The sequence below is a fragment of the Methylocystis iwaonis genome (genome assembly GCF_027925385.1).
Classification (GTDB): domain Bacteria; phylum Pseudomonadota; class Alphaproteobacteria; order Rhizobiales; family Beijerinckiaceae; genus Methylocystis; species Methylocystis iwaonis.
In genome coordinates this window covers 2,223,357-2,334,219 of record NZ_AP027142.1, presented here as the reverse complement: position 1 = coordinate 2,334,219, position 110,863 = coordinate 2,223,357, and the positions used below count along the sequence as shown (strand labels likewise).

The window sequence follows — 110,863 nt, the reverse complement described above, 5'->3', positions numbered from 1 at the left end:
CGTGCGACCTTTGCTTCGGCCGGCGTCTCGAAGCTCGGGCCGGAGAACCACATCAAAATACCTTCGTGCAGTGAAACGCCCGCGCTTCCCGCGGCGGCCTTCACGCGACGCAGCAGGCGCTTGTCATAGGCGTCGTTCATATTGATGACGGCCTTGCCGTCGGCCGGCGCGCCGATCAGCGGGTTGAGGCCGGTGAAATTGATATGGTCGGTCACGAGCACGATGCTGCTCGGCACGAGGTCGGCCTGCACCGATTGAACGAGCCCCGTGCAGAGCACGCTGCGCACGCCCAGAAGCGCGAGGGTCTCCATCGGTCCGGCCATGAGGCTCGGATCGCCGGTTTCGTGGAAGGTCGAGGTTCCCTTCAGCAGCACCGCCGGGGCGCCGTCGACCATGGAGACGATCAGCTCGCCGTCCTCAAGGCCAGGAGCGACAGGAAAGCCCGGCAGCTCGGCATAGGCGAAGGTGGCGACGCGCTCGCCAATATCAGCAGAGCTGAAAAACAAACGGCTCAAAATGATCGCGCTGTCGACCGCGCCGATGTCGCAACGCGATCTGATAATTGCCGCAGCTTCTTCAGCGGGGGCGCTCATAGGAACCTCTATTGTCCAAGAATCGCTTCGAACTCTGCCTGGGATTGTCGCAGCGCCCGCGGCGGCGATCAAGCATGGCGACAGCGGAGATCAAGGGAGCTCTCGATCGGAGAGCGCCGGTTTTTCGCGGAAGGCCGCCGCAAAGAGCGCGCGCGTATAGTCGCTTTCCGGCTCAGCGAAGAGCTTCGCCGCCGGGCCGGATTCGACGACCTTCCCGTGCCGCATCACGATCAGCTCGCCGGCGAGCGCCTTCACGACGCGCAGATCGTGGCTGATGAAGAGATAGGCGAGGCCGCGCCGCCTCTGCAGATCGCGCAGCAGGTCGATGATCTGCGCCTGCACGGTCATGTCGAGCGCGGAGGTCGGCTCGTCCAGCACGACGAATTTCGGCTCCAGAACGATGGCGCGCGCGATGGCGATGCGCTGACGCTGGCCGCCCGAGAACTCATGCGGATAGCGATCCATGGTCGCGGGATCGAGGCCGGTTTCCGTCAAGGCGCGCGCGACGATTTCGCGGCGCTCGTCGAGCGTCAGCTCGGGCCGCTGCACGGTGAGCCCTTCCGCGACGATATCGGCGACCGACATGCGCGGAGACAGCGAGCCATAGGGGTCTTGAAAAACCACCTGCATGTCGCGTCGCAGCGGGCGCATTTCGGCGACGCTCTTGCCGTCGATGCGCGCGCCGAGAAAGACGATCGGCCCCTCCGAGCGGATGAGGCGGAGCATGGCGAGCGCCAGCGTCGTCTTGCCGGAGCCGGACTCGCCCACGACGCCGACCGTGCCGCCTTCGCGCACCGTGACGCTGACGCCGTCGACGGCCTTTACGTGATCGACAGTGCGGCGCATGAAGCCGCGCTTGATCGGGAACCAGACGCGCAGATTGTCGGCCGAGACCACGATCGGCGCCTTCTCGTCCTCGACGATGGGATCGCCCTTGGGTTCGGCCGTGAGCAGCGCTTTCGTATAGGGATGGCTCGGCGTCTCGAAGACCTTCGCCACGTCGCCGCTTTCGACGATCCGGCCCTTCTGCATGACGCAGACTGTGTCGGCGAACCGCCGCACGAGATTGAGGTCGTGCGTGATGAACAGGATCGCCATGCCATAGGTCTGCTGCAGACGTTCGAGCAGCGCGATGATCTGCGCCTGCACGGTGACGTCGAGCGCCGTCGTCGGCTCGTCGGCGATGAGGAGGTCGGGCTTATTGGCGAGCGCCATGGCGATCATGACGCGCTGCCGCTGGCCGCCGGAAAGCTGGTGCGGATAGGCGCCGAGCCGCGCCTCGGGGTTCGGGATGCCAACCTCGGTCAGCAGCTCGACGACGCGTTTGCGCAAGGCCTCGTACCCGCGCATGCCATGCAGCTCGAGGATTTCGGCGATCTGCTGCTCGATCGTATGCAGCGGATTGAGCGAGGTCATGGGCTCCTGAAAGACCATGGTGATGCGCGCCCCGCGGACGGCGCGAAGCGCGCCGTCGCTGACTTTCAGCATGTCTTCGCCGCCAAAGAGCGCCTCGCCCGTCGCAATGGCGCCCGGCGGCAGGAGCCGCACGATCGAGAGGGCGCTGATGGATTTGCCCGAGCCCGACTCGCCGACGAGCGCCAGCGTCTTGCCGCGTTCGAGCGAGAAGGAGACGCGATCCACGGCGATGGTTTCGCGCCCGCCTTGCAGGAAGGCGACCGAGAGGTCGCGGACGTCGAGGAGGGGGGCGTTCATGGGCGTCGCTTTAAATTCGTTCATCGGCGCTCACGAGTTGTTGGACCAAGCGTCGAGAATGCGGCCGACTCCTGACCTGTCAGGCTCGACCAAAGCCATGCCATCCGGCGGTTTGATCCGCTTGTCGCCGGATAGGAAGAAGTCGCATTGCGTGTGGATCGCCGTAACGACATGGATAGCGTCTGGCAAGCGGTGAGGCGCAGCCTGCCGCAGGTCGGCCGTCTCGATGAGGATTTCTCGTGTTATCGGGCGCAAATCCACGAGACGACTCCAGACAAGCAGGTCGAGATACAGGCGACGCTTCACCCCCAAGGGGAGAGTCCCGGCGCGTGATGTAGGGGCAAGAAGCTCTGCAAGCGTGAGTTCGCTCGTTACGACTGAGAGCGGCCTTCCCCGCAGGGCGACGAGGAGGTTTTGGACAGGCTCGGCCTCGTTCTGCGGCAATTCGAACCCGGCGACAAATGCGTTCGTGTCCATATAGACCAGAGGCGCGGGCACGTCAGGGTGCGCCCCATTCGTCGCGCATGGCGTCGATGTCCGCATTTATCTCGCGCCGAGACGCATACACGTCTCGGCGCAAGGCGAACATTTCTTCCAGGGACATGACCTTCTCGGGGCGATCCTCGGCTTCCAGCGTGACGGTAACCTGAGAGCACGGGTCCAGGCCGGCTTTCAGCTCTTCTGGCAGTTTCTCCGCCGGGAAGTGCCGTCGCACAATCTTGTTCATGGCCTTGGCCTCCTGCGGCATCCTACCACGGATCATTGGAAATTCTTCCTCGGATCGAAGGCGTCGCGCACGGCCTCGCCGATGAAGACGAGCAGCGACAGCATGAGCGCGATGATCGCGAAGCCGGTAAGCCCCAGCCACGGCGCCTGGAGGTTGGATTTGCCTTGCAGCAGCAATTCGCCGAGCGAGGGCGAGCCGGGCGGCAGGCCGAAGCCGAGGAAGTCCAGCGCCGTCAGCGTCGTGATCGACGAATTGAGGATGAAGGGCAGGAAGGTCAGCGTCGCCACCGTGGCGTTGGGCAGGAGATGTTTCACGATGATCCGGAAATTCGACAGCCCCAGCGCCCGAGCGGCGTTCACATATTCGAAGTTGCGCGCGCGCAGGAACTCGGCGCGCACCACGTGAACGAGCGACACCCAGGAAAAGAGCAGCAGGATTCCCAGCAGCACGAAAAAGCCCGGCGTCAGGAAGGACGAGATGATGATGAGCAGATAAAGCTGCGGCAGCGACGACCAGACCTCGATGAAGCGCTGGAAAACGAGATCCACGCGCCCGCCGAAATAGCCCTGTATGGCCCCCGCAGCGACGCCGACGACGGAGGAGATCGTCGCGAGGATGAGCCCGAACAGCACCGAGATACGGAAGCCGTAAAGGAGCCGCGCGACGACGTCGCGCCCCTGATCGTCCGTGCCGAGCCAGTTATATTCCAGCGCCGCGCAGCCGCGGTTGGCTTCGCCCGGGTGCAGGCCCTTGGCGACGGCGGCTTCGCATTGCTTCTGCGTGAGCATCCAGGTCGGCGGCGAGGGCGCCGGCACCGGCAGCTCGAGATTATGCGTGTCGTAAGAATAGTGGATCGGCGGCCAGAGCATCCAGCCATGCGCCTCGATCTCATTGGCGATCACCGGATCGCGATAATCCGTGCGCGCCAGGAAGCCGCCGAACTTCTCCTCCGGATAGGAGACGAATGCGGGAAATAGAAGCTCGCCCTTGTACCAGGCGACAATCGGCCGGTCGTTGGCGAGGATGTTGGAGAGGAGCGACATGACGAAGAGCGTCATGAAGATCCAGAAGGACCAATAGCCCCGCTTATTGGCCCTGAAGCTGGCGAGCCGGCGCTGGTCGAGCGGCGAAAGCCGCAGCAGCCCGTTGCGGGCGATGGGCGGGGCAAGCCTTGTGTCTGTGTCGATCACGCTCATCGGCTCAAACCTCGCGCGTCTCGAAATCGATCCGTGGATCGATCCATGTGTAGGTGAGGTCGGAGATCAGATTTACGACCAGGCCGAGCAAGGCGAAGATATAGAGATTGGCGAACACCACCGGATAATCACGGTTCACAATGCTTTCGAAAGAGAGATAACCGAGCCCATCGAGCGAGAAGATCGTTTCGATCAGCACGGAGCCGGTTAGAAAGGCGTGCACAAAGGCGCCCGGAAAGCCGGCGATGACGATCAGCATGGCGTTGCGGAAGACATGGCCGTAGAGAACGCGGTTCTCGGTCAGGCCCTTCATGCGCGCCGTCTGGACATATTGCTTGCGGATTTCATCGAGGAAGGAGTTCTTGGTCAGGAAGGTCTGCGTGGCGAAGGCGCCGAGCGTCATGGCGCTCACCGGCAACACGATATGCCAGAGATAATCCTTCACCTTATCCAAGAGAGAGAGCTGCCCGAAATCATCGGATGTGAGGCCCCGCAGCGGGAAAATCTGCCAGAAGGAGCCGCCGGCGAAGAGCACGATCAGCAGCATGGCGAAGAGGAAGCTCGGTATGGCGTAGCCGATGATGATGACGTTGGAGGTCCAGGCGTCGAACCGCGTTCCGTCGCGGACCGCCTTTGCGATGCCGAGCGGAATGGAGATCGAATAGGAGAGAAGCGTCATCCATAGGCCGAGCGACATGGAGACGGGAAGTTTCTCGCCGATGAGCTTGATGACGCTTTCGTCGCGGAAATAGCTGCGGCCGAAATCGAACATGGCGTAGTTTCTCACCATCAGCAGAAAGCGTTCCCAGGCCGGCTTGTCGAAGCCGAACTGTTTTTCCAGTTCCGCGATGAATTTCGGATCGAGGCCCTGCGCGCCGCGATATTTGGACGAGGTGTCCGCCGCGCCGCCGGTCGCCTGTGCGCCGCCCGAATGGCCGACGTCGCCGCCGCCTCCCGAGAAACGCGAGGTCGCGCCGACGTCGAAGCCTTGAAGCTGCGCGATGATGCGCTCGACCGGCCCGCCCGGCGCGAATTGCACGATGGCGAAGGAAATGAGCATGATTCCGAGAATGGTCGGGATCATCAGCAGCACGCGTCGCGCGATATAGGCGCCCATTTGTCTATATTTCCCGTTCGGATGTCGTGCGAGATCCGCTTGATTGGATCGGTGTCATTCCCGACGATCGCGCAGCGAGCGATCGGGAATCCAGAGCAGAAACAGCGCTTTTGTGGCTCTGGATTCCCGGTCGGGCTTTCAGCCCGCCGGGAATGACAAGCCCCAATGCGAGCTGTTCAAACAGAACCATTCCAGTCGGCCGAAAGCCTGGGGCAATCAGGCGAAGGCTGGGCGTGAGCGTCTCCCTCCCCTTTACGGGGAGGGTGGCGCCGCGAAGCGGCGTCGGGTGGGGTCCGCCCCGGCCCGAGTCTTGGCGGCGAGAACCCCACCCGGCGGCCTTTGGCCGCCGACCTCCCCGTAAAGGGGAGGTATTGGACGGTGGCGAGCTTGGTCGGTCCTGCCTTAGAGTCCCGATCGATCGGCGAACCACCATCACCGTCCCGCGAAGTTGATTTTCTTGGCCTTCTCTTCGTCCCACCACCAGGTGGAGGTATAGCCCACCTCATATTTCGGCGGCTGGTCGGGTCTTCCGAAGACGTCCCAATGGGCGATGCGGTCGACCGGCGTATAATAATGGAAGAGCGTATAATGCCCGGCGCGCAGCACGCGGTCGAGCGCGCGGCAGACGGTGACGAGCTCGGCGCGCGTTTCCACCTTGAGCGCCTTGTCGATCAGCGCGTCGATCGCCTTGCTCGAAACGCCGGCGAGATTGCGCGAGCCGTTGAAGGTCGCGGCCTCGGAGCCGAAATAATTGCGCAGCTCCTCGCCCGGCGAGTGGCTCATCAGCATGTTGTCGACCGTGACGTCGAAGTCGAAGGTCTCCATCCGTTGCTTATATTGCGCGCTGTCGATTACGCGGAAGGTGGCGGTCACGCCGAGCAGCTTCAGATTCTTGATGAAGGGCAGGGTGATGCGCTCGAAGAGATTATAGCGGTCGAGGAATTCGAATTCGAGCGGTTTGCCGTCGGGGAGAAACAGTTTCTCGCCCTTGCGCACGCAGCCCGCCGCCAGCAGCAGCTCATTGGCCTTGCGCAGAAGGTTGCGATCCTGCCCCGAGCCGTCCGAAACCGGCGGCATGGGCGCGGGGCCGAAGACCTGCGGCGAAAGCTCGGCGCGGAACGGCTCGAGCAGAGCGAGCTCCGCGGCGTCGGGTTCGCCGGTCGCCGCCAGGTCCGAGTTCTCGAAATAGGAAGTGACGCGCTTATAGGCGTCATACATCAGATTGTGGCTCGCCCATTGGAAGTCGAAGGCGTAGCCGAGCGCCTCGCGGATGCGGGCGTCCTTGAACATCGGGCGGCGGGTGTTGAAGCACCAGCCCTGAATGCCGGGGATGCGGTTATTCTGGAAGGTTTCCTTGAGGACGCGCTTTTCGCGCACGGCGGGGAAGTCGTAGCCCGTCGCCCAGAGGCGCGCCGTGTCTTCCACCCGCAGCGTATAGGCTCCGGCCTTGAAGCCTTCGAAGGCGACATTGCTGTCGCCGAAATATTCGAACTTGATGTGGTCGAAGTTGTTCTGACCGACGTTCACGGGCAGGTCCTTGCCCCAATAATCGGCGACGCGATCGAAGCCGTTGAAGCGGCCCTGCTCGAAAGCGCCGATCTTATAGGCGCCCGAGCCGAGCGGCGGCTCGAGCGTGGTCTCGTCGAAGGCGCGGTTGGCGTAATAGGCCTTCGAGAAGATCGGTTGTCCGGCGATGACGAGCGGCAGATCGCGCGTGCGGCTCGGCGCCAGCTTGACGACGAGAACGTCGTCCGCCTCGGGCTCCGCCGAGACCAGATCGCGCAGCATCTGGGCGATGATCGGATGGCCCTTGCTCTTGAGGATATTGAGCGAGAAGGCGCAGTCCTCGGCCGTCAGCGGCGAGCCATCGTGGAAGCGCGCCTCCTTGCGCAGCAGGAACCGATAGGTGAGCTTATCCGGCGAGACGCGCACGGCGCGCGCGACAAGGCCGTAATAGGCGTCGCGCTCATCTAAGCTCGCCGTGAGCAGGCTGTCGAAAATGATCGAGACGCCCTGCGCCGGCGTGCCGCGCAGAATAAAGCCGTTGAGCGAGTCATAGGTCGACGCCTGGGTCGTGAGCGTGAGCTGCCCGCCCTTCGGCGCATCCGCCCTGACATAGCCGAACTGCGTGAAGTCGGCGGGCAGGGCGAGGTCGCCGAAGGTCGAGAGCCCATGGCTCTCGGTCTCGCCCGGCGCCAGAGCAGGCGTAGCGGAAGCCTGTTTTGCGTCTTTGGCGAAGCCAGAAGGGGCGAAGAGGGCGGCGGCGCCGAGCGCGCCGGATCGGATCAGACCGCGGCGGGAGAGCGGATAGGCGAAGGGACGATCAGCCAAATTGACCTCGGGCAGGGGGACGGGCGTCGCTGGCGCGCCCTTCATGATTCTCCCTGAATTATGTCGGTTTTTGGCGGGGCCGCCAGACTTTATGCCATTCGACCGATAGAGAGAGGGGAGGGGGCTTTGGACCGCGAGCCTTCAGGCTCGCCGTGGAATGCGAGCCTGAAGGCTCGCGGTCCGCTCTGACCCTTCGTCCTTCGATAAAGGAAGGAAACAATCGGCGCTATGCCGCGGTGGCGAGATCGGTCATCTGCTGCGACTGTTCGGGATCGTATAGGCGCAACCGTTTCGCGTCGACCTTGTTATAGACGACGGCGACCTCGTTCAAATCCAGCCGCTCCAGCGCGGCGTCGACCTCCGCGGCGCTCGTTTTGTCCCATTCGACGAGGAAGACGGTTCTGTCCGCCTGCGCCGCCAGAAAACGCGCATGCGGCGCCTCCAGCGCCGGCGGGCCATCGATCACGATGACGTCGAACCAGCGACGGGCGAGATTGAGGGTCGCGCGCAGCGTCAAGCCGCTCATGAGCCCCCCGATCGAGCTTTCGCGCGCCACCGTGCGGCCGCCATAGGGAAGAAAAGTATATCCGCCGAACGCCTGATCGACGAGCGCGCTTCTCAAGTTTTCGCCGGAATCGAGAATGTCCAGAAGGCCGAAGCCCGGCTTTTGCACATGGTCGGATTTGTCCGCCTCGATGAGCAGAACGCGGTCGCCGCCCTGCGCGAGATAGACCGCGATATTTGCGGCGATGGTCGAGCGCCCTTCGCCCCGGCGCGTCGACGAAATCAGCAAAGTGACGCTCTCGCCGCCGGCGTCCGGGGCTAAATCTGCGCAGATTTCCGCGAGCCAGGGGGTGAGATTTGGAAGTGTGTCGTCGCTTGGCTCCTGGGCCGGCGCCGCGCCCATGAGCGGCAGGAAGCCGAGGACGCCCGCGCCGCCGAGCCTTTCGGCTTGCGAGGCGGTGCGTAGCGTCGTCTGCCGCCATTCGCGCGCGATGGCGTAAGCGAGCCCCGCAATCAGGCCGAGGACGGCGCTGCCGATGGCGAGCAAGATGCGGCTCGGCGAGGTCTTCGTGGGCGGGGTCGCCGGCGACACGATACGGATGTCGCTGGGCTCCAGCCCCTTGACCTGAGCAAGCTCGCGCTGGCGGTTTAGAAGCTCTTCATAGACATCGCGTTCGGCCTTGGCTTCGCGCTCCAATTCACCGAGCTTGACCATTTGCGGACCAAGCTCGCCGCTTTCCGTCTGCGCGGCCTTCAACTGGCGCGAAAGGTCGGCCTCGCGCTCCTGGGCTTCGAGGAAAGCCGTTTTCGCGGAGGCGATCATCCGGGTGAATTCGGCGCTGATCTGCCGCCGCAGATCGGCCATCTGCGCGTTCAGTCTCAGGACTTCCGGGTGGCGCGGTCCGAGCACGGTCGCTTGATCCGCCGATTGGCTGGAGAGCCGGGCGTAATCGCCGCGCAGCGTGGCGAGCACGGGGGATTGGAGGGATTGCGGCAGGCTCTCGCCGGCGTTCGGCCCCAGTTTTTTCAGCGTTTCGAACCGCGCCCGCGCTTCGGCCGCGCCGGCGCCGGCGAGGACGAGCTGCTGATTCAGTTCGGCGATGCGGCGTTCGAGAAGCGTATATCCTTGGCCCGCATCGGTGACTTTCAGGCGCGCCTTCAGCTCCGCCGCCGCTTCTTCGGCGCGGTTCACGCGCCCGCGAAGCTCGGTCAGGCGCGCTTCGATTTCCTGCGCGGTCTTGGAGCTTGCGCCGGTGCGCAAGTCGTTCTGATCGACGACGAGCTGCTTTGCGGCGGCGTTGGCGAGCCGGGCGCTCGCCTCGGCCGAATTCGTCACGGCGGTGACGTCGATCACGTAAGTCGTGCCACGGCGCGCGATGGCGAGTTTCGAGGCCAGTTTCTCGACCGTCGAAAGACGCTTCGCCTCGGGTTCGTCGCCTTTTCCGCCGAAATAGGGGTCCTTGGTCAGGTCCAGCGCATCGACCAGCTCGGCGAGAAAACCTTCGCCCTTGGCGACCTGCACGAGGCTTTCGATCGCGATGGCGTCGCCGCCGATGTTGGAAATGACGCCGCCCGATTTCGTGACGCGCGCGCTGCGCGGGTCGACCATGACAATTGCGGTCGCCGTATATTTCTTGAAGATAAAAATCGAGGCGCCGAACAGCACTGCGGAGGCGATTGCCGAGGCCGTCAGGATGCGAAGCGCATTGCGACGCAGGAAGAGCCAGACGGCGCCGGGATCGATGATCGCATAGGCGCGCCGCGACGGTTCGCGCCACAGGTCCAGGACGCCATCGGAGGCGCCCGCGCGATCCGTAGATTGGCTGTTTTTTGTCGCGCGCAAATTCGTCATCTAAACCAGTTCACCCAGAGACGCGGGCCCAATAGAATATGCAACTCATTAACCATGCGTTACGGAAGCGATTGTGAAGACGCGATTGTCGAGGCGCGAGGCCCTGCTTCTCCCGCTGGCGGCGGGCCTTTCCACGGCGGCAGGCGCCGAGACCGGCAAGCGCGCAGGCGCACTTGCGCCAAATCTGGCCAAAGGCTTCAATCTTCCCGATCAGGCGCCCGCGCGCGCCGGCCGGTCTCCGAGAGAAGAGACTTTGCGGCGATTGCGCACGCTTGGCATGACCCATGTCAGGCTCCCCGTCGTCGCGGAATATATGCTGGCGCGCTTCTCGGGGCCCGCGACGATCGCGAGCGCGCTCGACGATCTCGATCGGGCGATCGAGCGTCTGCTCGGGATCGGCTATTCGGTGAGCGTCGATCTGCACCCCGCATCGGATTTCAACGCTTTGCATCAGCGCGACCCGCAGAGCGCCCATCAGGCGTTGCTGGAAGGCTGGCCGATACTCGCAAAGCGCATCGGAAGATGGCCGCAGGAAAGAATTTTTGCCGAGTTGCTGAACGAGCCCGCGACCACAGATGACATCTGGCGACCATTCGCCGAGCAGCTTGCGATGGTCGTGCGGGCGATCCTGCCGAAGACATATATTCTCGCCGGTCCCGCGCCTTATCACCGGATCGAAGCGCTCGCCGGCTGGCGCCCGTTTGCCGACGACCGGATCGTATATGTCTGTCATTTCTACGATCCGATGATGTTCACGCACCAAGGCGCGACTTGGGAGCAAAACGCGCCATGGGGGCGCGGAGGGGGCGTTCCCTTTCCCAGCGCCGCGGGCGATCCGACGCTATTGGCCCTCGCACGCGCGGCGGAGAAGAAGGGCGACGCGGGCCTCGCCAATGAGCTGCGCAACATGGCCGCGCGAGCCTGGAACGCTAACGCTATCTCAGCGCAATTCGCCGCGCTCGGGCGCTGGAGCGCGCAGCATTCGGCGCCGGTGATCGTCAATGAATTCGGCGTTCTGAAAGACAAGGCGAAACGCGCCGATCGCTTGGCTTGGCTCGCGGCGACCCGGGCCGCCGTCGAGGCCCAGGGCTTCGGTTGGGCGCATTGGGACTATGACACGTCCTTCGGTCTACTCGACGACTTGGGCGTTATCGATGAGGGCGTTGTTCAGGCGCTGCTCGGCGACAAAGCGCGATCCGTGGCGCCGAGCGTCAGCGCGACGAGCCCCATGATGACGGGCAGCGACAGCGGCACGAAATAAGCCTCCTCCTGATACAGGCCGTTGACCAGGCAGATCAGTAGTCCGCCTGCGGCGAAAGCCAGCGCAGGCGCGCGCACGACAAGAAAGAGCCGCCAGCTACAGCGGGCGATCCAGAGATAAAAGCCAATCACGAAGACGATGCAAACGCCCATCTGAAACAGCAGCACGCCGAAAGCGCTTTCGACCGCGACTTCCGACGCGCCCGCGCTTTGGAAGGCGCTCCAATCGAGCTTCGAAAAATCCTCGATCGACAGATTGCCGCCCTCGCCAAGGGTGTGGCCGATCGGCAGCTTGAGGAAGCCGTTGAGGCCGCCCAGCAAGCCGATGACGTGGTAATCGCCGCTCCCATAGCCGGTGATGAAGACGAGGATCGCGTAGACGGCGAGCGCCGCTCCCAATGCGAGGATCGGCGCGTTGGAGCGCGCGCGCTTGGCGGCGGCGACGAAGCCGATGCATCCCACCGCAAGAATGAGCGGTCCTTTGGCGCTTGTCGCGAGCAGCAGCGGCATGGCGAGCGCGGCCGAGAGCGGAAAGCCATTCACGGCGAGGAAGGCGATGAGGATCGAGAGAAGATAGGCAAGGCTGATCGTGTTGAAGTTCGGCCCATTCAATCGCTGCACCTGAATGCCGAGATCGGCGGTCAGCGACGTGTTGAAAAGATTTGTGCGGCCATAGTCGAGCGGGCTCGTGATCACCATGCCCTGTTGGGCCGCGGTTCTGATCTCATCGACATTGAGCATGCGCTTCTCTGTGAAGAGATCAAGATAGTAAAACCCGTTGGTCAATGTGAGCCAGGCGTCATTTGCGAGCAGCTCGACATAGCAGCAGGCCATGATCAGCCACAGCAGCACGACCAATGTCTGCGGCAGCGGAATGCGGTGCCGGACGCCGACGATCAGGAAGCTCTGGAAGATGAAGAGCGGCAGGCTGATGTTGCGCAGATAAATGACGGCGCTGCGCGGGTTGATCGCCAGGCCGAGAATGAAATAGACGCCGACGATCGCAAGAACGCCGGCCGACGCCAGGATCATGCGCGTCACAAAGGGCGAGAACGCGCCAGCCTCGCGCAGATAGCCATAGGCGACCACCGCATAGCAGACGATCGTCGTGACGAAGTTATAGCTTTTCAGAAGCTCGATGTCGGAAAAGCTCGAATAGTTCACCGAAGCCAGAGAAATGAAGACATTTTGAAAAATATTCGCGACCAGGACGATGACCGGCACGTCCTGCTCGAAGACCCGCGCAGCGAGGATCGAAGCCACGATACAGAAAACAAGCGCGACGGGTTGCGAGGCGATGTGGAGCGCAATCGGCGCGCCCGTCAGCAAGAAGGCGATCGCAAAACCGCGAAGCACATCCTCCCAGGGAGCCCGCGCGGCGGCTGGGCGGCCGGCGGCGCGCGGCGGGTTTTGGCGGCGTTTAGCGGAGACAGTCATCGCGGGGCTGGACGCGCGCATCGAACATCCCCCGATCCAGGCCGGCCATCTTTTCCCAGCGTCGACTAATATCGCGTAAACGGCCTCTGGCGCTACAGTCGTTTGAAAATGCAAACGGTCTATTCACGGGTATAGCTTACCCGTCACTTGGGCGCTCGCCTGAAACGCCTGGGCGGAGGCTTTGAAACGGACGCGCCGCTTACTGGACCTATCGCCCTCGAGGTGCGTCGTTGATGGCTCTTTCTCTCCGGTCTCTGGCGGCGCGGTTTCTGGCGCGTAAGACAGCCGTGTCGGCCGTCGCCGCCATGGCGATCAAAGCTTCTGGCGCGCTGCTGACGGTGGCGGTCTTCACCATGGCCGCCAGGGGCATGACGTCGGACGACTTCGGCCGCCTCGCCATCTGGTTCAACGCCCTGAGCTTCCTCGCCGTCGCCGCCTGCTTCGGGCAGGATACGCTGATCGCCCGATCCTTCGGCGAATATGCCGGCAAAAGCGATTATGCGCAGGCCTGGGGCGCCTATCGCTACGGCTGGTTCATGATCGTCGCTTCGGCGCTTGTATTCGCCTGCGGCATGCTGGTTCTGGCGCCCTTCTTCTTTCCCAGCCTTGCGCGAACGGCGCTGCTCGCCGGCGCGTTTTTCCTCGTCGCCCAGACGCTGCTTCATTATTCCTCTCACTCCACGCGCGTGATCGTGAATTTCGTCGTGTCCGAAGTGACGCGGGAGCTCGTCTGGCGCGTCGTGCTCCTCATCGTCGTCATATGGTCGGTGCTGCATCAGGGGCTTACCCCGGCGGAATTCTTCACAGCGGCGGGGATCGGGCAGATCTTGTCTTTCGCCGCGGCGCTGCGCTACGTGCGCGCCGCCTATAAAGCGCATCCCGTTGAGCGCGCGAACCAGGCCGATCGTCGGCAGTGGCTGCCGCGCGGCCTTGCGATGTGGCAATCGGCGGTGGTCGAGGCCGGCAGCGCCAATTTCGACGTTATGATCATCGGCTATCTGGCGTCGCCGGAGGCGGCGGGCGATTATTTCGTCGCCGCGCGCATCGCCAATGTGTTCATCATGGTGCTGACGGGTTTGAACACCTATTCGATGTCGCAAAGCGCCAGCCTGCACTTCTCCGGACAGACGCAGAAGCTGCAGGATATCCTGCGCTCGCTCGTGCTGGTCTCGACGGCGATGCTCGCGCCGCTGCTGTTGTTGATCTACGTCTTCGGGCACGAGATCCTCATGATCTTCGGCGAGCGTTTTTCGGCCGTTTATCCGACGCTGGTCGTGTTATCGACCGCTTGCTTCATCATGTCGTCGAGCGGCTCGGCGTCGGTGATCCTGCTGACGACCGGGCATGAAAAGATTTATTCGCGCATCATCACCGCCGCGACGCTGTTGCGGTTCACGCTGACGGCGATGCTCTCATTTCTCTTTGGAAGCCTCGGCGCGGCATGGGCCTTTGCGCTCGTCAATGCGCCATTGTTCATGGCGCTGTCCATCATTTGCAAGCGCGCGGTCGGCGCCGACACCAGCGTGATGAGCGTCTTCCCCTATCTGCGGGCGCGCATCGCGCGCCGCGCCTATTCGGCGTAATGCGGGTTCCGCTTGATTGGTTTGGTGTCATTCACGACGCTCGCGCAGCGAGCGATCGGGAATCGAGAGCCATAAGAAGCGCTGCGCTCAGACCCCGTCATTGCGAGCGAAGCGAAGCAATCCAGGGCGGCGATGCGGCGCTGGATTGCTTCGTCGCTTTGCTCCTCGCAATGACGGCGGTAATTCCGATCGCTCGTTTTGCGAGCATCGGGATCAACACCAAACCAATCAAGCGGAGCTCGTATGACAAGCGCCAATGCGAGCTATTCAAACGGAAATGATACCAGGCGTCGCGCTCGCAACGCGCGCGTCTCACGCATCCAAGCCGCGACCGTCGATCGCCCGATGCAGCACGCGCCGTAACGGCGTGTATTTCGGCGTGAGGATCGCGCCGTCGATCACTTCCAGGCGGCCGCAGCGATTCAGTGTGTGGAGGCGGTTTCCCGGCCAATCTCCGCCCGGCCCGAGATGGGCGACAAGCGTTTGCCGGAAGGTGCGCGGATCGAGCGCGTCGATGCGCATGATAGCGAGCTTCTTGCCGTAACCGCTCGAGCAGTCCTGGACGGGCCGCAACAGCGCGCCATTATGCGAAACGACCGCGCCAGCGGGCCGCGCCACGCGCGAATCCACCAGCACAGGCGAGAGTTCATGCGCCTCCCATGGCCCAAAGAGGCTCGGCGCGTGATGGATGGCGAGCGTGTCGGAGTAGCCGCCATAGCCATCGCGCACAACGGAGGTCATCCAATACCGGCCGCCGTGGCGGAAAATCGTGGCGTCGGCAGCCTCGACGCCTTCGACAAGCGTCGCGACCGGCTCCCATTTCGCCGGAAATTCCACGCAACGGTAGAGCGTGATCGCGCCCGAGGCCGAAGCCTCCGGGACCATATAGAGCGCGCCATCCTCCTCGATGAGGAAGGGATAGGAGAGATGCCAGGATTCGCTCAGGGCCTCGACGGGCGCGCCAGCAGGGCCGGTATCGTCGAAGGGCTGGAAGCATATGTCGCCAACGCCCCGGCGGTAATCGAGACGCTCGTAGAACACGCCCCTTTGGCCGCGCCAGTCGATCGGGAAGGGATCGGCCGCGAAGCTCGTCGTCTCATCCGCCAGGGCTCGCCATTTGCTCCCGGAGAGATCGCCGGTTTCGATGACGCCGGGACCGTCGACAAAGCGCCAGCCGATCCGCCAATGCGGCGAGTGGCAGCAAAGATGGTAGAGCCAGCGCGCGCATTCATGGGCGAGGTTGCATGCGGCGAAGGCCGCGAGCGCGCGCGGGCGTCTCTTGCTGTGGCTGGCGGAAGTCGCGACGGCGCTGTCCGGCGTCGCCAGCGCTTTTTCGATCAGCACGCAGATGCGTGAATAGACGGCTTCCAGGCCGCCGATGAGACCGTCGGCGGCTTCGAAGGAAGGAAGGCCCTCCACCAGAATCGCCCCCGTCGCGGCGTCCTCGACGGCGAGGGTCGGCGCGGCGCCCGAGAGTATGGCGGCGACGGCGCCCTGGTCCGTTTTTTGTCCGTCGTACAGCGGGCGAAGGACGCGCGCGGCGCAGGTCGAAGAGGCGTCGCCGATGAGATCGATGACAATATCGGCCCCGGACGCCGGAGGCGCGTTCTGCGGCGCGGCCTGCAGATGGTCGCAGAGCGTCGGCTTGTTACGGCGCAGCAGCATGCGCTCGAGCGCGAGAAGCTGCGTCTGCGAAGCGGGACGATCATCCTCCCGAGGGTCGAAACAAAAGGCGATTTCCGCTTGCGGCCAGCGTTGCGCCAGGGAATCCCGCAAACGCTCGTGCCAGCGCATGAAGCGCGAGGCGGCGACGATAATGAGAATGTGACGGTAGGTCATGCCGAAGCTGCGAGGCGCACGTAATCCTCGATCATGGCGTCGAGGGGATAGCGCTCGGTCAGGCGCCGCCCGACGGCGGTGAGCTTTGCGGAGAGTTCCGCGTCGGAGAGAAGACGCCGCGTCGCTGCCGCAAAAGCCTTCGTGTCGCGCGCGTCGACAAAGATGGCGCAAGGCTCGCCGTCTACTGCGAGCACCTCGCGCAAAACTTCGATGTCATTGACGACGACCGGGACGCCGGCCTGCGCCGCCTCTACCGGGGCGAGGCCGAATGTCTCGGCGGCGCTGGGGAAGACGAAACAGTCGAGCGACGCGAGAAACGCGCCCATTTGCGCCGTCCCGAGCTCGCCGAGGAAATGCGTGCGATCGGCGACGCCGAGCGCGGCGGCGAGCGCCTCCAGATTGTCGCGTTCCTGTCCCTGGCCGGCGAGCGCGAGATGCTGATCCGGGTTTTCAACGAGCGTGCGTATGGCGAGATCGAGCTGCTTCAAATGATGCAGCCGCGCCGCGCAACCGAGCAAGGGAACCTCTTGCGGCAAACCGAGCCGCGCGCGCGCTTGGGATTTGGCAAGCGGCGAGGACTTGTCGAAGAACCCATGATCGACGCGCGTCAGCAGCTTCGCATAGGACGACGGATAGTCACGATACTCCGCCTCGGTCTGCGCGGAATTGACGACGATATGGTCGTAGAAGCCGATGGCGCCCATGAGTTTGTCGGCGAGCGCGACAGGGCCGGGGACGAGCTGCGCCGAGGTCAACTGATTGGCGATAACGACGGACTTGCCGGCAAGACGCGCGATCGGCGCGCCGATCAGATTCCCATAGTGCTGAAGGGTCACGACGGCGTCCGGCTTCTCGCGGCGAAACTCGCTGTAAAGCGCGCCGATCAGCTTCAAGACGCCAAAGGCGGTCGACGGCCGTTCTTTGGCGCAGAAGAAGACATTGGGGTCGGCGTCGAAGCTCTCGGTGCGTCGAAAGAAGAAAATCTGCCGCACCCGCCAGCCGCGCGCCGCAAAGCCATTGGCAAGCTGGCGGGCGATCTCCTGTGCGCCGGCGTTCTCCGCCTGTGTCTGGACGATGGCGACGGTCTTCTCTCGGGTAGGGCTCAAGAAATTTCGCTCGGTTGCATCGCGCGCGCTCGGGCGCAATCTGCCAGGGATGGACGCCTCTTTCGGGCGGGGGTGAGAAATCTTGGAAAAATTGCTAATTCACGAAGATGTATTTTTTCTTGAAAACGGACCCCTTCTGTCCTGTATCAGAGGCGCTGAGCAGGCTCACGGAAAAGCGCCTTCCGCATTTTCAGGGAAATTCCTGCTAGATCGACGAATCTGACCAGCCCTTCGTATGGCGAGGCAACGACTGGCTGCATATGCGCCATCTGGCGCGAGGACGAAGGTTGCGGCGTATGAAGGTCGACGAGCTCTCTTTGAAACAGCGCGCTTTTATCGGCGGCGAATGGGTCGCAGCCAATAACGGCGGGGTTTTCGCGGTGACCAATCCCGCCACGGGCGAGACGCTCGGGACCGTGCCCGATATGGGCGCCGCCGAGACGCGGCAGGCGATCGAGGCGGCTTCCAGGGCGCTGCCGATCTGGCGCGATCGTCCGGCGAAGGAGCGGGCGCAGATCATGCGCCGCTGGTTCGATCTGGTCATGGCAGAGCAGGAGCGCCTCGCGCACATCATCACGGCGGAGCAGGGCAAGCCGCTCTTCGAGGCGCGCGGCGAGATCGCCTATGGCGCCTCCTATATCGACTGGTTCGCCGAAGAAGGCCGCCGCGTCTATGGCGACATCGTGCCGGGCGGGATGGACAGGCGCCTCCTTGTCCTGAAACAGGCGATCGGCGTCACGGCGGCCATCACGCCGTGGAATTTTCCCTCGGGGATGCTGGCGCGCAAGGTTTCGGCGGCGCTCGGGGCCGGCTGCACGATGGTTGTGAAGCCGGCGGAGCTGACGCCCTTTTCCTCCCTTGCGCTGGCGGAGCTGGCTGAGCGCGCGGGCGTGCCGGCGGGCGTCGTCAATGTGGTGACCGCGAAAGACCCTGTTCCCGTCGGGCAGGAGCTGACGCGCAATCCGATCGTGCGCAAGCTCACCTTCACGGGCTCGACGGAGGTCGGCAAGATTCTCCTCCGCCAGGCCGCGGACAATGTGCAGAAATGCTCGATGGAGCTCGGCGGCAATGCGCCGCTCATCGTCTTCGAGGACGCTGACCTCGATCGCGCCGTGAAAGGCGCCATCGCCACCAAATACCGGAACTGCGGGCAGACCTGCGTGTCGGCCAACCGCTTCCTCGTGCAGAAGAGCGTCGCCGACGCCTTCTCGCAAAAGCTCGCCGAGGCGGCGAGCGCCCTGGAGGTGGGCGCGGGCGTGCTGGAGGGCGTCGATGTCGGCCCGTTGATTGAGGAGGCGGCGGTCGAGAAGGTGGAGCGCCATATCGCCGACGCCGTGGCGCATGGCGCCAAAGTGCTGACCGGCGGCGCACGACATGCGCTCGGCGGCCTGTTCTTCCAGCCGACGGTGCTGGGCGGAGTTTCTGCCGACGCGCTGATCTTCCGCGAGGAGACCTTCGGCCCGGTCGCGCCGGTGATCGCCTTCGAGACGGAGGAGGAGGCGATCCGGCTGGCCAACGCCACGCCCTACGGCCTCTCGTCTTATTTCTACAGCAACGACATCGCGCGCATCTTCCGCGTCGCCGAGAAGCTCGAATTCGGCATGGTGGGGGTGAACGAAAGCATCCTCACCTCGGAAGCCGCGCCTTTCGGCGGGATCAAGCATTCGGGCATGGGCCGCGAGGGCTCGCGCTATGGCATCGATGATTATCTGGAGATGAAATACGTCTGTATCGGCGGCATGTAAGCCGCCCTCACAGCGCCTTGCGGCAAACGATGCGGGTGACGGAGCCGCGCACGCCATAGCCGTCGTCGGTCTGGGTCAGCACCTCGTGGCAGGTCGAGGCGCTGGCGACGGCCACGGGCTGCGGGGCGGCTTCCGGGCGGACCTCCGCCTTTTCCTCGACCGGGAGGATGAAGGGCGCGACCGCCGAGACGCTGGCGCCGACAGCCGGGGCGGCGGGCGCGTGGAAATAGGCCTTGGCCGCCGCGAAGCTCACATCGGCGCCGAGGATCAAGAAAGCGATCTTCACCGCGACGGCGGCCCGCATCGGGCGCGAGGCGAATTTGCGGGAAAGCATCTCGCGGGTGGTTTCGGTGCGGTTCATGTCCAGGCCCCTTCTGTCTCTCATTCGATGAATGAGGTTTAGGGGCTCTGGAGCGGAAAGTTCGTGCGATGGCGCACAGGGCTTTTAGCCGGTCGGCCGGCGGATCAGGCTTGTGACGCCCCTCGTGCTGCGAGACGCCTGCTGCGCAGGCTCCTCAGCAGGAGGGGCTTTTTGCATCTGCGCCAAACACTTAGGCCTCATCCTGAGGAGCGAGCACGCTCGCGTCTCGAAGGAAGAGGCCGCCTCGGAGGTTTGTAAACAAAAAGACCCGCCGGTCGCCCGGCGGGTCCGTATTTGCGAGGGCCGCAGGCCCGACCAGGAATCCAGAGCCAGTAAAGGTCCGCCTCAGGCCCTGGGTTCCCGTCGGCGTGGCTCAGACGTCGAAGCCGCCGTCGCCGCCGTCGTCGTCGAAGCCGCCCCCGTCGTCATAGCCGGGGTCCGAGCTATAGCCCGCGTCGCTGACATTGCCCGAGTCGTCGTAGCCCGGGTCGTAGCCGGCGTCATAGGCTCCGGGGGCTCCGGGCTCGTCGCCGTAATAATTGTTGATGACGGTCGTCTCGCCGGTGGGCGTGAAGCCCGAGCCGATGCCGAGATTGGCCATCCCGCCGGCGCCCGAGCCATGGCTGAACAGGCTCCGGATGCCGTCAGCGAGCAGCACGCCGCCTGCGACGCCCGCCGCTGTCCCCAGCGCCCCGTGCAGGAAGCTGTTGCCGCCGCCGGCCGGCGCCTGCGGTTGCTGCTGGCCCCATCCCTGCGGGGCGTAGCCGCCCGCAACGGGATTGCGGCCGCCCTGAGGCGGCGCGCCCCACGGTCCGCTCGGCGCGGCCTGAGGCGGCGGCGGAGCCTGCCGCTGCTGACCGCCGCCGAAGAGGCCGCCGAGAAAACCGCCGGCGGGCTTCGACTGCAATTCCTTTACCTGTGCTTCGAGCGCCTGGATGCGCGCATTGGCGCCCTGCAGGGCCTGGTCCTGCACGATCACCGTCTGCGCCAGAAGATAAGGCGCGGCCGGCTGCTGCTTGACCTGCTCGCTGATGAAAGTTTCCGCCTCCTGGTCGCGTGGACCGTTGGCGGCGCTCTTCGTGCGCTCGAACAGCCCGACGAGCAGTTGACGTTCTTCCGGTGACATCAGTCTCTCCACATAGGAACCGGCCCGAAAGGCGCGGCGAGTCGAATATGGGGGAAGGCGGCGCGCCCGCCAAGTGCGGCCGCCAGCGCCGCCGTGTTAAAGTTTTGCAAGATGGCGGGGCTGAAAGCCCGACCGGGAAGCCGGAGCCACAAAAGCGCTGGTTTTGCCCAGAGCCCGTCATTGCGAGCAAAGCGAAGCAATCCAGGGCGGCGATGCGGCCCTGGATTGCTTCGTCGGCTCCGTCTCCTCGCAATGACGGCGGTGGTTTCCTGCGTGTCCAAACGGCGGGAGCGTCGCGAATATCACTCGCCCGCAAGCGCCATATCGTCCCGGTGGATGATCTCGTCCGGACCCTTGAAGCCCAGGATCGATTCGATGTCCCTGGTCGAGCGGCCGATGATTTTCGCCGCGTCGAGGGCGTCATAGGTCACGAGGCCCCGTCCGATCTCGCCGCCGCGATGATCGCGGATCACGATGCAATCGCCGCGCGCAAAGCCGCCTTCGAGGCGCGTGACGCCCGCCGGCAGCAGGCTCGCGCCGGCAAGAAGCGCCCTGGCCGCGCCCTCGTCGATATGCGCCGCGCCCTTGGGCTCGAGCGAGCCGGCGATCCATTTCTTGCGGGCCGTCACCGGGTTCGACGGCGTGAGGAACCAGGTGCACCGCTCGCCCTTGGCGATGCGCTCGATCGGCGCCTCGGCGCGCCCGTCCGCGATGACCATATGCGCGCCGCCGGTGGTGGCGATCTTCGCCGCTTCGATCTTGGTGCGCATGCCGCCGCGCGAATATTGCGAGGCGGCGCCGCCGGCCATGGCCTCGATTTCCGCCGTCACACGCGGCAAGACCGGAATATGCCGGGCGCTGGGGTCGGAGGCGGGCGGGGCGGTGTAAAGACCGTCGACGTCCGAGAGCAGCACCAGAAGATCGGCGCTGGCCATCGTGGCGACGCGGGCGGCGAGCCGATCATTGTCGCCATAGCGGATTTCGGCGGTCGCGACCGTGTCGTTTTCGTTGATCACCGGGACGGCGCGCAACGACATGAGCCGGTTGAGGCATTCGCGCGCATAGAGATAACGGCGGCGCTCTTCCGTATCGCCGAAGGTGACGAGCACCTGTCCGGCGATCAGGCCGCGCTCGTGCAGCGCCTCGGCCCAGAGGCGGGCGAGGGCGATCTGCCCGATCGCGGCGGCGGCCTGGCTATCTTCCAGCGGCAGGGCGCCATTCGGAAAGCCGAGCACGCTGCGCCCCAGCGCCACGGCGCCGGAGGAAACGACCAGAACGTCGGCGCCGCCCCGGTGCAGCGTCGCAATGTCGTCGGCGAGCCGCGTCAGCCAGCGCCGCTTCGCCGCCGCTTCCTTGGGGTCGACGAGGAGGGACGAGCCGACCTTGACGACGATGCGGCGGAAGGAGGCGATGTCGGGCGCGCGATAGGTCATAGGCTCAGGGGAACGATGCCGCGGGAAGCGCGAGAGTTAGCTCAAGGGGCGGGTGGCTGCAAATGGGCGCGACGGGGCAGCGCTCCGAATTGGGGTTAACCAGCAGAGATGCTCCGCTCCGCCGTCATGGCCGCGCTTGTCGCGGCCATCCACGCCGCGCCGACCCGGAAAGCTGAGAGCATGAGCCGGGATAACGCCGCGTCTTCTTCTCCCCGCGTGTCGCAATGTCCTGGCGTGGATGCCCGCGACAAGTGCGGGCATGACGCGGTTGCGCAGTTTGTTAACCCCGATTCCGAGCGCCGCGGCGGGCGGCGCGCACCCAAAACGGGGACGGCGGCTTGCGCCGCCGTACGCTCCAAATCTTGGTTCCGCGAGCGACTCAGGTCACTGCGGCTTTTTCTCGGTGGCGTCCTTCACGCATTTTTTCGTGAAGCTCGTCTTGGCGGCGCCGGCGAGCTTCTTCTCCGCGGCCGCCGTGTTGCAGGAGGCGGTCGCTGCGTCGCGTTCGCACTTTTTCAGGAAGCTGTTGAGCGCCGCGCCAGCCAGTTTCTTGGCGGACGCCTGCGCCGGGCAATCGGGCCCGGCGGGCGCCGCTGGCGCTGGCGCCTGGGCGAGAGCCAGCGGCGCCAGCAAGGTGGCGCCGAGGGCGCAGGTCGTGGCCAATACGAATTTCTTCATCGGCAACCTCCCAAAATTTCGTAGCTCTTGCGCCGGATAACGCTTCCCGAAGATAGGATCGCCCCTTCCTGGAGCAAGCCCGCGCCCGGGTGGCGGGCGAGGGTTGGGCGGGAGGGCGCCGCCCTGCTAGGATGGCGCAGTTTCATAACGGCGACGAGATCAGCGATGTTGACGAAGGACTTATTGCCGGGCGTGCCATTGATCGAGAGCCCCTTTTTCGCCCGGGACATTTCGTCGCTGCCGGAAAGCTATCAGCTCATCGCGCAGCAATTGCACGACCATGGTTTCGCGGTCATCGACTTTCCCGACGCTCGATTCGACGAAAAAGCCGAGGCGATCAAAAACCGTCTGGCGGCGCGTTTCGGATGGTCAGACCCCGCCGCCTGCCCGATGAGCGCGCGTATCCAGGACGCCTGGGAGTTCGACCGGGACGTGCGCGACATCGCCTGCAACGACGCCATTCTCGATCTTCTTTCCGCCCTTTACGGAAAGACGGCGTTTCCCTTTCAAACGCTGAATTTCCCGATCGGCACGCAGCAGCCCGCGCATAGCGACCATATTCACTTCAGCGCCATCCCTGAGCGCTTCATGTGCGGGGTCTGGGTCGCGCTCGAGGACGTGGGTGCGGATGCGGGGCCGCTTTACTATTATCCCGGGTCGCATGTCTGGCCGAGCTACGGCAATGAGCACATCGGCGTGTCGCTGGCGAATGACCCGCCCGACGCCGCAGTGCGGAAGTTCGTCCATCTGCATGACGCGCTGCCAAAAGCCCTGGGCGTCGAGCGGCAAACCTTTCTCGCGCGCAAGGGACAGGCGCTGATCTGGGCCTCGAACCTCCTGCACGGCGGCGCGCCGCGCGTTGACGCCGCCCGATCGCGCTGGAGCCAGGTCACGCATTATTTCTTCGAGGGCTGCCGCTATACGACGCCGCTGAAAAACGACGCAATGGCCGGGACGACCATCAGAAGGCGGGTGAAAGATGTGCGAAAGGAGAGCGGGCTCTCCGGCGTGCGCGTCGACGGAAGCTCGCTTGCGCAACATATCATTTCAGCATTCGCGAATAGGCGAAAGCCGAAGGATTAGAAGAAGACCCTGACGAGACCACGCGCGGCCATTCAAGCCGTGGAGGATGGGCCGCCCTGGGCAGCCTGAAACTGGACGAGATCGGCCGTCGAATATTCGCTTTGCACGTCGCAGTTCGGGCAGGCCGTCGTGAAGGACGCCGAGCCCGATAGTTCGAGCGGCGCCCCATCGGACGGGTCATTGAGTACGGCGAAATGCTGCCGGCAGCGCTTGCAGGCGAAGCCGAGATACCATCCCCCCGGAACGAGGCCCGGCAATGCGATCGGCGCATAGGCGCCTGTGAAGTGGATGCCTTGGGCCATGGGGACGCCTTTCGTCTTGCCGCCTGCAAGAAATCTGGCGCTCCGCGCGCGCGGCGCAATATGCGCGAGGTGGAACCGGGCGCAGCGCAAACGTCAGTGCGCCGTTGGGGCGCTTTTCACCAAGCATTGACTTGGGCACAAATTGGGCTTCACGAATGACTTTTTTGCACTAATGTTTTTGCAGAGGATTCGGCTATGGGCACGCATCCAGATTGCGCAACAGCGGACCGGCAAGACGGCGCCATCGTCGCGAAGGCTGTCGTAAGAGCGTCGGCAAGCCTCGAAATCCCCGAAGACGTGGTCGCCCAAGTCATTGGAGTAGGCATCCGGGACATTTCGCTCATGAGGGCGGGGGAGCTACAGCTCGACCCTCGCTCTAAGCCATTTCAGTTAGCGGTGCTGTTCGTCCGGCTTTTTCGCTCTCTTGATGCGCTTGTCGGCGGCGACAAGGCGGTCGCGGGGGCTTGGCTCAGGAATGACAACTTGGCGCTTGGCGGACGGCCTATTGACCTCATTCAATCGGTAAGTGGTTTGACGAATGTCATTTCCTATCTGGACGCCCGCCGAGCTATCGTCTGAGTTCAAATCATACGCGCATGAGTGCTGGAGGCTGGTAGAGGCCCAGTACCTGATTGCGACCCTCCCGCTTGTCGACAGTCTCGACGAGCAGAGAGTGCTTGAAGACTTGATCGACAAGACCAAACCGATCATTCCGCCAGAATTCAGAAACCTCCATTACTTATTGGCGACGCCTTTCAGATATCCCCCGCCGAAACGCGGCTCTCGATTTCGCCGGGAAGGACAAACTCAAGGTGTTTTTTATGCAGCCGAGGAGGTCGAGACGGCTGTCGCTGAAATTGCGTTCTATAAGCTTCTGTTTTTCTCAGAGTCGCCGCAGACCCCGCTGCCGCAGAAGGCTTTGGAACATTCGGCGTTCTCAGTCAGAATCTGCTCCGGACGCTCGCTCGATCTTTCGGCGCGCCCATTTTCGAGCGCCGAAAAGCTTTGGACCGACCCCGTTCACTACGAGCCCTGTCAGAACTTTGCCGACTTTGCTCGCGAGGCCCGCGCGGATTTGCTGCGCTTTCTGTCGGTGCGAGATCCTATGACAAGAGCGAATGTGGCAGTCTTCAATCCAGAAGCTTTCGCTTCTCCGCCATTAGGTTCTCAGACCTGGCATGTTCACGTCTTCAGGAAGAGTGTGGTCGCTTTGCGAGAGTTCCCACACGCACATTTGGAGTTCCCCCTGCTTCAGTTTACCGGGGACCCACGGATAGCGAGCCTCATCGCTGCTTGGGGGAGCCACCCGCCAACCTGTTGAGTTGGTTAGCTATACCGGTCCACCCTGGGCCTTTGCGGGAACGCGCGCCGCCTTGGCGCGCGCTTTCAAATGCTTCGGCCGCAGCTCATTGGATTGGGGCCGGCCGACAATTACCCCTCACCGGCGGCGCTTCGAGGCGGGCGCCGGCGCGCCCGAATGGCATGATCCGTCTTCCGTCATGACGATATCGGCCTGAGGCGCATATTGGTTCATCGCCCCCGTTGCTGCGTCGACGCCAAGACCGATGACGCCGCCGGCGAGGACGTTGCCGGCCGCCATGGTGTCCGTGTTCGAGGCCAGGGCGCCAACGCCGTCATTATAGCAAGGTTTGGAGCAGCGGATTGTGACGGCGCTCGATCCCTTCTCGAGCGTAACGACGCCCGGGGTCGTCACAACCTGCGAGCCAATGGAGCCCGACGTCAATGTGCAGGTCGCGCCCGGCACGCCCGGGGTATTGATGGCGACTGTCTGAATCGTCCCGCGAACGATCGTCGCGCAGCCGGCCAAAGACACAAACGCGACGCCAAGCATCAAACCCTATGCAGCCGTCATGCCCGCGCTGGTCGCGGGCATCCACGCCGGGACGTTACAACGCGCGGGGAGAAGAAGCGGCGTTGTTCCGCTCATGTTCTCAGCTTTCCGCGTCGGCGCGGCGTGGATGGCCGCGACAAGCGCGGCCATGACGCAGGAACTCTGCTCGTAAATCCGAATTCGGAGCGCTGGGAAGCCGAGGGCGGTCGTTCGGAGGCGCGTCGGGCGCTGTTATTCTTGGGCCGCCGCGCGAATATTTGATTTAATGGCAGGAGTGGAGGGGCTCGAACCCCCAACCCCCGGTTTTGGAGACCGGTGCTCTACCAGTTGAGCTACACTCCTGCGTGCGCCAGTCAGCGCGCGCCTCTCATGCCGCAACAGCGCCGCCGACGCAAGCGCGTTTTGATCTTATGATCAGGAATTTCCGCCTGCGAGCAAAGTGACGGCCCGGCGGTTCTGCGACCAGCAGGAAATATCGTCGCACACCGCGACCGGGCGCTCCTTGCCGTAGCTCACCGTGCGGATGCGCGAGGCGGAGACGCCGCGCGAGATCAGATAGTTCTTGGCGACCTCGGCGCGGCGGGCGCCCAGCGCGAAATTATATTCGCGCGTGCCGCGTTCGTCGGCGTGGCCTTCGACGGCGAAGCTGTAGCGGCCGTAGCGATTGAGCCACTCCGCCTGACGGTCGAGCGTGGATTGGGCGGTTGCGGTCAAATCGGTCGAGTCCGTCTCGAAGAAAACGCGATCGCCGACATTGGTTGCAAAGTCCTGCGCGCTGCCCGGGGTCGCGACGCCGTTGCGGGCAATCCCGCCGCGGCCGCCCGCGCCCCCCGCGAGGTCGGCGCCGGCCTCGTCCGCCGCATTTTTCGCGCAGGCCGTCATGGCCAGGGCCGCCGTCATGGCGACAGCGAATTTGGCGCAGCGGGCGCCAGCAGAAAGGATCATCGAGGAACTCCTGTTACGGTAAACCAACTGCGGATAGTGCTAGTCCCGCATGGTTAAGCGAAGGTTCCGGCAACCTTAATCGAAGGTGTGGAAATCCCGTGGCATTCGATCGAATTCGCCTCATCCTTACTAAAAAGTTAAATGGTTAACGAAATATGAACGGCCGCGCTCGGGCTCGCCGCGGCCATCGCCCGGCCCTCGGCGCGCGACAAAGTCACGGTGACTTTTGTCAAAAAGCCCCAGTGTCCCTGCCTAGAACCCGCCATCGTTCTTGCCGGCGGCCCCGGTCTGACTATCATTATCCATCGGCGGCGAGTCGGGAGGACAAGATGAATGAGGGAATAGCGCCGTTCTTCACGCCGCTCACCCTGATCCTGGGCGGCGGCTTGCTCGTCATCGGCGTTTTCTCGCTCTTCGATGTCCATTTCCTGAAGTCCAAGACACAGGAAAGGCTCGCTCTTGTTTTCGGCCTCGTCTTTATTCTCGCCACGGAAGCGATGTTCGTCACCAGCGACATCAGCGGGCGCTATTTCGAAGGTCAGAAGATCGACGTCACGGACTGCGAGTTCCAGGTCGAGCGCGATAATCCACTGGAACGGCGCGACAATCCCCGGTTGATCCACCAAACGATCAGAGCCTGCATGGATACTCTCGGCTACGACTGGACCGACGTCCACGAGCATTGCCAGGAGGCTAAGGTTTCCACCAATGTCTTCTGCTATTTGCCGCGGTCGGCCATGCAGCGCGAGATCGTCGCCTTCCAGATGCGCTTCGAATAGCTCGAACACTCGGGCGTCTGTCATTCCCGACCGCTCGCTTCGCGAGCATCGGGAATGACGCGAGATCCGCTCGATTGGTTCGGCGCCATCACCCGACGCTCGCCGTTTGGACACGCAGGGACTCTCCGCCGTCATTGCGAGGAGGCGGAGCCGACGAAGCAATCCAGGGCCGCATCGCCGCCCTGGATTGCTTCGCTTCGCTCGCAATGACGGGCTTAGCTCAAAAGAGCGAGCCCTGATCGCCGCCCGGCGTCTTGCGCGGTTTTTTCCGGGAGGCGGGCGTTATCGTCAGCGCGTCGGCTTCTCCCGCCCGCGCGGCGATGCGGCCGTCGGCAAATTCGATGTTCAGGGCGGCGCCCGCCGGCGCCTGCGCGACGCTGCGGACAAGCGCGTCGCTCTCGTCGCGCACCAGCGCAAAGCCTCGGGCCAGCACGGCTTTGTGGCTGAGGGAATCCTGCAGGCGCGCAAGCCGCTCCAGGCGCTCATTCTTGCGCGCGATCAGCGCCGCGATCGCCTGCGGGAGCCTTGCGGCGGCGCTTTCCATGCGCCGCCTTGCCCCCTTGTTCTCGTGATGCGCCAGCGCCACGCGGGCGTCGAGGCCGGCCTTCAGCCGCGCGCCCAGGCCCCGGAGTTTCTCTTTCTGGCCGGCCAGCTCCGCCTGCGGCGAATGGCGGGAGAGCACATGCGCGAGCCGCGCGAGCTGGAGACGCCGGCCGTCCTGGTGCGCCCGCAGCGTCGCGCGCAGGCGCTCCGAGGCGCGGTCGAGCCGCTGGCGCGGCGTCTGCAGCAATTGCTCGGGCGCCGGCAGCAGGCGCGCGAAGGTCGCAAGCTGCAGGCGGCGCTGCTCGACGGCCCGCGTCTTCGCCATCGCAAGTCGTCGCGCCCGCGCCGCGAGATGCTCGGCAAGCTCGGCGCGCACCGGCACGGCTTTCTCGGCCGCGCCCGTGGGCGTCGGCGCGCGCAGATCGGCGACGAAGTCGATCAGCGTGGTGTCGGTCTCATGGCCAATTGCGGAGATCAGGGGAATGGCGCTGGCGGCGGCCGCGCGCACGACGATCTCCTCGTTGAAGCTCCACAAATCCTCGAGCGAGCCGCCGCCGCGCGCGACGATGAGAACGTCCGGGCGCGGAACCGGGCCGTCGACCGGCAAGGCGTTGAAGCCGTCGATCGCCGCCGCCACTTCGGCCGCCGAGGTCTCGCCTTGCACGCGCACCGGCCAGACCAGCACATGACGCGCGAAGCGGTCGTTCAGCCGGTGCAGAATGTCGCGTATGACCGCTCCGGTCGGCGAGGTCACGACGCCGACGACCTTGGGCAGAAAGGGCAGGGGGCGCTTGCGTGATTCGTCGAACAGCCCCTCGGCCGCGAGCTTTTTGCGCCTCTCGTCGAGCAACGCCATCAGCGCGCCGACGCCCGCCGGCTCCAGCGACTCGATGACGATCTGATAGGAGGATTTGCCGGGGAAGGTGGTGATGCGCCCCGTCGCGACGACTTCGAGCCCTTCCTGCGGCCGCGTGCGCAGGCGCATGAAGGTCCCCTTCCAGATCACGGCGTCGAGCCGCGCGCCCTGGTCCTTCAGGCAGAAATAGGCGTGGCCGGAGGCGTGCGGCCCGCGATAATTCGAGATTTCGCCGCGCACCCGCACCCGCCCGAAACGGTCCTCGACCGTGCGTTTGAGCGCATTGGCGAGTTCCGTGACGCTGATTTCCGGGGCGTTGGTGAGGGGGCCGTCGGAGGCGGGGATGTCGGGGTCGGACAAGGGCATCTTTGCAATATAGCTGGATATGCGGCGCGCCTGAAGGCGCGCGGTCCAATTGGCGCCGGGACCGCGCGCCTTCAGGCGCGCATCACGCTTGCAGAGGACCAGGGCCAATCAGCAGGGGTCGAAACCAACCCGGCGACGACTGGATTATTCTCCACGTAGTCGATCGTCGTCGCCAAGTCCGTCTCATCCCTGACATAACGGTCGAAATAGTCAGGCGCCCAAAACGCCCCGCGCCTCGCTAGCGCGCGGTTGATTTGTGCAGCGCTGAACGCCTTCCAGCTACGAACCAGTCCGCCGAGCGGGAAGCCTGCAAAGGCTTCCACGACGACATGGACATGATTGGGCATGACACACCAAGCAAGCAGGCGGTAGCGGTCTCCATCAAAATGGAGGATCGCGTTTTGGACGGTTTTCGCCGCTTGCGGGTCGGCCAATGGCCGGGGGCCATCGCAGCGGTCGAGCGCGGCGTCGATTTCACGCCTGCGATCCACGCTGGCGGGGAGGGCGTCGACCACGGCTTTTGAAAGGCTGCCCAGCGTTCTGAAGACAATGTGCTGAATGCTTTCGGGAGAGTCGAAATGCGGAAGATAGCCGCGCGAATGCCAGCCTTTGTGATCGTCGGTCATGACAATAGCTTTTTGCGGCGCGCCTGAAGGCGCGCGGTCCAAATTGGCGCCCCCGGACCGCGCGCCTTCAGGCGCGCACAACAAAAAACGGCGCGGGGAGCGCCCGCGCCGTTCGATGGAGAGATCAGTATTTCCGCACCAGCGGGGGCATCGGCGGCGGCGCCATCATCGGCACTGGCGTGAGCGAGGGGATGATGTAGCGGAAGCCGACCCGCACGTCGTTGGAGGCGACGTTGAAGGAGTGGCGCTCGCCGAAGCAGGGCAGGGCGTTGCAGGAGATCGGACCGCTCGTGATCTTGCCCATGTCGAGGTAGCGATACGCCACTTCCAGCCGCAGGTTCGGCGTCACCGCGAAGGCGAGGCCGCCTGTCACCTGCCAGGCGAAATTCGTCGCATTCGTATCGGCGGCGACGCCATAGCCGCCATTGGCGACGCCGAAGCCGACGTCCGTGAGGCCGGAGAAATTGTGGAAGGCCGCGCCGACGCCGCCGCCGATGAAAGGCGTCAGCCCATACCAGGTGCCGAGATCGACATAGGCGTTCGCCAGGAACAGGGCGGTGCCCAGATTGGCGTTGTAATTGTCGAAGCCGCTACACGCCGAGCCGCAGCCCGGGAAGGCGAAGAAATTCGTGGCGCGATAGGCGGATTGGATGCGGTATTCGCCGGTCAGATCGAAGCGAACCCAGTTGTTGAACTGGTAGCCGACGCCTGCGCCCGCGAAGGCCGTGTCGCCGATGCTTCGGTGAGTGTTCCAGACCGGACCGGCGGGGATCACCACATTTCCGGCGCCGTCGATGCCCGGGCGTAGCGAATAGTTCCAGTCTGAAATCTGGGTGGCGCCGACGCCCACGTCGCCGCGCAGATACCAGCCTCCGAGATCGACGGGCGGCGGCGGTTCGATCGGTGGCGGCGGCGGCAGCAGATCGGCGGCGTTTGCGCCAGCGGTCGCGCCGGCGAGAACTGCGGCCGCAAAAAGGAGGGCGAATATACGGCCCATGATTACTTCCCCTTTACGTAAAGAGGGCCGCGAAGCGGACCCGTGGCGCGTAGCCATCGGGCGTAAACATGACCGAAACCGCTTAAAGGCGAGTTAACCTTACCACTTAACCCAAAATACCGGCAGTTTGGCTAATTCTGTAAAGCATAACGGCTTTTGAAAGGCGGCGCGGGGCGTCTCAAACGCCCCGCGCCCGCTTTTTTTCTCAGGCCGCTTCCGCGGGCTCCTTCAGCGCGTCGCAAACCTGCGCGACCAGCGTCTCGACGAGATCGCGATCATCGCCCTCGGCCATGACCCGGATCACCGGCTCCGTGCCGGAGGGCCGCACGATCAGGCGCCCGGCGTTGCCGAGCCGCGCGCGCGCCGAGTCTATCGCCACGACGACCGACTTCTTCTCGAGCATCACCTTCTGCGCGCGGACATTCTTGAGCACCTGCGGCAAGGGCTCGAAACAATGGCAGATTTCGCTCACGCGCCGGTTCTTGCGCTTGACCTCGGCGAGCACCTGCATGGCGGTCACAAGTCCGTCGCCGGTCGTCGAATAATCGGAGAGGATGACATGCCCCGACTGTTCGCCGCCGACATTGTAGCCCTCCTTGCGCATGCGTTCGATCACATAGCGGTCGCCGACGGCGGTGCGCTCCAACGTCAGGCCCATGGCGCCAAGGTGGCGCTCGAGGCCCAGATTGGACATGATCGTCGCGACGATGCCGGGCTTTGCGAGCAGCCCCTGGTCGCGCCAGCTTCGAGCGACGACGGCCATCACCTGATCGCCGTCGATCACGGCGCCGGTTTCGTCGACGAGGATCACGCGGTCGGCGTCGCCGTCGAGCGCAATCCCGACGTCGGCGCGCAATTCGCGCACCTTCTCGCGCAGCGCCTGCGGCGAGGTGGAGCCGACGTCGCGGTTGATATTGAAGCCGTCCGGCTCCACGCCGATCGAGATCACTTCGGCGCCCAGCTCCCAAAGCGCTTCGGGGGCGACCTTATAGGCGGCGCCATTGGCGCAATCGACCACGACGCGCAGGCCTTCGAGGCTCAGATTGCGCGGCAGCGTATGTTTGGCGAATTCGATATAGCGTGCCCGCGCATCGTCGATGCGGCGGGCGCGGCCGAGCTGGGTGGAGGCCGCGAGCTTGCGGCCGAGATCGCTGTCGAGGAGCGTTTCGATCTCGCTCTCGATCTCGTCGGAGAGCTTGTGCCCGTCCGGCCCGAAGAGCTTGATGCCATTGTCCTCGAAGGAATTATGCGAGGCGGAGATCATCACGCCGACATCGGCGCGCATGGAGCGGGTGAGCATGGCGACGGCGGGCGTCGGCATCGGGCCGAGCAGCAGCGTGTCCATGCCGACCGAGGCGAAGCCGGCGACCAGCGCATATTCGATCATATAGCCGGAGAGCCTTGTGTCCTTGCCGATGACCACCCGATGGCGGCCCTCGCCGCGCTGGAAAATGAGGCCGGCCGCTTGTCCGACCTTGAGCGCCAGTTCGGGCGTTATTTTGACGTTGGCGAGGCCGCGTATGCCGTCCGTTCCGAAATAATGACGCGCCATCTGTATTCCTTTTCGTGGGATAAGCGCACAAGGTCACGCAAAGTTGGGCTTCGATGTGGCCAAAACATTCTGCCCGATACCGTATTCAACGGTATTCCACAATTTGGACCATCAGGTAAATTTAGGTCGCTCTTGACTTCGAGAAGGATGCTTGAATGCGGGTCGTTATTTACCACAACCCTTCCTGCGGCACGTCGCGCAAAGTCCTCGCCGCTCTGCGCGAGGCCGGGCACGAGCCCGAGGTCGTCGAATATCTCAAGACGCCGCCGGATCGAAAGACCCTGCAAGGGCTGCTGAAACGCATGGGCAAGAGCGTGCGCGACATTCTCCGTAAGCGCGGGACGCCCTATGAGGAGCTTGGCCTCGATAATCCAGCCGTGTCGGAGGACGAGATTTTTGCCGCGATCGAGAAAAATCCGATCCTCATCGAGCGGCCGATCGTCCTCTTCGGCGAGAAGGCGGCGCTCTGCCGTCCGGCGGAGACGGTGCAGGAGCTGATCGGGTAAGCCAAGGATCGTTAAGGGCCGTTAGGGTTAAGAAAGTCTTTCGCTCTCTCCCTCCCGAGGAGCCGCTAAGGTGACGTAGGCGTCTTTTTGTCGGATTCCGACGAGGCCGCCTTCGTTTCACTCTGGGCCACTCGTGATTTGAGAGGATGAATTGATGGAAGAGCGGCGGACATCTTTGCGACGGCGCACTTTGCTGGGAGGGCGGATCGAGTTTTTCGAGCGATCGACATTCGACTGCGTCGTCCGCAACCTCAGCGAGGGGGGCGCGCGCGTGCAATGGGACCAACAGATCGCGCTCCCGGATGTCTTCGATCTTGTGATCGACAAGTCCGAGGAGCGGCGCACGGCGCGCGCCGTTTGGCGGCAGGAGCGCGATATCGGCCTGCGCTTCTTCGCCAATGTCGTGACATTGCGGCCGGGAAGGGTTTGACGCCATTTCCGTTTGAACTGCTCGCACTGGCGCTTGTCATTCCCGGGGGGCAAAAGCCCGACCGGAATCCAGAGCCCAAAAGCGCTGGGGAACCCGTCATTGCGAGCGAAGCGAAGCAATCCAGGGCGGCGATGCGGCCCTGCTGGATTGCTTCGTCGGCTCCGCCTCCTCGCAATGACGGCGGTGATTTCCTTCCTATGTGTCCAAACTGCCGCGCGTCCGGCGATGACGCCGAACTAATCGAGCGGATCTCGTATGAACGCTTCGGCGCTCAAAGGAAAAGGCCCGGCGACGTCTCGCCGGGCCCTCAGTTTGTTAACAAACCTCCGAGGCGGCCCCGTCCTTCGAGACGCGAGCTTCGCTCGCTCCTCAGGATGAGGCTAAGTGTTTGGGGTAGAAGCAGAAGCCCCTCATGCTGAGGAGCCTGCGCAGCAGGCGTCTCGAAGCGCGAGGGGCGTCACCGCCACTTTCTCAGAGGCCCGGCGAGAATCTCGCCGGGCCATTTTATCTTAGACCGGGTTGGGCGAGAGCCCGCCGACATCCGGCTCCGGCTTCTGCCCGGTCGTGGGCACAGCCGAGCCGCGCGGGGGCTGCGGCGTCGGAGCGCTCGTGTCCTCGCGCACGGGGCGCTTGCCGGTGAGCAGACCCTTCATCTCCTCGCCCGTCAGCGTCTCGAACTCCAAGAGGCCATTGGCCAGCATGTCGAGCTGCGCGCGCTTCTCGGTCATGATCTGCGTCGCTTTGTCGTAAGCCTCCTGCACCAGACGCCGCACTTCCGCGTCGATCGTCTGCTGCGTCTGCTCCGACAGGCTCTGCTGGCGCCCGAGCGAATAGCCCAGGAACTGCTCCTGCTGCGGCTCGGCGTAGGCCACCGTGCCGAGCTTATCCGAGAAGCCGAGCTGAGTGATCATGGCGCGCGCCACCCGCGTGCACTGCTGAATGTCCGAGGCCGCGCCCGACGTCACCTTGTCGTGGCCGAACACCAGCTCCTCCGCCACGCGGCCGCCCATGGCGATGGCCAGCATCGCCGTGAGCTGCTCGAAGGTCTGCGAGACCTGGTCGCGCTCCGGCAGGCCCTGCACCATGCCCAGCGCACGGCCGCGCGGGATGATCGTGGCCTTGTGGATCGGCATCGCGCCGGGAACCGTGAGCTGCACCAAAGCGTGGCCGCCCTCGTGATAGGCCGTGAGCTTCTTCTCCTCCTCGGTCATGGAGAGCGTGCGGCGCTCCGCGCCCATCATGATCTTGTCGCGCGCGTCCTCGAACTCTTGGTTCGTGACGATGCGCTTCGAGCGCCGCGCCGCAAGCAGCGCCGCCTCGTTGACGAGGTTCATGAGGTCGGCGCCCGAGAAGCCCGGCGTGCCGCGCGCCACGACCTTGAGATCGACGTCCGGCGCCAGCGGCACCTTGCGGGCGTGGACCTTTAGGATCTTCTCGCGGCCGATGAAGTCCGGGTTCGGCACCTGGATCTGGCGGTCGAAGCGGCCGGGACGCATCAGCGCCGGGTCGAGCACGTCCGGGCGGTTCGTGGCGGCGATGAGGATGATGCCCTCATTGGCCTCGAAGCCGTCCATCTCGACGAGCAACTGGTTCAAGGTCTGCTCGCGCTCGTCATTGCCGCCGCCAAGGCCGGCGCCGCGATGACGGCCGACCGCATCGATTTCGTCGACGAAGATGATGCAGGGCGCGTTTTTCTTCGCCTGCTCGAACATGTCGCGCACGCGGCTCGCGCCGACGCCGACGAACATTTCGACGAAGTCGGAGCCCGAGATCGAGAAGAAGGGCACGCCCGCCTCGCCGGCGATGGCGCGGGCGAGCAGCGTCTTACCCGTGCCGGGCGGGCCGACGAGCAGCACGCCGCGCGGAATACGCCCGCCGAGCCGCTGGAACTTGCCTGGATCGCGCAGAAACTCGACGATCTCCTGCAAATCTTCCTTGGCCTCGTCGACGCCGGCGACGTCCTCGAAGGTGACGCGGCCCTGAGACTCGGTGAGCAGCTTCGCCTTGGATTTGCCGAAGCCCATGGCCCGGCCGGCGCCGCCTTGCATCTGGCGGGAGAGGAATATCCACACGCCCAGGAAGGCGACCAGCGGCAGCGCGTTCAACAGCAGCGTCATCAACCAGCTCGAGCCGTCGGAAAGCGGCTTGGCGCTGATCGAGACATTATGCTGCTGAAGGCGCGGAATGATGTTGGCTTCGTTCGGGATATAGGTCGTGAAGGGCCGATTGTCGTTGAAATGGCCCGCGACCTCGTTCCCGGCGATGGTCACGTCATGAACGCGGCCCTGATCGATCTGCGTCAGCAGCTCGCTGAAGGAGATGTCCCGGATTGGCGTGCGCTGGCCGGGCTGCTGAAACAGCATGACGAGCGCCACCACCAGCAGGCCGATGATGGCCCACAAGGCGAGGTTCCTGAAGTTTGCGTTCATTTGGTTATCCGTGACGGGAGCGCCTCGCGCGGGTGGATTCCCCCGAGAGGGACGCGCTTCCCAAGTTCGAATTAATCTAGGCGCGCCCATGTTTCTTGCCAAGGGAGGCCCCGTAAAGGTCGAGCGTCTTTACGGTTCCGGCCTAGGCGGAACGCCTGGGCGGCGCCGGCCGCAAGGTGACGTTGTTACCGTCCGATTCGATCAGAAGATCGGCGATGGTGAGCCGAAGTGGCGCCTTTTCGCGAAGCGCCCGGGAGAGCCGATCGGCCGCCCGCTCCAGCCTGTCGAGGCGTAGTTGCGCCTGCGGCGCGAGCCTTGCAATCTCGCGCGCCAGGAGGCGTTGCAGGATGTCGAGCGGCAGCTCCGTGAGAGCGCCCGCATCGAATCCGGCGAGCGCCGGGGCAGTTTCCGTGAGCGCGCGCTCATGAGCGGCGGCGGCGCAGGAGGCGAGCGCGGCCTCGGCGCGGGCGGCGCGTTCGCCCAGGCGCAGAAGCGCCGTCCGATCGAGCCCCTGTTGCGCAAGCAGCGGCATGAGCTTGCGCAGCCGGGCGCGGGCGTAGGCGTCGTTGGCGTTCGAGGGGTCGCAGAAATAGCGCTGGCCGGCGTTCTCGCAGATCTCGACCAGCTCGGCCTTCGGGAAGGCCAGAAGCGGACGCAGAAGCGGGGCGCCATGCGCGTTGGATCGCGGAGCCATCCCCGCCAGTCCCGAGACGCCCGAGCCGCGCGTCAGGCGAAACAAAATCGTTTCCGCCTGGTCGTCGGCGTGATGCGCCGTCACAATGGCGCCGGAGCCCAAGCTTGTCGCGCAATCGGCGAGCAGGGCGTAGCGCGCCGCCCTGGCGCGCTCCTGAATGCGGGTCTGCGGCTTTTCGCCCTCCCAGCTCAAGAGATGATGCGCAAAGCCGAGACTGCGGGCCCATTCGCCGACCTGTTCGGCTTCCGCGCGAGCGTCGGCGCGAAGGCCGTGGTCGACCGTCGCCACTGCAATCTCATGGGAGGCGCGCTCCGGCCATTGCGCGCACAGCAGCATCAGCGCGACGGAATCCGGTCCCCCGGAGACGGCGAGCAGCAGGCTCTCATAGGGCGCCAGCAGCGCAAAGGCGCCGGCAGCTTTATCCAAGGTCAAGGGCGGCCGCGCGTCAGCATTGCAGCTTCTTGCTTTCCCGCTGCGCCGCGTCTCGAATGCGCGGCGCCGAGCCCGGATATTTCATGCCGATCTCGCCGAAGGAGGCGCAAGCCTGTTCCTTCGCGCCCATGGCGCCGAGCGATTGGCCGAGCCGCAGCAGGGCGTCCGGCGCCTGCGCCGATTGCCCGTATTTCTGCGAAATCTCGAGATATTTCTCGGCCGCCTCGCGATGGCGCCCGCGCAGGAAGAAGCTCTCCCCGAGATTGAAGGTCGCCGCAGGGGCGAATTTGCTCTTGGGGTTTTTGGTGAGGAATGTTTCGAGCGATTTCTCAGCCGCCTCGAACTTGCCCGCCTTGAGCGTCGCCACAGCCTCTTCATATTCCTCCTTGGGGCCGGGTGGGGCGGCCGGGGGAGCGGGCGCGATTTCGGGCAAGGTCGAGGGCTGGTCGCCGACGAGGCGCCCATGGGCGATGTCGAGCGGCTGCCCGGCTTCGCGCACCGGCGGCGCGCTGCTGACCGAGCCCGCCACGGTCTTTGGCGGATTGGCGAGGGGCGCGGAAGGCGTGGTCGTCCCGAGCGGCTTGGGCGCGCCGGGCGCGGAAGGATCATTCGCCGGATCGAAAGCGTCGCTACGGCGCATGCCTGTCGTCGCCGGGCTCGGCGCCCCGGCGACGGGCGGGAGCGCGGCGGCGGGATGCGTTGCGGTCGGGTCGGCGGGACGCGGCGCGGCCTCCTTGGCGGCGCGCAATTGCTCCTCCAGCAATTGCACCTTGTGCTGCAGCTCTTCGTTTTGGCCGGTCAGGCGGCGAATGTCGCGTTCGAGCCGATCGATGCGCGTGACCAGCGCGCCTGGCTCGGCGGCGCCAGTGTCGATGTCGCCGGGCGGCAGATCGATATCGGCGGGCGGGCGGTTGTAGCCCTGCGCAAGGGTGAGGTCCGACTCCGGCCGCGCCGGCCCATAGGGATCATAGGCGCGCGCGGCGCCCGCGCTGAGAAAGAGGACGGCGAAAAGGGCGATGCGAGTGATCATGGGCGAGATATGGGGGTGAAACGGCCGCGCTGAAAGCCGGCGGAGCTGGCTTTCTGGCGCCGCATCATAGGCCCTGTTTGGGCGTAATTGCGGCGGGCGTTGCCGTTGTTCGAGCGTAAGCTAATCTGGCGCCATGAGGCTGATGAAACAGAACGTCAGCGGCCGTCGCCGCTTCGCCTTTTCTCCGCCATGCGCGGCGGCGGCGTTCTGCGTCGTTTTTCTTGTGCCGCGCGCCTGGGCGCTCTCGCCGGCCCCCGAATCCGGCGCCTGCTCGCTCGAAAACGCGACGCCCGCAACCGTCGCTTTGGTGGACGAAGACTTCGACCTTCTCCTCGACGACGGCCGCCGCGCCGCGCTCGCAGGGCTCGAATTCCCGGGGCCGCCCGCCAAGGACGTCCGCGCGCGTCGCGCCGCGGCGCATGAGCGGCTATCAGAATGGCTCACCGGCAAAGACGTCTTTCTCGGCGCCTTCGCCGGTTCGGCGGACCGCTGGGGCCGCTTTCCAGCCCGGGTCTTCGCCGCGAGCGGGGCAGGGGCCGAGGCGCCGCTCGTCTCGGTCGGGGCGGCTCTGCTGGAGGAGGGCCTTGCGCGTTTCCGGCCCGATCCGCCCGCCGCGCCCTGCGCCCAGGCTTATCTTACGGCCGAGGCCCCGGCGCGCGACGCATCGCGAGGTCTCTGGGCCGATCCGGAGATGCGCCCGATCGACGCCGGCGCCAAAGAGAGCGGCGCGGCGTTGCTGCACCGCAAGGGAATGGCGATCGTCGAGGGCAAAATCCACGGCGTCGGCCAAAGTGCTGGCGCTATCTATTTGAATTTCGGTAAAAAACGGTTTGACGATTTCTCGGTCGTGATTTCGCGGCGCGATTTGGCTATTCTTGCCGCATCGGGAATCGAACCCCCAAAGCTGATCGGGCGGCGGGCGCGCGTGCGAGGACTTATTGAGACAGGCTTTGGGCCGCGTATGGCGATTTCAACGCCCGCCGAGATCGAAATCCTTGACGCGACGCCGTGACCTCCTGAGGCGGGCGGCCCTGGCCGTCGCTTGCGCGGTCGCGCTCGCCAATTGCGCCGAGCTCGAGCGGCAGGGCCAGCTCTTCGGGCCCACGCCGACCCCGCCCACGCGGCCGGCGCTCTCCAAGACGGATAACCGCTCCTCGGTCCAGCACAAGGAGCTGCTCGCGCAATTTGGCGGCGAATATCAGGCCGTCGCCGCCGAACATTATCTCAACGATATTCTCGTCAAGCTCGCGCAGGCCAGCGAGACGCCCGGTCAGACCGCCTATAAGGTGACGATCCTCAACACGCCGGTCGTCAACGCCTTCGCGCTGCCCTCGGGCAATCTTTACGTCACACGCGGGCTCCTGGCCCTTGCCGGCGACGCCTCGGAGGCGGCGGCGGTCATGGCGCATGAAATCGGCCATGTCACGCTGCGCCACAGCGCGCTGCGCGCCGAAAAGGAGCGCGAGGCGGCGCTGATCTCACAGGCGGCGACCGTGATCCAGAGCCGGCAAAAGGGCGAGGAAGAGCGCTCGAAGCAGCGCCTGTCGGTGGCGAGCTTCTCCCGCCAGCAGGAGATCGACGCCGACGAAACCGGCGTCAGGGTGATCGCCCGGGCCGGCTTCGACCCTTACGGCGCGGCGCGCTTCCTGACGGCGCTCGGCCGCTCGTCCGAGCTGCGCGCGGCGCTTTACGGGAAGCGGAAAGATTCCGGCTTCGACATCACCTCGACCCACCCCTCCACCCCCGAGCGCGTGACCCGCGCCATTACAGTCGCCCGACAGATCGGCGCGCCGGGCATAGGGAACCGCGACCGGGCCGGCTATCTCGCGGCGATCAACGGCGTGGCTTTCGGCGACGATCCGATGGAGGGCTTCGTCCGCGACCGGAAATTCACCCATCCGCGCCTGCGCTTCGCCTTTGCGGCGCCCGAGGGCTTCCTGCTGGAGAACTCCAGCGAGGCGGTCTTCGGCGTCCGGCAGGCCGATAATGAGGCGCTGCGGCTCGACACGGTCAGAAATCCGCCGTCAGAAAGTCTCGAAGCCTATGTGGCGTCCGGCTGGGTGGATGGTCTGCTGCCGTCCAGCGTGCGGAAGATCGACGTCAACGGCCTGCCGGCGGTCACCGCCGTGGCGCGCGCCGGGGAATGGAACTTCCGCCTCGCCGTGATCCAATCCGGCGAATATCTCTACCGCTTGATATTCGCCGCCAGGGCTCTCACCGACCAGGCGGAGAAGGAATTCATGGACTCGATTGCGACTTTCCGGCGGATCACGCCGGAGGAGGCGCGCGAGGCGCATGGGCTCAAGCTCTCCATCGTCACGGCCGGGACCGCGGATACGGCGGAAAGCCTTGCGGCGCGGATGACGACGCCCAACCGCCCGCTCGAATATTTCAGATTGCTCAATGGTTTGGATGAAAGCGAGCCGGTTGTGGCCGGAGAACGTTACAAAATCGTAACGGAGTGATCGCCGCTCCTGGGGGAACAGGACCGGGGCGCCGCGTGTTGAACGCCTAGAGTTGTTCAAAATGCGCGGATATCTCGCGAAATGATGCCCGAGAGATAGCGCGCTGTGGAGATTTGACCATGGCGTATCTTCCCGGTCTTGGCAGAGAACTTATGAAGGCTGCGGCGGACGCCCCATTCCTCGAAAGGGAAGAGGAGAGGGGGCTCGCGGTCGCCTGGCGCGACCATGGGGACCCCGTGGCGCTGCACAAGCTCACAGCCGCCCATATGCGGCTCGTCATCGCCATTTCGGCGAAATTCCGTCACTACGGCCTGCCGATCGCCGATCTGGTGCAGGAAGGCCATGTCGGGCTTCTCGAAGCGGCCGCCCGTTTCGCGCCGGAGCGCGACGTGCGCTTCTCGACCTACGCCACATGGTGGATCCGCGCCTCGATCCAGGACTATGTCCTGCGCAACTGGTCGATCGTGCGCGGCGGCACGAGCTCGACGCAGAAGGCGCTCTTCTTCAACTTGCGCCGCCTGCGCGCCCGCTTGTCGCGGGAGCCGGGAGCCGCCACGGCGGGCGACGCCTATGAGAGCATCGCGGAGACGCTGGGCGTGTCGGTCGCCGATGTCGAGATGATGGACTCGCGTCTCTCCGGCTCCGACGTCTCGCTCAATGCGCAGCTCGTCGACGACGAGTCGGCGGGCTCCGCTCAGCGCATGGATTTCCTCGTCGACGACGCGCCGCTCCCCGACGAGGTGGTCGAGCAGACGCTCGACTCGGACCGACGCGCCCGCTGGCTGCGCGATGCGCTCGCGATCCTCTCGGAGCGTGAGCTGCGGATCGTGCAGGAGCGCCGTCTGACCGAAAATCTCGTGACCCTCGAAACGCTGGGCGACAAGCTGGGCATCTCGAAGGAGCGCGTGCGCCAGATCGAAAGCCGCGCCTTGACGAAGCTGCGCCGCGCGCTCTCGCGGCTGAAGGACGACGATGCGCCGGAGGATGCGGCCTCGCCGATGGCCTAGCGCGCAGAGTCAAAAAGCTGGAGCGCATTCTTTCGCAGAAAGAGGAGTGCGCTCTGAGTTTGATCTACGAGACTTGTCGGAAGATCAGAAGCGGCGTGATCCCATAGGATTCCTCTGGGCGACCAAGAAGGAGCCTTGCAGGTCCCGCGAACCCGGCGAAGTGCATCGCCATCTGGCTAAGTTTCATGCCAGAGATAAAGTAATCAATATTCCGGCTGAAAATTCCAGGTTCTATTTCAATATTTGGCTGATCGGGCATCGCATCAAGAATGCCAAGCATGCTCCATTCGCCGGCGACATTGACGCCGTGCTTTAACAAGATGTCGGCGGCAGGAACGGTGAGCCATTCGTCGCGAAGAACGCACCACGCCGCATGTGGGCCACTGGAAACAGCGGCTATCGCCGAGTGCGGCATCATTGCCATCATCTCCACTGCAAGCTCTGCTTCGGTAGCCGCTGTGGGCTTTTGCTTTTCGGCCCTTCGCCGCTCATTTCGGTTCTTCGGCGCGACGTTTGCGGCGACCGCAGCGCCATGCACTATGACTTCTTTTACCTTCGCGTTTTCCCAAGCTGCCCGAAATATCCCGAGATCAATAAGGTCAAGGCGTCCAGACACGAGGATAAACTGCCCAATTCTCGCAGCCGTTATATCTCTTTCAATCAGCTCACGCTCTGACAAAAAGGCGAGCAGATTGAGGGCGTTTGCCCAAATCGGGTCAAATGTGCGTTCAGCACTATCGCGTTCGTCGTCGGTCGTCGATTGTTGCCATTCCCCCTTTGCATTAGCGACGATAGGGAGAGCGCCAGAAACAGAGGTGTCGAATCTCTTTGTCGAGGCTTGCCCAGTTGCCTCGGTTGCCTTCACAGAAAGAAGGTGCCCGTAATCGGAAAATTGAGCAAGGAAAGACGAGACGCGACGGGCGTCGTGATAAAGGAAGTCAAAGACTGAACTTTTTTGCTGGTCCTTTTGCGGCTGATCTGAGCCGCTCGCGTCGTTCTGCGGCGCTTCGCTCGATTTCATCTGATCGCCTTTTGGTTTTTTCGATTGCAGAAGCTAGCTCTTTGGGGTCGGTTTGCAAAAACCGCTCTAGAGCTTCGCCAAATGATAAATCAATCCCAATCAATGGGGTGTTCTCTGTCTTCTTCGTCTTTTTTGACTCGGTCATGCTACCAGAGCCTCGTAAGTTAGGTGCCCCCGAACGCAGGGAAAAATCGCGTCCACTCGCGGGGTCACTTTCCTGCCGCGACGGTTGTAGCGCCAAATCGTTTCAGCCGCGTAGCGGCGGAGGCGCTCCGGCGACACCCAAGGATGTACGCCGATGATTTGGCGCTTGAGCAAAGCCCACACTGACTCGATTGAGTTCGTATGAGCGAAGCCGCCAAGCAGCAATATTCTCCAGCGCTGTGGTTAACGGCTGGATGAGTATAGTCGTTCCCAAGACCAACATACGCCTTGTCCTCATCAGTCAGAACCGCTGCTCCCCTAACGACGTTCTGGCGCACCTTGCCTTGAAGATTTTTAGCCTTGTGGTCGGGCACATGCTTGGCGCTAGGCTCGCCGCCGCGTTCGATAATGCTGAGCACAACCACCTTGCTAGCGCCGCCCTGTGTGTCACCCTTCTGGTCCCTGGCGTGCTTGTTCTTTTCCTTGCCGCCAGCGAACGTCGTGTCCGCCTCAACATCTCCCTTCAGGGGCGCATTGAACGAAGGTGTGCGGGCCGCATGGCGAAGGCGGTGAAGGACGAACCACGCCGTTTTTTGCGTGATTTTCAGGTCTTTCGCCAGCGTGGTCGAGGCAATGTTCTTGGGCTGGTTGGCAATCATCCAAATCGCCATAAACCATTTGCGGAGCGGCAATTTCGTGTCCTCAAAGATCGTGCCGACTTTGATCGAGAAGCGCTGGCGGCACTCGCCGCATTTGAACGTCTTACGGTCGCTGAAATGGTAGATTCTGTTGCGCTTGCAGTAGGGGCAAAACTCGCCGTCGCGCCAACGAATGGCGCGCAGAAGATCGATGCAAGCCTGCTCGTCCGGGAACGCTTCCATTAGATCGAACAGGCTATCGAAATTCGTAACCACAAGGTGTCTCCTTTAGTGAGAAGACACTATCCCATCCCGGATTTGGGTCAAGCTCGTATATACTTCCCAAACAAGGCACTCTTTTTGTATCCCCGGCTGGGTTTTCGCCCAGCCGGGGATGATTGTTTGCGCGTCAATGCGGGAAGGCGAAGAGGCGCCAGACGGCGATGGATGTGGTCGCCGCGGCGAGAAGGGCGAGCGCCAGGGCGACTTTGACCAGGAGCGGAAGGAGCTGGCTTTCGCCGATGACGTGGACGCCTTCCACACGCCGGACGCTTCGACCATAGCGATCGGCTGCTACTGGGCGCCGGTAGGAATCATTAATCGAAAGACTGAAACGAGACATGGCTTAATTTCCCAGGTTTGACCAAGAGCGGCTCGCTTCCGTCTCGAAAAGAGACAAGGGAGCGCCGCTGATGGCTGGGCTTCAAGCCGTGTGCCGTCTCATATGGGATCCGCTTTGTTTGGTTCCTTGTCATTCCTGACGCTCGCAAAGCGAGCGATCGGAATTACCGCCGTCATTGCGAGGAGGCGGAGCCGACGAAGCAATCCAGCGCCGCGTCGCTGCTCTGGATTGCTTCGCTTCGCTCGCAATGACGGCTTTGAGCAAAACCAGCGCTCTTATGGCTCTAGATTCCCGGTCGGGCTTTCAGCCCGCCGGGAATGACACGTCCCCAAGCGAGCTACTCAAACGGAAGTGGCGTCAGGCGATGATGTCGGGCGTGAGCTGGTCCTCGAGGAAGGCGATGCGATCGCGCAAAACCAGCTTGCGCTTCTTGAGCCGTTGAATTTGCAACTGGTCGGGCGGGCCCATGGCGATCAGCGCGTCGATCGCCGCCTCGAGGTCGTGGTGTTCCAGGCGCAGGCGCTCGATTTCGGCGCGGATCGCGTCCTGCTCCGCCTTGCTGGCATTGTCATTCATCGCCGCAACACTCGCCCCGCAAAGCGTCTAGAATCGTGCGGATTATCGCGCCGCACACAAGGGGCGTTCAAGAAGAAAACGCTCTAGGCCGAGGCAAAGCCATAGGCCTCGCGCATCTCGCCGATCTGCGCGATTTTGGCGCGCAGCAACGACCAGTCGTCGCGCTCGGCGATCGCCGCCCAGATCGACTCGACCTCGTCGATGAGCATGGCGCAGGGCGCCGTCCGGCGGAAATAGGGATGATCGAGCCGGGCGTCGGCCGTCGCCTCATGTTCGGCGAAAGCCGCGCGGACGGGCGAGAACTCCGGCGCATCGTAGAAGGCCGCGGAAGGGCTCGCCTTTGCCCGTTCGCTGCTCGCAAGCCCGCCGCGCCAATCGAAAAACGTCTGCTCGAATGGCGCGCGGGAGGCGATCAGAAAGTCGGTGAAGGCTTTCGCCAGCCGGGCGTCGGCGTCTTCTCCGGCGGGAGCGAGCGCCAGGCGGCGCAGCAGGATGGCGCGAAATTCCTTCTGGATAGCGCCCGCGAAACTGTCGAGCGTGCGTTGGGCGAACTCCAGCCCGGTCAGATGCAGCAGGCATTCGGCGAGGCGCGCAAGATTCCAGCTCAGCGCCGAGGGCTGACGGCCGAAGGAATAGAGTCCGCTTTCGTCGAAATAAGCGGCTGTAAATTGCGGATCGTAACTCGGGGCGAAGCGCCAGGGTCCGTAGTCGAAGCTCTCGCCGGTGACGTTGATATTGTCGGAATTGAGCACGCCATGAACGAAACCCGCCGACATATAACCGGCGCCGAGCTTGGCGACGCGCGCGACAACGGTCTCGAAAAAGGCGCGCGCCTTGGCCTGGCCGGAAAGGTCGGCGAGCGCCGGGAAGTAATGGGCGCAAACATAATCGAGCAGCCGATCGATCGCGCCTTTGTCGTCATGATAGGCGAGCCGCTGGAAGGTGCCGATGCGGATGTGCGAATGCGAGAGCCGCACGAGCACGCTCGAGCGGGTCGGCGAGGGCTCGTCGCCGCGCTGGAGCGCCTCGCCCGTCTCGATGAGGCTGAAGGTTTTCGACGTGTCGACGCCGAGCGCTTCGAGCATTTCGGTCGCGAGAATTTCGCGAACGCCGCCCTTGAGCGTGAGGCGCCCGTCGCCGCGCCGCGACCAGGGAGTCTGACCGCTGCCCTTGGTGCCGAGATCGAGCAGGCGCCCATCGGCGACGTCGCGCAATTGCGCGAAGAGGAAGCCGCGTCCATCGCCGAGCTCGGTGTTGTACACGCGGAATTGATGACCGTGGTAGCGCAGCGCGAGCGGCTGCGCCAAGCTGCCGGGCAGGGGCTCGAAACGGCCGAAATGCGCAACCCATTCGTCGTCGGTAAGTCCGTCGAGGCCGACGCGCGCGGCCCAGCGCTGATTACGGAAGCGCAGGATCGTCTGCGGGAAGTTGGCGGCGTCGACGCGGTCGAAAAAAGGATCGCCCAGGCTCTCGTGCAGGGCTTCGGGGCGGTAGGCGGCTGTGACGGGCATTTGTGGGTCTCTTCTGGGGCGCGTGCGCTCAGCGAGCAAGGCTTGCGCCATAACACGGACCGCGCGCCTTCAGGCGCGCTCTGACAAAGCGCCGGTAAGGCCCCACATGCTTCGAGACGCCTGCCGCGCAGGCTCCTCGGCATGAGGAGCTTCTGCAACTTCGCCAAACACTTAGGCCTCATCCTGAGGAGCGAGCGACGCTCGCGTCTCGAAGGACGAGGCCGCCTCGGAGGTTTGTCAACAATCTGCGGGCGCTTTGATGCGCGCCTGAAGGCGCGCGGTCCAAGTCCGGATTACGGCGTCACATCCTCTCCGTCACCGCCGTCTCTTCGATCTGGGGCATGCGGCGCGCCGTCGACGCGATCATCGGCAGAATGTCCTCCACACGCTCGGCCACAGCGTAGCGCACGTCATATCCTTCGCGGATGAAGCCCGCATTGTGCATATGGGCGAAGAGCGTCAGCAGCGGCCGCCAGAATCCCGCGATGTCGGCGATCACGAGCGGCTTGGTGTGGCGCCCGAGCTGAATCCAGGTGAGCTGCTCGGTGAGCTCCTCGAGCGTCCCGACGCCGCCGGGCAACGCCACGAAGGCGTCGGACTTTTCGAACATCAGCCGCTTTCGCGTATGCATGTCGTCGACGACGATCAGCTCCGTCATGCCCTGCAGGGCGATCTCGCGTTCGTCGAGGAAGCCCGGAATGATGCCGGTCACGCGGCCGCCGGCGTTCAGCGTCGAGCGCGCCACGACGCCCATCAGACCGCAGGAGCCGCCGCCGAAGACGAGCCCGATGCCGGCTCTGGCGAGCGTGCGCCCGAAAGTTTCCGCAGCGACGGCGTAGCGCGGGTCGTCCCCCTCAGCAGAGCCGCAGTAGACGCATATGTTTTTGATTTTCTGCATAACTCTCTTCCGTCAACTGGCGCCTTCGCCTCGCCCGTCAAGCGGGGTGCGCGAAGAGGCTAAAGGTCTTATATGACGCCCAGGCCTCGCCGCCGAGGCGCCCTTTCATCCATCACCGGACCTCGAATGCTCAGAATTGGTCAGCGCGTCTCGGGCGCTCAGCCGCCCGATCCGCAAGACGCTTCCCTTTCCGAAGCCTCGCTTTTCGCCACCATCCGCCGCCTGTGGCCCTATATCTGGCCGCGTGGAAGGCGCGATCTGGAGCGCCGCGTCGCTTTGGTGTTTCTGCTGCTTGTCGTCAGCAAGCTGTTCAACGCGCTCACCCCCTATGCCTTCAAATGGGCCACGGACGCGCTGGCGGAAAGCGGAGCAGATGCGCTTCCTGCGCTGGGCGCGGGGGCTGTGGGCTTTACCCTGCTGATGGGCGCTATCCGCATTGTCTCGGTCATTCTCATGCAGACGCGCGATGGCGTTTTCGCCGCGGTCGCCATGCACGCCGTGCGACGCCTCGCAACCGACCTTTTCGTCCATATGCACGAATTGTCGCTGCGCTTTCACATCGGCCGAAAGACTGGCGGCCTCACGCGCGTGCTGGAGCGCGGCCGCAACGCGATCGAAACGCTCTCGCGCCTCGTCATGTCGACCGGCGCGCCGACGGCGCTCGAAATGGCGCTGGTGCTCGGCGTGTTTCTCTATCAATTCGACTGGCGCTATGGCGGCGTGCTCATTCTCACCCTCGCCGCCTATTTCGCTTACACGACGCTCGCCACCAATTGGCGCATCGCCATCCGCCGCCAGATGAACGAGAGCGATACGGACGCCAACCAAAAGGCGATCGACAGCCTGCTCAATTACGAGACCGTCAAATATTTCTCGGCCGAAGCGCGCGAGGCGGCGCGCTACGACAAATCCATGATCCATTACGAGAAGGCGTCGACGCATTCCTATGTCTCGCTCGCCGTTCTCAACGCCGGGCAGACGGGGATCTACATTGTCGGCCTCACCGTGATGATGGTGATGTGCGTCTATGGCATTCGCGAGGGGCGCAACACGGTCGGCGATTTCGTGCTGATCAACGCAATGATGATACAACTCTCGCAGCCCTTGCACTTCATGGGCACCTTCTATCGCGAGGTGCGTCAGGCGATCATCGACATCGAGACCATGTTCTCGATCCTCTCGCAGCATCCGGAGATTTCAGATAAGCCCGACGCCGAGCCGCTGGTGGTGCGTGAAGGCCGCGTCGTCTTCGACGACGTGCGCTTTCATTATGATCCGGACCGGCCGATCCTGAAGGGCGTGAGCTTCGAAGCCGAGCCGGGGCAGACCATCGCCATCGTCGGCCCCTCTGGCGCCGGCAAATCGACGATCTCGCGGTTGATGTTCCGCTTCTACGAGCCGCAGGGCGGGCGCATCACCATCGACGGGCAGAACATTCTCGACGTCACGCAGGCGAGCCTGCGCGCGGCCATCGGCATGGTGCCGCAGGATACGGTGCTGTTCAACGACACGATCGGCTACAACATCCGCTATGGCCGTTGGGACGCGAGCGACGCAGAGGTGCGCGAGGCTGCGGGTCTGGCGCAGATCGACGATTTCATCCGCAGCGTGCCGGGCGGCTATGAGGCGCAGGTGGGCGAGCGCGGGCTGAAGCTCTCCGGCGGCGAGAAGCAGCGCGTCGCCATCGCCCGCACGATCCTGAAAGGGCCGCCGATCCTCATCCTCGACGAAGCGACCTCGGCGCTCGACAGCTTCACCGAGCACGAAATCCAGGAGGCGCTGCGCCGCGTCGCGAAAGGCCGCACGACGCTGGTGATCGCGCACCGCCTGTCGACGGTGGTGGAGGCCGACGAGATCCTCTTCCTCGACCACGGCCGCATCGTCGAGCGCGGCCGGCACGCCGAGCTGCTGGAGCGCGGCGGCCAATATGCCGCCATGTGGAACCGCCAGCGCGAGGCCGCCGAGGCGCGCGCGAAGCTGCTGGAGACGGAGCGTGAAGAGGCCGAGGCGGAGTAGGGTGAGGCGGGCGGCCGCGCGCGAGTGGCGCGGTTGCTTGGCGCCGATCCCTTCCTTTTACGGCTAAGGGGAGCCACCCATCTTGGGAGCCGTCATGGCCGGGCTCGTCCCGGCCACCCACGCCGAGGGGCGCAGCCCAACAAGACGCGTAATCCGGACTCGGTTCCTCTCGCAGACGCAAATGTTCTGGCGACTGCCCAGCATAGCCGCGTTTGCGCGGCGTGGGTAGACTGAACAACAAGCCCGGCCATGACGAGGGCGCAGCCACAATGATTACGCGCCGCCCCTCTCCATTGAAAGGAGAGGAGCGGCGCGACCCCGTCGCCCCCGGGATCGCGCGCCTTGCGGCGCGCCCAAAATCAGCCGCCCGTCAGCCGACGCAAATTGCGATCCACCTTGCGCTTGTAGACCGCTACGGCGCGGCCGGCCGCGTGATGGGCCTGGCCCATCGCCACCGCCCGCGCCGCCGCAAAAGTCGCCTCGGCGGCGGCGTCGATCTTCTCGGAGACCATCAGGCTGCTCTCATGCTTGGGATCGACCGCGCCGAGCGCCATTTTCGTCAGCCTGACCGCGATGACCGCATTCGCGGCGACGCTCAAAGCGAGCGTGTCGGCGAAAAGCGTGGCGAGGCTCGATTTGTCGGTCATCCGCTTGAGTCTCCGGGCGATTAAAGGCCGAGTTTGCGGCATATGCGACAGAATTGTAAAGCCCCCGCCGTGATGTAGATCAAACTATCGTTGGTGCGGCGCGGGAGGGTCACCGCATGGCGGAGCGCAGGCCCAGCCTCTCGACGAAGGGATCGAAGTCGCGGTCGCTGTAAAGCAGGGGCAAGTCGCTCTCGATGCAGCGCGTGGCGATAATCGTGTCGATCGTCTTGCGCGTGGTCACGCCCATGGTGCGCAGCTTCCGGTAGTTCTGCGCAGCGCGAATGGCGATCTCACGCCCACCGAGCCCGACGATCGTCAAAGACGTGAGGAGCTTTTGCGCCTGGGCGAAATCGCGCTCCTTATCGAAGCCCTGGAGGACTTCCGTCAGGATGAGATCGCCGGTGGCGATTGGCTCCTCGCCGAGAAGCCAGTCGAGACGCTGGGCCTGCGGGGTCTCGGCGCCGCGGAAATAATCGATCCACACGCTGGAATCGACGAGGATCATTTGTCGGTCCGCATCGCGTCAAGATCGCCGCGCCAATCAAGCTTGCCGCGAAAGCGCTTAATCTCCTTCTGGCGTTCGAGCCGGAGCAGCGTGCGTAAGGCCAGATCGACCGCCTCGCGCTTGGTCTTCAGGCCAGTGGCCTCGAGCGTTTCCTTCATCAGGGCGTCGTCGATGACGATGTTGGTTCGCATGTGTATAATCCGCTCTTGTAATACACATCTTAACAGGCCCTCTCGGACCTGCAAGAGCGGCCTCACACGACGGCGCAAGACGGCGGCGCGATAGGCCAAAACCCCGCTTCCATCCCGCCGCCACACCCCCCATATTGCCGCCATGGCGACGTCTCCCGAGAAACCCAAGAAAACCGCCCCCAAGAAAGACCCCGCGCGCCCCACCCGCGCCAAGGCGTCGAAGCCCGAGCTGGCGCCGCTTGCGCCGCATCTGGCGCAATTGCTCAATCCGGCGCTGGCGCCCGGCTTCAGCGATATGGGGCAGGCGGCCTATGACGCGGATGGCGCGCCGGTCGACGACGAAGAGGTCCAGAAGTGGTTTCTGGGGCCCCAGCCGCCGTCCGGCGGGGGCGTGCAGGCCACCTCGGACTCGCTGGCCGAACTGCTGCGCCTCGGCGACCCCAATCTGCGCGGCGCCAAGCCCTGGGTTCCGCACCGCCCCGAGCGGCCGGCGAAATCCGAGGGCGGCGTCAAATTCGAGCTCGTCTCCGAATATACGCCCAAGGGCGACCAGCCGGCGGCCATCGACGAGTTGGTGAAGGGCATTCAAGCCAATGAGCGCGATCAGGTGCTGCTCGGCGTCACCGGCTCGGGCAAGACCTTCACCATGGCCAGCGTCATCTCCGCGACGCAGCGCCCGGCGCTGATCCTTGCGCCCAACAAGACGCTGGCGGCGCAGCTATATGGCGAGTTCAAGAGCTTCTTTCCGAACAACGCCGTCGAATATTTCGTCTCTTATTACGACTACTATCAGCCCGAAGCCTATGTGCCGCGCTCCGACACTTACATCGAGAAAGAGTCGAGCGTGAACGAGCAGATCGACCGCATGCGCCACGCCGCGACGCGCGCGCTGTTGGAGCGCGACGACGTCATCATCGTCGCCTCGGTTTCCTGCATTTACGGCATCGGCTCGGTCGAGACCTATACGGCCATGACCTTCTCGGTGCAGCTCGGCGAGAAGCTGGAGCCGAAGCAATTGGTGACGGATCTCGTGGCGCTACACTATCGCCGCGTGCAGGCGGATTTCACGCGCGGCACGTTCCGCGTGCGCGGCGATACGATCGATATTTTCCCGGCCCACTATGAGGATCGCGCCTGGCGCATTTCCTTCTTCGGCGACGAGGTGGAGTCGATCTCCGAATTCGATCCGCTCACCGGCAAGAAGACGGTCGATCTCGAATTCGTGAAGGTCTACGCCAATTCGCACTATGTCACGCCGCGCCCGACGCTGCTGCAATCGATCAAGGCGATCAAGGACGAGCTGAAGCACCGTCTCGACGAGCTGAATCGTTCGGGCCGTTTGCTGGAGGCGCAAAGGCTGGAGCAGCGCACGCGCTTCGATCTCGAAATGATGGAGGCGACGGGCGCCTGCGCCGGCATCGAGAATTATTCGCGCTATCTCACCGGCCGCAAGCCCGGCGAGCCGCCGCCGACGCTGTTCGAATATCTGCCGGACAATGCGCTGGTGTTCGCCGACGAAAGTCACGTCAGCGTGCCGCAGATCGGCGCGATGTACAAAGGCGACTTCCGCCGCAAGGCGACGCTCGCCGAGTATGGCTTCCGGCTGCCGTCCTGCATGGACAATCGGCCGCTGCGCTTCGAGGAATGGGACGCGATGCGGCCGCAGACGGTGAGCGTTTCGGCGACGCCCGGCAATTGGGAGCTGGAGCAGACCGGCGGCGTCTTCGTCGAGCAGGTCATCCGGCCGACGGGCCTCATCGATCCGCCGGTGGAGATACGTTCGGCGCGCACGCAGGTCGACGACCTTCTCGACGAGGTGCGCGCCACCAGCGACATCGGCTACCGCACGCTCGTCACCGTGCTGACCAAACGCATGGCCGAGGACCTCACCGAATATCTGCACGAGAGCGGCGTGCGCGTGCGCTACATGCACAGCGACATCGACACGCTGGAGCGCATCGAGATCATCCGCGACCTGCGCCTGGGCGCCTTCGACGTGCTGGTGGGCATCAACCTGTTGCGCGAGGGTCTCGATATTCCCGAATGCGGCCTCGTCGCGATCCTCGACGCGGATAAGGAAGGCTTCCTGCGCAGCGAGACCTCGCTGGTGCAGACCATCGGCCGCGCCGCGCGCAATGTCGATGGCCGTGTGATTCTCTACGCCGATCACATCACCGGCTCGATGAAGCGCGCGATGGACGAGACCGATCGGCGCCGCGCCAAGCAGGTGGCCTATAACCTCGAAAACAACATCACGCCCGCCTCGATCAAGCGCGGCATCGCCGACATTCTCGGCAGCGTCGCCGAACAGGATCACGTCACTGTCGATACGGGTTATGACATCGCGCCCGGCCATAATCTCGCGGCGACGATCGCAGACCTCGAAAAGCGCATGAAGGAGGCGGCGGCGGATCTCGCCTTCGAGGAGGCGGCGCGGCTGCGCGACGAGATCCAGCGGCTGCAAAAGGCCGAGCTGCTCGCCGAGGCGAGCCCGATGCTGCGAATCTCGCTCTCGCGTCAGGCGCGGGCAGGGGCGCCGCGCGATGGCGAGGGACTCGCGACCCGCGCGCGCAAACCCACCGACGCCGACATGGGCCCCCACAATTTTGGCGGCGGCGAAGCGCGGCCAGTGGGCCGCATGCCGCCGGCGCGTCCCGCCGGGCGGTCGAGCGGCGGCAAGCCCGGGACGCGGACGCTGAAGGGAAAGCCGAAGTAGGCGCAAACCCTTCTCCCGCCTGCGGGAGAAGGTGGCCCCGCAAAGCGGGGTCGGATGAGGGCGGCGCAGTAAACGGGAGAAGGATTCGTCGCCCCAACTCTCCGGTTCACAAATTCGTCTTTCTCGATTAGGGTCCGCGCCAATCCGCCGTCCGTCCCGGGCGCTGCGGCATTTTTGCTTTGCCGCGCTAACTGTCTTCTCCAGTCGGGAGGCGCCACTCAAGGAACCACATGGCCAAGGAAGAACTGCTCGAATTCCCAGGAATCGTCACCGAACTGCTGCCCAGCGCAATGTTTCGGGTGAAGCTCGAAAACGACCACGAGATTATCGCTCACACCGCCGGCAAGATGCGCAAGAATCGCATCCGCGTGCTCGAGGGCGACAAGGTGCTCGTCGAAATGACGCCCTACGACCTCACCAAGGGCCGAATCACCTATCGTTTCCGCTAATCCCTTTCCGGCGGAGCCGCTTCAAATGACAGCCGAACCCGCCGCTCCCAAGTCGAAGCTCATTCTCGCTTCGGCGTCGCCGCGCCGTCTTGCGCTCCTGCAGCAGGCGGGGCTGGAGGCCGACGCGCTTCTGCCGGCCGATATCGACGAGACGCCGCACAAGGGCGAGTCGCCCCGCGCTCTGGCGATCCGCCTCGCGAGCGAGAAGGCGGCCGCCTCGGCGAAGGTTCGGGCGGCGCATGACGACCTGAAGCAATCCTATCTCATCGCCGCCGATACGGTCGTGTCCGTGGGGCGCCGCACCCTGCCCAAGCCCGAGACGGCCGAGGAGGCGGAGGAGTGCCTGCAGCTTCTCTCGGGCCGCCAGCACCGCGTCTATACGGCGGTAAGCCTGATCACCCCGCGCGGTTTCGAGCGCAAGCGGCTGGTCGAGGCGCGACTGCGTTTCAAGCGGCTGTCCTCCATGGAGATCGACGGCTATCTCGCCTCCGGCGAATGGCGCGGCAAGGCGGGCGGCTATGCGATACAGGGCCTCGCCGGGACTTTCGTGGTGAAGCTTGTCGGCTCTTATACGGCGGTCGTCGGCCTGCCGCTTTACGAGACCGTGTCGCTGCTCGCGGGCGAAGGGTATCCGGTGCTGCAGCCCTGGTTCGCCAAGGCGTAAACCAGCCTCAATGCGCGTCGTGCGGGGGCAGCTTCAAATGCTGTTCGAGGCGGCGCACGCGCTCTTCAAGCTCCGTGATCAGCACGCCATGGCCGATCATGGAGGAATGATATTCGATCACCGAGCGACGCAAGCCTGTGATTTGCTCGCTGAGTTTCTTTTCCAGAGTCATGAGATCGGAAGCGACGTCCGCGCGCAGCGAGTGCATGTCGCTTTTTAGCTCGGCGCGGAGTTCGGCGATTTGACCTTTGGTAGCCATGTTCGCTTCAATGCCAGAGATGTCGCCCCGCATCGACGACATCTCGGCTCTCATGTCGCGCAGCAATTGCAGCACGAGATTTTCCGGTTCGCCGCTCATTTGATTTCCTGCTGGAATGGCCTCGACGAGCGCCGATCCTAGCGCGGCCATGGGCGGCTGTCATTCCGCTATCCGACATACCGCCGGGCGAAGCGCCGTCCTAGCCGGGTCAGCACCTCATAGCCAATCGTTCCGGCCCGAGCGGCCAGCTCCTCGACCTTGATCGTCTCGCCCAGCAACTCGACCCATTCCCCGCGCCGCGCGGCCTCCTCGGGCGCATCGGTCACATCGAGCACGACGTAATCCATCGACACGCGGCCGACAAAGGGGCAGCGCGCGCCGCCGACGATCGCCTCGCCTGCCGGCTTCCCGGGCGTGGCCGTGGCCGCGACGGGCAGCCCGTCCGCATATCCGACGCCGACGGTCGCAATGCGGGAGGGGCGGGGGGCCGCCCATATGCCGTCATAGCCGACGGTCTCGCCCGCGGCGAGGTCGCGCGCCGAGATGATGCGCCCGCAAAGCCGCGCCACAGGCTTCATTGGGTTCTCCGCGCCGGGCGTCGGATTGCCGCCATAGAGCCCATAGCCGGGCCGCACCAGATCGAAATGCGGCCGCTGCGGCAGGAAGACGCCGGACGTATTGGCGAGCGAGGCCTGAACGCCGGGGAAATGCGCGCGGACGGCGAGGAAATCGCCGATCTGCCGGTCGTTGATTGGCGAAGTTGGGAGCTGCGCGCTGACGAAATGGCTCATCACCAGCGTCGGCGCGATCGCCTGGACGCGCAACGCGATCACGCCGGCGTCTTGCGGCGCGAAGCCCAGCCGGTTCATGCCGGTGTCGAAATGGAGCGCCGCCTCCAGCTTGCGGCCAAGAGTGACGCCGGCCGCCGCCCATTCCTCCAACTCCGCAAAAGAGCCGATCGCCGGCCGCAGCCCTGCCGCGGCGAGGCGCGGCGCGCAGCCCGGCGCGACGCCGTCGAGCACATAGATGGTCGCGTCCGGCGCCAGCGCCCGCGCCGCCTCGCCTTCGATCAGATTGGCGACGAAAAAGGTCCGGCACCCGGCGCCGGCGAGGGCACGCAGCGCCGCCGCCTGGCCGAGGCCATAGCCGTCAGCCTTGATGACGGCCCCGCATTCGGCCGCTCCAGCCATTGAAGCAAGCTTGCGCCAGTTCGCGACCAAGGCCGAAAGATCGACGGTCAAAACCCCGCTTTCCACCGGCTCCGACGGATCGGCGCAGGCCAGCAGGCGTTCGGTGGGCGAAATGATTCCCATGGAGGGCTAGTCTATCTCAGGAAAGAGGGCGTTGGCATGGCGCATGGACGCGTCGGCGCGGAAATAACGGCGTTGGCGCCCGCGAGCCTAGGCCGTGAGAACGAAATCAACTCCTAATTGACGTGAGCCAAGGCGCCATTAATCTTTACCAACATTCGGATCGAGGCGGCTCGCTTCCTCATGGTCCGCCGCGGCGCGTGGCTGGTCGCCCAGGGCCTTGTATGTCTTGCTGCGCTTTTCATACATGCGCGCGACGTGTTCCCGGAACATTTTGGATTGATCTATCTTTTCATAATGCTCACGCGCCAGCCGAATCGCTCTCGTGTAGTCGGCTACAGCCTCCCTAAGGTCGCCAACGCTTTCGTAGAAGCCGCCGTGAAACCAATAAAGTGCGGAAAGGTACCGATTTCGATTTTTGTTATCTTTATATTCGTCTTCGGCTAGGCGAATGGCCGTCGTGTAATCGGCAATCGCCCGGCGATAATCGCCTGTCCGGTTAAACGTCAGGCCGCGCATCGTGTAGTTTGAAATATCTTTAGGATCAAGCCGGATCGCCTCATTATGGTCGGCGATGGCCCTGTCATAAACTCCTATGAGACTATAACAGGTGCCACGGGTCTTATAGATCGAAGCGCTCCCTCTGCCGCGGTCGATGAGACGCGAGCAGGCTGCAATGCCTTGCCTCTCGTCTTTCGAGCGTTTGCAGAGCTCCTCGTCGCGATCGGTGGCATGCGCCATGGAAGTCAGCCACGCGGACAGACTGATCGCCACAACAGAAATCAAATGACGCATCGATTTTCTCCCAGCTCTCGGTTATGGGGGATCGCCTTGAGCGATTGCCGCAATTTTCCAGTTTTTTCTACATCTGCCGCGTATTCTTCCTTGCTGCGTGAAAATGTGGACCAATCGGCCTAAGCTCGGCCGCCCGATTCCACGCCAGTTGAAAGCAGGCTAAGCTCGCGCGAACGCGCCGGCGTTCTTCTCCAAATAGCGATGTGCGAGGCAATCTTATGAGCGACGGCGCCATACCATTCGGCCGGCTGCGTCTTATTCCGTCGAGCGTCTGGGCGTTGGGAGTCGTCTCTTTGCTCATGGATTTCTCGTCCGAGATGATCCATGCGCTTCTGCCGATCTATCTGGTGGGGACGATGGGCGCCACGATGGCCCAGGTCGGCGCCATAGAGGGGGTGGCCGAAGCGACGGCCTCGGTCGTCAAGATTTTTTCGGGCGCCGTGTCCGACTGGTTCGCGAGCCGCAAGCTGCTCGCCATTCTGGGCTATGGTCTCGCGGCGGCGACAAAGCCGCTGTTTCCGCTGGCTCCCAATGTCGACTGGGTGATGGCGGCGCGTTTCATCGATCGCGTGGGGAAAGGAATTCGCGGCGCGCCGCGCGACGCGCTCGTCGCCGACGTCACGCCGGCGGAACTGCGCGGCGCGGCCTTTGGCCTGCGCCAGTCGCTCGACACGGTCGGCGCCTTTCTGGGGCCCGCCGTCGCGGTGTTGGTCATGTGGGCGACGCTCGACGACATCCGCGCCGTCTTCTGGGTGGCCTGCATTCCCGCCATTCTCGCCGTGGCTGTCCTCGCCTTCGGGGTCAGCGAACCAGCCGAGACGCGTCCCCAGCGCCCGGCGCGCTTTCCGCTTCATTGGAGCGAGATTCGGGGCTTGAGCGGGCGTTTCTGGCTGGTGGTCGCGATTGCCTCCATCTTCAGTCTGGCGCGCTTTTCGGAAGCCTTTCTGATTCTCAAGGCGCAGGCGGTCGGCCTGCCGGAGGCTTTGGCCCCGCTGGTGCTGGTTGCAATGAATGTCGTCTATGCCGGCGCGTCCTATCCCGTCGGCGCCTTTTCCGATCGCGGCGACCGGATCACGCCGCTTGCTGCCGGTCTCGTCATGCTGATCGGCGCCGACGCCGCTTTGGCTTACGCCGAACATCTCCCGCTCGTCTGGGTCGGCGTCGTCCTCTGGGGTCTGCATATGGGCCTGACTCAGGGGCTTTTCGCCGCTCTGGTCGCCGATACGGCTCCCGCCGCGCTCCGGGGCACGGCCTTCGGCGTTTTCAATCTCACCGGCGGTCTTGCGCTTCTCGTCGCGAGCCTACTCGCCGGCAGGCTCTGGGACGTTTACGGACCCTGGGCCGCCTTTGCGGCCGGCGGCGGGGCCGCGCTGCTGTCGCTCGGCGTTCTTCTGATTGCGTCCAGATCGCTTTCGGCTCCGGCCGAATAGCGACCCGAACCGAGCCAGTGCGCGAGAGCGCAGCCGGCGCCGCGACAAAAGCTCCTGTGGATACAGGCTTGTGTCTTTATTGCGACACAATCCGGCGTCTTTGCGCCATTGAGCCGGTTGCGGCGCCGCACCAATTGAATTATCCATCCATAAGCGTCTTCGGAACCATTTCGAACTGACGCGCGAGAGGGATACGCATGGCAAACGCCTCAACGGACGAGCGCGCCGCAACGCGCCCGTTGTCGCCGCATCTGACGGTCTTCAAGCCCTGGCTCACAATGGCGATGTCGATCGCCCATCGCATCACCGGAGCGGGGCTTTATGTCGGCATGGCGCTGATGGCGCTCTTTCTGCTCGGCGCGGGCTTTGGCGGCTGGCTTCATGCGCTCACCGGCTGGCTTGCCTCGGGCTTCATCGGCGGGCCGATCGTCTTCCTCATCACCTGGGCGATTTTCCACCATCTGCTCGGCGGCGTCCGTCACGCGCTTTGGGATCGTGGTCTTTACATGGACCCGCAGGGCCGCGAGCTTCTGGCGCAGGCCTCCCTCTATGGCGGCGTCGGCCTGACCGTGCTGCTCTGGATCATCAAGTCTCTCGCCGGCTAACGGAGGCCTCGAATGTCGGTTCCGACTCACTTCACGAGCGGGCGGAGCGGCCAGGGCGCCGCTTATGTCTCGGATCACGAGGGCTCGACGCACGCCCGCTTCATGCGCCTTTCGGCTTATGCGCTGGCGCCGCTGGGCGTGCTTTCGGCCTGGTGGTTGGCCGGCCTTGTCGGCGAGACGCCCGAGGGCGTGCGCGCCGAGATCGGCCATCCCTTCCCGGCGATCGTGCTCATTCTCTTCGGGGTCATCGGCATGATCCACGCCCGCCAGGGCGCCACGGAGATCATCGAGGATTATGTCCACGACCCGGCGCTGAAAGAGCAGGCGCTCTACTGGAACCGGATCGCGTCGATCGCGATCGCCGGCGTCTGGACCCTCGGGATCATGCTGATCGCCGCGCCGAGATAAGAGTAGCGCGCAAGAAAAGCCGCTGGAAAGACATTCAACAAAGGCTTCGATAATGGTTGCGAATGGCGCTGCTTCATCCGTAACGGTCGGCGGACGTGCCTATCCGATCGTCGACCACACTTTCGACGTGGTGGTCGTCGGCGCCGGCGGCGCCGGGCTGCGCGCCGTCGTCGGCTGCGCCAAGGCGGGGCTCAATGTCGCCTGCGTGACCAAGGTCTTCCCGACCCGTTCGCATACGGTCGCGGCCCAGGGCGGCGTCGCCGCCGCGCTCGGCAATATGGGGCCGGACGACTGGAAATGGCACATGTACGATACCGTCAAGGGCTCCGACTGGCTCGGAGACCAGGACGCGATCGAATATCTGTGCCGCAACGCCCCTCAGGCGGTCTATGAGCTCGAGCATTGGGGCGTGCCCTTCTCGCGCACGGCCGAGGGCACGATTTATCAGCGCCCCTTCGGCGGCATGACGACCGATTACGGCAGGGGGCCGCCCGCCCAGCGCACCTGCGCCGCCGCCGACCGCACCGGCCACGCCATGCTCCATACGATGTATGGGCAGGCGCTGAAGCATGAGACGCAGTTCTTCGTCGAATATTTCGCCATCGACCTGATCATGGATCAGCAAGGCGCCTGCCGCGGCATCGTGTGCCTCAAGCTCGACGACGGCACGATTCACCGGTTCCGCTCGGCGCTGACCGTGCTCGCCACCGGCGGCTACGGGCGCGTCTATCTTTCCGCCACCTCGGCCCATACCTGCACAGGCGACGGCAACGGCATGGTGTTGCGCGCCGGCCTGCCGCTGCAGGATATGGAATTCGTGCAGTTCCACCCGACCGGCATCTATGGCGCGGGTTGCCTCATCACCGAGGGCGCGCGCGGCGAGGGCGGCTATCTGACCAATAGCGAAGGCGAGCGCTTCATGGAGCGTTACGCGCCTTCCGTCAAAGACCTCGCGCCGCGCGACATGGTTTCGCGCGCGATCACCATGGAGGTGCGCGAGGGCAGGGGCGTCGGCAAGCACAAGGACCACGCTTACCTCCATCTCGAGCATCTCGATCCGGCGATCCTGCATGAGCGCCTGCCGGGCATTTCCGAAAGTTCGAAGATTTTCGCCGGCGTCGACGTGACGCGCCAGCCGATCCCGATCATCCCGACCGCGCATTACAATATGGGCGGCATCCCGACGAATTATCACGGCGAAGTGCTGCGCAAGCTGGACGGCAACCCCGACTCTGTCGTGCCCGGCCTGATGGCGATCGGCGAGGCGGCCTGCGTCTCCGTGCACGGCGCCAATCGCTTGGGCTCCAATTCGCTGATCGACCTGGTGGTCTTCGGCCGCGCGGCGGGCCTGCGCGCCGCCGAGGTCGTGAAGCCCGGTCAGTCGCAGCCAGAGCTGCCGGCCGATTCGGCGGAGCTGCCGCTCTCGCGCCTCGATTTCTTCCGCAACGCCAATGGCGCGATCGCGACGGCCGATCTGCGCGACAAGATGCAGCGGACCATGCAGTCGCATTGCGCCGTCTATCGCACGGGCGAGGTGCTGGCCGAGGGCGTCGCGGGCGTGCAGGAAGTCTGGCGGGAAGCCGCCGAGGTGAAGGTTTCCGACCGCTCGCTGATCTGGAATTCCGACCTCGTCGAGACGCTGGAGTTCGACAATCTCATCGCGCAGGCCGCGGTGACGATCGAATCCGCCGCCAACCGCAAGGAATCGCGCGGCGCCCATGCGCGTGAGGACTTCCCGAATCGCGACGACGCGAATTGGATGAAGCACACGCTGGCGTCGATCGACCGCGAGAAGAAGACGGTCTCGATCGACTATCGCCCGGTGCATAGTTACACGATGACGGACGAGGTGGCTTATATCGAGCCGAAGGCGCGGGTGTATTAAATGGGCGCTTCACCAGTCGCCTTGTAGGGACCGGACCGATGACAACTGCAGCCGCGCGACGGAAGCCGACCATTGGCCACAACAGACCGGGGCGACCGCCTGTGACTTACGCAATCGCTTTCGATCTCGATACGGATACGCTGCAGCAGCTTTATCCGTCGCCCTCATGGAACAACGCTTACGCGGACATTCGTCGTTTTCTGGAGGAAAACGGCTTCGACCATAAGCAGGGGTCGGTCTATTTCGGCGACGATTCGATAGACGCGGTTACCTGCGTCGTCGTCGCGCAGAAGCTCGCCGACGCGTTCGATTGGTTCCAGCCGTCCGTGCAGGACATCCGCATGCTGCGTATCGAAGACAACAACGATCTTTTGCCGGCGCTGACGCTTCGCGACAGGCGCGGATCGGCGAAGAAGGGCAAGTGAAATGGTCGAATTCACCCTTCCCAAGAACTCCGTCGTCGCCGAGGGCAAGGTCTGGCCGAAGCCGGAAGGCGCCGCCAATCTGCGCGAATATCGGATCTATCGCTACAATCCGGACGCCGACGCCAATCCGCGCATCGACACCTTCTTCGTCGATACGGGCGATTGCGGGCCGATGGTGCTCGACGGCATCATCTGGATCAAGAATAAGGTCGATCCGACGCTGACCTTCCGCCGCTCCTGCCGCGAGGGCATTTGCGGCTCCTGCTCGATGAACATCGACGGGGTCAATACGCTCGCCTGCACCAAGGGCATGGACGAGATCGAGGGGCCCATCAAGCTCTACCCGCTGCCGCATATGGGCGTGGTGAAGGACCTCGTGCCCGACCTCACCATCTTCTACGAGCAGCACGCGGCCATCGAGCCCTGGCTCCACGCCGGCGCCAATCCCGAAAAGGAACGGCTGCAGTCGCCGCAGGATCGCGCCAAGCTCGACGGTCTCTACGAGTGCATCCTTTGCGCCTGCTGCTCGACCGCTTGTCCGAGCTATTGGTGGAACTCCGACCGCTTCCTCGGCCCGGCCGCGCTGCTGCAGGCGCATCGCTGGGTGCAGGACTCGCGCGACGAGGCGACGCAGGAGCGTCTCGGCTATGTCGACGACACCTTCCGCCTCTATCGCTGCCATACGATCATGAACTGCACCAAGGTCTGCCCGAAGGGCCTCTCGCCCGCCAAGGCGATCGCGGAGCTGAAAAATCTGGCGATCGCCCGGCAGGAGGCGTGACGCCGCTTCCGGGAGCGACTGTCACGGACCGCGAGCCTTCAGGCTCGCTTTGTCGCGGCGCGCCCGAAGGCTCGCTTGGGAGCTGCGCGCCTGAAGGCGCGCGGTCCAGCGGGGCGCCTTGATCCCGCCGCCGTGCGGCGCTAGGACGTCCCGTTCAATTTCGGAGACAGTGCCATGCGTCTTTGCGCGCGTCGTTTCAGCGGTTCTCTCCTTGTCGCAGCCTTTGTGATCGGCGCCGGCGCGGCCGCCGCCCAGGAGCTGCAGCTCGATCCCAAGGCGTTCGATCCTAAGGCGCTCGACACCAGCGGCGCCTCTTCGGTGCAGACCAAGCGCGCCAAGGGCAGGAAAGGCGCGGACGCCAACGCCCAGCAGACGACGCCCGGGAAGCCGCAGGCGACGCCGAATGGTCCGAACCGCCAGTTCGGCGAGCTGGAAGGCTGGTCTCCCGGGAAGGCCCCGCCCAAACCCAAAGACAAGGACGACAGCGCCCCTTCGGGATCAAAACCGCCAGTCTCCGTGACCCCCAGCGGAAACATGGGAACAGGCTTCACCTTCTAGCGCGCTTTCGAGATCCGCTTGATTGGTTTGGCGTCATTCCCGACGCTTCGCGCCCGCGAAGCGATCGGGAATTGGAATGACGAGCCCCAAAGCGAGCGGTTCAAACGGAAACGGTACGAGACGCCGGCTATGCCGGCTGGAGAAAGTTCATGGCTTATAAGGTCGCTATCGTCGGCGCCACAGGCAATGTGGGCCGCGAGATGCTGGATATTTTGGCCGAGCGCCGCTTCCCCGTGTCGGAAGTCGTGCCGCTCGCCTCTTCGCGCTCGATTGGCGTGGAAGTCTCCTTCGGCGACAAGACGCTCAAATGCCGCCATCTCGACACCTATGATTTCTCCGACACCGACATTTGCCTGATGTCCGCCGGCGGCAGCGTGTCGACGCAATGGTCGCCGAAGATCGGCGCGCAGGGCTGCGTGGTCATCGACAATTCCTCCGCCTGGCGCATGGACCCGGACGTGCCGCTGATCGTGCCGGAAGTGAACGCCGACGCGGCGGCGGGCTTCAGGAAGAAGAACATCATCGCCAATCCGAACTGTTCCACCGCGCAGCTCGTCGTGGCGCTGAAGCCGCTGCACGACAAGGCGAAGATCACGCGCGTCGTGGTGTCGACCTATCAGTCGGTCTCCGGCGCCGGCAAGGACGCGATGGACGAGCTCTTCGCCCAGACGCGCTCGGTCTTCGTCTCGGACCCGGTCGAAGCGAAGAAGTTTCCCAAGCGCATCGCCTTCAACCTCATTCCGCAGATCGACTCCTTCATGGAGGACGGCTTCACCAAGGAAGAGTGGAAGATGGTCGCGGAGACGAAGAAAATCCTCGACCCCAAGATCAAGCTCGTCGCCACCTGCGTGCGCGTGCCAGTCTTCATCTCGCATTCGGAAGCGGTGAACATCGAATTCGAGAACCCGATCTCGGCCGACGAGGCGCGCGACATCCTGCGCGAGGCGCCGGGCGTGCTCGTGATCGATAAGCGCGAGCCCGGCGGCTACATCACGCCGCATGAGGCGGCGGGCGAGGATGCGACTTATATCTCGCGCATCCGCGAGGACCCGACCGTGGACAACGGCCTGGTGCTGTGGTGCGTCAGCGACAATCTGCGCAAAGGCGCGGCCCTCAACGCCGTGCAGATCGCGGAAGTGCTGATGAACCGCAAGCTCCTGACGCCGAAGAAGGCGGCGGCGTAAGCGGCCGATCCGGCCCGGGTTGATGGTGACAAAGCTCCGAGGCGGCCTCGTCCTTCGAGACGCGAGCTTCGCTCGCTCCTCAGGATGAGGCCTAAGCGTTTGATGCAGAAGCCCCTCATGCGGAGGAGCCTGCGCAGCAGGCGTCTGGAAGCACGAGGGGCGTCAACGCCAGTTTATCAATAGTCTGAGCCCCGGAGCTAATCCCCGCCGTCATTGCGAGGAGCAAAGCGACGAAGCAATCCAGAGCCGCATCGCCGCCCTGGATTGCTTCGCTTCGCTCGCAATGACGGGCTCTGGGCAAAACCGGCGCTGTTGCGGCTCTCGATTCCCGGTCTGGCTTTCAGCCCGCCTTATGGCGCGGCAGCCTGTCTATATCCGGATTGACGTCTCGCCCGGCGAAGGCGCGCGAATCGCCGGCGAGACCCTCGATGGAGGTAAATGCCTGTGATTACGGGTACAGACAGGAGATCGGCAATCCAGCCGGACGTCTCCGTCTGTTCACGAGCGCCCGCCCGGCCACGACATCGGCGCGCAGACTCGCGCCGGGCAGTCCCGCAAAGGCCGGTTATTTGTTGATCTTGAAAAGCGCCGCGTCCGGCGTCTTGGTCTGGTCGATGTTGAAAAGGGTGATCAGCGTCTCGTAGCCCTGCGGGTCCTTCACCTGCCATTGCTTCAGCTTGAAGGTCTTGGGGTCGAAGATGAGCTTGAGATGCGAGGTGCCCCCGAAGGTCGCCTTGTCCTCGATGAAGATCGTCACCCCGGAATCGTCGGTCTGGACGTCTTGCACGGTGACGTCCTTCTCCAGGTCGATCTTCTCCTTCATCAGGAATTTGAGCGGCGTCTGATTGATGAAATAGAGGTCCTGCGTATTGAGCTTGCGATCGCGCACGGCGACCTGGGCGCCGTCGGCGACGACCTCCATAGTGGCGGGCTGGGCGTATTCGAAGCGCACGCGGCCGGCGCGCTGCACATGCAGCTTGCCCTCGGAGCGCTTGCCGTCGGCGCCGATCTGGACGAAGTCGGCGGTCATCACCGGCGAGGCGTTGAAGAAGGCGTCGGCGCGTTTGATCGCCTCTTCGCGGCTGAGCGGCTTCGGCGGCTCGGCCGGGGCGGCGGGGTTGGTGAGCTGCACGGGCTCGCTGGGCTTGGCGGCCTCGGCGGCCGGCGGCTTGGCGGGGGTCTTCTTGTCCTTGGCGGCGGGTTTGGCGTCCGCCGGCTTTGCGTCTGCCGGCTTTGCGTCTGCGGGCTTGGCTTCCGCATGTTTGGCGGCGGCGTTCGCATGCGCCTTCTTGGCGTCCTCGGCGTGAGCCGGCGCGACGAGCGCCAGGATAAGGGCGAAAGCGGCGAGGGGGAGGTGCTTCACGGCGCGAATCCAATTCGAAGGGGCGATCCCGGCGTCTTGGTAACATAAGTTGGCGGAATTGGGGGCGGCGCGCCGCTGTCGGAAAGAACATCCGGCGCAACAATTCTCGATCGACTAGGAGGAAGGTTAGCCTCGTAGAGACCCCCCGGGGAATTTGTCCGATTTATCCTGAACCCCGCAGGTCGCCCGGCCGGTGGCGATCAGACCAGCAATGCGAGGCGTGAAGCCCTCGAACGCGCCAATTGCCGAGCAAGCAACCGCGACAGAAAACGCCTGACGCGCGCGGATTTGCGGCGCGGGATCAGGCGCAATCTCTCCGCGCCCCAAAGCGCCGCACAGGGCATTCTCAAAGGCGCTGGAAAGGCGGTCAAAGAATGCTCCTATCTCCACCGCTATGTCGGGCTCGTCCGCGATCCGGTGAGCAGAGGTTCTCACGACGAGGCAACCAGACCAACCAGGCTGCCGGGCGGCATTTTCGAACTTGCTCCAAAACTCTGAAAGTTGAGCCAGACCCGCATCCTCACTCTCGAGGTCTTGCAGAAGCTGGCTGCTGACCATCTGGCCGTAGCTCTTCAGCGCAGCGACGAAGAGCGTCTGCTTATCTGGCCAAAGCGCGTAAAGCCCCTTGCGGCTCGCGCTGATCTCGCTGACGAGCATATCCAACGACACGGCGTCGTAACCGTGCCGCCAGAAAAGAGTCATCGCGGTTCGCACTGCTGCGTCAGGGTCGAACCCTCTCGGCCTTCCCATCGTCCTCGCTTCCCAATTGCGCCAAGCTCATTGACAGAGAATGCGTATTCTCTTATTCGTCGCAATAAGAGACTATCACGTCTCTTATGAAGAGGGAGCGCAATTTTGAAAACTTTGAAGATCGAGCGCGACATTGCGGCGGACGCTGGCGCAATCTGGGCGTTGCTAAAGGATTTCCAGCATATCGACGCTTTCAATCCCAATTTGTCGCGCTCGTCGCATATTGGCGGCGCGCCCCTCGAAGGGGTTGGCGCCGAACGGCGCTGCGATCTCGCGGACGGGCGCAATTGGATCGAGGAACGCGTTATCGATTGGCGTCCTGGGGAAAGCTACACGGTCGAGATTTACGCGGGCACGATGCCGATCAAGGATGTTCAGACGACGCTTGCGGTATTTCCGAACGGGGCGGGATCGCGCGCCATGATGCAGATCGTCTATACGCCGAAGTTCGGACCGATCGGCCGAATTCTCGACGCCCTGCTGCTGCGTCGGAAAATGACAGGGTTGATGCATAAAGTGCTCGAGGGACTCGCGCATAAATCCCTCCAAATCTGAAGGAGATGGGTTGCGCGATTTCCTATCGCCCGCATGATTCCCTGCGATCGGAACGCGCGCAAAGCGTTGCAAGGAGCGGCCCATGAACCTTTTGATCGAGGAAGACGCGACTGTCTCGGACGCAGTGCTCAAAGCCATCGCCCACATACCGACGCGCAGCCTGTTGGCGATCGTCGCGCAAGGTTTCTTCGAGAAGCTCGGCGACCGCGATTTCATGCGCATCGCTGCCTGGCTTGCGCAAAAGAGCTTTGACGAGGGCGGCTGTCCGATCGGCGCGCTCATCGTCGACAATGCGACGCAGCAGATACTCGGCAAGGGCCATAATACGCTCGTGCAAGGGAACGACCCTTACAACCATGGGGAAACCGCCGCCATCAGAGACGCCGGTCGACGCGATTTCAGCCAGACGACCATCTACACATCGCTCAGCCCTTGCGACGTCTGCGCTGCGCTTCTCCACATGCGGCAGTTCGATCGCGTGGTCGTCGGCGACGTTACGAACGCCAAGGGAAACGAGGAGCTGCTCCGCGCGAAAGGCGTGAGGGTCGACATTCTGGAAGATTCAATGGCCGTTGCGCTTTACGCGAAATACCGGCGAGAGCGCCCCGATCTCGATATGGAAGACTGGAAAGGGGTTGCCGCAGTTCGGAAATGCAAGGAAGGCGGTAGTGAGGCGGAGCGGAGCTGATCGGTTGTCACTTCTCCTACCTAAATGGATCGATGATCCGCACGCCTTCTACGACTTGTCCGTGCGACATATCTTCGGAATAAAGCTCGCCGCATCCTTGGGCGATCGCGGCGGCAATGATCGCCGCGTCCCAGTAAGAAAAGCCGTAGCGCGCCTTGATGCTGAGAGCGGCAATCAATATCTCGGACGTAACGTCTTGCACGCGAAAGCGCATCCATGTGCGCACCAGGCCCGCTGCAATGTGGTGCGGGAGCGGATCTGCACGGGAGGGGCGTGTGGCTTGGACGTAAAATTCTTGCAGCACTTGGACGGACTAGCGCCAGTCATCCCGGTCGAGCAACGCTATTGCACGCTCGCGCTTGGCGTTTTCGGCTGGGTCACGGCTGATCGAGTAGAGCAGGATATTGGTGTCGAGAAAGCCGGCGACGCTATCTGTCACTTGCCGCGTCTCGCATGGATGTCGTCGCGTGAGAGGCGGTCGGCCGCGCGGAAGGTCGAAATCTGGGCGCGAAGCTCTTTCTCCTCGCGCTTTAGTTGTTCGAATTCGGTTTCGGACGCGGCGAAGTCGATCAGGAACCGCCGGACAACGGCGGAAACCGATGTGTCTTCCGCAGCAGCTTTGATGCGAGCGCGGCGATAGGTGTCATCGTCCACGGTTACTGTGATGTTTTTCATGGACTCACAGTAATCCCGGTCGCTGCCTTTATCAACGACAGGAAGGCCGAGCCCACGCTCTCACTCCGCCGCCTCTATATCGAACGCCCCGCGATCCACGCCGCCGCCCACCAAAATCTCGCGCTTGCCCGCATGGTTCGGGGCGGACACAACGCCCTCCTTCTCCATGCGCTCCACGAGCGAGGCGGCCTTGTTGTAGCCCACCGACAGACGCCGCTGGATGTAGCTCGTCGAGCATTTCTTGTCGCGCAGCACGATATTGACGGCGCGGTCGTAGAGGTCGCCGCCTTCCTCGGCGTCCATGGAGCCGGGCGCCGGCGCCTCGCCGTCCTCGCCGCCTTCGTCGTCCTCCGAGGTGATGTTGTCGAGATATTGCGGCGCGCCCTGGGCTTTCAGATGCGCCACCACATGCTCGACCTCGGCGTCGGACACAAACGGCCCGTGCACGCGCGAGATGCGGCCGCCGCCGGCCATGTAAAGCATGTCGCCCTGGCCGAGCAGTTGCTCGGCGCCTTGCTCGCCGAGAATGGTGCGGCTGTCGATCTTGGACGTCACCTGGAAGGAGATGCGGGTCGGGAAATTCGCCTTGATCGTGCCGGTGATGACGTCGACCGAGGGGCGCTGGGTCGCCATGATGAGATGGATGCCGGCGGCGCGGGCCATTTGCGCGAGGCGCTGGATCGCGCCTTCGATGTCCTTGCCGGCGACGAGCATGAGGTCGGCCATTTCGTCGACGATGACGACGATATAGGGCAGGGCGGAGAGGTCCATCTCCTCATGCTCGAAGATCGCTTCGCCGGTCTCGCGGTCGAAGCCCGTCTGCACGGTGCGGGTGATGATCTCGCCCTTGGCCTGCGCTTCGGCGACGCGGGCGTTGAAGCCGTCGATATTGCGCACGCCGACCTTCGACATTTTCTTGTAGCGGTCCTCCATCTCACGCACAGCCCATTTGAGCGCCACCACCGCCTTCTTGGGGTCGGTGACGACAGGCGTGAGGAGATGGGGGATGTTGTCGTAGACCGAGAGCTCCAGCATCTTCGGATCGACCATGATGAGCCGGCATTCCTCGGGCTTCAGCCGATAGAGCAGCGACAGGATCATGGTGTTGATCGCGACCGACTTGCCCGAGCCGGTGGTGCCGGCGACGAGCAGATGCGGCATGCGGGCGAGATCGACGATCACCGGCTCGCCGCCGATCGTCTTGCCGAGCGCGATGGCGAGCTTGTGCTTCGAGTGCAGGAAATCGTCGCTGGCGACGATCTCGCGCAGAAAGACCGTCTCGCGGCGCTGATTGGGCAGCTCGATGCCGATGGCGTTGCGGCCCGGCACCACGGCGACGCGCGCCGAGACCGCCGACATGGAGCGGGCGATGTCGTCGGCGAGGCCGATCACGCGCGAGGATTTGATGCCGGGCGCGGGCTCCAGCTCGTAAAGCGTGACCACCGGGCCGGGGCGGACATTGATGATCTCGCCGCGCACCGAGAAGTCTTCCAGCACCCCTTCGAGCACGCGGGCGTTGGATTCGAGGATGTCCTCCGAAACAGTAACGGCCCCGCCCTTGTTCTTGGGCTCGGCGAGGAGTTCCAGCTCGGGATACTCATAGGCTTCCGGCGCGGCGCGGGTGGGCGCCCGCGTGGGCTCGCGGCTGACGCGCTTTGGGGCGGGGGCGGCGGGCGTTTCCGCCTGGCGGGCGCCGGCCTGCTGGCGCGGGGTCGGCGCAGGCGCGCGGGCTGCGGCGACAGGGCGCGAATCCTCTTCGTCTTCGTCGAGCGGGCGCGCGCGGCGTGTGAAGGTCGGATAGGTCTCGACGTCGTCGAAGGTCGGCTCGACGCGCGGATGCGCAGGGGCGGGTTTTTCCGTCGCGGGCGCCGCCGCGCGGGCGCGCAGCTTTGCAAAGAGCCGCACAGCCCAGCATTTCAGCGTCAGCCCGGTATGGATCAGCGCGCCGAGCGAGATCAGCGCGAAACCGGGCTCTCCGGCCCGGTCCTCGTCGTCCTCGGCGTAGGCGGCGGGCGCTTGCTCGTCGAAAGCTTCTTCGCGGATGTCGTTTTGGCTCTCGAAGCCGAGGCCCGCCGCGCCGCTCACCGAGAGGATGGCGACGAAAGCGGCGGCGACGCCGAAGATCGCCATGACGGAACCGGAGCCCGCGGAAATGGCGCGCGGCACGGCGAGAATGGCGTCGCCGGCGACGCCGCCGAGCCCCGTCGGCAGGGGCCAGCGGTCGGTCGGCGGCAGGAACGACGCCGTGGCGGCGGTCGCGAAGATGCCGGCAATCCACAGGCCGAGCCGCAGCGGCGCGCGCTCGATGCGGCGGCGCTTGATGATGCGCAGCCCCTGCGCCGCGAGCGGCAGGAGCACGGCGACCGCGCCGAGGCCCAAGAGCTGCATGAGCAGATCGGCGACGATCGCGCCGGGATGTCCGAGAAGATTGCGGACATGGCCGCCGGTCGCATGGTTGAGCGAGGGATCGCGCGCCGACCAGCTCACCAGCGCCACAGTCGCGGCGCCGGCGCAGGCCAGCATCAAGGCCCCGGCCGCCTCGGCAAGGCGATGGGCGGTGAATTCGCGGAGCTGTTCGGGGAAGAGACCAAATCTATGGCTGCGCATGTCACCAGAAGCCCGCGTGGCGCGGCGCGGCCATTGCGGCGCGCCGACTCTCGGCGAGGGTAAAAAAGCTGGGTTAAGAGGCGCTTAACCCCTCAGGTTGCATCCGTTCGCCCGATCTTGCGGTCGCCTGGTTCAGCTCGGCCCCATAAATGAAGATCACCGCCAGGGTCTGCAGGAAGACGATCGCCATCATGATCGAGGCGAGACCCGCATAGGTTGAAACGTAATTGATCGCAAATCTCGCGAGATAGGCCCCAAAGCCCGCGCCGAAGGCGAGGGAGGCGAGCAGCGTCAGCGCGAAGCCGGGCGCGAGGTCGAGAAGCCGCGGGCGCCCCGCCGGCAGCAGAATATGCGCGCCCAGCACGCCGACGCCGACGACCGAGGATGTGACGCCATAGCGCACCGGCCCGTAGAGCGGCTCGAGCTCCCGCATCAGGCCGGGGGCGTGTTTTTCGGCGAGCGCGCGGGCAAGCGGGGCCAGCACCATGAGAAAAGCGATGGCGAGCAGCGAGGCGGCGCCGAGGAAGACGTAGAGAATCGATTCCAGGCGCAACAGCCACCAGGGCCGCTGGTCGCGCTGATTATAGGCGCGGTTCAGCGCGATGCGCAGCGACTCGACGCCGCTCGACGAGAAGAAAATGGCAAGAAGCGCGCCGACGGTGAGCAGCCCGCCGCGCGGCCGGGTGACGACATTGCGGATTTCGGCGGCGATGGGCTCGGCGATATTCGGCGGCCAGTTCTCGAAGATAAGAGTGGTGGCGGCGTCGGCCTCGCTCTTCAGACCGAAGAAGCCGGCGAGCGCCGTGACGAAAATGAGAAAAGGAAAAAGCGAGGTGAGGATCGAGAGCGCGATATGGCTCGCAATCGCCCAGCCGTCGTCGTCGTTGAATTTGAGATAGGCGGCGTAAAGCGCGCGGAGCAGGGTCATAGGGCCAAGGGTGTCACATATTTCGGGGATCGTCATGACCGGGCTTATCCCCACAGCGCACGCATCCTCGCGCGCGAGAATCCAGAGCGACAAAAGCGCTGGTTTTACTCAGACCCCGTCATTGCGAGCGAAGCGAAGCAATCCAGGGCGGCGATGCGGCCCTGGATTGCTTCGTCGGCTCCGCCTCCTCGCAATGACGGCGGTAAAAAGCAGAATGGTGCGGAATAGCCCTCCATCCACCCTCAGTCTGCGGGCAAAAAAGCGCGTAGCGCCTCGATGATCGCGTCCGGCCGGCAAGGCTTTTGGAGAATGACAGTGCCCGGCGGAAAGCGCTCTCTCTGCTGCTCGGAATCATAGCCGGACAATATGAGAAACGGCGCCCCGGCCGCTCCCAGGGCTTCCGCGACAGGGCCCGAGAACACGCCTGCGAGATTGGCGTCCAATATGGCGGCGTCGTAGCCGCCTTGGGCGGCAAGCTTCAGCGCTTCTTCAACCGTGGCCGCGATCCCCGCGCTCTCGAAACCCGCGAACTCCAGGAGCATTTCGATCGACATCGCGACCATGGGCTCGTCTTCGACGACAAGAATCCGGCGCCTTTTCTGGCCAGGGTCCAGCATCGACTATCTCACGAAAATCCTGTCCGCCGGCGCCTTCAACATCCAGCTTGCTCCTTCTTCCGCGAAGGTCAACCGTGTTTTTCCGCCCACCGAGAGTTCCGCCATGCGGCCGAGAACCGTGTTGCCGAAGCCCTTGCGGGTCGGCGGCGTCACTTTCGGGCCGCCGCTTTCCTCCCAGGACAGCATAAATTCATCGTCGACGAGGCGCCACGCAATCCGCACCTTTCCGTCCTCGGACGACAACGAGCCATATTTCGCGGCATTGGTCGCAAGCTCATGGAGGGCCATGCCGACCGTCTGAGCGGCGGCGGCGTTCACGCGGATCGCCGGACCACTCGCGACAATGCGCCCGCCGATCAGGTCGCGATAGGGCGCGAGCTGCGCGCGCACGAGCTCGCAAAGATCCGTCCCCTGCCATTCGTTTCGCACGAGCAGCGTTTGGCTCGCCGCGAGGCTTTGAATTCGCTCGACGAGCTTTGCGACATAGGCTTTGGGGTCGCCCTCGAAAGAGGTCTGCTGGGCGATCGCTTGCACGACGGCGAGAAGATTATTGGCGCGATGGCTGATTTCCGCGACCAGAAGCTGATTGTGCGCCTCGGCGGCCTTGCGCGCCGTTATGTCTTCGACAACGGCCACGAAATTGACAGGCTGGTCCGCGGCGTTGCGCGCGATGCCCACCGTCACATCCGCCCAAACGACCTTGCCGTCCTTGCGAATATATCGCTTCTCCGTGGAGTAGCTTCTGGCCTCGCCCGAGAGGAGGCGGCGCACATTTTCCCGATCCGCTGCGCGGTCCTCGGCATGGGTGATGTCGCCGGCTCTCATCTGCATCAGCTCGTCGCGACGATAACCCACGATGTTGCATAAGCGTTCATTCATACGCAGCCATCGGCCGTCGAGCGCCACCTCGGCAATGCCCACGGCGGCGTTTTCGAAGGTCGCTTCCAAACGCGACAGCGCTTCGCGCAGAGCGTCGGCCCCTCGTTTTCGCTCTTCCAGAATTTGGCTCTGCAGCGCTTCCATGGCTTCGGCCTTGAAGGCGCGCGCCTCGGCGCGATGCATCAGCTCGGTGGTGGCGATGATGAGCGCGCAGCTCCCCAAAAAGACGAACAAGGCAAGCCAGTCGGCCGCGCCCCCGAGGGGAAGAATGAGGGTGTGCAACAGGACCGCGCCGAGCAGCGCGACTGTCGTTCCGGTGATCCATCCGCCGACCAGCGCGCCCACGGGAACCATTGGAAAAAGGGTGATGTAGGCGACCTTGGTCGTCGCCGTTCCGATCAGAGCGGCGCGCGCAAGGATCGCGATCACGGCCAGGGCTACGCCGAGAGCGGGCGCAAGAAAGTAGTGCGCTTTCGGGGGAAGCTTTGCCTTGTCGGCCAGAATGCGAAGAGGCAGCCTTGCGTAGAAGGGGAATCTTTCCTCGACGACGGCATGGAGGTTCGACAACTCCATGTCGGACATTCGCTTACTCCATCCAATTTTCGGGAATTTTTGGTAGGACAAGGCGGGAAATGTGGCAAGCTTGATTAATATCATCCTGACATTTGACGTCGTCAATTCCCGGGAGGAAGCAAGACGAGCTTGTGAGAGGGCGCGTCCGAGGGCGTGAAGGAATGCTGCTCGAACAGCAATCTGCCGTCTTGCGGATGATCGAAGGCGCGTAACCCGCCTTCGCGGCTGAGAACGTCTTGCGCCTCCCAGGCTTGCGCAAAGAAAGCGCTCTCGCGCCGCAAGTCGTCGATGAAGCGACGCACGCGCGCGTCGCGAAACATATGCGCGTAATCGGAACGAAATTCGCTCAGAAGGCGGCGCGCCCGCGTCTCCCAGTCCGGCAGCAGATTGCGCGCCGCAGCGTCCTGGAACACGAAACGCAGGAGATTGCGCTGATGCGCGCCATCGAGCCAGCCGGAGAACAAGCGCGCCGCCGCTTCGTTCCAGGCGCAGGCGTTCCAGCAGCAATCGAGGCCATAGGCCGGGTGGCGGAAAGCGGCGATAGCGGCTTGCAGCGAGGCGGGCGCCATCTGCGGCGGCGCGGGCGCGTCCGGGTCGATGCGGCCGGCAAGCTCGAACAGATAGGCGCGCTCGGCGGGCGTCAGCGACAGCGCCAGCGCGATGCGGCCGAGCGCCTCGGGCGAGGCCTGCACGGACCGCCCCTGTTCGATCCAGGCGCACCATGTGGCGCTGATGCCAGCGCGCGCCGCCAGCTCCTCTCGGCGCAAGCCCGGCGTGCGCCTGCGGCCGCCCGCGACGTCGGGCCGCGCCCGCTCGCGATGGGCGCGAATGAAATCTCCCAGCAGCCGCCTTTGGTCCGCGTCCAGCATGGAGGGCATTATAATAGGATAGTAATCTAAATTGTAACAGTTTGATTGCCGCGCAATCCTGATCTCCGGAACGAAGGAGCAAGCCGATGGAACGCACGCATGAAACAGTTGTCGCCGCGCAATTCGGGCCGCGGGCGCAGGCCTATGTCCAAAGCGCCGTGCATGCGCAGGGGGCCGATCTCGAGGCTCTCGAAAACATCGTCGCCGCGATCGCGCCCGAGCGCGCGCTCGACATTGGCGCCGGCGGCGGCCATGTCTCTTATGCGATGGCGCGCCATGCAGGTCTGGTGACGGCGCTCGATTTATCGGCGGAAATGCTCGAGGCGGTCGCCGCGACGGCGCGCGAGAGACGGCTCGCCAATATCGAAACGGTGGAGGGGCCCGCCGAGCGCCTGCCTTTCGCCGAAGGCTGGTTCGATTTTCTGGCGTCGCGCTTCTCGGCGCATCACTGGCGCGATTTCAGCGGTGGTCTGCGCGAGGCGCGCCGGGTGCTCAAGCCTGGGCGGTCAGCGGTCTTCATCGACGTCCATGCGCCCGCCAGACCGCTTTTCGACACCCATCTGCAAGCCGTCGAGCTTCTGCGCGATCCCTCTCATGTGAGGAACTATACGATCGCGGAATGGGCCGTCGCGCTCGCCGCGTCGGGCTTTGCCGTCGAGCGGCTGCAGACATGGCGGCTGCGGATGGATGTCGCCGCCTGGGCGGGACGCATGCGCAAGCCGCAGGAAAATTTGCGCGCCATCCGGGCATTGCAGGCGGCGGCGTCGCGCGAGACGCGGGCGCATTTTGCGATCGAAGCAGACGGCTCGTTTTCGATCGACGCTATGATGATCGAAGCCAGGGGCGCGTGAGCCCTCATCCGACCCCTGCTGACGCAGGGGCCACCTTCTCCCGCAAGCGGGAGAAGGGAGAACCCCAAGGTTTTTGAACAACAAAGTTTCAGCGCGATTCCTTCTCCCGTTTACGGGAGAAGGTGGCCCCGCGAAGCGGGGTCGGATGAGGGCGCTCATTTCATCCCACCGCTCAGTCATCTCGCCGCCTCTCCGGCCCCTCATGCATCAAAGCGTCGTCGCGCGGTCCCTCGACGATCAGATCGCCGACGAGGCCGCGCTCCATCCGGGAGAGCGCGTGGTCGATCAGAACATATTGGCCGCCGCGCCGCACGTCGAATTCAACAATCGCCGCGTCCCCCGGGGCAACCGAAACCGTTTGTGCGCCTCTCTCGCGCACAATCAGCGGCTCGTCGCGTCGGACGCGATCGAAGAGGCCGCCGATCAGATGCAGCGAGGAGGTAAAATTCGGCCCGCCGACGCCGAAAAAGATACGGATATTCTCGCCGCGCTCGGCCCGTAGCGGATGCTCCGCCGTCAGCGCGCCGACGGCGCCGTTGAAGAGGAAATACTCCGGCTGCTCGGCCATCAGCTTTTCGTAATCCAATTCCTGCCGGCCCTGGGTCCCAAAAGGCTTGGTCGTATAAAGCTCGCCCTGCATGACGTAGAATTCGCGGTCCGCCTCCGGCAATCCGCCCTCGGGCTCGATCAGCACGAGGCCATACATGCCATTGGCGACATGCTGCGCAATGCTCGGCGTGGCGCAGTGGTAGACGAAGAGGCCGGGCGTCGTCGCTTCGAAGCTGAAGACCTTTTCCTCGCCCGGATCGGCTTGCGTAAAGCGCGCGCCGCCGCCGGGGCCGATGGCGGCGTGAAAATCCACCGAATGCGCCAGCACGCTGCTGGAGTCGTTCTTCAAATGCACTTCCAGCGTATCGCCGACCCGCGCCCGGATGAAGGGGCCGGGAACCTTCCCGCCGAAGGTCCAGAATTGATAGGTCGTCTTGTCGTCGAGCCGGCCTTCTACTTCAGTCGTCGTGAGATCGACGCGCAAGGTCCGCGGCCCTCGGGCGCCGACCGGCGGGGGCAGGTCGGAAGGATCGCGCGATATGTCCGATGCGACGAGCTTCGCCTTGCTGCGCGGCCCCGGCTCGACCCTGATCTTGCCCTGCATGCCCGCGTCGCGATGGCCGGGAACCGAGCAGTAATAGGTAAACTCGCCGGTCTTGTCGGCAAAGAACGAGACCGCGCTGCTCGCGCCCTTGTCCACGACGCGGTTCGACCGCACGCCGTAAAACTCGATGACAATGTCGTGCTCCGCGCCCTCGCCGTTGACGAGATTGATCTGGGCGCGCTCGCCGTCGTGGAAGACGAGCTCAGGATTGACCTTCTCGTCGATCGCGCCGCCGACGCCAAGGAAGACGAGCCGCCCCTCGGCGATCCCCGACCGCAGCGTATAGACGACAGTTCGCGCCGCCGCGTCCTCCTGCGAAAAGGCGAAAGGAGCCCAAGCGAGCAGGGCCAAAATCACGCAGAAGAACAGAAGGGCTCTGTCTGGCTTCATCGGCCGAGCCTCTGGCGGATGGGGACGCGTGCGGCAGTTAACTAGGCGACCCCTCCGCAATGAAAAGGCGCAGCGCTGGTGACGCCCCTCGCGCTTCGAGACGCCTGCTGCGCAGGCCTTCACGTCGCTACCCTCGTCATGCCCGCGCTTGTCGCGGGCATCCACGCCAAGCAAGTCACAGCTAATGCCGGGCAAGTCTCTGCAGCCTCCAAAGCCCTGCATGAACCTTACCCATAACGATAACGCGTCTTGTCGGGCTGTGCCCCACGGCGTGGGTGGCCGGGACGAGCCCGGCCATGACGGCCCCCGGGATTTGTGACTCTTCAATCCCCGCGCTGAAAATGATCATACACCATCCGCGCCGTCGCCTTGTTGATGCCCGGCGTCTTCTCCAGATCCGACAGCGCCGCCCGCGAGACGCCCTTCGCCGAGCCGAAGGCCAGAAGCAGCGCGCGCTTGCGCGACGGCCCGATGCCGGCAATCTCATCGAGTGGGTTCTTGGTGAATTCCTTCTTGCGCCGCGCCCGATGCGTGCCGATGGCGAAGCGATGCGCTTCGTCGCGCAGGCGCTGCACGAAATAGAGCGCCGGATCATGCGGCGGCAGGCGGAAGGCTTCGCGCCCCTCGATGAAGAATTGCTCGCGTCCGGCGTCACGGTCGCGGCCCTTGGCGATCGACGCCAGCGCCACGCCCTCGACGCCGCTCTCGCGCAACGCCTCGCGCGCCACGTCGAACTGTCCGCGCCCGCCGTCGATCAGCACGAGATCGGGCTTCGCCGGAAAGGCTTCCGGGTCGGTCTCCTTCTCCGGCTCCTTGGCGAGGCGGGCGAAGCGGCGCGTCAGCACTTCGCGCATCATGCCGTAATCGTCGCCCGGCGTGATCTCCGTGCTCTTGATGTTGAAGGTGCGGTAATGCGCCTTCATGAAGCCCGCCGGGCCCGCGACGACCATCGCGCCGATCGCTTGCGATCCGCCCGTATGCGAATTGTCATAGACCTCGACGCGGCGCGGCGCGTGCGGCAGGCCGAAGACTTCGCCCAAGGCCGCCAGCAGCCGCAACTGGCTCGCGTCCTCCGCGAGCTTGCGGCCGAGCGCCTGCTTCGCATTGTTGAGCGCATGTTCGACGAGTTCTCGCTTCTCGCCGCGTTGCGGCGCGATGACGTCGACGTTCCGGCGCAGCTTCGCGGAAAGCGCATCTTCCAGCAGCGCGCTGTCTTCGATTTGGTGCGACAGCAGCACGCAGCGCGCAGACGGATGCTCGTCGTAGAATTGCGCGAGAAAGGCGTCGAGCACTTCCGCTTCCGAGAGGCTCGCATCGGCGCGCGGGAAATAGGAGCGATTGCCCCAGTTCTGATAGGCGCGGAAGAAAAAGGCCTCGATGCAGAAGCGCCCGGCGTCCTTGGCGATGGCGAAGACGTCGGCCTCTTCAACCGTGCGGGGGTTGATTCCCTGCGCGCCCTGTATCGCCGAGAGCGCCGAAATACGATCGCGCAGCCGCGCGGCGCGCTCGAATTCGAGCTTCTCGGCGGCTTCCGTCATCTCCGTGGCGAGCTGCTCGCGCACGCTGCGGCTCTTGCCGGAGAGAAAGTCGCGCGCCTCCTGCACGAGGACGCCGTAGTCTTCCGTCGAAATCTCGCCGGTGCAGGGCCCGGCGCAGCGTTTGATCTGGTAGAGCAGGCAGGGCCGCGTGCGATTGTCGTAAAAGCTCTGCGCGCAGGAGCGCAGCAGAAAGGCGCGCTCCAGCGCATTGAGCGCGCGATTGACCGCCCAGACGCTGGCGAAGGGCCCGTAATAATCGCCCTTGCGCACGCGCGCGCCGCGATGCTTGGCGATCTGCGGCGCCTCGTGGTCGCGCGCGATGAAAATATAGGGAAACGACTTGTCGTCGCGCATCAGCACATTGAAGCGCGGCTTCAACTGCTTGATGAGGTTTGCTTCCAGCAGCAGCGCCTCGGTCTCGGTCTCGACCGAGATGAAGACCATGGAGACGGTCGCCGAGATCATGCGCGCAATGCGGTTCACATGGCCGGCAAGGCGCGTATAACTCGCGACGCGCTTCCGGACATTCTTGGCCTTGCCGACATAGAGCACCTCGCCGTTCTCGGCGATCATGCGATAGACGCCGGGGCCGTTCGGCGCATGTTTCCAATAGGACTTGATGACGCCGACGCCGCGCTTGACGCTCTCGGGCGTCTGCGGGGCGTCGTCTTCCGGGGGCGTCTCGCTGGTCTCCGGCACGGCGTCGGGCGCGTCGAAGGCGTCGTCGTCCTCGGGCGGAAGGTCGCGCGTCTGTGAGGGGGGAGGGGTCATCCTATAAGGATTTATGCCGCGTTTGCGGCGATGGGAAGGGTTTCCGAGCCCGTGCCTTCGCCAAAGCTCGGTTGCCCTCTCGGCCGCAGGGAAACTGTCACCTTTCTTTCCGGGCCGTTCTGTCACCTTTCTATTGGAGCTAGGCGCCGCTCCTCTCCCCGCTTGCGGACAGGGCTGTCCGGGGAAATCATAGGGCCGCGAGCTGGAGCTGCAGACTAGAGAAGTCTCGGCCGGGCTTGGGCCTGATTGGCGGCTTGTCGATAAGCGCGATCGGCCGGCGGTCGAAGAGGAAGCGGCCGACGAGCTCGGCGAAACGCAGTGCCGCCATGTCGATCTTGTGGACGCAGGCGGCGATGCGCAGCAGGGTGAAGGCGATCATCGCGGCGAAGAGCTGCAGGCGCACGGCGTTTTCGGCCTCGCCGATGAAGCTCTTGATGTTGAGATGCTGCTTGATCCAACGGAACAGCAGCTCGATTGCCCAGCGGCCCTTGTAGAGCGCGGCGATTTCCGCGGCCGGGCGGCGCATGTCGTTGACGATGAGGACGATGCGGCCTTTGGCCTCGTCTCTTTCCACGGTGATGCGCCGCAGCGGCATGGGCAGCTTGGAATCGCCTTTGCTGGCCAGCGCCACCTCCTCGTCGGCGATCACGGCGAAGCCGTCGCCCCGCGCGCTTTCGGGGTCGAGCGGGCGGGCGGCGATCGCCCGGAAGCGGGCGTTCGCCTTCGGCCGGGTGACGAAGAAAGCGCCTTGCGCGGCGATCTCGGTCCACCAGCGATAGTCGCAATAGCCTTTGTCGAAGACATAAGCGGCGCCCGGCTCGATATCGGTTTTCTTGCCGATCTCTATGTCGTTCACATTGGCGGGCGTGACTTCCGCGCGAAGGGGCCGATTGGCGCGCGGGTCATGGACCACGTGCATTTTGAGGCCGTGAGTGCGGCCGTTGGAGCGGGCGTAATCGAGGAATTTGCTCAAAGGGATGGGCGTCGAATCGATGAGGCGGATCATGTCCGCGCCCTCCCGGCGCGTATGACGGTCGAGCGCGCCGGAGAGCATGGCGAAGAGATCGGCGAAGACGGCGACGGGCCGGCGGGCGTTGGCGTCGGAAAGGGTCGTGCGCGCGAGCCGCCGCGTCCCGAGGTGATAATGCGCGCGCGCGTCGGCGTTGAAGGCGGGAACGAGGGCGCGCAGGCTGGAGACCCCGGCAAGCTGGGCGTAGATGAGCGCGACGAGGTGATCCCAGCTCTTGAAGGATTTGTCGTAGGCGTCGCCGCCATGCCGCTCGACGATCTGCTTGAAGGCGCGCCGATCGACCGGCTTGAGCAGTTGGGCGAATACAGTAGAGTGCACGGGCATGTCCGGTCCTTTTTTCCAGTCTCGACAACCGGAAAATACCCGACAACCGTCGGGAAAACCGGGCATGCGCCCGCGACCTTTCGACTCATTCCCCGGACAGCCCTGCGCGCGCGGGGAGAGGAGTGGAGCGTGGCTTTCACCAAGAATTTCGCCTCCCAATTTATCCCCACCCCCAAAAACCGCTTTATCCTTCGCCCGCCTCGTCAACTTGCAGGGGCGTCGTCAGGGTCGGCGGCGCCGGCGGGGTCGGTTAAACGCGGAACGCGACCCTCGTTCCGTGCGGGAACCCGGCGCCGCCCGCCGGGTCTCTCCTTCGCGGGGAGATTGCGTGATGCAAGTCACGCAAAGGCTGGGCATAGTTTCCGCGCCCGCGACACGCGGCCCGAGTACCGAAAGGGAAAGCGCCGGCGGGCCGGAGGCGGCGCATGTCGAGGCCCTTGCGACGCGCTCGGGAGGTTCAAACCTCCCGGGAAAGAAGCAGCCGCCGTCTGGCGGCTGCGCCGGACGGAGGAACCGCCACAAGATGGCGCTACTTCGGCCCGGAAAGGTGCGCGCGAATAAAGACCGCAGCCGGGACGCTCTGGTTCCGATGCGCTTATTCTTTCACGCTACCGGCCGAACGGGGCCGGGGCGTCCCGGCTTCCTGGATCGCTCGCGTCGGAAACGGCGGCGGGGAATTTGGCGCTGGGCAGTTCTGCGGAGGCGTTTGGGAAGCTGAATCGCCCCCCACCCTTGATCCCTCCCCGCCACTCCGTGGGGGGAGGGAGAGAAGCGGCGCCGCTAGGGATCACCAGCAAGCAACGCTGACAAATTCGGGCGCGAGCCGCCTCCCTCCCCCTTGCGGGGAGGGATTCAAGGGTGGGGGTCGTTTCAGTGATGAGAATGACGCAGTTTCACACGCTCTTGGCCGAACAAGGCAGGGATCAGGGGAGGAGAAAAATTGAAATGAAATTTATCCATCCGCACAGGCGGCAAGTTATTTGGCAAACGCAAGATTCGCCCGCCCGCCCTTGCGCCGCGCCCAAAGCGACGTCAAAACTCGCCGCCATAATTCGACGGCTATCGAGGGCGTTATGAGCGGCGGCAAAATCACGGTCGGGGGCGTTATTTTTCCCGTGCTGGCGCTCGGCCTCGTGGCGATATTCGCGGCAGGGGAGCGCTGGCTCGACGCCATGCCGCCGACGCTCGCCTGGGCGCCGTCGCTCGTCGCCGCCATTCTCGTCATCGGGTCGGTCTTCGCGACGCTGCAGCACGCCGGGCGGATCGGCGCGAGAGTTGGCGAGCCGCTGGGCACGCTCGTGCTCACCATCGCGGTGACGATCATCGAGGTCGCCATCATGTCCTCGATGACGACGCATGGCTCGGATAATCCGACCGAGGCGCGCGAGGCGGTGTTCTCGGCGATCATGATCGTTTGCAATGGGCTCGTGGGCCTGTGCCTGCTGCTCGGCGGCTTCCGTCATGGCGAGCAGGAGCTTCATCCCATGGGCGCGAGCGCCTATCTCGCCGTGCTCATCGCTCTGTCGATGCTGACGCTCATCTTGCCGAATTACACGACCTCGACGCCGGGCCCGACGCTGTCGCGCGCGCAGCTCGGCTTTGTGAGCGTGCTCTCGATCCTGCTCTATTGCGCTTTTCTCTTCATCCAGACGGTGCGCCACCGCGCTTATTTCATCGATGCGCGCATGGCGGCCGTCGGTCACATGGGCGCGAAACCGACGCTGAACCAGGCCTTGATCTCGCTCGTCGGTCTCGGCGCGAGTCTAACGGGCGTGTCGCTGCTGGCCGAGCACGTCATTCCGGGGCTCGAAGAAGCGCTGAAATGGGCGGGCGTCGAGGAGGTCAACCCTGTGACCGGCGCCGCCGTGGCCGTCCTCGTGCTCATGCCAGAAGGCATGAATTCGGTCCGCGCGGCCGCCCGCAACGCTTTGCAGACGAGCCTGAACGGGGCGCTCGGCTCGGTCGTGGCGACAATCGGTCTCACCGTGCCGACCGTGGCGCTGATGAGCCTCGCCTCTGGCCGCGAGATTGTCTTCGGGCTCGATCACCGCGACTCCGCCATGCTGATGCTGACGCTGATGCTGTCCGTCGTCAGCTTCGGCGCGGGCCGCACCAATGTGCTCACCGGCCTTGTGCATCTCGTCGTCTTTGCGGCATATGCCTTCTTCCTATTTGCGCCATGAGCGGGGAAGTGATGAGCGGCGATCTGATTTTCTATCATTCTCCCAATACGCGTTCGTCCAGCGTGCTCATCCTGCTCGAGGAACTCGACGCGCCCTACACTTTGAAAGACCTGAATCTCAAAATCGGCGCGCAACGTGAGCCCGACTATCTCGCCGTCAATCCGATGGGCAAGGTTCCGGCCATCGTGCACAATGGCGCATTGGTGACCGAACTCGGCGCGATCTTCATCTATCTCGCGGACGCCTTTCCGCAAAAGAAGCGCGCGCCGCAGATCGGCGATCCGCTGCGCGGGTCTTATTTGCGTTGGCTCGTGTTCTACGGCTCGGCCTTCGAGCCGGCGATCATGGATCGCTTCATGAAGACGGAGCCGCCGCAGCGCACCTGTCCTTATGGCGATTTCGACAGCGTGATGACGCTGATCAACAAGCAACTCGCGGCGGGACCCTATCTGCTCGGCGAACGTTTCTCCGCCGCCGACATTCTCTGGGGGACGGCGCTGCGCTGGACCACAAGCTTCGGCCTCGTGCCGATGACGCCGGAGATTTCCGCTTACATCGAGCGCATCGGATCGCGGCCTTCCGTCTTGCGCGTCACAGAGACGGACAAACAGCTTCTGGCGATTCACGAAGCGGCTGCGGCGGCGAAGGGGTGAGGATTATTCCCGACGGGCCGAAGGCCAGCTCGGGAATCCAGAGCCGGAATGAGCCATATGAGATCCGCTCGGTTGGTTCGCTGTCATTCCCGACGCTCTCGCAGCGAGCGATCGGGAATCCAGAGCAACACAAGCTACTAGGGCTCTGGATTCCCGGTCGGGCTTTCAGCCCGCCGGGAATGACATTCCTCAACGTGAGCCGTTCGAACGGAAAACGGTATCACCACTCGATCGGCGTCACGCCATGCGCAAGGAGATATTCATTCGCCTTGGAGAAATGCTTGCAGCCGAAGAAGCCGTTATGCGCCGAAAGCGGGGAGGGGTGGGCGCATTCGAGCACGAGATGCTTCTTGCGGTCGATGCCGGCGCCCTTGCGCCGCGCGTAAGAGCCCCAGAGCATGAAGACGATTCCCTCACGCTCGCGCGACAGCGCGTGGACGGCGGCGTCGGTGAATTGCTCCCAGCCCTTGTTCTGATGCGAACCGGCCTGCGACGCGCGCACGGTGAGCGTCGCGTTCAGAAGCAGCACGCCTTGTTTCGCCCAGCGTGAAAGGTCGGGATCGCGCGACACAGGATGTCCGAGATCGGCCTCGATTTCCTTGAAGATATTCTGCAGGGAAGGCGGCGGCGCGACGCCGGCGCCGACCGCAAAGCAAAGCCCATTCGCCTGACCGGGGCCGTGATAGGGGTCCTGGCCCAGGATGACGACCTTCGCTTGGTCAAAGGGGCATTCATCAAAGGCGCGAAAAATTTGCGCCGCCGGCGGATAGACCGCGCAGGAAGCGTATTCGGTCCGAACGAATTCGCGAAGGTCGGTGAAATAGGCCTTCTCGAATTCAGTTGCGAGGTGTTTCTTCCAGCTTTCGTCGATGCGAACGGGCTTGGTCATGGAGCGCTGATATTCTGTTTGATCGCTTCGACGGCGGCTTTCAGGGGAGGCAGCTCGTCGCGCAGGACGTTCCAGATGATTTCATCTGAGATGGATTGGTATTCGTGCCTCAGCACATTGCCAATGGCGCGAATGGCCCGCCAACGGATGTGTGGTTGAGTGGAGGTTACTTCTTCGGGCAAGGCCCGGCTGGCCTCCGAAATGATTTCGATAGCTCGCTGAAGCGCGTGCCGCAGCAACCAATCAGCCTTGTAATCGTCGAGAGTCTTGTGCGCGGTTACCCGCTCGACGCCTGCGATCTCCTGCAAGATGTCGTCAATGACGTGAAGGATTTCTCGTCCCATCAAAAGACGCGCATGGCTGATTTCTCGATTTTCTCGCGCAAGCGCGGATGCAGTCCATCGCGCGTCGTCAGATCGACGCGGGCGTGCAACTCATCCTCGAGAAAATGCTTAATGTCCACAAGGTCCAGCGCGTTGAAGCGGCTTGATGGATCATAGTCGATGAAGAGGTCGAGATCGCTATCGGCGCCCGCCTCGTCGCGGGCCGTCGAACCGTAAAGATATAGGGAGATTGCACCTCGCGTTTTAATCGCGTCGGCGATCCTCCCAAGCTTCGCGATGGCCGTAGCTCTGTCCATGACGTCAATTCTACTGCAGACGCGAGCGATCTCAATCCTGCAACGGCCCCCACGCCGGATCGCTGGCGTAGTTCGGCGTCGGCACCAGCGCTTCCGAGCGGCCGAAAACGTCGACCATGTAAATCTTCGGCCCGCCCGCGCCGCCGCTTTCGCGGAAGAACATCAGGAACAGGCCGTTGGGCGCCCAGGTTGGCCCTTCGTTGTGGAAGCCCTCGGTCAGGATGCGCTCGCCTGAGCCGTCGGTCTTCATCACGCCGATCGAGAAATTGCCGCCGTTCTGCTTGGTGAAGGCGATGTAGTCGCCCTTGGGGCTCCACACCGGCGTCGAATAGCGGCCGCCGCCGAAGGAGATGCGCTTGGCCTCGCCGCCATGCGCGCCCATGACGTAGATCTGCTGCGAGCCGCCGCGGTCGCTTTCGAAACAGATGCGCGCGCCGTCCGGCGAATAGGAGGGCGCCGTGTCGATGGCGCTGGTGTCGGTGAGCCGCGTCGTGGTGCGCGAGCGCAGGTCCATCGTATAGAGATTGGTGGACGAGCCCTGCGACAGCGACATGATGATTTTCTGCCCGTCGGGCGAGAAGCGCGGCGAGAAGGTCATGCCGGGGAAATTGCCGACGACCTCACGCTGGCTGTTCTCGATATTCATCAAGAGAACCTTCGGCTCGCCCTCGTCGTTGAAGGCCATATAGGTGACGTCGAGCGAGGAGGGCGAGAAGCGCGGGGTGACGACGAGCTCGTCGCCGCGGGTCAGATAGCGCACATTGGCGCCGTCCTGATCCATCATGGCGAGGCGCTTGCGGCGCTTGTCCTTGGGGCCGCTCTCGTCGACGAAGACGATGCGCGTGTCGAAGAAGCCTTTCTCGCCGGTGATGCGGCTGAAGACCGCGTCCGAGAGAAGATGCGCGACGCGGCGTAGGTTGGAAGCTTCCGTCACATATTGCTGGCCGGCGACCTGCTCGCCCGTGGTGACGTCGAAGAGGCGGAACTCTGTCTTGAGGCGCCCATCGCCGGCGCGCACCGACCGGCCGGTGAGAACGAACTGAGCGTTGACCGTCTTATAGACAGCCAGGTCCGGCTGATCGGGCGAGCCAGCCTCGCCGACATTGGCGTCGACCGGCCGCAGGAAGACCGAGCGCTTGAAATTATTGGTTGCGACGGAAGTGATCGTGCGCGCGGCCTCGTCGCCGACGAAGGGCGCGACGGCGATATTGGTCGGCTGAAAGCCGCCGCCCTTGAGGTCGATGATGCGGCCGGCGCGCGCGGGCGCGAAAGGCGCGAGAGCGGCGCTGGCGAAGAGGCCGGCGGCGGCGCGGCGGGTGATGAGGCGGGTCATTTCGAGGGTCTCATGAGATGTAAAGGGCCCCTCCCACGCTCACGATCGGCAATAGCCGGAATCTTGAAGGAGGCGGCAATTTGCTCCCTCTCCCGCGAAGCGGGGGAGGGCTGGGGAGGGGGCATAATCAGCAGCGACGCGCGCATCAATTCGCATCCTGGAAGCGGATGGTCACTTCATGCAGCGCTTCCTCGTAATAAGGCATAAATTCCGCCGGAATCCGCATCGGGCTGCAGCGGCGCACGGCTTGTAGCGCCTGCTCGCCGCGCGCCTGCTCCACCGGATTGGCGGAAGGGTTCACCAGGCGCGGGCGGCCTTCCAGCGCGCCCTCGCGCGACAAGTGAAACTCCACCACTGGCGCAAAGGTGGCGCCGCCCAACGAGAGGCCCGAGGCCCAGCAGGGGTGGTAGTGATCGTGGATGTAAGAGGCGATGCGCGCCTCCATCGACGCCGACATTTTCGCCGCCGCTCCCTCCGGCGCGCCGAGCGACGCGGTCTTGATTTCCTTGCCCGTCGATTCCCGGCGCTGCGGCGCCTCCTTGCTCAGGAGATTGGCGATATTCGCGGCGTCGAATTTCGACTTGGGGGCGTTCTCGTCGCCCGACTTGGGCTTCGCGCCCTTGGCGCTCTTCTCCGCCGTTTCGCCTTCCGCGCTGTTCTGGGGCTTCGTCGGCTTTTCCTCGGCCTTCTTGCTTTGGAGCAGTTTCGCCACTTCGTCCGTCTTCAGCCGCGTTTCCTTCGGCTTCTCGGGCGCGGGCTTCGGCTCTTCCTTGGCTTCCTTCTCGGGCTTGGGGCGCACGGGGGGCTTTGGCTTCACGACCTCGGCGTCCTTGGGCTCATCCCGCTCCTTCTCCTCGGGCGCAGCGGCCTTCGGCTTGACGGGCGGCGTCGGCTTCGCTTCGGCGGGCTTTTCGACTGGCTTGGGCGGCTCGGGCTTTTTCTCGACCGGACGTTCCGGCGGCTCCGGCGCGGGCGGCAAAGCGGCGACGCGTTTGGGCGGCGTCGGCTCGGGCTTGTCGTCGGCGCCGGGATCGGGCAGGCGTTTCAAGGGCGGGGGAGGGGTCGGCACATTCTTCTTGGCTTCGGCGAGCGGCGGATGCGGCCTGGTCTCGCTCTCCTTGGCGACCTTGTCGACGCGCGGCGCGGGCTTTGGATCGCGCGGCGTCTTCTCGCCCTTCGTCACCTGCGTGAGCGCGTCGTCGGTGACGACCTCGACAGGGATCGTCTCCGGGGCGTCCTCGAATTTCCGCGCGTCCGAAAACAAGACGAGCGCCGCCACCAGCAGGCCGGCATGGGCCGCGGACGAGATGACGACGCCTGGCTCGGAGCGCGAAACTCTCATTCGAGCCTCACTTCTTCTCCTGCTCCGTCACCAGAGCGACTTTCTTGTAGCCCGCCGTGGTGACGAGCGACATGACCTCGGCCACGCGGCCGTAATTCACGGCCTTGGAGCCGCGCACATAGATGCGCTCGTCGAAGCCCTGCTTGGCAGCTTCTTTGAGCTTGTCGAGAAGCTGCGCCACTTCGACCGGCTGATCCATCAGGAAGATCTGGCCCTTGTCGTCTATGGCGATCGACACCGGCTTCTGGTCGATATTGAGCTGGCCGGCCTTGGTCTGCGGCAGATCGACGGCGACGCCGGTCGCGAGCAAGGGCGCGGCAACCATGAAGATAATGAGCAGCACCAGCATGACGTCGATGAACGGCGTCATGTTGATTTCGGCCATGGCGCCGTAGCGCGGCACGCCGCGGCGGCGCCTGCCGCCTTTGCGTCCGGGAGCGGAAACCGACGCGCCCATGGGTCAGGCCGCCCGGTCGCGGTTGGCCGCGTGCTGATCGATCTGGCGGGAGAGAATGGCCGAGAATTCATCGGCGAAGCTCTCCATGCGCGCCTGCGCCTTGGCGACGTCGCCCTGCATCTTATTGTAGGCGATGAGCGCCGGAATGGCGGCGAAAAGGCCGATGGCGGTGGCGAGCAACGCTTCCGCAATGCCCGGCGCCACGACGGCGAGGGAGGTGTTCTTGGAGGCGGCGATCGAGCGGAAGGAGGTCATGATGCCCCAGACCGTGCCGAAGAGGCCGACGAAGGGCCCGGCAGACGCGACCGTCGCCAGCACCAGCAGATTGGATTCGAGCTTCTCGACCTCGCGGGCGATGGAGACATCGAGCACTTTCTCGATGCGCGCCTGCAGGCCCATGAAGCTAGCGCTGGCGCCCGTCTGGAAGGAGCGCTTCCATTCCTTCATCGCTGCGACGAAGAGCGTCGCCATGCCGGTGGTCGGGCGCTCGGAGAGCTTGCCGTAGAGCTCCTCGAGCGAATTGCCGGACCAGAAGCTCTCCTCGAAACGATCCATCGCCCGGCGAAGGCGCGCAAAGAGCAGCGTCTTGTCGATGATGATCGCCCAGCACCAGACCGAGGCGAGGAGCAGGCCCACCATCACGAATTTCACGACGATATGCGCGCCCCAGAACATGCTCCAAATGGTGATGTCGGCGGCGGGGGCGGCGCCTGCGGCTGTCGCGGCGATGTCGGTTGGATTCATGATTTGTCCTTGAAGCGGAATGGCGCGCGCTTGCAGTATCAGCAGCGCCCCTTATTCCCCGCGATTCCGCCCTTTTCTGGGCCGCGGGTGCGGCGCACAACGATACTTACCGCGGAAGAATTAACAAGCGGTAAGGGTTAAAGAACCTTGAAAAATGGGTTCGGCGGCTCGTGGATTCCGCGCGCCTCGTCACGCGCGTGTCACATCATTGCTGAAATGTTTCTTCAGACCAATTCTAACCTTTCGAAGCATCGCCATGAAACTCCCTTTCCTTTCCGCCATCGTCGCCGCTTGCGCACTTTCCGCCAGCGCCGCTTTTTCGCTCGATCTGGAGCTCTCGCCCTATAAGCGTCTGCCGTCGCTTTCGGGAAAGCTGAAGTCGGTCGGCTCCGACACGATGCTCCATGAGATGGAGCTCTGGGCCGACGGGTTCAAAACCATTTACCCGGGCGTGCAAATCGAAATCGACGGCAAAGGCTCGAACACTGCGCCGCCGGCGCTGCTGTCGGGCGAGGCGCAGCTTGGCCCCATGTCCCGCCAAATGACAGTCGACGAGATCGACGCCTTCGAGGCGAAATTCGGATACAAGCCCACCGCCGTTTTGGTCGCCGTCGACGCTCTGGCGATCTATGTGCACAAGGATAATCCGATTACTTGCTTCGCCATGGAGGAGGTCGAGCGCATTTTTTCCGCCGATCCCAAAAATGGCGACGGGAAGAGCATTCACACCTGGGGAGAGCTGGGATTGACGGGCGAATGGGCGCGCAAACCCATCACAATGTACAGCCGCAATTCTCTTTCCGGCACGCATAAACTCTTCAAGCAGCAAGCGCTCGGCGGCGCCGATTTCAAGACCACCGTGCATATGGAGCCGGGTTCCGAGGCGGTCGTGAGCGCCGTGTCGGCGGACGCCGCGGCGATCGGCTACTCGGGCATTGGCTACAAGACCAGCGGCGTGCGCGCCGTTCCCGTGGCGCAAAGCCAGGGCAAGAAGTGCTACGACACCTCCTTCGAGAGCGCCTATACGCGCAAATATCCGCTCGCGCGCGGGCTCTATGTTTATTTGATGAAAGACCCAAAGGCGCCGATGGACACGCTCTCTGGCGAATTCGTCAAATATATTCTCTCGAAGGACGGCCAGACGCAGGCCAAGCGCGGGGGCTATTATCCGATAACGCGCAATATTCGCGAACACGAGCTGACGCGTTTGGGCCTTCTCGTTTCGGCGGAGTGATACTGATCCGCTTGATTGGTTCGCTGTCCCCGCCGGTCATTGCGCGGAGGCGGAGCCGACGAGGCAATCCAGGGCCGCATCGCAGCCCTGGATTGCTTCGCTTCGCTCGCAATGACGGGCTCTGAGTAAAGCCAGCGCTTTTGTGGGCTCTGGATTCCCCGGTCAGCTCGCCGGGACTGATTCAAGCCAAATTCGAGTCGCTCAAACGGAAATGCGACAGCTCAGCGGGCGAGCACGCTTTCGAATGTCGCTCTTACGTCCGGCGGCAAGCGTTTGGCGCGGCCGCTCTCGACGCAGACGACTTTGACGATCGCCGTCGCCAGCGTTTCCACGCCGCGAAGCACGCGCTGTTCCAGCGACAGCGAGGCGCCGCCGAGTTCGAGCACGCGCGTTTCGACCGACAGAGCGTCGTCCATCACCGCCGGCCGCAGGAATTCGAGCTGCATCGCCCGCACCACGAAGAATGTCGGGGCGTCCGCGCCGCCTTCGAGCAGGGGGCGTTGATCAATGCCGATCGACCGCAAAAGCTCCGTGCGCCCGCGCTCCATGAAGCGGATATAGGAGGCGTGATAGACGAGGCCGGAGGCGTCGGTGTCTTCCCAATAGACGCGGACGGGGAGGGTATGGGGCATCATTTATCGAGCTGCGTCTCAATATCCATGCGGCCGTCGAGCACACGCAAGATCATGAGCTCGGCTTCGCTGATACGATAGAGGATGACATAATTACGGGAAACGAAGCTCCGCGCGCCAATCCTGAACTCTGGCCGCTCTCGTCCCAACCGCGGGTTGTCTGCAAGCATGCTGAATTTCTGATCTATCTCGATGATAATTCGCTTGGCCGCGTATGGGTTGAGGCCGGCAAAATAGCGGTAAATGCGCTCGAGATCGTCCCGGGCGGCGGCCGACCTCCTGATCTTCATTCGGCGGCGCGCCGCTGTTCATGCATCTCTTTCAAAAATTCATCGAGATTCCATTCGGACACTCGCCCCGCGTCGACATCGTCCAGCGCCTCCTGGACGAGGGCGCGCATAATGGCGAGCTTTTCCGCCTGCTCTTCGAGAAAAGCGACGGCGCGTTCCTGCATGTCTTCGGGCATGCGGGCGAGGGCGTCGGCGGCGCGTTGGGCGAGCTGGGTCATACGGGCAATATAGCACGCTTCACCAAAAAGCGCAGGGAGGCGGCCGCGCCAACGCTGGCGCGGCCTGTCGGAATTTTATTCCGCGGGAACGGTCGCCTCTCGCGACGGCTCCTCGGCGGCGCGCTGGGGGAGGCTGCGCCGCAGGCGCCGCCAGGCGAGGACGACCGCGCTCGTCGCCAGCGTCAGGCCGAACAGAACCCAGGTCACGATCCACACCCGACGCGCCAGCGGATGATGGGCGAACCAGCCGAAATCCCAGTGATGCGCCGCGGAATAAAGCCAGCGCCAGGCGCGGCGCTTGTCGTCGATCTTCAGCAGCAGGCGGCCGTCCTGCGGGTCGAGGTAAAGCGCGCCATGCAGCGCGTCGGCGAGATCGACGCGCAGCGCCGGCAGTGGCCGGTCGAAAGCGCCCGCGCCATGGCCAGCGAAATAATAGCTGTCATACTCCTCGATGCGCTCCACCGCGGCGACCTTCGTCGCGCCGGCGAGGCGCTGCGCGGCGGAGACGAGCGCCGTCTCGTCGAAGCTCGTCTGCGCGCCCGGGATCGGCAGCGCGCGGCGGGCGCCGTCGCGGTCGAAGCCGATCAGCGCGGCGCCATCGCCGAGACGCGACCAGCGCAATTCCACGATGTCCGCCTCGACTGCTTCCTTCGACGGAGCCCACTCCTTCGCGACGCGCGGCAGGTCGCCGCCGCGATAGCGCGCAAGCTCGTCTCGGCTCGGCGTCGGCGAAGAGAAGATGTCGCCCGGATTGGTCGAGAGAAATCCGCTGCCGGCCCATAACAGCGCGAAAACGCCGCCGATGAGCCCCGCCCAGAAGTGATATTTGAACCAGCTCTCGCGATAGGGCTGGGTGCGGCCGCGCGCATAGGTGGGCCGGCCGAAGAAGCCGGGTTTCCATTTCAGCCAGCCGATGACGACGCCGGTCAGCGCCCCAACGAAGGCGAAGAGGCCCGCATAGGTCAGCGCGCTTCGGCGCCATTCTCCGGCGCCGAGGAGATCGAGCGGCCGGAAGAGATGAACCCAGCCGCCGACGTAATAGAGGATGCGCTGCGCGCGGGTCGCCGCCTGTAGCACCTCGCCGCTTTTTGCCGACACGACGACAATCACGCCGTCGTCGGTCGAAAAGCGATGAAAGGGTTTCAGCGCTTCGGCGTTGCGCAGACCGATCACCATGTCGACCGTATCGAGATAGGCGACGCCCTGTGCGGTGCCTTCTGAGGCGAGCCAGTCATAGGCGATCCGCTGCGCGATCGGGGTCGTGACCTCGATCCGGCTCCCATCCTGCGCAGATAGGGGAACGCGCTTCCCGTCCTCGCTCTCGACGAGCCAGGCCGGCTCCTCGCCGAGACGCAGCAGCCGCGCTTCAGTGACGGCGCCCTTCCATCCGCTTCGTTGCAGCGCCTCGCCGAGCGGGAGCCAAGCCGCGGCGGGATCGAGCTTTTGGGCGTGCGCCAGTTGCGCGCTTCGGGAGAGGGCGATCGAGCCGGAATTGGCGATGATCAGGCCTGAGGAGAACCACAGCAGCATGAAGAGGGCGAGCGCGACGCCCACCCAGCGATGAACGAAAAAGAGCAGCCGCATCGGAATATTCCTGTCTTTTCGGTAGATAAACCCTCTCCAGCGCGGACGACGGCGTCCCCGCCAATCGCGGTGGCCTTACGCTTTCTGAAGATTTGACGAGGGCGGGAGCAAGGCCGCGCCATCGGCTGGTTAATAATCTACCTTATGAATAGGAAATCCGTCAACGCCACGCCAGAGATGCCGCCCCTCCGGGGAAAATCCATTTTGTCTCAAAGAATGCTTGGCGCGGCGTCGAACTTCTCCGGCGCCGCGTCGCGGGGTAAAAATCAATGCGCCGCCGCACCCGTGTTGCTGGGCAGGACCTTGCGGATGCGATTGCCCTCGACCCAGGCGAAGCCGGCGTCGGGATCGGCGCACTCGATTTCCTGCTCGATGATGAGCTTGTCGCAGAGCATCACGCAGATCGCCTCGATCGGCGCGGAGGTGTCATTTTCCTCGGTCATGCGGTCGATGGAGATTTCGCCCATCTCCTCGTCGTCGACGAGATGTATGATGAAGACTTCCTCATGCCCTGCGACGCCATGCGCATTCACGCGGAAGGTTTCGCCCTTGTACTGGAATTCCTGGATCATTTCCGTCCTGCCTAATTTTTAATCGTCGACAAATTTGCTCGTCTGCCGAGCAGCGCGGCGAAATTAGCCGGGGTTTCGGTGACGTCAAGGGCTGATTTGTCGCATAGCGAACAGTATTGTGAAGTAATTATAATCGAAACTGTCTTGGTAATTAGCGATATAATGTCAAATACGCAATGTATTATGAATTTATTTTGTAAGTAAAAATCATTTGATAAGGCGGCAGTTATTCATGTTTAACGCGATTGGTTCGGTGTCATTCCCGACGCTCGCAAAGCGAGCGATCGGGAATCCAGTGCAAAACCAGCGCCCTAGCGGCTCTGGTTTCCCGGTCGGGCTTTCAGCCCGCGGGGAATGACACGCCCCGCCGCGAGCTATTCACCGGAAACGGTACAAGATGACTTTGTATATTGCTGCGGCTTGTTTGGCGGCGGCAAGAGACTGGAGTGTGAAATAGTGATTGGCGACCAGAAAGATGGCTGGCTTTTTGAAACACGATTGTCAGTTTCTGCCGTCTAGGTCGTGTGGACAGACCTAATCCAAATCCGTTGTGTAACTTCTTTGCTGACAACGGCGGACCCCATCGCTAAGCTGGCTTTATGGCTGGAGGCGGCCAGCAGCCCGCGCCCCTAAGGGGGCATGGCGAATGCCTCCCGTTCAATCCTTCCTGACCGTTCAACCGTCGGGCGAAGGCGTTGGTAATGCGGGCGCTGACGAAGACTTCGCCGTGACGAAGGAAACGGACATGCGCGACTATCGCGATGCAAAGGCCATGGCAAAAGCCATGCGGGAAGCACTTGCCGAGCGTGGGGCGACGATCACTCACAGCGAGGCGCTGGAAATCATCGCCCGCCAGTTCGGGCTGTCGAACTGGAATGTCCTGTCGGCGAAATCGATGATGACGAGGCCGCGCGATCCGACGACGGGATTTCCCTCGAATAGGCGGTACCCATCGTCCGCATCTTAGATGTCGAGAAGGCGAACGAGTTCTATCTCGGATTTCTCGGTTTCACCGTCGATTGGGAACACTGCTACGGCGACAACTTCCCGCTCTACATGCAAATCTCGCGATCAGGGCTCAGGCTGCACCTATCGGAACATGCGGGAGATGCCACCCCCGGTGGCAACATGTGCGTCTACATGACGGGCATCCGCAACCTTCACAAAGAACTTCAGACCCAGGACTATCGCTACATGAAGCCTGGACTTCAGGATGAGGGCGACCGGATAGAACTACAGGTCATCGATCCCTTCAATAACCGCATTCGGTTCACGGAGCTCAAGCACCGACAAAGCATCGGTCTCGGGTGAATTGGGCCCCTCCCGCTGCATTGGCGATCCGCTTACGACAGTGACGCCATCCGCAAAGACCTCGAACGGCGCGGGGCCGACCGGTCATTCCAACCAAGTCGAACCGGAAGATCCAGAAGCCGGTCGACAAGGCCAAATACGCGTTGCGCAATCGCATCGAGCGCTTCTTCAACCGTCTCAAGCACTCCCGCTGCATCGCAACCCGATATGACAAGCTGGCTTCAAGCTTTCTCGGCTTCGTGCAACTCGCAACGATCCGCGAACGGATCAGGCTGGTCCACACTCCCTAGTCCTCTTCCCCGAACAACCCGAACAACCCGAACTGCCCAGCCGGCCGTGCCGGCTCCGCCAACCCCAAATGACGGAAGGCGTGCGGCGTGAGCAGCCTTCCGCGCGGCGTGCGTTGCAGGAATCCCTGCTGCAGCAGATAGGGTTCGATAATGTCCTCGATCGCGTCGCGCGGCTCCGACAGAGCGGCGGCGATCGTCTCGATGCCCACTGGGCCACCGCCGAAATTCAGCGCGACCATGTCGAGGTAACGACGGTCCATGATGTCGAGACCGATCGAGTCGACCTCGAGGAGGGAAAGCGAACGGTCGGCAAGTTCGCGCGTGATCGTGGCGGCGTCTTCGACAACCGCGAAGTCGCGCACGCGGCGCAGCAGGCGCCCGGCGATGCGCGGCGTGCCGCGCGAGCGGCGAGCGATCTCTCTTGCGCCCTCGTCGCTCATGCCGACGCCGATGACCCGCGCGCCGCGCTTGATGATCAGCTCCAATTCCGCCGCTGTATAGAAATTCAGCCGCACCGGAATGCCGAAACGGTCGCGCAGCGGCGTGGTCAACAGGCCGGCGCGGGTCGTGGCGCCCACGAGCGTGAATTTGGCGAGGTCGATCTTCACCGAGCGCGCCGCCGGCCCCTCGCCGATGATGAGGTCGAGCTGGAAATCCTCCATGGCGGGATAGAGGATTTCCTCCACCGCCGGATTGAGTCGGTGGATTTCGTCGATGAAGAGCACGTCGCGCGGCTCGAGATTGGTGAGCTGCGCCGCGAGATCGCCGGCCTTGGCGATGACGGGGCCGGAGGTCGAGCGGAAATTGACCCCCATCTCGCGCGCCACAATCTGCGCGAGCGTCGTTTTCCCGAGTCCGGGCGGGCCGACGAGCAGCACATGGTCGAGCGCGTCGCCGCGCGTCTTGGCGGCCTCGATGAAGATTTTGAGATTGGCGCGCGCCGCCTCCTGGCCGGTGAAATCGGCGAGCGTCAGCGGCCGCAAGCTGGAATCGGTGTCGTCGTCGCGCTGTTCGGGGGAGACTAAGCGCCGGGGAGGGGTGGTCAAGGATCGCTCCAATGCGCCGGCGCGCGCGCTATGCTATTCTTCGCCAAACGGAGCCGCGCCGTGAATCGCCCGACCTCGCTCTATGAGTATATGTCCCTCGACGATTTCGAGGAACTTTTGGCCGACAAGCCCGCCGATGAAAAGTGGGAGCTGATCGGCGGCCGGGTCGTGCGCATGATGGTGGGCGCGCGCTGGCAGCACAACCGCATCTGCCAGAACATCGCCACGGCGATGTTGAACGACTTTCGCCGCCGCGGCTCGGATTGCCGGCCCTTCCAGGAGACCTTCTGGCTCAAGGAACGGCTGCTCGATCTCGCCTGCTTCCCCGACGTCATGGTCCGATGCGGGCCCTTGCCGCCGGACGCGACCTCGGTCGACGATCCGGTCGTGCTTGTCGAGGTCGTCTCCAAAGGCTCGGCCCAGCGCGACCGCTGGGAGAAATGGGGCTTCTACCGGCGGCTGCCCTCGCTTCAGCATTATGTGCTGGTCGAGCGGGACTATTTCGCGGTCGACGTTTTCGACAGGGTCGAGGGCGGCTTCTTCGAGCGCCCCAGGCTCGCCGCCGCCTCGGAGATTTTGCGGCTGCCGGCGATCAGCTTCGACATAACGCTCGAGGAGGTTTACCGCGACGTTCTCGCCGCCTGAGCGCATTACATCCCCGCTCGCATTGTGCGCTGGCAAACGTGTTAGGAGAGCTGGCCTCGCTTGTCTGGACAGCTCCCCGCGGATTTTGAGTGGATCTCTGCCGGGGTTTGCCGAACGCGGGGCGTTTCGATTTTGTCGCGGCGGCGGGAGGGCCTAGGCCCGACCAGAGCTGCGACAAAATCGACGGCGATGGTCATGCGGCCATCGCCGTTTCCTTGATGCCGAAGTAGGCCTCGTCGGGCGTGCGCCCGTCAAGCGCCGTATGCGGGCGCCCCTCGTTGTAGAAGGCCAGATAGCGGCCGATCGAGGCGCGCGCCTCGGACATGCTGTCATAGGCCTTGAGATAGACCTCCTCGTATTTCACGCTGCGCCACAGCCGCTCGACGAAGACATTGTCCCGCCACGCGCCCTTGCCGTCCATGCTGATCGATATTTTCGCATCGAGCAGCACGCCGGTGAAGTCGAGACTGGTGAACTGGCTGCCTTGGTCCGTGTTGAAAATCTCTGGCTTGCCGTATTTCGCCAGGGCCTCCTTCAAGGCTTCGACGCAGAACTCCGCCTCCATAGTGATCGACACGCGATGCGACAGGACGCGCCGCGTGAAGACGTCGACGACCGCTGCGAGATAGACGAAGCCGCGCCGCATCGGGATGTAGCTGATGTCCGTCGCCCAGACCTGGTTCGGCCGTTCGATCTTCACCCCGCGCAGCAGATACGGGTACACCTTGTGTCCCGGCGCAGGCTTGCTCGTGTTCGGCCGCCGATAGAGCGCCTCGATCCCCATCCGCTTCATCAATGTCGCGACATGCCGGCGGCCCACGGCGACGCCCTCGCGCCGCAGAAGATCGCGCAGCATCCGCGCGCCCGCGAAGGGGTGTTCGAGATGCAGCGCGTCGAGACGGCGCATCAGCTCGAGGTCCTCGGCCGAAACCGGCCGCGGCCTGTAGTAGACGGAGCTGCGGGCGACGCCCAGCGCCTTCGCCTGCCGGGCGATCGAAAGATCGTGATCGCGGTCGATCATCTTTTTGCGCTCAGCAATCCCGCTTTTGTGAGCGCGCCGGACAAAAAATCGTTCTCCAACGTGAGTTCGCCGATCTTCGCGTGAAGACCCTTCAGGTCGACGGCGGCCTCTTTCGGCTCCGTCTTATCCTGCCCGAAAACGCCGGCCGCGCCTTCCAGCAACTGGCTTCGCCACGTCGTGATCTGGTTCGGGTGGACGTCAAACTGCTGCGCCAGCTCGGCCAGCGTCTTCTCGCCCTTGATCGCGGCCAAAGCCACTTTCGCCTTGAAGGCCGGAGAATGCGTCCGGCGGCTTCGCTTCGTCATCGAATGCTCCTGATTCGCAGCGAGAATCCTCGCCGCTGTCAGGCAGAAAATCCACTCAAGCTACTGTCCGAATTCGTGAGGCCGGCTCTAGGTGACTCAGTCCCGCTACCGTGCCTCTCGATGGTTCGTTGAGAACTTGGTTAGGGGGCAAATATGCGTTGCAATATCTCGCGCCTGTTTTTGGCGATCGGCGTCAGCTTGGCGGCCGTGGGACCGGCCCTGGCCGGGACGGGCGAGCTTTTGAGCGCCGACGCATCCGAGACGGTCGACGCCAATATCGAGCGCAACGGCGGCGCCTTGCTTGGGCCTTTCGTCACGACGTCGGCGAGATGCCGGAAGACGGCGGATTCCGCCGCCTGGATCATCGAGGCGCCCAGATATGGCAGGGCCGCTGTGGTCAAGAAGCGGGGTGAAATCGCCTATGGGGACGAACACCGCTACGCCTATTGCAACGACCGCCCGATCTCAGGGACCATGATCCGCTACCGTCCGGCGCGTGGCTTTGCGGGCGATGATACGTTCGTTTTCACGCTGCGTTTTTCGGATGGCGAGGTGCGGACGAAGCGGGTGAATGTGCACGTGGAGTAGGGCGGGCCCTCATCCGACCCCTGCTGACGCAGGGGCCACCTTCTCCCGTAAACGGGAGAAGGAGAAAAGCTGCAAGATCGTGGATCACTTACCTTTCAACGCGACCCCTTCTCCCGCAAGCGGGAGAAGGTGGCCCTCGCGTTAGCGAGGGTCGGATGAGGGCGCGTCCGCTCACGCCTTCGCCAGCTCCTTGAGCCCCTGACGGATCAGCGCCCCCGTCTCCGCGCCTTCGCCAAGCGCCTTTACGCTCGCGGCGACGGCGGCGGCGGCCTGGGGGCGGGCGTAGCCGAGATTGACCAGCGCCGAAATGGCGTCGCGCACGGCGGAGGGGGAGCTCGCGTCTTCATCGGCGCCGGCGAGCTTCGCCACTACAGGGTCGATAGAGGCGAAGGCCGGCGCCTTATCCTTCAGCTCCGCGACGATACGGGCGGCAAGCTTCGGCCCGACGCCAGAGGCGCGCGCCACCATGGCCTTGTCCTGCGTCGCTATGGCGGAGCCGAGCTCGGACACCGATAGGATTGAAAGAATCCCGAGCGCCACTTTCGAGCCGACGCCCTGAACCGTCTGCAACAGCTTGAACCATTCGCGTTCGGCCTCGGCCTCGAAGCCGAAGAGCCTGATCGCATCCTCGCGCACTTGCGTCTCGATCGAGAGCGCCGCCGCCTCGCCGGGACGCGGCAGCTTCTGCAGCGTGCGGCCCGAGCAATGCACGACATAGCCGACGCCATTCACATCGAGGATAACGTAATCTTCGCCATAGCTATCGATGAGGCCCTTGAGCTTGCCGATCATGACGGGCCGATCACAGTTTGCCGCAGCGCATGAAGACCGCGCTTTTGGCGCCGTCGGCCCAGAGGATTTGCAGGCCGGCGGCGTCGAGGACGAGGGTGAAGCTCTCCTTGCGCGGCTGGCCCGGCTCCTCGCCCAGACAAGAGCGGGCCGTCACCGCATAGACCGCGCGGCCGCCCTTGTTCTCCGTCTGGTCATAGGAGACGCCCTTGCAGCCGAGGGTCGGCAGAGTGACGGCGTCGTCCGTGAGGGTGACGAAATAGTCCTTGGCCTTGCAGGCCGCGCCGTCGAGCGCATAGCGACCGACCGGCGAGTCCTTTCCGGCCGAGGCGGCCAGGGCTGGGCAGGGCAAGACCTTACCCGAGAATACGGCGGCGAGCGCCGCGTAGAGGAGCGTATTTTTCATCCGATCGCTTTCCTTAGCGCGCGGGCGCCCCGGTGCTGGGCGTGGCATATCGCGACCGCCAGCGCATCGGCGGCGTCTGCGGAGGAGGCCTGGCTCGCCGGCAGCAGCACGCGCACCATCATCTGGACTTGCGCCTTTTCGGCGTGGCCGGCGCCGACGACGGTCTTTTTCACGAGATTGGCGGCATATTCGCCGATGACGAGCCCGGCGAGCGCCGGCGCCATTAGCGCCACCCCGCGCGCCTGTCCCAGCTTGAGCGTCGACTGCGGGTCGCGGTTGACGAAGGTTTCCTCCACCGCCGCTTCATCAGGCTCATAGTCGGCGATGACTCCCATCAGGCCCTCGTGGAGCTGGCGAAGCCGATGACCCATGTCGAGCGCAGCGTCCGATTTCACGCGCCCGCAAGCGACGAAGGAGAGCCGCGAACCTTGCGACTCGATCACGCCCCAGCCGGTGTTTCTGAGGCCGGGGTCGATGCCGAGAATGCGAATCGGAGGCGAAAGCATATGCGAGGGTAACCGAAACGCTCCCGTTGTGACGAGCGTGGTCTCGCAAGCCTGGGGAGAGCTTAGGTTTCTAAAAAGTGAATGTTCGTCGGAGATTCGCGATGCAAGCCTTGCCCTTTATCAAACAGTTGCGTTCCCGCCTCAAAATCGAGTTCGCCGCGGCTCCCGAATGTTTGGAGCTGGAAAGAACCGAGCGGATGCTCAGCATCTATGAGCAGATCGTCATTCAAAGAGGCTTGCAGAGGAAAGAGATCGGGCCGAAGGCGCTGAAAGCTTTCGAGCATTTGTTCGCGGTCGTCCACGACGCCTATCCGGAAGAGAAGGCCCCGCCGATTCGTCTGAGGGCCCCTGCCGCGGCTCCCGCGACCCGTGTTTCTGCAGCTCCCGTGGTCCGCGCTTCGGCCGCCGCGGCTCCAGCGACCCGCGCTTCAGGCGCCGCCGCCCCCGCGAGCCGCGCTCCCTCAGCCGCCGCTCCGGGCCCGGCCTCTGCGCCCTTCGCCAGATGGATCAAAGCGGCGGAGGTCGCCTAACCCCGCTAGGGCGGAGGCGTCGGCGGCGTTTTATTCCGTCTTCTCTTCCGCCTGCGCCACAGCATCGGCGACGGCGTCGAAAGCGAGCATGGTCGAGCCATGCCGCGCCTTATAGTCCCGCACGGGCTCCAGCAGAGCGAGATCGGCCCATTTGCCGGTCGGGGGCGGGCCATTTTCTTTCAGCATTTTCCGCAGGGCCTCGCGGGCCTCGCGCAATTCTTCCGGCGTCGCGCCGATGACATTGCGGGCCATGATCGAGGCGGAGGCCTGGCCGAGCGCGCAGGCTTTCAGCTCATGCGCATAATCGGTCACCTTGCCGTCTCGCAGCGTGAGATCGACGGTGATCGTCGAGCCGCAGAGCTTGGAATAGCCTCTGGCGGTGGCGTCCGGACTCGCAAGGCGGCCGAGCCGCGGGATGTTTCCGGCGAGTTCCAGAATGCGGGCGTTGTAGACCTTGTCGAGCATATGGGCGCGGGCTTCACGGGCGGGGCTTACCTTCGCTCCCGCTGCCCTCTATATAGAACCCCGAGGGCTCATGCGAAAGCATAAGTCCCGGCGTAACGCCGAGGCGCCGCAATTTTTGCATGGCTCAGGCGAAGTCTCGAATTCTCGCGGTTTCTCGGGTGAGGGGCGACGATTTGAGGTTAATTTCCCTTGCGTCTTGAGCGCAGGGGGAGAGCGTTGCGGGTTTTGCGACGCGATTGTCGAGGAGGCTCCACATGGACGACGTGGTTAAGACCTTTCTAGTTCGCCCCAGCTTTGAAGAAGACCGCAACAGTAAAGTGACCGATTCCACCTCCTCGACCAAGAACCGCGCCGCCGCGCCGCAATCCGAGCAGATCGCGCTCGAACGCCCCAGCCGCGAGGAGGCCGAGGCCGCCGTGCGGACCCTGTTGCGCTGGGCTGGCGACAATCCCGACCGTGAAGGTCTGCGCGAAACGCCGCGCCGCGTCGTCAAGGCCTATGAGGAGTTCTTCCGGGGCTACGCCGAGAGCCCGGATGAGGTGCTCTCCCGCGTCTTCGAGGAAGTGGAGGGCTATAACGACCTCGTGCTGGTGCGCGACATTCCCTTCACCTCGCATTGCGAGCATCATGTAGTGCCCTTCATCGGCAAGGCGCATATCGCTTATTATCCGACGGGCGGCGTCGTGGGACTTTCCAAGCTTGCTCGTCTCGTCGACGTCTTCGCCAAGCGCCTGCAGACGCAGGAGGCCATGACCGCGCAGATTGCCGAGGCCATCGAGACGCATCTCGATCCGCGCGGCGTCGCCGTGCTGGTTGAGGCCGAACATATGTGCATGTCGATGCGCGGCGTGCTGAAGCAGGGCTCCTCCACCGTCACTGTTCAGTTCTCCGGGGTCTTCCAGGACGATCCCGCGCAGCAGGCGCATTTCTACACGCTGCTGCGCGGCGCGCGCTGATGACCGACGATAAAGCAGCGCTGGAGGAGGGGAGCGCATTCGCCCCCCGCTTCGACGCGAACGGCCTCATCGTCTGCGTGACGGTCGAGGCGGCGACGCGCGAGATCCTCATGGTCGCTTATATGAACCAGCTCGCGCTCGATAAGACGATCGAGACAGGTGTCGCGCATTACTGGTCGCGCTCGCGCAATGCGCTTTGGCGCAAGGGCGACACGTCGGGGCAGGTGCAGCGCGTGGTCTCGCTGTCCGTTGACTGCGATCAGGACGCCATTCAGTTGATGGTCGAGGCGGGCGGCGACGGCAAGGCCTGCCACACGGGCCGCAAATCGTGCTTCTATCGCAGTCTGTCGAGCGAGGGCGGCGCGCGCCGGCTGATTTTCACGGAGTGAGGCGGTGGGAAAGCGGCTTTTCATCTTTGCGATGGCGCTGCCGCTTTTATCCGGCGTCGCGCAAGGCGATGAGTTGCGAAGCGCGCGCGAGGCCGTCGATCGCGCCTTGAAAACGGACGAGGGCGGCGGGCTGGTCGCGCGTCAGTCCGCCTGTCCCCAATCGGTCGACGACGCTTCTGAATACATCACCCGGGTGGAGCTTGCGCCTGTCGGCGACTCTACCGACATCACATTGATCGACAGCGCCATGTGCGGGGGCGGAAACAGACACGGCCAATATCTCGTTGTCACGCGCCGCGGCAAAAGCAATCTCGTTAGGGACACGGAAATTGGCGACATGAGCTTCCTCGGGGAGATCATGCGTGTCGACGGGAACAAGGTCGTCCTGTCCGGCAACCGGTGGCTTCCCGACGATCCGCATTGCTGCCCCTCCCGGCGGGCTGTGCTGGAATATGACGTCGAGACCGGCAAGCACAGCCTCAAGCTCACGTCGAGAAAGCTCGGGAAATGACGGTCCTCGAGCCGTCGACGTCGATCCCCGCCGTTGCATTCGCTTGGGTCAATTGACCAGCGCGAAATATCCCGGCTCCGATGGGGAACGTGGCGAAGAGGCCAGCGTCGGGAGCTTTGCATCCGCAATTTTCGTCACCATCACGGTCGCCTTCGGCGCATCTATCAGCGATGCGACGCTCGTGCTCCTCGCCTTGCTGATGTCCAACGCCGCGCATGATCAGTGGACGATGCATCATGTGCTCTCGGCGGTGGTGATCGCGCTCGCCAACAATGTGGACAATCTTGGCGCAAGACTCGCCTATAGCGTTCAAGGGACGAAGGTCAGCGGCGCCGTCAACGCCTGGATTTCGGTTATCACGCTCATCATCTCGGCGGCGGCGGCCTATTTCGGCCGCTCGATCATTACGCTGGTTGGAGACAAAGTCGCATCGATCATCGCAATGGGGATGTTGAGCGCGCTTGGCTTGTGGATGATTCTTCATGCGCGCCTGCAAAGCTGGCACGAGCGAATTCACGAGGAAAAGACCGCGACGAAGCACGCCGCAATTTTGGTGAAGCCGCATCACGCGGACATCGACGATTCCAAGCACATCGACTTCTTCGAAGGCACAGTGCTGGGCTTCGCTTTGTCGATCAACAATATCGGCGGCGGCCTGACCGCAGGCGTGCTGGGCGTCGACCCGCTGCTGGTGGGCGTTTTGTCTGCGGCGGTCAGCTTTACGGCTCTTTTCGCTGGAAACTACGTCGCCGATTACTTTATTCAAAAGCGCATATCCGACAAAGCCGCGACGATCGGCGGCCTCGCCTTGATTCTGATCGGGGTGAAACAGTTGTTTTGAAGCGTGAGTGCGTCTGGCCGGGAAAGGAAGCGAGTTGGAAGAGATCTTTCCATCAGAGTCGGAGATGATCATGGTCCCGGCGCCCGAGGGCGGCGTGAAACGCGGCGAGCTTGTCATCATCGGCAAGCTTTGCGGCGTCGCGACGGATGCGGCGGAGCCGGGGCAGGAAGTCGAAATCCTCGTCGAGGGGTGCTTCGACTTTCCGAAGGACGGCGGAGCCATCGCTCTGGGGGCCGCCGTCTATTGGGATGCGATCGCCAGGAAGGCGACGCCCTTGGCGCAAGGCGGCCCGCGCGTCGGGGTCGCAATCGGCGCCGCGCCTCCCGAGGCCGAGATCGTGCGCGTGCGTCTCGACGGGTTTATTGCTTAGGGGCCAGACGACATTTTAGGCGACGCGCCGCCTCGTGAAAGGCGGCTTCCGCCCGCCCGCAGCAAATATGCCTGGTGGCGCGGCTGAAGGTTAACCTTCTGGCCATTTTCCAGGCGCAGCCTCGCTCCCATATAGAAAATCAAAGTCTTGATCGCGAGACGACTGAGCGGGAAACTACGATGCTATCGTTGCTACGACGCACGGATACCGTCACCAGCGAAGCGCAGGACGCGATGAGCGCAGGAGACTCCAATACCGGGGCGACGACGCCCGCCGTCATCGACGACCTCGAGCAATCGCGCGCCCGGCGGCGGGGTCAGCCGCTGATCGGCCTCGCTTTGGGCGCCGGCGCGGCGCGGGGCTGGTCGCATATCGGCGTGCTGCGGGAGCTCGCGGAGCAGGGCATTCACCCGGACATCATCGCCGGCACCTCGATCGGCGCCGTTGTCGGCGGCTGCTACGCGGCCGGCAGGCTCGACGCGATCGAGACTTTCGCACGGTCGCTGACGCGGCGGCGCGTCTTCACGCTGATGGATCTCTCTTTCTCTGGCGCCAGCTTGATCACCGGCGAAAGGCTCAAGGCGGCGCTGGAGCAGGAGCTCGATAGTTTCACCATCGAGGAGCTCCCCATTCCCTTCGCCGCCGTGGCGACCGAGGTCGGCACGGGCCATGAGGTCTGGCTCCAGCAGGGGGCGCTCGCTCATGCGATTCGCGCTTCCTACGCGCTTCCGGGCATATTTGAGCCGGTGCGCGTCGGGGATCGCTGGCTTTTCGACGGCGCTTTGGTCAATCCGGTGCCGGTGACGGTGTGCCGCGCGCTCGGCGCGGAATTCGTGATTGCGGTCAATGTGACGGCCGACACGATGTATCGCGCCCGCGTCATCCACGATTCCGCGTCGGCGAAAAAGGCGGCGGAGGAGGGGCCCTTCGGCGAGAAGTCCGACTTCTCCTTTGTCGACCGCATTTTGCCGCGTTATTTCGATCGCCAGCGCGGCGATGCGCCCAATGTCGCGACGGCGATGATCGACGCCTTCAATATCATCCAGGACCGCATTCTACGCTCTCGCCTCGCGGGCGACCCGCCGGACGCGACCATCACGGCGCGGATGGAAGACATCGGCATGTTCGATTTCCACAAGGCGGATCAGCTCATCAATGTCGGCCGCTCCGCCGCCAAGCGCGCGCTGCCCAATATTTTCGCGCATATCCCGATCCCCGGCGCGACCGCCTGAGGCGTCGCGCGCTTCCGTCTGAACAGCTCGCATCGGGCGCGTGTCATTCCCGGCGGGCTGAAAGCCGCGACAAATTCGCTGGTTTTGCCCAGAGCTTGTCATTGCGCGCGAAGCGAAGCAATCCAGGGCGGCGATGCGGCCCTGGATTGCTTCGTCGGCTCCGCCTCCTCACAATGACGGCGGTGATTGCCCGTGTGCGGCAATGGCGCCGAACCAATCGAGTGGCTTTCAGCCCGCCGGGAATCCAGTTGCTTCAACGAAGACACTAAACCGCGGTCACGCCTGCGCGATATATTCGCGCATGGAGCGGTGCTCCTCCTCGATCACCCGGATACGGTATTTCACCACGTCGCCGATCGAGACGAGGCCGCTCAGGAGGCCTTCACGCAGCACCGGCAGGTGACGCCGGCGCTCCAGCGTCATGGTCTGCATGGTGGAGTCGACCGTGTCATTCTCGAGCGCCGTCACCGGATTGGACTGCATATGGCGCTCGACGGGCGCCTCCAGCGCCTCGGCGCCGAAGGTTGCGATCGCCGAGACGAGATCGCGTTCCGAAATGAGACCGATCACCGCGCCGGCGCCGTCGACGATGACCAGCGCGCCGATGCCGTGGCGCATCAGCTCCTGCGCGACCTCCCGCATCGTCAGACTGGGAGGGGAGGTGACGACGTGGCGGCCTTTTTCAGAAAGTATCGTGGCGACGGTCATAGGCTTCTCCTCCTCGGCGCAACCCTTCCCGCGCGCGCTAGCGGCGGCGGCCTGAGAGGGCGCAGATGAGGCGTGGAGGGAAATCCTACCCGCCTCTTCGAGGCCTCGCTCCGAAGCGCCGCGCCCAATGATCGAAGGCTCCGAAGGTCAACAGCCCGAACAGGAAGCCCCCCATGTGCGCTTCCCACGCGATGGGTTCGGAGGACCCCGCCGCCTGTGGGAAGGCGCCAAGCAGGGCGTTGGCTGCGAACCAGACGATGAGAAAAACCATCGCCTGTCTGTTACTCGCCAGCCGCCTCAATGATGCGGTTCGCGCTTCTCTCCCGTCGCCATCCTCTCCCAGCCGCGCGCCGGGGGCGAAAGCGAAACGCACGACTGCCGCCATGGTTCCAGAAATCGCGGCTGAGGCGCCGACGACAGGCGCAGCGTCCATAGAATGCAGCGCGAAATGCGTCGCCGCGCCGGCCACCGCGCAGGCGGCGAAGAACGACAGAAAGAGCGCCGCCCCGAACCGCCGGGCCACCGGCGCGCCGAAGGCCGCGAGCGTCAGGGCGTTGATGAGAAGGTGAGTCCAGCCGCCGTGGAGAAAAGCGTAGGAGAGCGGGGTGATATAAACCGTCGGCCCCCCGCTCAACGCCGCCACGATCTGTTCCCGAACAACGGGATCGAGCGCTTCGCCCTGACCCAGCGCAGCGAGCACGGATTTGGGCGCCAGAAGGAAGCTCAACCGCAGAGGGATGAAGGCGAAGGCCTCGTAGAGAGAATAGACGACGTCTCTCGGCGCGACGGCCGCGACAAATTCGATCGCCGCCATCGTCCCCAGAAGCGCGGTAATCACGCCTGGCAGATTGATCATCCGGTTGCTGGGGATCGCCAAATCATCCTCGCATCTGCTCGACTTGATCGGAATCAAGAGATCCACGTCCTATCATAAGACGCGCGAAGAGCCCTATTTGAGGCGTGCAGAGGGAAGGGAAGGCGGGCGAGAGCGGCCCGGTTTGGCGAGAGGGGGGACGCCGGAGCATGCATCCCCCCTCGTGCCGTCTTTTCGCTTGGGGTATTTCCAAAAACAAATCAAATTTCAGTGTCTTACGCCCGGATTGCCTCGGGAGCGGAGCATCTCCCGATCAGTCCTCGGCATGGGGATAAGGTGCCACAGCCTTCGCAGGGCGACAAGGAAAGGATTGAGAAAAGGTTAACGGCGCTGGTCGGTGGCACAGGGGCTGCTCTTGGGTGGCGTGGACGGGCGAAGACGACGGCGCCCGTTTCAAAACGACACAGAAATCCGGATTCGGGGCGGCGCGGCATGAGACATCAGGTCAGCAAGGATTTATTCGCCTATTGGCGCGAACTCAAAGGCGCGCGTTCGGCGCCCGACCGGTCGGACATCGACCCGGGCAAGATCCGCCATATTCTGGCTGACACCTTCATCATAGAAGTCGATGCGGACCGCGCCTTTCCGTTGCGTCTCTCGGGCACGCGGGTCAACGCCCTCTGGCTTCGAGAACAGAAGGGCGGCTCCTTTCTCGATCTATGGAGCGCCGACGACCGCCAAAGCATATCTGCGGCGCTTACCACGGTGATCGACGGCGTGGCGCCCGTGGTGGCGGGCGTGAAGACGCGGGCGGAGAACGACGCGCGCCTTGAGCTCGAGCTGCTCCTGCTGCCGCTGCGATACTTCGGGAAAACGCATGCGCGCGTGCTCGGCGCGCTTTCCCCGGTCTATCAGCCCGACTGGCTCGGTTACCTTTCGGCGGGCCCGCTCGAATTGATCTCCATGCGCGTGATCGGCGCGCCGTCTGTCCGCTCGGGCGTCCCATTTCGCAGATCCGAGCCGATGGAAAACGCGCGCCCGCGCCTCGTGGTTTACGATGGCGTGAACCGCGATGTTGATATTCGATTTTAATCGATCGTAAGCAATCCTTAATTGACGCGGCAGTAAGTCTGTGGTGACTTAATGCGGAAGCACGCGCAGACATGGCCGCAATTCAACCCGAACTCAATTATCTTTATGATTTGCGGGAGAACCGGCGCTTTCAGCGGGTTCCCGTCACTTTGTTCGGCCGCTACATGCTCGAATCCCGGCGCGAATATCCGTGCCAGACCGTCGAGATGTCGCCCGGCGACATGACCTTGTTCGCGCCCGTCAAGGCGGAGATCGGTGAGAAGGTCGTGGTCTATCTCGATGAGATCGGCCGTTTTGCCGGCGTCGGGACGCGGCAAACCAACTCCGGTTTCGTCCTGACGATGAACCTGCCGCCGATGAAGCGGGACAAGCTCGCGGACCAATTGACTTGGTTCGCTAATCGTCATGCGATCAGTCTTCTGGAAGACCGCCGCCACGACCGCATTGTGCCGCTGATGCCGCGCACGCTGCTGCGCCTGCCGGACGGTCAGGAAATCATCGCCAAGATCAAGGATATCTCGCTCTCGGGCGTCGGCATCGAAACCGAGTCGCGCCCGCCGCTCGGCACGAGCGTCATTATCGGCTCGACGCCTGCGAAAATCGTGCGGCATTTCGAGGGGGGCATCGGCGCCGAGTTCGACAAGCCTTTCAATCCCGGCGACATCGACGAAGCGACGCGCCTTTAGGCTTAACGCTAACCGCCGCCGATTCCCTCGACGATCCGGCCCGTTCCGTCACAGCGCGCACAGATCTCGTCCAACTGCGCGCCGGTCTCTGGGTCGGTCTTTTTTCCGCTGCCGTGGCATTCGGGGCAGACGTCTTCGCCGGTCCCAGGGGCGCCGGGCGCCGGATCATCTTCAGGGGTGCGCTGTCGGGAGGGAGGCTTGGGCTGCATGGCGGGCGCCATTGTTGTTGTCGCCCACCATAGATAGCGCGCTCTGCGGTTTCCCACGAGATCAGCTTGATTGGTCCGATGTCATTCCCGACGCTCGCAAGCGAGCGATCGGGAATCCAGAGCAAAACCAGCGCTTTTGCGGCTCTGGATTCCCGGTCGGGCTTTCAGCCCGCCGGGAATGACACGCTCCAAAGCGAGCTGTTCAAACGGAAATGGGATCAAGCGTTTGCGGGCGCGAAGCCGCGCTGCCGCAACAGCGCCTCGACGGTCGGCATTCTGCCGCGGAACCCAACATAGGCGTCCGCGGCGTCCTGGCGCCCGCCGGCCGCATAAATGAACGTCCGGAGCCGATCCGCGACGTCGGGAGCGAAGAGATCGCCCGTCTCTTTGAAAGCGGCGAAAGCGTCGGCGTCGAGCACCTCGGCCCAGAGATAGCTGTAATAGCCCGCCGAATAGCCATCCCCCGAAAACACGTGGCTGAAATGGGGGAGGCGATGGCGCATGACGATCTCTTCCGGCATCGAGATGCTGTCGAGACTCTGCCGCTCGAATGCGCTCGCGTCGAAGTCGGGCGACGCGCCGCTTTCGTGAATATGGAGATCGACATAGGCCGAGGCGCAAAACTCCACCGCGGCGAATCCTTGGTTGAAGTGGCGCGCGTCGGCGATGCGCTGAAGCAGATCGTCGGGGATGGGAGCGCCCGTCTCGGCATGCAGGGCGAATTGCTTCAAAATCTCCGGCTCCATCAGCCAATGCTCGTAGAGCTGCGACGGCAGCTCGACGAAATCGCGCGCGACACTGGTTCCGGAGATGAGCGGAAAAGTGACGTCCGACAACATGCCATGCAGCGCGTGGCCGAATTCATGGAAGAGCGTGCGGGCGTCGTCGAGACTGAGCAGCGTCGCCGCCCCATCCGCGCCTTTGGTGAAATTCATCACATTGACGATGATCGGCCTGACCTCGCCATCGAGCTTATGCTGCGAGCGGAAATCCGACATCCAGGCGCCGCTGCGCTTCGAGGGCCGCGCGAAATAGTCGGCGAGGAAGAGCGCGACATGCTTGCCGTCCCGGTCCAGCACCTCGAAGGCGCGCACGTCGGGATGATAGAGCCTCAAATCCTTCTGCTCGACGAAGCGAAGGCCGAAGAGCCGCTCGGCGACATGAAAGGCCGCCGCCGTCATTTTCTCGAGCTGGAAATAGGGACGCAGGGCCGCCTGATCGAGATCGTAGCGCTCCTTCTTCACGCGCTCGGCGTAGTAGCGCCAGTCGTGACCCCCGACGGCGAAAGTCGCGCCCTCCTGATCCGCGAGCGCCTGGAGCTGCGCGCGCTCCTCGGCGGCGCGCCCAAGCGCGGGCGTCCAGAGATTATCCAGAAGTTCGCGCACGGCGCGCGGCGTCTTCGCCATTGTGTCGTCGAGCTTGAAATCCGCGAAGCTCTCGAAGCCCATGAGCTTGGCGCGCTGGGCGCGCAATTCAACGATCTCTTTGATGAGCTGCCGGTTGTCGGTCTCGCCGCCATTCTCGCCCCGGCTTGCCCAGGCGCGAAAGACTGTCTCGCGCAGATCGCGGCGTGTGGACGTTTGCAGGAAGGTCTCGGCGCTGGAGCGCGCCAGTGTCACGGCATATTTGCCGGGCGCGCCGCGATCCGCGGCGATCTGCGCCGCCGCCGCGCGGAAATCCGCCGAGAGGCCGTCGAGATCGCTTTCGTCCAGGAGCAGCAGCCAGGAGGATTCATCCGCGAGCACATTTTGCGAGAAGCGCGTGGAGAGCTCCGCGAGCCGCTCCATGATCGACTTGAGCCGCGCCTTGTCTTCGTCGTTCAGCCTGGCGCCGGCGCGCACGAAGTTCTTATAGGTCAGCTCCAAAACGCGGCGCTGCTCCGGCGTGAGGTCGAGCGAGTCCCGATTTTCATGAAGCGCCTCGACGCGCCGGAAGAGCGCGGCGTTCATGGAAATCTCGCTACTGTGCCTCGACAGAGCGCTCGCCATGTCACGCTCGATCTCCTGCAGCTTCGGGTCCGTGTCGGTCGAAGCGAGGTTCCAGAAAACCGAGCCGACGTCGGTCAGCAGCGCGCCGGCCCGTTCGAGG

112 protein-coding genes, 1 tRNA gene and 2 pseudogenes (2 of these 115 only partly in view) are annotated in these 110,863 nt (G+C 64.0%); 41 read left to right on the top strand and 74 right to left on the bottom strand.

Annotated elements, in window-relative coordinates:
- The 8 genes from QMG84_RS11320 to QMG84_RS11285 form a co-directional block, all read right to left on the bottom strand.
- A protein-coding gene (locus QMG84_RS11320; RefSeq protein ID WP_202071959.1) for a phosphorylase family protein crosses the window boundary here: on the bottom strand, positions 1–593 show its 5' portion. Its footprint begins 214 nt before the window's first position; the window shows 593 of its 807 coding nt (coding positions 1–593); it begins with the start codon at positions 591–593; its stop codon lies beyond the left edge, outside the window.
- Between the two features lie 90 nt (positions 594–683).
- On the bottom strand, positions 684–2,306 hold the full coding sequence (locus QMG84_RS11315) for an ABC transporter ATP-binding protein (protein ID WP_281927972.1): 1,623 nt from the start codon (positions 2,304–2,306) through the stop codon (positions 684–686).
- A gap of 30 nt (positions 2,307–2,336) precedes the next feature.
- Entirely contained in the window at positions 2,337–2,804 is a 468-nt protein-coding gene (locus tag QMG84_RS11310; RefSeq protein ID WP_281927970.1) for a type II toxin-antitoxin system VapC family toxin, read from the bottom strand.
- 1 nt (position 2,805) lies between these two features.
- The gene (locus tag QMG84_RS11305) at positions 2,806–3,033 is read right to left on the bottom strand and encodes a hypothetical protein (protein ID WP_281927968.1); all 228 of its coding nucleotides are present in this window, start codon (positions 3,031–3,033) and stop codon (positions 2,806–2,808) included.
- A gap of 32 nt (positions 3,034–3,065) precedes the next feature.
- Positions 3,066–4,229, bottom strand: a complete 1,164-nt coding sequence (locus QMG84_RS11300) for an ABC transporter permease (protein ID WP_281927966.1) — start codon at positions 4,227–4,229, stop codon at positions 3,066–3,068.
- Between the two features lie 4 nt (positions 4,230–4,233).
- A complete protein-coding gene (locus tag QMG84_RS11295) occupies positions 4,234–5,346 on the bottom strand; it encodes a microcin C ABC transporter permease YejB (RefSeq protein ID WP_281927964.1) in 1,113 nt (370 codons plus the stop codon).
- A gap of 432 nt (positions 5,347–5,778) precedes the next feature.
- On the bottom strand, positions 5,779–7,722 hold the full coding sequence (locus QMG84_RS11290) for an extracellular solute-binding protein (protein ID WP_281927962.1): 1,944 nt from the start codon (positions 7,720–7,722) through the stop codon (positions 5,779–5,781).
- Positions 7,723–7,903: 181 nt separating this feature from the next.
- A complete protein-coding gene (locus QMG84_RS11285; protein WP_281927960.1) occupies positions 7,904–10,033 on the bottom strand; it encodes a GumC family protein in 2,130 nt (709 codons plus the stop codon).
- A 73-nt stretch (positions 10,034–10,106) separates the two neighbouring features.
- On the opposite strand from QMG84_RS11285, the gene QMG84_RS11280 reads away from it, so the two are divergent.
- On the top strand, positions 10,107–11,294 hold the full coding sequence (locus tag QMG84_RS11280) for a glycoside hydrolase family 5 protein (protein ID WP_281927958.1): 1,188 nt from the start codon (positions 10,107–10,109) through the stop codon (positions 11,292–11,294).
- Here the strand turns inward: QMG84_RS11280 and QMG84_RS11275 are convergent.
- On the bottom strand, positions 11,201–12,751 hold the full coding sequence (locus QMG84_RS11275) for a hypothetical protein (RefSeq protein WP_281927956.1): 1,551 nt from the start codon (positions 12,749–12,751) through the stop codon (positions 11,201–11,203). The genes QMG84_RS11280 and QMG84_RS11275 overlap by 94 nt on opposite strands.
- 212 nt (positions 12,752–12,963) lie before the next feature.
- On the opposite strand from QMG84_RS11275, the gene QMG84_RS11270 reads away from it, so the two are divergent.
- Positions 12,964–14,313: a lipopolysaccharide biosynthesis protein gene (locus QMG84_RS11270; protein ID WP_281927954.1), complete on the top strand. Its 1,350-nt coding sequence runs from the start codon at positions 12,964–12,966 to the stop codon at positions 14,311–14,313.
- A gap of 312 nt (positions 14,314–14,625) precedes the next feature.
- Here the strand turns inward: QMG84_RS11270 and QMG84_RS11265 are convergent, their stop codons facing one another.
- On the bottom strand, positions 14,626–16,152 hold the full coding sequence (locus QMG84_RS11265) for a glucosamine inositolphosphorylceramide transferase family protein (RefSeq protein ID WP_281927952.1): 1,527 nt from the start codon (positions 16,150–16,152) through the stop codon (positions 14,626–14,628).
- Positions 16,149–17,258 carry a glycosyltransferase family 4 protein gene (locus tag QMG84_RS11260; protein ID WP_281927950.1) on the bottom strand — a complete coding sequence of 370 codons (1,110 nt, stop codon included), beginning with the start codon at positions 17,256–17,258 and terminating at the stop codon, positions 16,149–16,151. Before QMG84_RS11260 ends, QMG84_RS11265 begins: the two co-directional genes overlap by 4 nt.
- Positions 17,259–17,554: 296 nt before the next feature.
- Here QMG84_RS11260 and QMG84_RS11255 point away from each other — a divergent pair, with 296 nt between their 5' ends.
- Positions 17,555–19,003 (top strand): NAD-dependent succinate-semialdehyde dehydrogenase, encoded by a 1,449-nt coding sequence (locus QMG84_RS11255; RefSeq protein WP_281927948.1) that lies wholly within the window; start codon positions 17,555–17,557, stop codon positions 19,001–19,003.
- A gap of 7 nt (positions 19,004–19,010) precedes the next feature.
- On the opposite strand, the gene QMG84_RS11250 is transcribed toward QMG84_RS11255, so the two are convergent.
- From QMG84_RS11250 to QMG84_RS11235, 4 genes are all read right to left on the bottom strand, one after another.
- Entirely contained in the window at positions 19,011–19,364 is a 354-nt protein-coding gene (locus QMG84_RS11250) for a hypothetical protein (RefSeq protein WP_281927947.1), read from the bottom strand.
- A gap of 373 nt (positions 19,365–19,737) precedes the next feature.
- Entirely contained in the window at positions 19,738–20,490 is a 753-nt protein-coding gene (locus QMG84_RS11245) for a DUF2076 domain-containing protein (protein WP_281927946.1), read from the bottom strand.
- A gap of 302 nt (positions 20,491–20,792) precedes the next feature.
- A complete protein-coding gene (gene proB / locus QMG84_RS11240; RefSeq protein ID WP_281927945.1) occupies positions 20,793–21,923 on the bottom strand; it encodes a glutamate 5-kinase in 1,131 nt (376 codons plus the stop codon).
- Between the two features lie 384 nt (positions 21,924–22,307).
- Positions 22,308–22,601 (bottom strand): hypothetical protein, encoded by a 294-nt coding sequence (locus QMG84_RS11235; protein WP_281927944.1) that lies wholly within the window; start codon positions 22,599–22,601, stop codon positions 22,308–22,310.
- 165 nt (positions 22,602–22,766) lie between these two features.
- On the opposite strand from QMG84_RS11235, the gene QMG84_RS11230 reads away from it, so the two are divergent.
- Entirely contained in the window at positions 22,767–23,684 is a 918-nt protein-coding gene (locus QMG84_RS11230) for a phytanoyl-CoA dioxygenase family protein (protein WP_281927943.1), read from the top strand.
- Between the two features lie 32 nt (positions 23,685–23,716).
- On the opposite strand, the gene QMG84_RS11225 is transcribed toward QMG84_RS11230, so the two are convergent.
- Positions 23,717–23,986, bottom strand: a complete 270-nt coding sequence (locus tag QMG84_RS11225; RefSeq protein WP_202071941.1) for a hypothetical protein — start codon at positions 23,984–23,986, stop codon at positions 23,717–23,719.
- Positions 23,987–24,181: 195 nt separating this feature from the next.
- Between QMG84_RS11225 and QMG84_RS11220 the strand changes: the two genes are divergently transcribed.
- Together QMG84_RS11220 and QMG84_RS11215 are read left to right on the top strand one after the other, a co-directional pair.
- On the top strand, positions 24,182–24,565 hold the full coding sequence (locus tag QMG84_RS11220; RefSeq protein ID WP_281927942.1) for an MbcA/ParS/Xre antitoxin family protein: 384 nt from the start codon (positions 24,182–24,184) through the stop codon (positions 24,563–24,565).
- A 94-nt stretch (positions 24,566–24,659) separates the two neighbouring features.
- Positions 24,660–25,307, top strand: a complete 648-nt coding sequence (locus tag QMG84_RS11215) for an RES family NAD+ phosphorylase (RefSeq protein ID WP_281927940.1) — start codon at positions 24,660–24,662, stop codon at positions 25,305–25,307.
- 117 nt (positions 25,308–25,424) lie between these two features.
- Here the strand turns inward: QMG84_RS11215 and QMG84_RS11210 are convergent, their stop codons facing one another.
- From QMG84_RS11210 to pal, 3 genes are all read right to left on the bottom strand, one after another.
- A complete protein-coding gene (locus tag QMG84_RS11210; RefSeq protein WP_281927939.1) occupies positions 25,425–25,838 on the bottom strand; it encodes a hypothetical protein in 414 nt (137 codons plus the stop codon).
- A 266-nt stretch (positions 25,839–26,104) separates the two neighbouring features.
- Positions 26,105–26,180: transfer RNA gene (locus tag QMG84_RS11205), tRNA-Trp, on the bottom strand.
- A gap of 72 nt (positions 26,181–26,252) precedes the next feature.
- Positions 26,253–26,783, bottom strand: coding sequence for a peptidoglycan-associated lipoprotein Pal (gene pal, locus QMG84_RS11200; RefSeq protein WP_281927938.1), 531 nt, complete (start codon positions 26,781–26,783; stop codon positions 26,253–26,255).
- A gap of 329 nt (positions 26,784–27,112) precedes the next feature.
- Here pal and QMG84_RS11195 point away from each other — a divergent pair, with 329 nt between their 5' ends.
- The gene (locus QMG84_RS11195; RefSeq protein ID WP_281927936.1) at positions 27,113–27,562 is read left to right on the top strand and encodes a hypothetical protein; all 450 of its coding nucleotides are present in this window, start codon (positions 27,113–27,115) and stop codon (positions 27,560–27,562) included.
- Positions 27,563–27,782: 220 nt separating this feature from the next.
- Here QMG84_RS11195 and xseA read toward each other — a convergent pair whose 3' ends face one another.
- The 4 genes from xseA to glmM form a co-directional block, all read right to left on the bottom strand.
- Positions 27,783–29,327 (bottom strand): exodeoxyribonuclease VII large subunit, encoded by a 1,545-nt coding sequence (gene xseA / locus QMG84_RS11190; protein ID WP_281931984.1) that lies wholly within the window; start codon positions 29,325–29,327, stop codon positions 27,783–27,785.
- Between the two features lie 71 nt (positions 29,328–29,398).
- Positions 29,399–29,953, bottom strand: a complete 555-nt coding sequence (locus QMG84_RS11185) for an REP-associated tyrosine transposase (protein ID WP_281927935.1) — start codon at positions 29,951–29,953, stop codon at positions 29,399–29,401.
- Positions 29,954–30,077: 124 nt separating this feature from the next.
- Positions 30,078–30,950 carry an outer membrane protein gene (locus QMG84_RS11180; protein WP_281927934.1) on the bottom strand — a complete coding sequence of 291 codons (873 nt, stop codon included), beginning with the start codon at positions 30,948–30,950 and terminating at the stop codon, positions 30,078–30,080.
- Between the two features lie 205 nt (positions 30,951–31,155).
- Positions 31,156–32,502, bottom strand: a complete 1,347-nt coding sequence (gene glmM, locus QMG84_RS11175; RefSeq protein ID WP_202071935.1) for a phosphoglucosamine mutase — start codon at positions 32,500–32,502, stop codon at positions 31,156–31,158.
- Positions 32,503–32,657: 155 nt separating this feature from the next.
- Between glmM and arsC the strand changes: the two genes are divergently transcribed.
- Positions 32,658–33,008, top strand: coding sequence for an arsenate reductase (glutaredoxin) (gene arsC / locus QMG84_RS11170; protein WP_281927932.1), 351 nt, complete (start codon positions 32,658–32,660; stop codon positions 33,006–33,008).
- Between the two features lie 154 nt (positions 33,009–33,162).
- Positions 33,163–33,438: a PilZ domain-containing protein gene (locus QMG84_RS11165; RefSeq protein ID WP_281927930.1), complete on the top strand. Its 276-nt coding sequence runs from the start codon at positions 33,163–33,165 to the stop codon at positions 33,436–33,438.
- A gap of 509 nt (positions 33,439–33,947) precedes the next feature.
- Here the strand turns inward: QMG84_RS11165 and ftsH are convergent.
- From ftsH to ybgF, 3 genes are all read right to left on the bottom strand, one after another.
- Positions 33,948–35,867 (bottom strand): ATP-dependent zinc metalloprotease FtsH, encoded by a 1,920-nt coding sequence (gene ftsH, locus QMG84_RS11160; RefSeq protein WP_202071932.1) that lies wholly within the window; start codon positions 35,865–35,867, stop codon positions 33,948–33,950.
- 142 nt (positions 35,868–36,009) lie between these two features.
- Positions 36,010–36,993, bottom strand: coding sequence for a tRNA lysidine(34) synthetase TilS (tilS, locus tag QMG84_RS11155; RefSeq protein ID WP_281927928.1), 984 nt, complete (start codon positions 36,991–36,993; stop codon positions 36,010–36,012).
- A gap of 13 nt (positions 36,994–37,006) precedes the next feature.
- Positions 37,007–38,023, bottom strand: coding sequence for a tol-pal system protein YbgF (gene ybgF / locus QMG84_RS11150; RefSeq protein WP_281927927.1), 1,017 nt, complete (start codon positions 38,021–38,023; stop codon positions 37,007–37,009).
- Between the two features lie 142 nt (positions 38,024–38,165).
- Between ybgF and QMG84_RS11145 the strand changes: the two genes are divergently transcribed.
- The 3 genes from QMG84_RS11145 (at position 38,166) to QMG84_RS11135 (ending at position 41,495) form a co-directional block, all read left to right on the top strand.
- On the top strand, positions 38,166–39,035 hold the full coding sequence (locus QMG84_RS11145) for a thermonuclease family protein (protein WP_281927925.1): 870 nt from the start codon (positions 38,166–38,168) through the stop codon (positions 39,033–39,035).
- Positions 39,019–40,488, top strand: a complete 1,470-nt coding sequence (locus QMG84_RS11140; RefSeq protein WP_202071930.1) for a M48 family metalloprotease — start codon at positions 39,019–39,021, stop codon at positions 40,486–40,488. Before QMG84_RS11145 ends, QMG84_RS11140 begins: the two co-directional genes overlap by 17 nt.
- 119 nt (positions 40,489–40,607) lie before the next feature.
- The gene (locus tag QMG84_RS11135) at positions 40,608–41,495 is read left to right on the top strand and encodes an RNA polymerase factor sigma-32 (protein WP_202071929.1); all 888 of its coding nucleotides are present in this window, start codon (positions 40,608–40,610) and stop codon (positions 41,493–41,495) included.
- Between the two features lie 64 nt (positions 41,496–41,559).
- Here the strand turns inward: QMG84_RS11135 and QMG84_RS11130 are convergent, their stop codons facing one another.
- From QMG84_RS11130 to QMG84_RS11105, 7 genes and pseudogenes are all read right to left on the bottom strand, one after another.
- Complete coding sequence (locus tag QMG84_RS11130; protein ID WP_281927922.1) at positions 41,560–42,516, bottom strand: hypothetical protein; 957 nt, start codon at positions 42,514–42,516, stop codon at positions 41,560–41,562.
- Between the two features lie 141 nt (positions 42,517–42,657).
- The gene (locus tag QMG84_RS21420; RefSeq protein ID WP_350356487.1) at positions 42,658–42,843 is read right to left on the bottom strand and encodes a hypothetical protein; all 186 of its coding nucleotides are present in this window, start codon (positions 42,841–42,843) and stop codon (positions 42,658–42,660) included.
- A 101-nt stretch (positions 42,844–42,944) separates the two neighbouring features.
- A pseudogene (locus QMG84_RS11125) lies at positions 42,945–43,541 on the bottom strand (IS1595 family transposase); the annotation flags it as partial.
- A 166-nt stretch (positions 43,542–43,707) separates the two neighbouring features.
- The gene (locus QMG84_RS11120) at positions 43,708–43,920 is read right to left on the bottom strand and encodes a hypothetical protein (protein ID WP_281927920.1); all 213 of its coding nucleotides are present in this window, start codon (positions 43,918–43,920) and stop codon (positions 43,708–43,710) included.
- A gap of 357 nt (positions 43,921–44,277) precedes the next feature.
- Positions 44,278–44,496 (bottom strand): YdcH family protein, encoded by a 219-nt coding sequence (locus tag QMG84_RS11115; RefSeq protein WP_281927919.1) that lies wholly within the window; start codon positions 44,494–44,496, stop codon positions 44,278–44,280.
- Positions 44,497–44,579: 83 nt separating this feature from the next.
- Positions 44,580–46,007 carry a protein adenylyltransferase SelO gene (locus QMG84_RS11110; RefSeq protein WP_281927917.1) on the bottom strand — a complete coding sequence of 476 codons (1,428 nt, stop codon included), beginning with the start codon at positions 46,005–46,007 and terminating at the stop codon, positions 44,580–44,582.
- Positions 46,008–46,308: 301 nt separating this feature from the next.
- A complete protein-coding gene (locus tag QMG84_RS11105; protein ID WP_281927916.1) occupies positions 46,309–46,905 on the bottom strand; it encodes an LOG family protein in 597 nt (198 codons plus the stop codon).
- Positions 46,906–47,031: 126 nt separating this feature from the next.
- Between QMG84_RS11105 and QMG84_RS11100 the strand changes: the two genes are divergently transcribed.
- Entirely contained in the window at positions 47,032–48,921 is a 1,890-nt protein-coding gene (locus QMG84_RS11100; RefSeq protein WP_281927914.1) for an ABCB family ABC transporter ATP-binding protein/permease, read from the top strand.
- Between the two features lie 359 nt (positions 48,922–49,280).
- Here QMG84_RS11100 and QMG84_RS11095 read toward each other — a convergent pair whose 3' ends face one another.
- The 3 genes from QMG84_RS11095 to QMG84_RS11085 form a co-directional block, all read right to left on the bottom strand.
- On the bottom strand, positions 49,281–49,568 hold the full coding sequence (locus tag QMG84_RS11095; protein WP_202071923.1) for a hypothetical protein: 288 nt from the start codon (positions 49,566–49,568) through the stop codon (positions 49,281–49,283).
- A 109-nt stretch (positions 49,569–49,677) separates the two neighbouring features.
- Positions 49,678–50,073 (bottom strand): type II toxin-antitoxin system VapC family toxin, encoded by a 396-nt coding sequence (gene vapC / locus QMG84_RS11090; protein ID WP_202071922.1) that lies wholly within the window; start codon positions 50,071–50,073, stop codon positions 49,678–49,680.
- A complete protein-coding gene (locus tag QMG84_RS11085) occupies positions 50,070–50,264 on the bottom strand; it encodes a type II toxin-antitoxin system VapB family antitoxin (RefSeq protein WP_281927911.1) in 195 nt (64 codons plus the stop codon). Before QMG84_RS11085 ends, vapC begins: the two co-directional genes overlap by 4 nt.
- Positions 50,265–50,406: 142 nt before the next feature.
- On the opposite strand from QMG84_RS11085, the gene uvrB reads away from it, so the two are divergent.
- The 3 genes from uvrB to QMG84_RS11070 all read left to right on the top strand — a co-directional run bounded on the left by uvrB (position 50,407) and on the right by QMG84_RS11070 (position 54,093).
- Positions 50,407–52,980, top strand: a complete 2,574-nt coding sequence (gene uvrB, locus QMG84_RS11080; protein WP_281927909.1) for an excinuclease ABC subunit UvrB — start codon at positions 50,407–50,409, stop codon at positions 52,978–52,980.
- Positions 52,981–53,210: 230 nt separating this feature from the next.
- Positions 53,211–53,429, top strand: a complete 219-nt coding sequence (gene infA / locus QMG84_RS11075; protein WP_016920926.1) for a translation initiation factor IF-1 — start codon at positions 53,211–53,213, stop codon at positions 53,427–53,429.
- A 25-nt stretch (positions 53,430–53,454) separates the two neighbouring features.
- Entirely contained in the window at positions 53,455–54,093 is a 639-nt protein-coding gene (locus QMG84_RS11070) for a Maf-like protein (protein ID WP_165050130.1), read from the top strand.
- Between the two features lie 7 nt (positions 54,094–54,100).
- Here QMG84_RS11070 and QMG84_RS11065 read toward each other — a convergent pair whose 3' ends face one another.
- The 3 genes from QMG84_RS11065 to QMG84_RS11055 all read right to left on the bottom strand — a co-directional run bounded on the left by QMG84_RS11065 (position 54,101) and on the right by QMG84_RS11055 (position 56,457).
- Positions 54,101–54,427 carry a hypothetical protein gene (locus QMG84_RS11065; RefSeq protein WP_350356486.1) on the bottom strand — a complete coding sequence of 109 codons (327 nt, stop codon included), beginning with the start codon at positions 54,425–54,427 and terminating at the stop codon, positions 54,101–54,103.
- 92 nt (positions 54,428–54,519) lie between these two features.
- Positions 54,520–55,665, bottom strand: a complete 1,146-nt coding sequence (alr, locus tag QMG84_RS11060; protein ID WP_281927906.1) for an alanine racemase — start codon at positions 55,663–55,665, stop codon at positions 54,520–54,522.
- 138 nt (positions 55,666–55,803) lie between these two features.
- A complete protein-coding gene (locus QMG84_RS11055; protein WP_281927905.1) occupies positions 55,804–56,457 on the bottom strand; it encodes a tetratricopeptide repeat protein in 654 nt (217 codons plus the stop codon).
- Positions 56,458–56,675: 218 nt separating this feature from the next.
- On the opposite strand from QMG84_RS11055, the gene QMG84_RS11050 reads away from it, so the two are divergent.
- The 8 genes from QMG84_RS11050 to QMG84_RS11015 all read left to right on the top strand — a co-directional run bounded on the left by QMG84_RS11050 (position 56,676) and on the right by QMG84_RS11015 (position 63,733).
- A complete protein-coding gene (locus QMG84_RS11050) occupies positions 56,676–57,887 on the top strand; it encodes an MFS transporter (protein WP_281927903.1) in 1,212 nt (403 codons plus the stop codon).
- Between the two features lie 197 nt (positions 57,888–58,084).
- The gene (gene sdhC, locus QMG84_RS11045) at positions 58,085–58,492 is read left to right on the top strand and encodes a succinate dehydrogenase, cytochrome b556 subunit (RefSeq protein ID WP_202071914.1); all 408 of its coding nucleotides are present in this window, start codon (positions 58,085–58,087) and stop codon (positions 58,490–58,492) included.
- Positions 58,493–58,504: 12 nt separating this feature from the next.
- Entirely contained in the window at positions 58,505–58,900 is a 396-nt protein-coding gene (gene sdhD / locus QMG84_RS11040) for a succinate dehydrogenase, hydrophobic membrane anchor protein (RefSeq protein WP_202071913.1), read from the top strand.
- 52 nt (positions 58,901–58,952) lie between these two features.
- Entirely contained in the window at positions 58,953–60,785 is a 1,833-nt protein-coding gene (gene sdhA / locus QMG84_RS11035; protein ID WP_281927902.1) for a succinate dehydrogenase flavoprotein subunit, read from the top strand.
- 101 nt (positions 60,786–60,886) lie between these two features.
- The gene (locus QMG84_RS11030; RefSeq protein WP_281927901.1) at positions 60,887–61,210 is read left to right on the top strand and encodes a virulence factor; all 324 of its coding nucleotides are present in this window, start codon (positions 60,887–60,889) and stop codon (positions 61,208–61,210) included.
- A gap of 1 nt (position 61,211) precedes the next feature.
- Positions 61,212–61,991 (top strand): succinate dehydrogenase iron-sulfur subunit, encoded by a 780-nt coding sequence (locus QMG84_RS11025; protein ID WP_281927900.1) that lies wholly within the window; start codon positions 61,212–61,214, stop codon positions 61,989–61,991.
- Between the two features lie 174 nt (positions 61,992–62,165).
- A complete protein-coding gene (locus tag QMG84_RS11020) occupies positions 62,166–62,549 on the top strand; it encodes a hypothetical protein (RefSeq protein ID WP_281927899.1) in 384 nt (127 codons plus the stop codon).
- A gap of 149 nt (positions 62,550–62,698) precedes the next feature.
- Positions 62,699–63,733 carry an aspartate-semialdehyde dehydrogenase gene (locus QMG84_RS11015; protein WP_202071907.1) on the top strand — a complete coding sequence of 345 codons (1,035 nt, stop codon included), beginning with the start codon at positions 62,699–62,701 and terminating at the stop codon, positions 63,731–63,733.
- Positions 63,734–64,298: 565 nt separating this feature from the next.
- On the opposite strand, the gene QMG84_RS11010 is transcribed toward QMG84_RS11015, so the two are convergent.
- Complete coding sequence (locus QMG84_RS11010) at positions 64,299–65,096, bottom strand: outer-membrane lipoprotein carrier protein LolA (RefSeq protein ID WP_202071906.1); 798 nt, start codon at positions 65,094–65,096, stop codon at positions 64,299–64,301.
- Positions 65,097–65,222: 126 nt separating this feature from the next.
- Positions 65,223–65,753, bottom strand: coding sequence for a TetR/AcrR family transcriptional regulator (locus tag QMG84_RS11005; protein ID WP_281931982.1), 531 nt, complete (start codon positions 65,751–65,753; stop codon positions 65,223–65,225).
- 198 nt (positions 65,754–65,951) lie between these two features.
- Here QMG84_RS11005 and QMG84_RS11000 point away from each other — a divergent pair, with 198 nt between their 5' ends.
- Positions 65,952–66,401 carry an SRPBCC family protein gene (locus QMG84_RS11000; RefSeq protein WP_281927897.1) on the top strand — a complete coding sequence of 150 codons (450 nt, stop codon included), beginning with the start codon at positions 65,952–65,954 and terminating at the stop codon, positions 66,399–66,401.
- 82 nt (positions 66,402–66,483) lie between these two features.
- A complete protein-coding gene (locus tag QMG84_RS10995) occupies positions 66,484–67,089 on the top strand; it encodes a nucleoside deaminase (protein ID WP_281927896.1) in 606 nt (201 codons plus the stop codon).
- A gap of 16 nt (positions 67,090–67,105) precedes the next feature.
- Here the strand turns inward: QMG84_RS10995 and QMG84_RS10990 are convergent, their stop codons facing one another.
- From QMG84_RS10990 to QMG84_RS10955, 8 genes are all read right to left on the bottom strand, one after another.
- Complete coding sequence (locus tag QMG84_RS10990; RefSeq protein WP_281927894.1) at positions 67,106–67,393, bottom strand: PIN domain-containing protein; 288 nt, start codon at positions 67,391–67,393, stop codon at positions 67,106–67,108.
- A 9-nt stretch (positions 67,394–67,402) separates the two neighbouring features.
- Entirely contained in the window at positions 67,403–67,528 is a 126-nt protein-coding gene (locus QMG84_RS10985) for a PIN domain-containing protein (RefSeq protein WP_281927892.1), read from the bottom strand.
- Positions 67,525–67,764 (bottom strand): hypothetical protein, encoded by a 240-nt coding sequence (locus tag QMG84_RS10980; protein WP_202071901.1) that lies wholly within the window; start codon positions 67,762–67,764, stop codon positions 67,525–67,527. The genes QMG84_RS10985 and QMG84_RS10980 overlap by 4 nt, the downstream gene beginning before the upstream one ends.
- A gap of 60 nt (positions 67,765–67,824) precedes the next feature.
- Positions 67,825–70,371: a DNA translocase FtsK gene (locus QMG84_RS10975; protein WP_281927890.1), complete on the bottom strand. Its 2,547-nt coding sequence runs from the start codon at positions 70,369–70,371 to the stop codon at positions 67,825–67,827.
- Positions 70,372–70,444: 73 nt separating this feature from the next.
- A complete protein-coding gene (locus QMG84_RS10970) occupies positions 70,445–71,335 on the bottom strand; it encodes a YihY/virulence factor BrkB family protein (protein WP_281927888.1) in 891 nt (296 codons plus the stop codon).
- A gap of 206 nt (positions 71,336–71,541) precedes the next feature.
- Positions 71,542–71,916, bottom strand: coding sequence for a response regulator (locus QMG84_RS10965; protein ID WP_281927886.1), 375 nt, complete (start codon positions 71,914–71,916; stop codon positions 71,542–71,544).
- A gap of 3 nt (positions 71,917–71,919) precedes the next feature.
- Positions 71,920–73,377 carry a PAS domain S-box protein gene (locus tag QMG84_RS10960; protein WP_281927884.1) on the bottom strand — a complete coding sequence of 486 codons (1,458 nt, stop codon included), beginning with the start codon at positions 73,375–73,377 and terminating at the stop codon, positions 71,920–71,922.
- A 92-nt stretch (positions 73,378–73,469) separates the two neighbouring features.
- Positions 73,470–74,237, bottom strand: coding sequence for a helix-turn-helix transcriptional regulator (locus tag QMG84_RS10955; protein WP_281927883.1), 768 nt, complete (start codon positions 74,235–74,237; stop codon positions 73,470–73,472).
- A gap of 86 nt (positions 74,238–74,323) precedes the next feature.
- On the opposite strand from QMG84_RS10955, the gene QMG84_RS10950 reads away from it, so the two are divergent.
- Positions 74,324–75,088, top strand: a complete 765-nt coding sequence (locus tag QMG84_RS10950; protein ID WP_281927881.1) for a class I SAM-dependent methyltransferase — start codon at positions 74,324–74,326, stop codon at positions 75,086–75,088.
- Between the two features lie 172 nt (positions 75,089–75,260).
- On the opposite strand, the gene QMG84_RS10945 is transcribed toward QMG84_RS10950, so the two are convergent.
- The 3 genes from QMG84_RS10945 to QMG84_RS10935 form a co-directional block, all read right to left on the bottom strand.
- Entirely contained in the window at positions 75,261–76,631 is a 1,371-nt protein-coding gene (locus QMG84_RS10945) for a multicopper oxidase domain-containing protein (protein ID WP_281927880.1), read from the bottom strand.
- Positions 76,632–76,954: 323 nt separating this feature from the next.
- On the bottom strand, positions 76,955–78,940 hold the full coding sequence (gene uvrC / locus QMG84_RS10940) for an excinuclease ABC subunit UvrC (RefSeq protein ID WP_281927879.1): 1,986 nt from the start codon (positions 78,938–78,940) through the stop codon (positions 76,955–76,957).
- 187 nt (positions 78,941–79,127) lie between these two features.
- The gene (locus QMG84_RS10935; protein WP_281927877.1) at positions 79,128–80,294 is read right to left on the bottom strand and encodes an IS4 family transposase; all 1,167 of its coding nucleotides are present in this window, start codon (positions 80,292–80,294) and stop codon (positions 79,128–79,130) included.
- A gap of 1,073 nt (positions 80,295–81,367) precedes the next feature.
- Here QMG84_RS10935 and QMG84_RS10930 point away from each other — a divergent pair.
- Together QMG84_RS10930 and QMG84_RS10925 are read left to right on the top strand one after the other, a co-directional pair.
- On the top strand, positions 81,368–82,477 hold the full coding sequence (locus QMG84_RS10930) for a calcium:cation antiporter (RefSeq protein WP_281927874.1): 1,110 nt from the start codon (positions 81,368–81,370) through the stop codon (positions 82,475–82,477).
- Between the two features lie 11 nt (positions 82,478–82,488).
- A complete protein-coding gene (locus QMG84_RS10925; RefSeq protein ID WP_281927873.1) occupies positions 82,489–83,130 on the top strand; it encodes a glutathione S-transferase family protein in 642 nt (213 codons plus the stop codon).
- Positions 83,131–83,350: 220 nt separating this feature from the next.
- Here QMG84_RS10925 and ung read toward each other — a convergent pair whose 3' ends face one another.
- From ung to tolQ, 7 genes are all read right to left on the bottom strand, one after another.
- Positions 83,351–84,019, bottom strand: coding sequence for a uracil-DNA glycosylase (gene ung / locus QMG84_RS10920; RefSeq protein ID WP_281927872.1), 669 nt, complete (start codon positions 84,017–84,019; stop codon positions 83,351–83,353).
- Positions 84,016–84,363 carry a HepT-like ribonuclease domain-containing protein gene (locus QMG84_RS10915; protein ID WP_281927870.1) on the bottom strand — a complete coding sequence of 116 codons (348 nt, stop codon included), beginning with the start codon at positions 84,361–84,363 and terminating at the stop codon, positions 84,016–84,018. Before QMG84_RS10915 ends, ung begins: the two co-directional genes overlap by 4 nt.
- Positions 84,363–84,659: a nucleotidyltransferase family protein gene (locus QMG84_RS10910; protein WP_281927869.1), complete on the bottom strand. Its 297-nt coding sequence runs from the start codon at positions 84,657–84,659 to the stop codon at positions 84,363–84,365. Before QMG84_RS10910 ends, QMG84_RS10915 begins: the two co-directional genes overlap by 1 nt.
- A gap of 31 nt (positions 84,660–84,690) precedes the next feature.
- Complete coding sequence (gene tolB, locus QMG84_RS10905; RefSeq protein WP_281927867.1) at positions 84,691–85,992, bottom strand: Tol-Pal system beta propeller repeat protein TolB; 1,302 nt, start codon at positions 85,990–85,992, stop codon at positions 84,691–84,693.
- 145 nt (positions 85,993–86,137) lie between these two features.
- Positions 86,138–87,334 (bottom strand): cell envelope biogenesis protein TolA, encoded by a 1,197-nt coding sequence (locus QMG84_RS10900; protein ID WP_281927865.1) that lies wholly within the window; start codon positions 87,332–87,334, stop codon positions 86,138–86,140.
- A 7-nt stretch (positions 87,335–87,341) separates the two neighbouring features.
- Positions 87,342–87,791: an ExbD/TolR family protein gene (locus QMG84_RS10895; protein ID WP_281927864.1), complete on the bottom strand. Its 450-nt coding sequence runs from the start codon at positions 87,789–87,791 to the stop codon at positions 87,342–87,344.
- Positions 87,792–87,794: 3 nt separating this feature from the next.
- Complete coding sequence (gene tolQ, locus QMG84_RS10890; protein ID WP_202071886.1) at positions 87,795–88,535, bottom strand: protein TolQ; 741 nt, start codon at positions 88,533–88,535, stop codon at positions 87,795–87,797.
- A gap of 256 nt (positions 88,536–88,791) precedes the next feature.
- On the opposite strand from tolQ, the gene QMG84_RS10885 reads away from it, so the two are divergent.
- Complete coding sequence (locus QMG84_RS10885; protein ID WP_281927861.1) at positions 88,792–89,769, top strand: PstS family phosphate ABC transporter substrate-binding protein; 978 nt, start codon at positions 88,792–88,794, stop codon at positions 89,767–89,769.
- A gap of 221 nt (positions 89,770–89,990) precedes the next feature.
- Here QMG84_RS10885 and ybgC read toward each other — a convergent pair whose 3' ends face one another.
- From ybgC to QMG84_RS10860, 5 genes are all read right to left on the bottom strand, one after another.
- Positions 89,991–90,404, bottom strand: coding sequence for a tol-pal system-associated acyl-CoA thioesterase (gene ybgC / locus QMG84_RS10880; RefSeq protein ID WP_281927859.1), 414 nt, complete (start codon positions 90,402–90,404; stop codon positions 89,991–89,993).
- Positions 90,401–90,691 (bottom strand): type II toxin-antitoxin system RelE/ParE family toxin, encoded by a 291-nt coding sequence (locus QMG84_RS10875; RefSeq protein ID WP_281927857.1) that lies wholly within the window; start codon positions 90,689–90,691, stop codon positions 90,401–90,403. The genes ybgC and QMG84_RS10875 overlap by 4 nt, the downstream gene beginning before the upstream one ends.
- Positions 90,688–90,909, bottom strand: a complete 222-nt coding sequence (locus QMG84_RS10870; RefSeq protein ID WP_281927856.1) for a hypothetical protein — start codon at positions 90,907–90,909, stop codon at positions 90,688–90,690. The genes QMG84_RS10875 and QMG84_RS10870 overlap by 4 nt, the downstream gene beginning before the upstream one ends.
- A 75-nt stretch (positions 90,910–90,984) precedes the next feature.
- The gene (locus tag QMG84_RS10865; RefSeq protein ID WP_281927855.1) at positions 90,985–92,493 is read right to left on the bottom strand and encodes a PepSY domain-containing protein; all 1,509 of its coding nucleotides are present in this window, start codon (positions 92,491–92,493) and stop codon (positions 90,985–90,987) included.
- Between the two features lie 266 nt (positions 92,494–92,759).
- On the bottom strand, positions 92,760–93,065 hold the full coding sequence (locus QMG84_RS10860; protein WP_281927853.1) for a hypothetical protein: 306 nt from the start codon (positions 93,063–93,065) through the stop codon (positions 92,760–92,762).
- Between the two features lie 745 nt (positions 93,066–93,810).
- On the opposite strand from QMG84_RS10860, the pseudogene QMG84_RS10855 reads away from it, so the two are divergent.
- Positions 93,811–94,376 (top strand): annotated as a pseudogene (locus QMG84_RS10855) (glyoxalase superfamily protein).
- A gap of 286 nt (positions 94,377–94,662) precedes the next feature.
- On the opposite strand, the gene ruvB reads toward QMG84_RS10855, so the two are convergent.
- Positions 94,663–95,712 carry a Holliday junction branch migration DNA helicase RuvB gene (gene ruvB, locus QMG84_RS10850; RefSeq protein WP_281927851.1) on the bottom strand — a complete coding sequence of 350 codons (1,050 nt, stop codon included), beginning with the start codon at positions 95,710–95,712 and terminating at the stop codon, positions 94,663–94,665.
- 60 nt (positions 95,713–95,772) lie between these two features.
- Here ruvB and QMG84_RS10845 point away from each other — a divergent pair, with 60 nt between their 5' ends.
- A complete protein-coding gene (locus tag QMG84_RS10845) occupies positions 95,773–96,357 on the top strand; it encodes a Uma2 family endonuclease (protein ID WP_281927850.1) in 585 nt (194 codons plus the stop codon).
- A 193-nt stretch (positions 96,358–96,550) separates the two neighbouring features.
- On the opposite strand, the gene QMG84_RS10840 is transcribed toward QMG84_RS10845, so the two are convergent.
- Positions 96,551–97,683 (bottom strand): IS3 family transposase gene (locus QMG84_RS10840; protein ID WP_281927849.1). Its coding sequence is split into 2 segments (ribosomal slippage): positions 96,551–97,428 and positions 97,428–97,683, totalling 1,134 coding nucleotides; the frame shifts between segments, so codons are not numbered across the junction.
- A gap of 153 nt (positions 97,684–97,836) precedes the next feature.
- On the opposite strand from QMG84_RS10840, the gene QMG84_RS10835 reads away from it, so the two are divergent.
- Positions 97,837–98,271 carry a hypothetical protein gene (locus tag QMG84_RS10835; protein ID WP_281927847.1) on the top strand — a complete coding sequence of 145 codons (435 nt, stop codon included), beginning with the start codon at positions 97,837–97,839 and terminating at the stop codon, positions 98,269–98,271.
- 171 nt (positions 98,272–98,442) lie between these two features.
- Here the strand turns inward: QMG84_RS10835 and ruvA are convergent, their stop codons facing one another.
- From ruvA to QMG84_RS10810, 5 genes are all read right to left on the bottom strand, one after another.
- Positions 98,443–99,063 carry a Holliday junction branch migration protein RuvA gene (ruvA, locus tag QMG84_RS10830; protein ID WP_281927845.1) on the bottom strand — a complete coding sequence of 207 codons (621 nt, stop codon included), beginning with the start codon at positions 99,061–99,063 and terminating at the stop codon, positions 98,443–98,445.
- 10 nt (positions 99,064–99,073) lie between these two features.
- Complete coding sequence (locus QMG84_RS10825) at positions 99,074–99,466, bottom strand: hypothetical protein (protein WP_281927844.1); 393 nt, start codon at positions 99,464–99,466, stop codon at positions 99,074–99,076.
- Positions 99,463–99,972 carry a crossover junction endodeoxyribonuclease RuvC gene (gene ruvC / locus QMG84_RS10820; protein WP_281927842.1) on the bottom strand — a complete coding sequence of 170 codons (510 nt, stop codon included), beginning with the start codon at positions 99,970–99,972 and terminating at the stop codon, positions 99,463–99,465. Before ruvC ends, QMG84_RS10825 begins: the two co-directional genes overlap by 4 nt.
- A 62-nt stretch (positions 99,973–100,034) precedes the next feature.
- Entirely contained in the window at positions 100,035–100,274 is a 240-nt protein-coding gene (locus QMG84_RS10815) for a hypothetical protein (protein ID WP_281927840.1), read from the bottom strand.
- A 258-nt stretch (positions 100,275–100,532) separates the two neighbouring features.
- On the bottom strand, positions 100,533–100,967 hold the full coding sequence (locus tag QMG84_RS10810; RefSeq protein WP_281927838.1) for an iron-sulfur cluster assembly scaffold protein: 435 nt from the start codon (positions 100,965–100,967) through the stop codon (positions 100,533–100,535).
- Between the two features lie 254 nt (positions 100,968–101,221).
- Here QMG84_RS10810 and folE point away from each other — a divergent pair, with 254 nt between their 5' ends.
- The 6 genes from folE (at position 101,222) to QMG84_RS10780 (ending at position 105,266) form a co-directional block, all read left to right on the top strand.
- The gene (gene folE / locus QMG84_RS10805; protein WP_281927837.1) at positions 101,222–101,923 is read left to right on the top strand and encodes a GTP cyclohydrolase I FolE; all 702 of its coding nucleotides are present in this window, start codon (positions 101,222–101,224) and stop codon (positions 101,921–101,923) included.
- On the top strand, positions 101,923–102,312 hold the full coding sequence (hisI, locus tag QMG84_RS10800; RefSeq protein ID WP_281927835.1) for a phosphoribosyl-AMP cyclohydrolase: 390 nt from the start codon (positions 101,923–101,925) through the stop codon (positions 102,310–102,312). Before folE ends, hisI begins: the two co-directional genes overlap by 1 nt.
- 4 nt (positions 102,313–102,316) lie before the next feature.
- Entirely contained in the window at positions 102,317–102,823 is a 507-nt protein-coding gene (locus tag QMG84_RS10795) for a hypothetical protein (protein WP_281927834.1), read from the top strand.
- A gap of 52 nt (positions 102,824–102,875) precedes the next feature.
- Complete coding sequence (locus QMG84_RS10790) at positions 102,876–103,664, top strand: manganese efflux pump (RefSeq protein WP_281927832.1); 789 nt, start codon at positions 102,876–102,878, stop codon at positions 103,662–103,664.
- A gap of 70 nt (positions 103,665–103,734) precedes the next feature.
- On the top strand, positions 103,735–104,034 hold the full coding sequence (locus QMG84_RS10785) for a DUF2190 family protein (protein WP_281927830.1): 300 nt from the start codon (positions 103,735–103,737) through the stop codon (positions 104,032–104,034).
- Positions 104,035–104,213: 179 nt separating this feature from the next.
- Entirely contained in the window at positions 104,214–105,266 is a 1,053-nt protein-coding gene (locus QMG84_RS10780; RefSeq protein WP_434085946.1) for a patatin family protein, read from the top strand.
- A gap of 276 nt (positions 105,267–105,542) precedes the next feature.
- On the opposite strand, the gene QMG84_RS10775 is transcribed toward QMG84_RS10780, so the two are convergent.
- On the bottom strand, positions 105,543–105,974 hold the full coding sequence (locus tag QMG84_RS10775) for a CBS domain-containing protein (RefSeq protein WP_202071868.1): 432 nt from the start codon (positions 105,972–105,974) through the stop codon (positions 105,543–105,545).
- 85 nt (positions 105,975–106,059) lie between these two features.
- Positions 106,060–106,896 (bottom strand): rhomboid family intramembrane serine protease, encoded by an 837-nt coding sequence (locus QMG84_RS10770; protein WP_281927828.1) that lies wholly within the window; start codon positions 106,894–106,896, stop codon positions 106,060–106,062.
- A gap of 384 nt (positions 106,897–107,280) precedes the next feature.
- Between QMG84_RS10770 and QMG84_RS10765 the strand changes: the two genes are divergently transcribed.
- Positions 107,281–107,880, top strand: coding sequence for a PAS domain-containing protein (locus QMG84_RS10765; RefSeq protein ID WP_281927826.1), 600 nt, complete (start codon positions 107,281–107,283; stop codon positions 107,878–107,880).
- Between the two features lie 71 nt (positions 107,881–107,951).
- On the top strand, positions 107,952–108,566 hold the full coding sequence (locus QMG84_RS10760) for a PilZ domain-containing protein (protein WP_202071866.1): 615 nt from the start codon (positions 107,952–107,954) through the stop codon (positions 108,564–108,566).
- A gap of 427 nt (positions 108,567–108,993) precedes the next feature.
- Here QMG84_RS10760 and QMG84_RS10755 read toward each other — a convergent pair whose 3' ends face one another.
- Positions 108,994–110,863, bottom strand: the 3' portion of a protein-coding gene (locus tag QMG84_RS10755) for a M3 family metallopeptidase (protein ID WP_281927823.1). Its footprint extends 176 nt past the window's final position; the window shows 1,870 of its 2,046 coding nt (coding positions 177–2,046); the start codon falls outside the window, past its right edge; the stop codon is at positions 108,994–108,996.

What these genes read in the sequence shown, in the direction of transcription:
- QMG84_RS11315 (WP_281927972.1), bottom strand. Translation starts at nt 2,306, where the DNA reads ATGAACGCCCCCCTCCTCGACGTCCGCGACCTCTCGGTCGCCTTCCTG.
- QMG84_RS11305 (WP_281927968.1), bottom strand. Translation starts at nt 3,033, where the DNA reads ATGAACAAGATTGTGCGACGGCACTTCCCGGCGGAGAAACTGCCAGAA.
- QMG84_RS11300 (WP_281927966.1), bottom strand. Translation starts at nt 4,229, where the DNA reads ATGAGCGTGATCGACACAGACACAAGGCTTGCCCCGCCCATCGCCCGC.
- QMG84_RS11295 (WP_281927964.1), bottom strand. Translation starts at nt 5,346, where the DNA reads ATGGGCGCCTATATCGCGCGACGCGTGCTGCTGATGATCCCGACCATT.
- QMG84_RS11290 (WP_281927962.1), bottom strand. Translation starts at nt 7,722, where the DNA reads ATGAAGGGCGCGCCAGCGACGCCCGTCCCCCTGCCCGAGGTCAATTTG.
- QMG84_RS11285 (WP_281927960.1), bottom strand. Translation starts at nt 10,033, where the DNA reads ATGACGAATTTGCGCGCGACAAAAAACAGCCAATCTACGGATCGCGCG.
- QMG84_RS11275 (WP_281927956.1), bottom strand. Translation starts at nt 12,751, where the DNA reads ATGCGCGCGTCCAGCCCCGCGATGACTGTCTCCGCTAAACGCCGCCAA.
- QMG84_RS11270 (WP_281927954.1), top strand. Translation starts at nt 12,964, where the DNA reads ATGGCTCTTTCTCTCCGGTCTCTGGCGGCGCGGTTTCTGGCGCGTAAG.
- QMG84_RS11265 (WP_281927952.1), bottom strand. Translation starts at nt 16,152, where the DNA reads ATGACCTACCGTCACATTCTCATTATCGTCGCCGCCTCGCGCTTCATG.
- QMG84_RS11255 (WP_281927948.1), top strand. Translation starts at nt 17,555, where the DNA reads ATGAAGGTCGACGAGCTCTCTTTGAAACAGCGCGCTTTTATCGGCGGC.
- QMG84_RS11250 (WP_281927947.1), bottom strand. Translation starts at nt 19,364, where the DNA reads ATGAACCGCACCGAAACCACCCGCGAGATGCTTTCCCGCAAATTCGCC.
- QMG84_RS11245 (WP_281927946.1), bottom strand. Translation starts at nt 20,490, where the DNA reads ATGTCACCGGAAGAACGTCAACTGCTCGTCGGGCTGTTCGAGCGCACG.
- proB (WP_281927945.1), bottom strand. Translation starts at nt 21,923, where the DNA reads ATGACCTATCGCGCGCCCGACATCGCCTCCTTCCGCCGCATCGTCGTC.
- QMG84_RS11235 (WP_281927944.1), bottom strand. Translation starts at nt 22,601, where the DNA reads ATGAAGAAATTCGTATTGGCCACGACCTGCGCCCTCGGCGCCACCTTG.
- QMG84_RS11230 (WP_281927943.1), top strand. Translation starts at nt 22,767, where the DNA reads ATGTTGACGAAGGACTTATTGCCGGGCGTGCCATTGATCGAGAGCCCC.
- QMG84_RS11225 (WP_202071941.1), bottom strand. Translation starts at nt 23,986, where the DNA reads ATGGCCCAAGGCATCCACTTCACAGGCGCCTATGCGCCGATCGCATTG.
- QMG84_RS11220 (WP_281927942.1), top strand. Translation starts at nt 24,182, where the DNA reads ATGGGCACGCATCCAGATTGCGCAACAGCGGACCGGCAAGACGGCGCC.
- QMG84_RS11210 (WP_281927939.1), bottom strand. Translation starts at nt 25,838, where the DNA reads ATGCTTGGCGTCGCGTTTGTGTCTTTGGCCGGCTGCGCGACGATCGTT.
- pal (WP_281927938.1), bottom strand. Translation starts at nt 26,783, where the DNA reads ATGATCCTTTCTGCTGGCGCCCGCTGCGCCAAATTCGCTGTCGCCATG.
- QMG84_RS11195 (WP_281927936.1), top strand. Translation starts at nt 27,113, where the DNA reads ATGAATGAGGGAATAGCGCCGTTCTTCACGCCGCTCACCCTGATCCTG.
- xseA (WP_281931984.1), bottom strand. Translation starts at nt 29,327, where the DNA reads ATGCCCTTGTCCGACCCCGACATCCCCGCCTCCGACGGCCCCCTCACC.
- QMG84_RS11185 (WP_281927935.1), bottom strand. Translation starts at nt 29,953, where the DNA reads ATGACCGACGATCACAAAGGCTGGCATTCGCGCGGCTATCTTCCGCAT.
- QMG84_RS11180 (WP_281927934.1), bottom strand. Translation starts at nt 30,950, where the DNA reads ATGGGCCGTATATTCGCCCTCCTTTTTGCGGCCGCAGTTCTCGCCGGC.
- glmM (WP_202071935.1), bottom strand. Translation starts at nt 32,502, where the DNA reads ATGGCGCGTCATTATTTCGGAACGGACGGCATACGCGGCCTCGCCAAC.
- arsC (WP_281927932.1), top strand. Translation starts at nt 32,658, where the DNA reads ATGCGGGTCGTTATTTACCACAACCCTTCCTGCGGCACGTCGCGCAAA.
- QMG84_RS11165 (WP_281927930.1), top strand. Translation starts at nt 33,163, where the DNA reads ATGGAAGAGCGGCGGACATCTTTGCGACGGCGCACTTTGCTGGGAGGG.
- ftsH (WP_202071932.1), bottom strand. Translation starts at nt 35,867, where the DNA reads ATGAACGCAAACTTCAGGAACCTCGCCTTGTGGGCCATCATCGGCCTG.
- ybgF (WP_281927927.1), bottom strand. Translation starts at nt 38,023, where the DNA reads ATGATCACTCGCATCGCCCTTTTCGCCGTCCTCTTTCTCAGCGCGGGC.
- QMG84_RS11145 (WP_281927925.1), top strand. Translation starts at nt 38,166, where the DNA reads ATGAAACAGAACGTCAGCGGCCGTCGCCGCTTCGCCTTTTCTCCGCCA.
- QMG84_RS11135 (WP_202071929.1), top strand. Translation starts at nt 40,608, where the DNA reads ATGGCGTATCTTCCCGGTCTTGGCAGAGAACTTATGAAGGCTGCGGCG.
- QMG84_RS11130 (WP_281927922.1), bottom strand. Translation starts at nt 42,516, where the DNA reads ATGAAATCGAGCGAAGCGCCGCAGAACGACGCGAGCGGCTCAGATCAG.
- QMG84_RS11120 (WP_281927920.1), bottom strand. Translation starts at nt 43,920, where the DNA reads ATGTCTCGTTTCAGTCTTTCGATTAATGATTCCTACCGGCGCCCAGTA.
- QMG84_RS11115 (WP_281927919.1), bottom strand. Translation starts at nt 44,496, where the DNA reads ATGAATGACAATGCCAGCAAGGCGGAGCAGGACGCGATCCGCGCCGAA.
- QMG84_RS11110 (WP_281927917.1), bottom strand. Translation starts at nt 46,007, where the DNA reads ATGCCCGTCACAGCCGCCTACCGCCCCGAAGCCCTGCACGAGAGCCTG.
- QMG84_RS11105 (WP_281927916.1), bottom strand. Translation starts at nt 46,905, where the DNA reads ATGCAGAAAATCAAAAACATATGCGTCTACTGCGGCTCTGCTGAGGGG.
- QMG84_RS11100 (WP_281927914.1), top strand. Translation starts at nt 47,032, where the DNA reads ATGCTCAGAATTGGTCAGCGCGTCTCGGGCGCTCAGCCGCCCGATCCG.
- QMG84_RS11095 (WP_202071923.1), bottom strand. Translation starts at nt 49,568, where the DNA reads ATGACCGACAAATCGAGCCTCGCCACGCTTTTCGCCGACACGCTCGCT.
- vapC (WP_202071922.1), bottom strand. Translation starts at nt 50,073, where the DNA reads ATGATCCTCGTCGATTCCAGCGTGTGGATCGATTATTTCCGCGGCGCC.
- QMG84_RS11085 (WP_281927911.1), bottom strand. Translation starts at nt 50,264, where the DNA reads ATGCGAACCAACATCGTCATCGACGACGCCCTGATGAAGGAAACGCTC.
- uvrB (WP_281927909.1), top strand. Translation starts at nt 50,407, where the DNA reads ATGGCGACGTCTCCCGAGAAACCCAAGAAAACCGCCCCCAAGAAAGAC.
- infA (WP_016920926.1), top strand. Translation starts at nt 53,211, where the DNA reads ATGGCCAAGGAAGAACTGCTCGAATTCCCAGGAATCGTCACCGAACTG.
- QMG84_RS11070 (WP_165050130.1), top strand. Translation starts at nt 53,455, where the DNA reads ATGACAGCCGAACCCGCCGCTCCCAAGTCGAAGCTCATTCTCGCTTCG.
- alr (WP_281927906.1), bottom strand. Translation starts at nt 55,665, where the DNA reads ATGGGAATCATTTCGCCCACCGAACGCCTGCTGGCCTGCGCCGATCCG.
- QMG84_RS11055 (WP_281927905.1), bottom strand. Translation starts at nt 56,457, where the DNA reads ATGCGTCATTTGATTTCTGTTGTGGCGATCAGTCTGTCCGCGTGGCTG.
- QMG84_RS11050 (WP_281927903.1), top strand. Translation starts at nt 56,676, where the DNA reads ATGAGCGACGGCGCCATACCATTCGGCCGGCTGCGTCTTATTCCGTCG.
- sdhC (WP_202071914.1), top strand. Translation starts at nt 58,085, where the DNA reads ATGGCAAACGCCTCAACGGACGAGCGCGCCGCAACGCGCCCGTTGTCG.
- sdhD (WP_202071913.1), top strand. Translation starts at nt 58,505, where the DNA reads ATGTCGGTTCCGACTCACTTCACGAGCGGGCGGAGCGGCCAGGGCGCC.
- sdhA (WP_281927902.1), top strand. Translation starts at nt 58,953, where the DNA reads ATGGTTGCGAATGGCGCTGCTTCATCCGTAACGGTCGGCGGACGTGCC.
- QMG84_RS11025 (WP_281927900.1), top strand. Translation starts at nt 61,212, where the DNA reads ATGGTCGAATTCACCCTTCCCAAGAACTCCGTCGTCGCCGAGGGCAAG.
- QMG84_RS11020 (WP_281927899.1), top strand. Translation starts at nt 62,166, where the DNA reads ATGCGTCTTTGCGCGCGTCGTTTCAGCGGTTCTCTCCTTGTCGCAGCC.
- QMG84_RS11015 (WP_202071907.1), top strand. Translation starts at nt 62,699, where the DNA reads ATGGCTTATAAGGTCGCTATCGTCGGCGCCACAGGCAATGTGGGCCGC.
- QMG84_RS11005 (WP_281931982.1), bottom strand. Translation starts at nt 65,753, where the DNA reads ATGCTCGTCAGCGAGATCAGCGCGAGCCGCAAGGGGCTTTACGCGCTT.
- QMG84_RS10995 (WP_281927896.1), top strand. Translation starts at nt 66,484, where the DNA reads ATGAACCTTTTGATCGAGGAAGACGCGACTGTCTCGGACGCAGTGCTC.
- QMG84_RS10980 (WP_202071901.1), bottom strand. Translation starts at nt 67,764, where the DNA reads ATGAAAAACATCACAGTAACCGTGGACGATGACACCTATCGCCGCGCT.
- QMG84_RS10975 (WP_281927890.1), bottom strand. Translation starts at nt 70,371, where the DNA reads ATGCGCAGCCATAGATTTGGTCTCTTCCCCGAACAGCTCCGCGAATTC.
- QMG84_RS10970 (WP_281927888.1), bottom strand. Translation starts at nt 71,335, where the DNA reads ATGACGATCCCCGAAATATGTGACACCCTTGGCCCTATGACCCTGCTC.
- QMG84_RS10965 (WP_281927886.1), bottom strand. Translation starts at nt 71,916, where the DNA reads ATGCTGGACCCTGGCCAGAAAAGGCGCCGGATTCTTGTCGTCGAAGAC.
- QMG84_RS10960 (WP_281927884.1), bottom strand. Translation starts at nt 73,377, where the DNA reads ATGTCCGACATGGAGTTGTCGAACCTCCATGCCGTCGTCGAGGAAAGA.
- QMG84_RS10955 (WP_281927883.1), bottom strand. Translation starts at nt 74,237, where the DNA reads ATGCTGGACGCGGACCAAAGGCGGCTGCTGGGAGATTTCATTCGCGCC.
- QMG84_RS10950 (WP_281927881.1), top strand. Translation starts at nt 74,324, where the DNA reads ATGGAACGCACGCATGAAACAGTTGTCGCCGCGCAATTCGGGCCGCGG.
- QMG84_RS10945 (WP_281927880.1), bottom strand. Translation starts at nt 76,631, where the DNA reads ATGAAGCCAGACAGAGCCCTTCTGTTCTTCTGCGTGATTTTGGCCCTG.
- uvrC (WP_281927879.1), bottom strand. Translation starts at nt 78,940, where the DNA reads ATGACCCCTCCCCCCTCACAGACGCGCGACCTTCCGCCCGAGGACGAC.
- QMG84_RS10935 (WP_281927877.1), bottom strand. Translation starts at nt 80,294, where the DNA reads ATGCCCGTGCACTCTACTGTATTCGCCCAACTGCTCAAGCCGGTCGAT.
- QMG84_RS10930 (WP_281927874.1), top strand. Translation starts at nt 81,368, where the DNA reads ATGAGCGGCGGCAAAATCACGGTCGGGGGCGTTATTTTTCCCGTGCTG.
- QMG84_RS10925 (WP_281927873.1), top strand. Translation starts at nt 82,489, where the DNA reads ATGAGCGGCGATCTGATTTTCTATCATTCTCCCAATACGCGTTCGTCC.
- ung (WP_281927872.1), bottom strand. Translation starts at nt 84,019, where the DNA reads ATGACCAAGCCCGTTCGCATCGACGAAAGCTGGAAGAAACACCTCGCA.
- QMG84_RS10915 (WP_281927870.1), bottom strand. Translation starts at nt 84,363, where the DNA reads ATGGGACGAGAAATCCTTCACGTCATTGACGACATCTTGCAGGAGATC.
- QMG84_RS10910 (WP_281927869.1), bottom strand. Translation starts at nt 84,659, where the DNA reads ATGGACAGAGCTACGGCCATCGCGAAGCTTGGGAGGATCGCCGACGCG.
- tolB (WP_281927867.1), bottom strand. Translation starts at nt 85,992, where the DNA reads ATGACCCGCCTCATCACCCGCCGCGCCGCCGCCGGCCTCTTCGCCAGC.
- QMG84_RS10900 (WP_281927865.1), bottom strand. Translation starts at nt 87,334, where the DNA reads ATGAGAGTTTCGCGCTCCGAGCCAGGCGTCGTCATCTCGTCCGCGGCC.
- QMG84_RS10895 (WP_281927864.1), bottom strand. Translation starts at nt 87,791, where the DNA reads ATGGGCGCGTCGGTTTCCGCTCCCGGACGCAAAGGCGGCAGGCGCCGC.
- tolQ (WP_202071886.1), bottom strand. Translation starts at nt 88,535, where the DNA reads ATGAATCCAACCGACATCGCCGCGACAGCCGCAGGCGCCGCCCCCGCC.
- QMG84_RS10885 (WP_281927861.1), top strand. Translation starts at nt 88,792, where the DNA reads ATGAAACTCCCTTTCCTTTCCGCCATCGTCGCCGCTTGCGCACTTTCC.
- ybgC (WP_281927859.1), bottom strand. Translation starts at nt 90,404, where the DNA reads ATGATGCCCCATACCCTCCCCGTCCGCGTCTATTGGGAAGACACCGAC.
- QMG84_RS10875 (WP_281927857.1), bottom strand. Translation starts at nt 90,691, where the DNA reads ATGAAGATCAGGAGGTCGGCCGCCGCCCGGGACGATCTCGAGCGCATT.
- QMG84_RS10870 (WP_281927856.1), bottom strand. Translation starts at nt 90,909, where the DNA reads ATGACCCAGCTCGCCCAACGCGCCGCCGACGCCCTCGCCCGCATGCCC.
- QMG84_RS10865 (WP_281927855.1), bottom strand. Translation starts at nt 92,493, where the DNA reads ATGCGGCTGCTCTTTTTCGTTCATCGCTGGGTGGGCGTCGCGCTCGCC.
- QMG84_RS10860 (WP_281927853.1), bottom strand. Translation starts at nt 93,065, where the DNA reads ATGATCCAGGAATTCCAGTACAAGGGCGAAACCTTCCGCGTGAATGCG.
- QMG84_RS10835 (WP_281927847.1), top strand. Translation starts at nt 97,837, where the DNA reads ATGCGTTGCAATATCTCGCGCCTGTTTTTGGCGATCGGCGTCAGCTTG.
- ruvA (WP_281927845.1), bottom strand. Translation starts at nt 99,063, where the DNA reads ATGATCGGCAAGCTCAAGGGCCTCATCGATAGCTATGGCGAAGATTAC.
- QMG84_RS10825 (WP_281927844.1), bottom strand. Translation starts at nt 99,466, where the DNA reads ATGAAAAATACGCTCCTCTACGCGGCGCTCGCCGCCGTATTCTCGGGT.
- ruvC (WP_281927842.1), bottom strand. Translation starts at nt 99,972, where the DNA reads ATGCTTTCGCCTCCGATTCGCATTCTCGGCATCGACCCCGGCCTCAGA.
- QMG84_RS10810 (WP_281927838.1), bottom strand. Translation starts at nt 100,967, where the DNA reads ATGCTCGACAAGGTCTACAACGCCCGCATTCTGGAACTCGCCGGAAAC.
- folE (WP_281927837.1), top strand. Translation starts at nt 101,222, where the DNA reads ATGGACGACGTGGTTAAGACCTTTCTAGTTCGCCCCAGCTTTGAAGAA.
- hisI (WP_281927835.1), top strand. Translation starts at nt 101,923, where the DNA reads ATGACCGACGATAAAGCAGCGCTGGAGGAGGGGAGCGCATTCGCCCCC.
- QMG84_RS10785 (WP_281927830.1), top strand. Translation starts at nt 103,735, where the DNA reads ATGGTCCCGGCGCCCGAGGGCGGCGTGAAACGCGGCGAGCTTGTCATC.
- QMG84_RS10780 (WP_434085946.1), top strand. Translation starts at nt 104,214, where the DNA reads ATGCTATCGTTGCTACGACGCACGGATACCGTCACCAGCGAAGCGCAG.
- QMG84_RS10775 (WP_202071868.1), bottom strand. Translation starts at nt 105,974, where the DNA reads ATGACCGTCGCCACGATACTTTCTGAAAAAGGCCGCCACGTCGTCACC.
- QMG84_RS10765 (WP_281927826.1), top strand. Translation starts at nt 107,281, where the DNA reads ATGAGACATCAGGTCAGCAAGGATTTATTCGCCTATTGGCGCGAACTC.
- QMG84_RS10760 (WP_202071866.1), top strand. Translation starts at nt 107,952, where the DNA reads ATGGCCGCAATTCAACCCGAACTCAATTATCTTTATGATTTGCGGGAG.